98 protein-coding genes, 2 tRNA genes and 1 other RNA gene (1 of these 101 running past the window's edge) are annotated in these 115,343 nt (G+C 64.0%); 37 read left to right on the forward strand and 64 right to left on the reverse strand.

Annotated features, from left to right (window positions below; all coding sequences use genetic code 11):
• Both NCR93_RS07745 and phaC read right to left on the reverse strand, forming a co-directional pair.
• Positions 1 to 206, reverse strand: a 206-nt coding sequence (locus NCR93_RS07745; protein WP_502799847.1) for a thiolase family protein, incomplete at its 3' end; no start/stop codon positions are given.
• Between the two features lie 77 nt (positions 207 to 283).
• Positions 284 to 1,972, reverse strand: coding sequence for a class I poly(R)-hydroxyalkanoic acid synthase (gene phaC / locus NCR93_RS07750; RefSeq protein ID WP_250532196.1), 1,689 nt, complete (start codon positions 1,970 to 1,972; stop codon positions 284 to 286).
• Between phaC and NCR93_RS07755 the strand changes: the two genes are divergently transcribed.
• Positions 1,971 to 2,141: a hypothetical protein gene (locus NCR93_RS07755; RefSeq protein ID WP_239295302.1), complete on the forward strand. Its 171-nt coding sequence runs from the start codon at positions 1,971 to 1,973 to the stop codon at positions 2,139 to 2,141. The two genes, phaC and NCR93_RS07755, sit on opposite strands and share 2 nt — an antisense overlap.
• 478 nt (positions 2,142 to 2,619) lie before the next feature.
• On the opposite strand, the gene pgeF is transcribed toward NCR93_RS07755, so the two are convergent.
• Together pgeF and NCR93_RS07765 are read right to left on the reverse strand one after the other, a co-directional pair.
• Positions 2,620 to 3,456, reverse strand: a complete 837-nt coding sequence (gene pgeF / locus NCR93_RS07760; RefSeq protein ID WP_175982253.1) for a peptidoglycan editing factor PgeF — start codon at positions 3,454 to 3,456, stop codon at positions 2,620 to 2,622.
• Complete coding sequence (locus NCR93_RS07765) at positions 3,453 to 4,616, reverse strand: RluA family pseudouridine synthase (RefSeq protein WP_081851903.1); 1,164 nt, start codon at positions 4,614 to 4,616, stop codon at positions 3,453 to 3,455. Before NCR93_RS07765 ends, pgeF begins: the two co-directional genes overlap by 4 nt.
• 97 nt (positions 4,617 to 4,713) lie before the next feature.
• Between NCR93_RS07765 and NCR93_RS07770 the strand changes: the two genes are divergently transcribed.
• Positions 4,714 to 5,547, forward strand: coding sequence for an outer membrane protein assembly factor BamD (locus NCR93_RS07770; protein WP_008349407.1), 834 nt, complete (start codon positions 4,714 to 4,716; stop codon positions 5,545 to 5,547).
• A 77-nt stretch (positions 5,548 to 5,624) separates the two neighbouring features.
• On the opposite strand, the gene yoaA is transcribed toward NCR93_RS07770, so the two are convergent.
• The 3 genes from yoaA to NCR93_RS07785 all read right to left on the reverse strand — a co-directional run bounded on the left by yoaA (position 5,625) and on the right by NCR93_RS07785 (position 9,060).
• Complete coding sequence (gene yoaA, locus NCR93_RS07775) at positions 5,625 to 7,853, reverse strand: DNA repair helicase YoaA (protein ID WP_250532197.1); 2,229 nt, start codon at positions 7,851 to 7,853, stop codon at positions 5,625 to 5,627.
• An 83-nt stretch (positions 7,854 to 7,936) separates the two neighbouring features.
• Positions 7,937 to 8,122, reverse strand: coding sequence for a DUF465 domain-containing protein (locus tag NCR93_RS07780; RefSeq protein WP_008349403.1), 186 nt, complete (start codon positions 8,120 to 8,122; stop codon positions 7,937 to 7,939).
• Between the two features lie 101 nt (positions 8,123 to 8,223).
• Positions 8,224 to 9,060, reverse strand: coding sequence for a flotillin family protein (locus NCR93_RS07785; protein WP_051996708.1), 837 nt, complete (start codon positions 9,058 to 9,060; stop codon positions 8,224 to 8,226).
• A gap of 213 nt (positions 9,061 to 9,273) precedes the next feature.
• On the opposite strand from NCR93_RS07785, the gene NCR93_RS07790 reads away from it, so the two are divergent.
• Positions 9,274 to 11,610: a Tex family protein gene (locus NCR93_RS07790; protein ID WP_008349400.1), complete on the forward strand. Its 2,337-nt coding sequence runs from the start codon at positions 9,274 to 9,276 to the stop codon at positions 11,608 to 11,610.
• Positions 11,611 to 11,686: 76 nt separating this feature from the next.
• Here the strand turns inward: NCR93_RS07790 and NCR93_RS07795 are convergent, their stop codons facing one another.
• The 17 genes from NCR93_RS07795 to ndk form a co-directional block, all read right to left on the reverse strand.
• Positions 11,687 to 13,579, reverse strand: coding sequence for a potassium transporter Kup (locus tag NCR93_RS07795; RefSeq protein ID WP_033536381.1), 1,893 nt, complete (start codon positions 13,577 to 13,579; stop codon positions 11,687 to 11,689).
• A gap of 263 nt (positions 13,580 to 13,842) precedes the next feature.
• Entirely contained in the window at positions 13,843 to 14,403 is a 561-nt protein-coding gene (locus NCR93_RS07800; protein ID WP_008349397.1) for a phosphoribosyltransferase, read from the reverse strand.
• A gap of 100 nt (positions 14,404 to 14,503) precedes the next feature.
• The gene (locus tag NCR93_RS07805) at positions 14,504 to 15,850 is read right to left on the reverse strand and encodes an adenylosuccinate synthase (protein WP_008349396.1); all 1,347 of its coding nucleotides are present in this window, start codon (positions 15,848 to 15,850) and stop codon (positions 14,504 to 14,506) included.
• Positions 15,851 to 16,005: 155 nt separating this feature from the next.
• Positions 16,006 to 17,157 carry an ATP phosphoribosyltransferase regulatory subunit gene (locus tag NCR93_RS07810; protein ID WP_175982254.1) on the reverse strand — a complete coding sequence of 384 codons (1,152 nt, stop codon included), beginning with the start codon at positions 17,155 to 17,157 and terminating at the stop codon, positions 16,006 to 16,008.
• A gap of 114 nt (positions 17,158 to 17,271) precedes the next feature.
• Positions 17,272 to 17,463 (reverse strand): DUF2065 domain-containing protein, encoded by a 192-nt coding sequence (locus NCR93_RS07815; RefSeq protein ID WP_033536382.1) that lies wholly within the window; start codon positions 17,461 to 17,463, stop codon positions 17,272 to 17,274.
• A gap of 57 nt (positions 17,464 to 17,520) precedes the next feature.
• Positions 17,521 to 18,423, reverse strand: a complete 903-nt coding sequence (gene hflC, locus NCR93_RS07820; RefSeq protein ID WP_008349390.1) for a protease modulator HflC — start codon at positions 18,421 to 18,423, stop codon at positions 17,521 to 17,523.
• Between the two features lie 10 nt (positions 18,424 to 18,433).
• Positions 18,434 to 19,810, reverse strand: a complete 1,377-nt coding sequence (gene hflK / locus NCR93_RS07825) for an FtsH protease activity modulator HflK (RefSeq protein WP_008349387.1) — start codon at positions 19,808 to 19,810, stop codon at positions 18,434 to 18,436.
• 60 nt (positions 19,811 to 19,870) lie between these two features.
• Positions 19,871 to 21,139 (reverse strand): GTPase HflX, encoded by a 1,269-nt coding sequence (gene hflX / locus NCR93_RS07830; RefSeq protein WP_008349385.1) that lies wholly within the window; start codon positions 21,137 to 21,139, stop codon positions 19,871 to 19,873.
• An 87-nt stretch (positions 21,140 to 21,226) separates the two neighbouring features.
• Positions 21,227 to 21,463 carry an RNA chaperone Hfq gene (hfq, locus tag NCR93_RS07835; protein ID WP_008349383.1) on the reverse strand — a complete coding sequence of 79 codons (237 nt, stop codon included), beginning with the start codon at positions 21,461 to 21,463 and terminating at the stop codon, positions 21,227 to 21,229.
• A 161-nt stretch (positions 21,464 to 21,624) separates the two neighbouring features.
• Positions 21,625 to 22,965: a ribosome biogenesis GTPase Der gene (gene der / locus NCR93_RS07840; RefSeq protein WP_008349381.1), complete on the reverse strand. Its 1,341-nt coding sequence runs from the start codon at positions 22,963 to 22,965 to the stop codon at positions 21,625 to 21,627.
• 392 nt (positions 22,966 to 23,357) lie between these two features.
• Entirely contained in the window at positions 23,358 to 24,503 is a 1,146-nt protein-coding gene (bamB, locus tag NCR93_RS07845) for an outer membrane protein assembly factor BamB (protein ID WP_008349379.1), read from the reverse strand.
• 135 nt (positions 24,504 to 24,638) lie between these two features.
• Positions 24,639 to 25,268: a tetratricopeptide repeat protein gene (locus NCR93_RS07850; RefSeq protein WP_008349377.1), complete on the reverse strand. Its 630-nt coding sequence runs from the start codon at positions 25,266 to 25,268 to the stop codon at positions 24,639 to 24,641.
• Between the two features lie 102 nt (positions 25,269 to 25,370).
• Entirely contained in the window at positions 25,371 to 26,720 is a 1,350-nt protein-coding gene (gene hisS, locus NCR93_RS07855) for a histidine--tRNA ligase (RefSeq protein WP_175982256.1), read from the reverse strand.
• Between the two features lie 6 nt (positions 26,721 to 26,726).
• Positions 26,727 to 28,043 carry a flavodoxin-dependent (E)-4-hydroxy-3-methylbut-2-enyl-diphosphate synthase gene (gene ispG, locus NCR93_RS07860; RefSeq protein WP_008349373.1) on the reverse strand — a complete coding sequence of 439 codons (1,317 nt, stop codon included), beginning with the start codon at positions 28,041 to 28,043 and terminating at the stop codon, positions 26,727 to 26,729.
• Positions 28,044 to 28,174: 131 nt separating this feature from the next.
• Positions 28,175 to 29,302 (reverse strand): helix-turn-helix domain-containing protein, encoded by a 1,128-nt coding sequence (locus tag NCR93_RS07865; protein ID WP_175982257.1) that lies wholly within the window; start codon positions 29,300 to 29,302, stop codon positions 28,175 to 28,177.
• 184 nt (positions 29,303 to 29,486) lie between these two features.
• Positions 29,487 to 30,629: a dual-specificity RNA methyltransferase RlmN gene (gene rlmN / locus NCR93_RS07870; RefSeq protein ID WP_175982258.1), complete on the reverse strand. Its 1,143-nt coding sequence runs from the start codon at positions 30,627 to 30,629 to the stop codon at positions 29,487 to 29,489.
• Positions 30,630 to 30,776: 147 nt separating this feature from the next.
• Positions 30,777 to 31,202, reverse strand: a complete 426-nt coding sequence (ndk, locus tag NCR93_RS07875) for a nucleoside-diphosphate kinase (RefSeq protein WP_008349368.1) — start codon at positions 31,200 to 31,202, stop codon at positions 30,777 to 30,779.
• 334 nt (positions 31,203 to 31,536) lie between these two features.
• Here ndk and NCR93_RS07880 point away from each other — a divergent pair, with 334 nt between their 5' ends.
• The gene (locus tag NCR93_RS07880; RefSeq protein ID WP_008349366.1) at positions 31,537 to 32,235 is read left to right on the forward strand and encodes a Bax inhibitor-1/YccA family protein; all 699 of its coding nucleotides are present in this window, start codon (positions 31,537 to 31,539) and stop codon (positions 32,233 to 32,235) included.
• A gap of 76 nt (positions 32,236 to 32,311) precedes the next feature.
• On the opposite strand, the gene rlmD is transcribed toward NCR93_RS07880, so the two are convergent.
• From rlmD to surE (NCR93_RS07910), 6 genes are read right to left on the reverse strand one after another with little or no spacing between them, the layout of a single operon-like run.
• Positions 32,312 to 33,766, reverse strand: coding sequence for a 23S rRNA (uracil(1939)-C(5))-methyltransferase RlmD (gene rlmD / locus NCR93_RS07885; RefSeq protein ID WP_372492608.1), 1,455 nt, complete (start codon positions 33,764 to 33,766; stop codon positions 32,312 to 32,314).
• Positions 33,767 to 33,786: 20 nt separating this feature from the next.
• Positions 33,787 to 34,563 (reverse strand): 3'-5' exonuclease, encoded by a 777-nt coding sequence (locus tag NCR93_RS07890; protein ID WP_008349363.1) that lies wholly within the window; start codon positions 34,561 to 34,563, stop codon positions 33,787 to 33,789.
• Between the two features lie 47 nt (positions 34,564 to 34,610).
• Complete coding sequence (rpoS, locus tag NCR93_RS07895; RefSeq protein WP_008349362.1) at positions 34,611 to 35,708, reverse strand: RNA polymerase sigma factor RpoS; 1,098 nt, start codon at positions 35,706 to 35,708, stop codon at positions 34,611 to 34,613.
• A 12-nt stretch (positions 35,709 to 35,720) separates the two neighbouring features.
• Positions 35,721 to 36,677, reverse strand: a complete 957-nt coding sequence (locus NCR93_RS07900) for a peptidoglycan DD-metalloendopeptidase family protein (RefSeq protein ID WP_175982260.1) — start codon at positions 36,675 to 36,677, stop codon at positions 35,721 to 35,723.
• A gap of 5 nt (positions 36,678 to 36,682) precedes the next feature.
• The gene (locus NCR93_RS07905; RefSeq protein WP_033536388.1) at positions 36,683 to 37,771 is read right to left on the reverse strand and encodes a protein-L-isoaspartate(D-aspartate) O-methyltransferase; all 1,089 of its coding nucleotides are present in this window, start codon (positions 37,769 to 37,771) and stop codon (positions 36,683 to 36,685) included.
• A complete protein-coding gene (gene surE / locus NCR93_RS07910; protein ID WP_175982261.1) occupies positions 37,768 to 38,526 on the reverse strand; it encodes a 5'/3'-nucleotidase SurE in 759 nt (252 codons plus the stop codon). Before surE (NCR93_RS07910) ends, NCR93_RS07905 begins: the two co-directional genes overlap by 4 nt.
• Before the next feature lie 80 nt (positions 38,527 to 38,606).
• Here surE (NCR93_RS07910) and NCR93_RS07915 point away from each other — a divergent pair, with 80 nt between their 5' ends.
• A complete protein-coding gene (locus tag NCR93_RS07915; RefSeq protein WP_175982262.1) occupies positions 38,607 to 39,581 on the forward strand; it encodes an NADPH:quinone oxidoreductase family protein in 975 nt (324 codons plus the stop codon).
• A gap of 48 nt (positions 39,582 to 39,629) precedes the next feature.
• Positions 39,630 to 40,616 carry a glycosyltransferase gene (locus tag NCR93_RS07920; protein ID WP_175982263.1) on the forward strand — a complete coding sequence of 329 codons (987 nt, stop codon included), beginning with the start codon at positions 39,630 to 39,632 and terminating at the stop codon, positions 40,614 to 40,616.
• Positions 40,617 to 40,626: 10 nt separating this feature from the next.
• Here NCR93_RS07920 and NCR93_RS07925 read toward each other — a convergent pair whose 3' ends face one another.
• The 10 genes from NCR93_RS07925 to ffs all read right to left on the reverse strand — a co-directional run bounded on the left by NCR93_RS07925 (position 40,627) and on the right by ffs (position 49,542).
• Positions 40,627 to 41,610: a glycosyltransferase family 9 protein gene (locus tag NCR93_RS07925; protein ID WP_175982264.1), complete on the reverse strand. Its 984-nt coding sequence runs from the start codon at positions 41,608 to 41,610 to the stop codon at positions 40,627 to 40,629.
• Positions 41,611 to 41,759: 149 nt separating this feature from the next.
• Positions 41,760 to 42,584: an ABC transporter permease gene (locus tag NCR93_RS07930; protein WP_034473729.1), complete on the reverse strand. Its 825-nt coding sequence runs from the start codon at positions 42,582 to 42,584 to the stop codon at positions 41,760 to 41,762.
• A 12-nt stretch (positions 42,585 to 42,596) separates the two neighbouring features.
• Positions 42,597 to 43,427, reverse strand: a complete 831-nt coding sequence (locus NCR93_RS07935) for an ABC transporter ATP-binding protein (RefSeq protein ID WP_008349347.1) — start codon at positions 43,425 to 43,427, stop codon at positions 42,597 to 42,599.
• Between the two features lie 3 nt (positions 43,428 to 43,430).
• Positions 43,431 to 44,468: an ABC transporter substrate-binding protein gene (locus NCR93_RS07940; RefSeq protein WP_175982265.1), complete on the reverse strand. Its 1,038-nt coding sequence runs from the start codon at positions 44,466 to 44,468 to the stop codon at positions 43,431 to 43,433.
• A 50-nt stretch (positions 44,469 to 44,518) separates the two neighbouring features.
• Entirely contained in the window at positions 44,519 to 45,724 is a 1,206-nt protein-coding gene (locus NCR93_RS07945; protein WP_008349341.1) for a CaiB/BaiF CoA transferase family protein, read from the reverse strand.
• A gap of 25 nt (positions 45,725 to 45,749) precedes the next feature.
• The gene (locus NCR93_RS07950) at positions 45,750 to 45,974 is read right to left on the reverse strand and encodes a DUF1653 domain-containing protein (RefSeq protein ID WP_034473750.1); all 225 of its coding nucleotides are present in this window, start codon (positions 45,972 to 45,974) and stop codon (positions 45,750 to 45,752) included.
• Between the two features lie 14 nt (positions 45,975 to 45,988).
• The gene (gene recR, locus NCR93_RS07955; protein ID WP_034473726.1) at positions 45,989 to 46,585 is read right to left on the reverse strand and encodes a recombination mediator RecR; all 597 of its coding nucleotides are present in this window, start codon (positions 46,583 to 46,585) and stop codon (positions 45,989 to 45,991) included.
• A gap of 51 nt (positions 46,586 to 46,636) precedes the next feature.
• Positions 46,637 to 46,963 carry a YbaB/EbfC family nucleoid-associated protein gene (locus NCR93_RS07960; RefSeq protein ID WP_008349334.1) on the reverse strand — a complete coding sequence of 109 codons (327 nt, stop codon included), beginning with the start codon at positions 46,961 to 46,963 and terminating at the stop codon, positions 46,637 to 46,639.
• Between the two features lie 105 nt (positions 46,964 to 47,068).
• Positions 47,069 to 49,300: a DNA polymerase III subunit gamma/tau gene (locus NCR93_RS07965; RefSeq protein WP_175982266.1), complete on the reverse strand. Its 2,232-nt coding sequence runs from the start codon at positions 49,298 to 49,300 to the stop codon at positions 47,069 to 47,071.
• A 143-nt stretch (positions 49,301 to 49,443) separates the two neighbouring features.
• An RNA gene (gene ffs, locus NCR93_RS07970) (signal recognition particle sRNA small type) lies at positions 49,444 to 49,542 on the reverse strand.
• 332 nt (positions 49,543 to 49,874) lie between these two features.
• Between ffs and trxA the strand changes: the two genes are divergently transcribed.
• The 10 genes from trxA to NCR93_RS08020 all read left to right on the forward strand — a co-directional run bounded on the left by trxA (position 49,875) and on the right by NCR93_RS08020 (position 66,207).
• Positions 49,875 to 50,201, forward strand: coding sequence for a thioredoxin TrxA (trxA, locus tag NCR93_RS07975; protein ID WP_008349330.1), 327 nt, complete (start codon positions 49,875 to 49,877; stop codon positions 50,199 to 50,201).
• A 258-nt stretch (positions 50,202 to 50,459) separates the two neighbouring features.
• Entirely contained in the window at positions 50,460 to 51,725 is a 1,266-nt protein-coding gene (gene rho / locus NCR93_RS07980) for a transcription termination factor Rho (RefSeq protein ID WP_008349328.1), read from the forward strand.
• Positions 51,726 to 51,836: 111 nt separating this feature from the next.
• On the forward strand, positions 51,837 to 52,673 hold the full coding sequence (locus NCR93_RS07985; protein WP_175982267.1) for a M90 family metallopeptidase: 837 nt from the start codon (positions 51,837 to 51,839) through the stop codon (positions 52,671 to 52,673).
• 142 nt (positions 52,674 to 52,815) lie between these two features.
• Positions 52,816 to 53,070: a type B 50S ribosomal protein L31 gene (locus NCR93_RS07990; protein WP_008349325.1), complete on the forward strand. Its 255-nt coding sequence runs from the start codon at positions 52,816 to 52,818 to the stop codon at positions 53,068 to 53,070.
• 234 nt (positions 53,071 to 53,304) lie between these two features.
• Complete coding sequence (locus NCR93_RS07995; protein WP_008349322.1) at positions 53,305 to 55,068, forward strand: ArnT family glycosyltransferase; 1,764 nt, start codon at positions 53,305 to 53,307, stop codon at positions 55,066 to 55,068.
• A gap of 40 nt (positions 55,069 to 55,108) precedes the next feature.
• Entirely contained in the window at positions 55,109 to 56,470 is a 1,362-nt protein-coding gene (locus tag NCR93_RS08000; RefSeq protein WP_175982268.1) for an MATE family efflux transporter, read from the forward strand.
• A gap of 95 nt (positions 56,471 to 56,565) precedes the next feature.
• Positions 56,566 to 62,583 (forward strand): alpha-2-macroglobulin family protein, encoded by a 6,018-nt coding sequence (locus NCR93_RS08005; protein ID WP_175982269.1) that lies wholly within the window; start codon positions 56,566 to 56,568, stop codon positions 62,581 to 62,583.
• A gap of 4 nt (positions 62,584 to 62,587) precedes the next feature.
• Complete coding sequence (gene pbpC, locus NCR93_RS08010; protein ID WP_175982270.1) at positions 62,588 to 64,801, forward strand: penicillin-binding protein 1C; 2,214 nt, start codon at positions 62,588 to 62,590, stop codon at positions 64,799 to 64,801.
• A 206-nt stretch (positions 64,802 to 65,007) separates the two neighbouring features.
• Positions 65,008 to 65,592: a ComEA family DNA-binding protein gene (locus NCR93_RS08015; RefSeq protein ID WP_175982271.1), complete on the forward strand. Its 585-nt coding sequence runs from the start codon at positions 65,008 to 65,010 to the stop codon at positions 65,590 to 65,592.
• 153 nt (positions 65,593 to 65,745) lie between these two features.
• A complete protein-coding gene (locus NCR93_RS08020) occupies positions 65,746 to 66,207 on the forward strand; it encodes a YidB family protein (RefSeq protein ID WP_008349311.1) in 462 nt (153 codons plus the stop codon).
• Between the two features lie 63 nt (positions 66,208 to 66,270).
• On the opposite strand, the gene NCR93_RS08025 is transcribed toward NCR93_RS08020, so the two are convergent.
• The 4 genes from NCR93_RS08025 to NCR93_RS08040 all read right to left on the reverse strand — a co-directional run bounded on the left by NCR93_RS08025 (position 66,271) and on the right by NCR93_RS08040 (position 71,416).
• Positions 66,271 to 67,617: a HipA domain-containing protein gene (locus tag NCR93_RS08025; protein ID WP_175982272.1), complete on the reverse strand. Its 1,347-nt coding sequence runs from the start codon at positions 67,615 to 67,617 to the stop codon at positions 66,271 to 66,273.
• The gene (locus tag NCR93_RS08030; RefSeq protein ID WP_175982273.1) at positions 67,607 to 67,924 is read right to left on the reverse strand and encodes a helix-turn-helix domain-containing protein; all 318 of its coding nucleotides are present in this window, start codon (positions 67,922 to 67,924) and stop codon (positions 67,607 to 67,609) included. Before NCR93_RS08030 ends, NCR93_RS08025 begins: the two co-directional genes overlap by 11 nt.
• 210 nt (positions 67,925 to 68,134) lie before the next feature.
• Positions 68,135 to 70,732, reverse strand: a complete 2,598-nt coding sequence (gene clpB / locus NCR93_RS08035) for an ATP-dependent chaperone ClpB (RefSeq protein WP_008349306.1) — start codon at positions 70,730 to 70,732, stop codon at positions 68,135 to 68,137.
• 174 nt (positions 70,733 to 70,906) lie between these two features.
• The gene (locus tag NCR93_RS08040; RefSeq protein ID WP_175982274.1) at positions 70,907 to 71,416 is read right to left on the reverse strand and encodes an Rrf2 family transcriptional regulator; all 510 of its coding nucleotides are present in this window, start codon (positions 71,414 to 71,416) and stop codon (positions 70,907 to 70,909) included.
• 290 nt (positions 71,417 to 71,706) lie between these two features.
• Between NCR93_RS08040 and NCR93_RS08045 the strand changes: the two genes are divergently transcribed.
• Entirely contained in the window at positions 71,707 to 72,252 is a 546-nt protein-coding gene (locus tag NCR93_RS08045; protein WP_175982275.1) for a group III truncated hemoglobin, read from the forward strand.
• 6 nt (positions 72,253 to 72,258) lie between these two features.
• On the opposite strand, the gene moaE is transcribed toward NCR93_RS08045, so the two are convergent.
• From moaE to NCR93_RS08060, 3 genes are read right to left on the reverse strand one after another with little or no spacing between them, the layout of a single operon-like run.
• Positions 72,259 to 72,723: a molybdopterin synthase catalytic subunit MoaE gene (gene moaE / locus NCR93_RS08050; RefSeq protein WP_175982276.1), complete on the reverse strand. Its 465-nt coding sequence runs from the start codon at positions 72,721 to 72,723 to the stop codon at positions 72,259 to 72,261.
• A gap of 1 nt (position 72,724) precedes the next feature.
• Entirely contained in the window at positions 72,725 to 72,982 is a 258-nt protein-coding gene (gene moaD / locus NCR93_RS08055) for a molybdopterin converting factor subunit 1 (protein WP_175982277.1), read from the reverse strand.
• Between the two features lie 4 nt (positions 72,983 to 72,986).
• Positions 72,987 to 74,216, reverse strand: a complete 1,230-nt coding sequence (locus NCR93_RS08060) for a molybdopterin molybdotransferase MoeA (RefSeq protein ID WP_341829813.1) — start codon at positions 74,214 to 74,216, stop codon at positions 72,987 to 72,989.
• A 243-nt stretch (positions 74,217 to 74,459) separates the two neighbouring features.
• Between NCR93_RS08060 and NCR93_RS08065 the strand changes: the two genes are divergently transcribed.
• From NCR93_RS08065 to NCR93_RS08090, 6 genes are all read left to right on the forward strand, one after another.
• Positions 74,460 to 75,005, forward strand: coding sequence for an NUDIX hydrolase (locus NCR93_RS08065; RefSeq protein WP_008349294.1), 546 nt, complete (start codon positions 74,460 to 74,462; stop codon positions 75,003 to 75,005).
• 48 nt (positions 75,006 to 75,053) lie between these two features.
• A complete protein-coding gene (gene aat / locus NCR93_RS08070) occupies positions 75,054 to 75,785 on the forward strand; it encodes a leucyl/phenylalanyl-tRNA--protein transferase (protein ID WP_008349292.1) in 732 nt (243 codons plus the stop codon).
• Positions 75,786 to 75,897: 112 nt separating this feature from the next.
• Positions 75,898 to 76,725: an arginyltransferase gene (locus NCR93_RS08075; RefSeq protein ID WP_033536383.1), complete on the forward strand. Its 828-nt coding sequence runs from the start codon at positions 75,898 to 75,900 to the stop codon at positions 76,723 to 76,725.
• 96 nt (positions 76,726 to 76,821) lie between these two features.
• Complete coding sequence (locus NCR93_RS08080; RefSeq protein ID WP_175982279.1) at positions 76,822 to 77,844, forward strand: quinone-dependent dihydroorotate dehydrogenase; 1,023 nt, start codon at positions 76,822 to 76,824, stop codon at positions 77,842 to 77,844.
• A 114-nt stretch (positions 77,845 to 77,958) separates the two neighbouring features.
• On the forward strand, positions 77,959 to 78,759 hold the full coding sequence (locus NCR93_RS08085) for a cystine ABC transporter substrate-binding protein (protein ID WP_008349288.1): 801 nt from the start codon (positions 77,959 to 77,961) through the stop codon (positions 78,757 to 78,759).
• Positions 78,760 to 78,884: 125 nt separating this feature from the next.
• Entirely contained in the window at positions 78,885 to 79,544 is a 660-nt protein-coding gene (locus NCR93_RS08090; protein ID WP_034473185.1) for an amino acid ABC transporter permease, read from the forward strand.
• 35 nt (positions 79,545 to 79,579) lie between these two features.
• Here the strand turns inward: NCR93_RS08090 and NCR93_RS08095 are convergent, their stop codons facing one another.
• The 4 genes from NCR93_RS08095 to NCR93_RS08110 form a co-directional block, all read right to left on the reverse strand.
• Positions 79,580 to 80,572 (reverse strand): Gfo/Idh/MocA family protein, encoded by a 993-nt coding sequence (locus tag NCR93_RS08095; protein WP_175982280.1) that lies wholly within the window; start codon positions 80,570 to 80,572, stop codon positions 79,580 to 79,582.
• 146 nt (positions 80,573 to 80,718) lie between these two features.
• A complete protein-coding gene (locus NCR93_RS08100) occupies positions 80,719 to 81,471 on the reverse strand; it encodes a FadR/GntR family transcriptional regulator (protein ID WP_008349281.1) in 753 nt (250 codons plus the stop codon).
• Between the two features lie 483 nt (positions 81,472 to 81,954).
• Positions 81,955 to 83,106, reverse strand: coding sequence for a glycosyltransferase family 4 protein (locus NCR93_RS08105; RefSeq protein ID WP_175982281.1), 1,152 nt, complete (start codon positions 83,104 to 83,106; stop codon positions 81,955 to 81,957).
• Between the two features lie 232 nt (positions 83,107 to 83,338).
• Positions 83,339 to 83,872, reverse strand: a complete 534-nt coding sequence (locus NCR93_RS08110; protein ID WP_175982282.1) for a GNAT family N-acetyltransferase — start codon at positions 83,870 to 83,872, stop codon at positions 83,339 to 83,341.
• 377 nt (positions 83,873 to 84,249) lie between these two features.
• On the opposite strand from NCR93_RS08110, the gene NCR93_RS08115 reads away from it, so the two are divergent.
• The 3 genes from NCR93_RS08115 to NCR93_RS08125 all read left to right on the forward strand — a co-directional run bounded on the left by NCR93_RS08115 (position 84,250) and on the right by NCR93_RS08125 (position 88,497).
• Entirely contained in the window at positions 84,250 to 85,278 is a 1,029-nt protein-coding gene (locus tag NCR93_RS08115; protein WP_175982283.1) for a DUF1839 family protein, read from the forward strand.
• Between the two features lie 1,017 nt (positions 85,279 to 86,295).
• Complete coding sequence (locus NCR93_RS08120) at positions 86,296 to 87,042, forward strand: Crp/Fnr family transcriptional regulator (RefSeq protein WP_008349275.1); 747 nt, start codon at positions 86,296 to 86,298, stop codon at positions 87,040 to 87,042.
• Positions 87,043 to 87,075: 33 nt separating this feature from the next.
• Positions 87,076 to 88,497, forward strand: coding sequence for an undecaprenyl-phosphate glucose phosphotransferase (locus NCR93_RS08125; protein WP_250532199.1), 1,422 nt, complete (start codon positions 87,076 to 87,078; stop codon positions 88,495 to 88,497).
• Between the two features lie 69 nt (positions 88,498 to 88,566).
• Here the strand turns inward: NCR93_RS08125 and rpiA are convergent, their stop codons facing one another.
• The 6 genes from rpiA to rnr all read right to left on the reverse strand — a co-directional run bounded on the left by rpiA (position 88,567) and on the right by rnr (position 94,683).
• A complete protein-coding gene (gene rpiA, locus NCR93_RS08130) occupies positions 88,567 to 89,256 on the reverse strand; it encodes a ribose-5-phosphate isomerase RpiA (RefSeq protein ID WP_175982284.1) in 690 nt (229 codons plus the stop codon).
• A gap of 66 nt (positions 89,257 to 89,322) precedes the next feature.
• The gene (locus NCR93_RS08135; RefSeq protein WP_008349269.1) at positions 89,323 to 89,718 is read right to left on the reverse strand and encodes a SirB2 family protein; all 396 of its coding nucleotides are present in this window, start codon (positions 89,716 to 89,718) and stop codon (positions 89,323 to 89,325) included.
• Positions 89,715 to 90,482 carry an N-acetylmuramoyl-L-alanine amidase gene (locus NCR93_RS08140; protein ID WP_239295310.1) on the reverse strand — a complete coding sequence of 256 codons (768 nt, stop codon included), beginning with the start codon at positions 90,480 to 90,482 and terminating at the stop codon, positions 89,715 to 89,717. Before NCR93_RS08140 ends, NCR93_RS08135 begins: the two co-directional genes overlap by 4 nt.
• 68 nt (positions 90,483 to 90,550) lie before the next feature.
• Positions 90,551 to 91,351, reverse strand: coding sequence for an HNH endonuclease (locus tag NCR93_RS08145; RefSeq protein WP_241814145.1), 801 nt, complete (start codon positions 91,349 to 91,351; stop codon positions 90,551 to 90,553).
• A 22-nt stretch (positions 91,352 to 91,373) separates the two neighbouring features.
• Complete coding sequence (rlmB, locus tag NCR93_RS08150) at positions 91,374 to 92,117, reverse strand: 23S rRNA (guanosine(2251)-2'-O)-methyltransferase RlmB (protein WP_008349264.1); 744 nt, start codon at positions 92,115 to 92,117, stop codon at positions 91,374 to 91,376.
• 103 nt (positions 92,118 to 92,220) lie between these two features.
• The gene (gene rnr / locus NCR93_RS08155) at positions 92,221 to 94,683 is read right to left on the reverse strand and encodes a ribonuclease R (protein WP_175982286.1); all 2,463 of its coding nucleotides are present in this window, start codon (positions 94,681 to 94,683) and stop codon (positions 92,221 to 92,223) included.
• Between the two features lie 268 nt (positions 94,684 to 94,951).
• On the opposite strand from rnr, the gene NCR93_RS08160 reads away from it, so the two are divergent.
• Together NCR93_RS08160 and NCR93_RS08165 are read left to right on the forward strand one after the other, a co-directional pair.
• Positions 94,952 to 95,038, forward strand: a tRNA-Leu gene (locus NCR93_RS08160).
• A 137-nt stretch (positions 95,039 to 95,175) separates the two neighbouring features.
• Positions 95,176 to 95,262: transfer RNA gene (locus NCR93_RS08165), tRNA-Leu, on the forward strand.
• 333 nt (positions 95,263 to 95,595) lie between these two features.
• Here the strand turns inward: NCR93_RS08165 and NCR93_RS08170 are convergent.
• Together NCR93_RS08170 and NCR93_RS08175 are read right to left on the reverse strand one after the other, a co-directional pair.
• Complete coding sequence (locus tag NCR93_RS08170) at positions 95,596 to 95,853, reverse strand: helix-turn-helix domain-containing protein (RefSeq protein WP_008349260.1); 258 nt, start codon at positions 95,851 to 95,853, stop codon at positions 95,596 to 95,598.
• A 437-nt stretch (positions 95,854 to 96,290) separates the two neighbouring features.
• Entirely contained in the window at positions 96,291 to 96,686 is a 396-nt protein-coding gene (locus NCR93_RS08175) for a hypothetical protein (RefSeq protein WP_239295299.1), read from the reverse strand.
• A 389-nt stretch (positions 96,687 to 97,075) separates the two neighbouring features.
• Here NCR93_RS08175 and NCR93_RS08180 point away from each other — a divergent pair, with 389 nt between their 5' ends.
• The 9 genes from NCR93_RS08180 (at position 97,076) to NCR93_RS08220 (ending at position 107,818) form a co-directional block, all read left to right on the forward strand.
• On the forward strand, positions 97,076 to 99,568 hold the full coding sequence (locus NCR93_RS08180) for an acyl-CoA dehydrogenase (protein ID WP_175982288.1): 2,493 nt from the start codon (positions 97,076 to 97,078) through the stop codon (positions 99,566 to 99,568).
• 54 nt (positions 99,569 to 99,622) lie between these two features.
• Positions 99,623 to 101,050 (forward strand): 3-oxoacyl-ACP reductase, encoded by a 1,428-nt coding sequence (locus NCR93_RS08185; RefSeq protein ID WP_175982289.1) that lies wholly within the window; start codon positions 99,623 to 99,625, stop codon positions 101,048 to 101,050.
• A gap of 14 nt (positions 101,051 to 101,064) precedes the next feature.
• Complete coding sequence (locus tag NCR93_RS08190) at positions 101,065 to 101,979, forward strand: MaoC/PaaZ C-terminal domain-containing protein (protein ID WP_175982290.1); 915 nt, start codon at positions 101,065 to 101,067, stop codon at positions 101,977 to 101,979.
• Entirely contained in the window at positions 101,976 to 103,271 is a 1,296-nt protein-coding gene (locus tag NCR93_RS08195) for an acetyl-CoA C-acetyltransferase (protein ID WP_239295298.1), read from the forward strand. The genes NCR93_RS08190 and NCR93_RS08195 overlap by 4 nt, the downstream gene beginning before the upstream one ends.
• A 44-nt stretch (positions 103,272 to 103,315) precedes the next feature.
• Positions 103,316 to 105,058 carry an AMP-binding protein gene (locus NCR93_RS08200; protein WP_175982292.1) on the forward strand — a complete coding sequence of 581 codons (1,743 nt, stop codon included), beginning with the start codon at positions 103,316 to 103,318 and terminating at the stop codon, positions 105,056 to 105,058.
• Positions 105,059 to 105,075: 17 nt separating this feature from the next.
• Positions 105,076 to 105,945 (forward strand): DUF1571 domain-containing protein, encoded by an 870-nt coding sequence (locus NCR93_RS08205; protein ID WP_175982293.1) that lies wholly within the window; start codon positions 105,076 to 105,078, stop codon positions 105,943 to 105,945.
• Positions 105,946 to 106,139: 194 nt separating this feature from the next.
• Complete coding sequence (locus tag NCR93_RS08210) at positions 106,140 to 106,382, forward strand: hypothetical protein (RefSeq protein WP_008349248.1); 243 nt, start codon at positions 106,140 to 106,142, stop codon at positions 106,380 to 106,382.
• Between the two features lie 95 nt (positions 106,383 to 106,477).
• Entirely contained in the window at positions 106,478 to 107,266 is a 789-nt protein-coding gene (gene surE, locus NCR93_RS08215) for a 5'/3'-nucleotidase SurE (RefSeq protein WP_175982294.1), read from the forward strand.
• Between the two features lie 90 nt (positions 107,267 to 107,356).
• Entirely contained in the window at positions 107,357 to 107,818 is a 462-nt protein-coding gene (locus NCR93_RS08220) for a DUF2147 domain-containing protein (RefSeq protein WP_175982295.1), read from the forward strand.
• 78 nt (positions 107,819 to 107,896) lie between these two features.
• On the opposite strand, the gene NCR93_RS08225 is transcribed toward NCR93_RS08220, so the two are convergent.
• The 5 genes from NCR93_RS08225 to NCR93_RS08245 form a co-directional block, all read right to left on the reverse strand.
• Entirely contained in the window at positions 107,897 to 108,289 is a 393-nt protein-coding gene (locus NCR93_RS08225) for a transposase (RefSeq protein ID WP_008349245.1), read from the reverse strand.
• A 143-nt stretch (positions 108,290 to 108,432) separates the two neighbouring features.
• Positions 108,433 to 109,530: a cell division protein ZapE gene (zapE, locus tag NCR93_RS08230; protein WP_034473201.1), complete on the reverse strand. Its 1,098-nt coding sequence runs from the start codon at positions 109,528 to 109,530 to the stop codon at positions 108,433 to 108,435.
• A gap of 82 nt (positions 109,531 to 109,612) precedes the next feature.
• Positions 109,613 to 111,043 carry a dihydrolipoyl dehydrogenase gene (gene lpdA / locus NCR93_RS08235; RefSeq protein WP_250532198.1) on the reverse strand — a complete coding sequence of 477 codons (1,431 nt, stop codon included), beginning with the start codon at positions 111,041 to 111,043 and terminating at the stop codon, positions 109,613 to 109,615.
• An 89-nt stretch (positions 111,044 to 111,132) separates the two neighbouring features.
• Complete coding sequence (odhB, locus tag NCR93_RS08240) at positions 111,133 to 112,437, reverse strand: 2-oxoglutarate dehydrogenase complex dihydrolipoyllysine-residue succinyltransferase (protein ID WP_008349242.1); 1,305 nt, start codon at positions 112,435 to 112,437, stop codon at positions 111,133 to 111,135.
• Positions 112,438 to 112,521: 84 nt separating this feature from the next.
• Positions 112,522 to 115,343: the 3' portion of a 2-oxoglutarate dehydrogenase E1 component gene (locus NCR93_RS08245; protein WP_008349241.1), read on the reverse strand. 37 nt of this gene lie beyond the right edge of the window; only the last 2,822 of its 2,859 coding nucleotides appear in the window; the start codon falls outside the window, past its right edge; it ends in the stop codon at positions 112,522 to 112,524.

Genomic DNA, 115,343 nt, shown 5'->3' on the forward strand with positions numbered 1-115,343 from the left:
GACTGGCGCGCCGGATTCTGGCCCGAACCGGCCGCGAGCACTTGGCCCAGGATCACTTCGCTCACCTGATCCGGCTTCACGCCCGCGCGCTCCAGCACGGCCTTGATGACCGTCGCGCCGAGTTCCGGCGCTGCGATTTTCGCGAGCGAGCCGCCGAATTTGCCTACCGCCGTACGCGCGGCCGATACGATCACTACGTCAGTCATTTCAGTTTCCTCTTGGCATCGAATGTTAATGCGGCTACGAACGGTTCCATGCGCTCGCGCGCACGGTCACGCGCCGCTCAGAAGTCGCGTTCCAGCACGTAACGGCCGGGTGCGGCCTCGATCACCGGGTAAGTCTTCGATCCCTGCGCCGCGCCCGCCTTGACCTGCTCGCCCGCGTTCGCGGCGAGCCACTTCGACCAGGTCGGCCACCAGCTTCCGGGATGCTCGGCGGCGGCATCGAACCACGCGTCGGGGTTCTCGGGCAGATGCCCGTCGTTGCTGTCGATCATCCAGAAGCTGCGCTTGTTCTTCGACGGCGGATTGATCACGCCCGCGATATGCCCCGACGCGCCGAGCACGAAGGTCTGCGGTCCGGAGAGAATCGGCGCGGAGGCATAGGCCGATTTCCACGGCACGATGTGATCTTCGCGCGAGCCGTAGATGAAGGTCGGCACCGTGAGACGCGACAGGTCGACCGGCTCGCCGCACACCTTCAGCGCATTCGGCGTCTTCAGCTTGTTCTCGAGATACGTGTTGCGCAGATACCAGACGCACATCGGGCCGGGCAGGTTCGTCGAATCGCTGTTCCAGAAGAGCAGATCGAACGCTTGCGGCGTGCGGCCCTTGAGATAGTTATCGACGACGTAATTCCACACCAGATCGTTCGGTCGCAGATACGAGAACGTATTCGCGAACTCGATGCCGCGCATGAGACCGGCTGGCGCGCCGTTCTTGCCGCCGATCGCCTGCTCGCGCATCTGCACGTGCGCCTCGTCGACGAACACGTCGAGCACGCCGGTATCCGAGAAGTCGAGCATCGAGGTGAGCAATGTCATCGATGCGGCCGGTTCCTCGCCGCGCGCCGCCGCCACCGCGAGCGCGGTCGCGAGAAGCGTCCCGCCGATGCAGAAACCAAGCGTGTTGATCTTGTCTTCGCCCGTGATCTCCTGCACGACGCCGATCGTCTCCAGCACGCCTTGCTCGACGTAGTCGTCCCACGTCTTGTGCGCGATCGACTGATCCGCGTTGCGCCACGACAGGATGAACACCTGATGCCCTTCTTCGAGCGCATAGCGCACGAGCGAGCTTTCCGGCGACAGATCGAGAATGTAGAACTTGTTGATGCAAGGCGGCACGATCAGAAGCGGGCGCGCATACACCTTCGGCGCGAGCGGCTTGTACTGGATCAGTTGCACGAGTTCGTTCTCGTACACGACCGAGCCTTCCGTCGATGCGATGTTCTTGCCGACGAGAAAGCGCGATTCGTCCGACTGCGAAATCTTGCCGCGCTGCATGTCGGCGAGCAGGTTCAACATGCCCTGACGCAGGCTCTCGCCCTTGCTTTCGATGAGCGTCTTCTGCGCGTCGGGATTGAGCGCGAGGAAGTTGCTCGGCGGGGCCGCGGCCGCCCACTGCTGCACCGTGAAGCGGATGCGCTCGCGCGTCTTCGGATCGCTCTGCACGGCGTCGGCGAGTTCCTGCAGATAGCGCGCGTTCAGCAGATACCACGCGGCGGTGAACGCATATGCCGGCGTGGATTGCCATGCGGTGTCGGTGAAGCGACGATCCTTCAGCGCCGACGGATCGATGCTCTGCGCGCCCGCCTGCTTGAGCAACTCGGCGGCATCGCGCGAATAGTTGCTCTGCAACTCGTGCAGACGCTCGGGCGCGATCGCGGCGGTCGGAATCTTCGGCAACGTGGGCAACCCCTGCATCGCCGCGCCGAAGCCCGGCATGCTGCTCGCGAGCTTGGCGAATTCCGCCATGCCGTTCATCTTCGTGAAATCGGGCATCTGCGGCATGGCGCCGGACATCGGAAACGACGGGAATGCCGTCGACGGAAATCCGTTCGGAAATCCGTTGGCGAATGCACTGAAAGCAGCGAACGGCAATGCCGCCGCCGCGGCCGCATCATTCGCGCTATTCGTCTGCTGAGTGAATTTCGACCACTGCGCGGGATCGGCGACGCTGCGCCACGCGTTCAGCCATTGATCGAACGCCTGCTGTACGCCAGTCGTTTCGGCGGATGCTTCTGCCGAGGTGCTGTCGGCGGTACGGGAGCGGGAAGATGAGGAAGTAGATTTGGAAGCCATACCCGCTATTGACCTGTGAGTCTCGGAAGACTTGGATTGCTGATGCAGGCATCGCCGGGCTTTCCTCGACCAGCGCGCAAGTGTTGGTGCGCCTTATGCGCGTGGCAAGTCTGAGCCTTGCTACGCCGTGCCCGATTGATTGAATTCCAGGAACATTCTTGCTCTAGGATGTCAGGCATGTCAATGCTTCGTCCCGATTTTGCCGCAGTGCGATATTTTTTTAATTATCGTTTTCCCCCATGCGAAATGTTGCGTTCGCAAGGGGTTTCGTCATAGGCAAGAAACGATAGTTGGGTATGTTCCAACACTAATGACAATGGTCATTCATTGAGCCAGATCATTGCGGCCATGCGGCCCGTCACGCGATCGCGTCGATATGAATAAAAGCGCTCTTTTTCCGTGACGGTGCAATGCGTGCCGCCGTGAACGCGCGCGGCATCGATGCCTAGATCGGCAAGACGCATACGCGCGAGCGCGTAGATATCGGCGAAATACTTCGCCGGTGCGCCGCCGACGGGACGGAACGCGGCGCTCGTCGCGTCGCGGCGATCCTCTTGCGACGCCGCGATGAAGGCGTCGAGCACGTCTTCGCCCACTTCGAACGCCTGCGGCCCGATGGCCGGCCCGAGAAACGCGTTGAGCGACGAGGCCGGCACGCCCGCGAGCGACGCGACGCGCTCGCCCGTCTTTTCGATGATGCCGCCCGCGAGACCGCGCCAACCCGCGTGCGCGGCGCCGACCGCGCGGCCGTCGTCGTCGCAAAACAGCACCGGGAGACAATCGGCCGTCATCACGACGCACACGACGCCCGCGCGATCCGTCACGCTGGCGTCGGCGCGCGTGCGCTCGCCCTGTGCGAGGCGCTCGATGACGGCGCCCGCCTCCACGACTTCCGTGCCGTGGATCTGCTCGAGCCACGCGGCTTCGCGCGAACCCGTCAACGCGAGCGCGCGGCGGCGATTTTCCTTCACCGCGTCAGGCGCATCGCCCGTGGAAAAACCGAGATTGAGGCCGCCCGCGCCGGGCTCGCCGCCGCCATAAGGCGCATCGCTCACGCCGCCATTACGCGTCGTGACGAATGCCCGCACGCGCGGCGACACGTTCCATTGCGGCCAGAGACAGTCTTTCGATGGCAAATCGGCAGCGTCGCGCGTCATGCTTCGTCGTCCTCGTAATCTTCGTCGTCCCAGTCGCCTTCTTCGCCTTCGCCCATTTCATAGACTTCGGCGAAATCGTCGTCCTCATCGAACTCGACTTCTTCGTCCTGTCCGAAGCCGAGCTCCGCGGCGAGCGTCGCGATGTCTTCGGGAACGTCCGCGCGCCAGTGCACTTCCTTGCCCGTCGCGGGATGGATCAAGCCGAGGCGCCACGCGTGCAGCGCCTGTCGCGCGAATTCGTTGGGCAGCGGCTTGACCGACCGCTTGCCGCGCGCGTGCCCGTACACCGGGTCGCCCAACAGCGGATGCTGGATATGCGCGCAATGCACGCGAATCTGATGCGTCCGGCCGGTTTCCAGATCGCAATGGATCGCGCTGACGGGCTGGCCGTGCCACGTCGTGCGGTCGATGGTGCGGAAATGCGTGCGCGCGGGCTTTCCCGACGCAGTCTTTACCACCGCCATGCGCGTGCGCTCGCGCGGATCGCGGCCGATGGGCGCGTCGATCGTGCCTTCGTCGGGCATGTTGCCCCACACGAACGCGACGTAGCGGCGTTTCACCGTCCGCGCCTGCAACTGCCGCACGAGGTCGGTTTGCGCCTCGAGCGTGCGCGCGACGACCATCAGCCCGGACGTTTCCTTGTCCAGCCGATGCACGATGCCCGCGCGCGGCAGCCCGGCGGCGGCATCGCCGTAACGATGCAGCAGGCCGTTGAGCAGCGTGCCGCTCCAGTTGCCCGCGGCCGGATGCACGACCATGCCCGCGGGCTTGTTGATGACGACGAGCGCCTCGTCCTCATAGACGATATGCAGCGGCACCGGCTCCGGCGCGAACGCGAGCTGCTCGGGCAGAAGGTCGGGGACGAGCGTGATCGTCGCGCCGAGCGGGACGGGCTGGCGCACTTTCGCGCCCGCGCCGTCGACCAGCACGCGCCCTTCCTCGATCCAGCCCTGCAACCGGCTGCGCGAGAACTCGGGGAAGATTTTCGCGAGCACCTTGTCGAGCCGGTCGCCCGCGAGCTCGTCGGGCACGCGGGCCGTGCGGGGCGCTTCGCGAGCCGCGCCGCCGCCCGAATCGGCCTGCGCTGCGTCGTCGGGGGTGGCGCATGGGCTATAATCTTTGAGTTGGTCTTTGGTACGACGAGTACTTGAGCGGGTCATTTGAACGAGATTCGGCGGCATGGATGGACAGCCGCGCCGGAAAAACAGCTAGAACAGCGAAGAATCAACTAGATTCAGCCAGGAACAGCAAGCACTGATGCGAGCCTTCAACACCATTCATCTCTCGATGCGTCAATCGATCAAGTATCTGGCGCTGGCCGCGAGCGTCGCCATCGTCACGGCCTGTCACGGCCTGCCCGAGAAGACCGACGAAACGGCAACATGGAATAACAACAAATTATATACGGAGGCCCAGGACGCGCTATCCGGCAGCGACTGGGGCAAGTGCGCGAAGTATTTCGAAGGGCTCGAAGGCCGCGATCCGTTCGGCCATTTCGCGCAGCAGGCGCAGATCAACGTCGCGTACTGCAACTGGAAGGACGGCGAAACCGCCAACGCCGACCAGGCCATCGACCGTTTCATCAAGCTGCACCCGGATCATCCCGAAATCGCGTATGCGTACTATCTCAAGGGCATGATCCACTTCAACGACGACTTGGGCCTCTTCGGCCGCTTCTCGGGTCAGGACATGAGCGAGCGCGATCCGAAGTCGCTGCGCGAGTCCTACGACGCGTTCAAGGTCGTCGTCGACAAGTATCCGCAAAGCAAGTACGCGCCCGATGCCGCGCAGCGCATGCGCTATATCGTGAACGCGCTCGCATCGCATGAAGTGCACGCCGCCGATTATTACTATCGCCGTGGCGCGTATGTGGCCGCGATCAATCGCGCGCAGCTCGCCATTCGCGAGTACAAGAACGCGCCGGCAACCGAAGACGCGCTGCACATCATGATGCTGTCGTACGAGCGTCTCGATCAGCCGCAACTCGCCGACGACACCAAGCGCGTGCTCGCAGCGACGTTCCCGGACAGCCCGTATGTCACCGGCAAGCGGCGCGCGGGCGCTGACAAGCCTTGGTATCAGATCTGGTAGTCCAGAAAGCAAAAAGCGAAACGGCCGGTTGATCACCGGCCGTTTTTTCATGTCGACGAGAATTGCGAACCCGATGCTTATTCGGCCAGTTCCGTCTTCCACTTCGCGGCATCGCTGAAAAACTCGCGCACCACGTCCAGCTCGCGCGTGCGCTTGAACGGTGGCAGGCTTTGCCAGATGCGCCGGCCGTAAGGCTTGTCGACGAGCCGCGTGTCGCAGATCATCAGCACGCCGCGATCCGTCTCCGCGCGAATCAGCCGCCCCGCGCCCTGCTTGAGCGTGATGACCGCCTGCGGCAACTGATGCACGGCGAACGGGCTCAAACCTTTCTTCGTCAGCGCGTCGAGGCGCGCGGCCAGCACCGGATCGTCGGGCGGCGCGAACGGCAGCTTGTCGATGACGACGAGCGACAACGCATCGCCGCGCACATCGACGCCTTCCCAGAAGCTCTGGCTGCCGACCAGAATCGCGTTGCCATAGGCGCGGAAACGGTCGAGCAGTTCGGTGCGGCTCGCATCGCCCTGCACGAGCAGCGGATTGTCCCAGCCGCGCCGCTCGATCACATCGCGCATGCGATTGGCGATGCGGTCGACCGCGCGCAGCGTCGTGCACAGCACGAACACGCCGCCGCCCGCCGATTCGATCACCGGCAGCGCGGCATCGAAGACGGCATCGGTGAATTGCGGCGACGACGGCTGCGGCAGATTGCGCGGCACGTACAAAAGCCCTTGCGACGGATAATCGAACGGGCTCGGCAGCGTCATCGAACGGCGCGCGTTGAGGCCCATCTGCGCCGCGTAATGCGTGAAGTCGCCGCGCACCGAGAGCGTCGCGGACGTGAAAATCCACGCGCGCGGCACGCCTGCGCGCTGCTTCGCGAAGATCGGCGCGACCGAAAGCGGCGTTTCGTGCAACTGCACCGTGTGCGAAAACACCTCGATCCAGCGCACCATTTCGTTCGGCTCTTCCTTCGCGGCCTCTTTCGCGACGTCCTCATCCGCGACGACGGCGCGTTCGAGCGATGTCGGCGGCGTCGTCCAGCCCGCGAGCAGATCCTGCAACTCGCGCGCGCGGCGCACCAGCGCCTGCAACGATTCGGCACGTTCCGCATGCGAGGACAGCGCCGCGGCAAGCGCCGAAAGATGCGTCTCGAGCGTGTCGAGCGCCTCGAAGATCGGATGGTCGTCCGGCAACTGGCCGAGCGACAGACGCACCGAATCTTCCTTGAACGCGAGCCGCACGTCGCGCGCGGCGCGCTCCAGCGCCGCGCCGAGCTTGGTCCAGTCGGCGGCGTCACGCGCGTGCGACAGACCTTCGGCGACGGTATCGCGGGCGAGTTCGAGCAGTTGCGTCGTCGAAAGCGTCTCGCCGAAGAAGAGTGTCGCGGTTTCGGGCAACTGATGCGCTTCGTCGAAGATGATCGTGTTCGCCGTCGGCAGAAGCTCGGCCATGCCGGTGTCGCGCAGCATCACATCGGCGAAGAACAGATGGTGATTCACCACGACGATGTCCGCCTGCTGCGCCTCCTTGCGCGCCTGCATCACGAAGCATTCCTTGTAGTGCGGGCATTCCTGACCGAGACAGTTGTCGCGCGTGGACGTGACCATCGGCCAGACGGGTGAATTCTCCGGCACGCTCGCGAGTTCGGCCTTGTCGCCGGTGCGCGTGATCTTCGCGAAACGGACGATCTCCTGTAGATGCGACGTGTCCTGGCGCGTCGGTAGACGGCCGTTGTCCGCGGTGCGCTCCAGATAGTAGTGACACAGATAGTTGGCGCGGCCTTTGAGCATCGCGACCGAAACCGGAACGGCGAGCGCGTCGCGCACGGTCGGAATGTCGCGCTGAAAAAGCTGATCCTGCAGATGCTTCGTGCCCGTCGACACGATGACCTTGCCGCCCCACAGCATCGCCGGCACGAGATACGCGTAGGTCTTGCCGGTGCCCGTGCCCGCCTCGACGATGAGCGTGTTCTCGCCGCCGTCGATAGCCGCCTTCGCCGTCGCGATGCCGATGTCATCGGCCGGCTGCTCGTCGGGCGCATAGGGTTTGTCGGACGGGCCGAGCTTGCGCGCGGGGCGGCGCTGCGCCTCGAACATCGCGGGCTCGGGCATTGCGCGGCCGGACGCTTCCATCGCGGCGGCGACGGAACGCGCCATTTCGATCTGCGATGCACGCGGCCGATAACCGTCGATCGCGCGTGCGAGCAGACCTTGCCCGGAAAAGATGGCGTCCAGCTCGACGCCGCGTTTATCGGTCAGCGCGAGCGGCGCGTTCGCGTCATCACTGGGTTGTGCGGGTGAGTTCAAGGCGTGCTAAATCCTGCGGGTTTCGGCGCGGCCGCGCACGCGAGGCGCCGTCGCAGCACGCGCTCGCGGCGGGCACGCGGCGTTCAGTGCGCGTCCGAGTCAAGCTGCAATTGCAGCAGGAGAATGGTGTCTTTCACCTTGAGCTTGCGCTTTTTCAGGCGCCTCAGCTCGAGGTCGTCGATGCCGGACATCTTGTCGATCAGCGTGTCCAGACTGTGATGCTCGTCCTGCAACTGCGCGATGCGATCGCGCAGCAGGGCGGCATCCATGGCGGGTTGTCGGGGTGCGTGCGGGGATTCACTAAAGCGCTGCTGCATGCTCGCCTCCTTTCATCCACTTGGCGCGGGCCCGTTCGACGAGCCCGACTGCCCTATTTACCTTGCTGCTGTTGTTGCTGCTGCTGCAGTTTCAATTGCTCCTGGCGCTGCTGCTCTTGCTGCTGCGCCTTTTCCTGCGCTTTTCTCGCGGCTTCTTTCTGACGCGCTTCGACTTCCGCGCGATGCTGCGCGGCTTCCTGCTGCTTCTGCTCGTAGCGCTGCGCCTTTTGCTCGCGGTCCTGCGCGTCCTGCACGCCGCGCGCGCGCGCTTCGTCGAGTTGCTTCTGGTAGTCCGCCTGCTTGCGGTCGTACGCCGCCTGGTTGGCCGCGCGTTGCGGCGCTTCGGCTTCGCGCTGGGCGGCGGCCAGCGCGTTCTGACGTTGCCTGTCCTCGTAGGCCTGCTGGCTCGCTTTCTCGTTCGCCGCGCGCTGCGGCGCTTCGGCCTCGTATTGCGCCCGCTTGATCGCCTTCTGCTGATCGCGTTGCTTCGCCCGCTCGGCGCGCTGCTCGTCGTCGAGCGCGAGCTGTTCCTGGCGGATTTGCTGGCGCGTCTCGCGCATCTCGTTGCGCGCGTTGTCCAGACAATGATTCACGAAGAACTTGCTATAGCAGTCGTGCTCTTTCACGCCGTAGCGGTAGTTGTTTTCCTCGGTGCGCCGGTCGAGCACCTTCTGGCGCTGGGCGAAATCGGCTTGGAGGGAATCATCGGCGCTTGGCTGAGCCGCTGCATCCGGGGCACGAGCACTCACGGACGTGTCCGGATCGACGGGCTTGGCGGCTTGAGCGAGCGCGCGCTGCGGCGCGAATGCGCCCGCTGCGCAAAGCAGCAAAACCGCCGCGGCAACCGGCACGTTTGGAAGGCGAAAGTTGGGCAAATGGATGGACGGCAACGTGATAAAGAATCAGGCGCAAAACGGCTCGTGCGATGCCCAAATTCTATCACCGCACGCCGGAGCGCTTCGCCATTTATGGCAAAATCCCCCGCTTCAGCAACCCGGTCCGAACCTGGCTCGTCACAGCGTCACCCGCCCGCGGCGCCTCGCTTTCGCGAAGCCGCGCACACGGCGCGGATCTCGCCGGCGAGCCGCAGACAGCGCAGAATCATGACGGAAACCGTAGCACTCAAGATCGTACAGCGCATTGCCACCGAACTCACCGTGCAGCCGCGCCAGGTCGCCGCCGCCGTGCAGCTTCTCGACGAAGGCTCGACTGTCCCGTTCATCGCCCGGTATCGCAAGGAAGTCACCGGCAATCTCGACGACACGCAACTGCGCACGCTCGAAGAGCGCCTGCTCTACTTGCGCGAACTCGAAGATCGCCGCGCGGCCATCCTGCAAAGCATCGACGAGCAAGGCAAGCTCACCGACGAACTGCGCGGCGCCATCGAAAGCGCCGACAGCAAGCAGGTGCTGGAAGACCTCTATCTGCCGTACAAGCCCAAGCGGCGCACGCGCGCGCAAATCGCCCGCGAAGCCGGTCTCGAGCCGCTCGCGCAGGCGCTCCTCGCCGATCCCACGCTCGATCCTCAAACGGAAGCCGCGAAATTCGTCGATGCGGAAAAAGGCGTCGCCGATACCAAAGCCGCGCTCGACGGCGCGCGCGACATCCTCTCCGAGCAGTTCGGCGAAACCGCCGAGATCCTCGGCAAGCTGCGCGAGCATCTGTTCAATCAGGGACTCGTCATGTCGAAGGTGGTGGACGGCAAGGAAGGCGAGGAAGGCGAAAAATTCCGCGACTACTACGACTACAGCGAAACGATCCGCACCGTGCCGTCGCACCGCGCGCTCGCGCTGTTCCGTGGCCGCAACGCAGGCGTGCTGAGCGTCAAGCTGGGCTTGGGCGAAGAACTCGACGCGCAGATTCCGCATCCGTGCGAAGCGATGATCGCGGGCCACTTCGGCATCGTGAACCGCTCACGCGCCGCCGACAAATGGCTCGCCGACGTCTGCCGCTGGTGCTGGCGCGTGAAGGTTCAGCCGCATATCGAAACCGAACTGCTCACGCAATTGCGCGAAGAAGCCGAGCACGAAGCCATTCGCGTGTTCGCGCGCAATCTGAAGGACTTGCTGCTCGCCGCGCCCGCGGGTCCGAAGGCCGTGATCGGCCTCGATCCGGGCCTGCGTACGGGCGTGAAGGTGGCGGTCGTCGATCGCACCGGCAAGCTGCTCGCGACCGACACCATCTATCCGCACGAGCCGCGCCGCGACTGGGACGGCTCCCTCGCGAAGCTCGCGCGCATCGCGCAAGCCACGCAAGCGGAACTCATCTCGATCGGTAACGGCACCGCCTCGCGCGAAACCGACAAGCTCGCGAGCGAACTCATCGCGAAGCATCCGGAACTGAAGCTGCAGAAGATCGTCGTGTCGGAAGCGGGCGCGTCGGTGTATTCGGCGTCCGAACTCGCCGCGAAGGAGTTTCCGGAACTCGACGTCTCGTTGCGCGGCGCGGTTTCCATCGCGCGGCGTCTGCAGGATCCGCTCGCGGAGCTCGTCAAGATCGAACCCAAGGCGATCGGCGTCGGCCAGTATCAGCACGACGTGAATCAGCGCGAACTCGCGCGTTCGCTCGATGCTGTCGTCGAGGATTGCGTGAACGCGGTCGGCGTCGATGCGAACACGGCCTCCGTCGCGCTGCTCGCGCGCGTGTCGGGACTGAACGCGACGCTCGCGCGCAATATCGTCGATTTTCGCGACGCCAACGGGCCGTTCCCGTCGCGCGAGCATCTGAAGAAGGTGCCGCGTTTGGGCGACAAGACCTTCGAGCAGGCAGCCGGTTTTCTGCGCATCAACAACGGCGAGAATCCGCTCGATCGCTCGTCGGTGCACCCGGAAGCGTATCCCGTCGTCGAGCGCATTCTCGCGAAGATCAAGAAGCATATCGGCGATGTGCTCGGCAAGCGCGAAGCGTTGACCGGTCTCTCGCCGACCGAATTCGTCGACGATCGTTTCGGCCTGCCGACCGTGCGCGACATTCTCGCCGAGCTTGAAAAGCCGGGCCGCGATCCGCGCCCCGAGTTCAAGACGGCGACGTTCAAGGAAGGCATCGAGAAGATTTCGGATCTCGTGCCGGGCATGATCCTCGAAGGCGTAGTGACGAACGTGGCGGCGTTCGGCGCGTTCGTGGATATCGGCGTGCATCAGGACGGCCTCGTGCACGTTTCGGCGATGTCAACGAAGTTCATCAAGGATCCGCACGAAGTCGTGAAGGCCGGTCAGGTCGTGAAGGTGAAAGTGCTGGAGGTAGACGTGAAGCGCCAGCGCATCGCCCTCACCATGCGTCTGGACGACGACTTCGCTCCGGCTTCATCGGGCGCGGGCGGCGGCGCGGGTTCGCAGCGCGGCGGCGGTCAGGATCGTCGGTCGGGTCAGCGTCCGCAACAGCGTCGCGAGCCGGAACCGGCCGGCGCGATGGCAGCGGCGTTCGCAAAACTGAAACGATAAAGCCTCACGGCGTCAGCAAAAAACCCCACGTCTTGCGACGTGGGGTTTTCTTTTTGCGCTTCGCAACGACGCAGCGTCAGATTTCGATCTTCGTGCCCAGCTCCACCACGCGATTTGCGGGAATGCTAAAGAAATCGGTGGGCTTCGCCGCGTTCTGATGCATCCACGCGAACACGCGCTCGCGCCACACCGACATGCCCGGCAGTTCCGTCGGCACGACTGTCTCGCGCGCCATGAAGAACGACGTGTCCATCAGTTCGAAGGTCATTGCGTGGGTGCGCGTGATCTGTTCGAGCACGGCCTTCACGTCCGGCGTCTCGTTGAAACCGTACGCCGCCTTCACGAGGAACAGCCCGCCGCCGATGTCCTTCACTTCGAGACGATGCGCGTCGTCGACATAAGGAATGTCACGCGTCGTGAAGTTCATGAAAATGGTGCGCTCGTGCAGCACCTTGTTGTGCTTGAGATTGTGCAGCAGGCTCACGGGCACGAGCGAATCGCTGCCGGTGAGATAGATCGCCGTGCCCGACACGCGATGCGGCGGATGCGCGAGCAGGCCCTGCAGAAACGGCATCAGTGGAATGCCGTCCGCGGCCGTGCGGTCCTTCACGATCATGCGGCCCTTGTACCAGGTCATCAGCAGGAAGAAGAGCGCCCCGCCGATGCACAGCGGCAGCCAGCCGCCCTGCTCGACTTTCAGCAGGCTCGCGCCGAAAAAGCCGATGTCGATCATCAGGAACACGGTGATCATCCCGCCGACAAGCCAGCGGTTCCAGCCCCACAGATTCACCATCACGACCGACACGAGGATCGTGGTCGTCAACATCGTCGCGGTGACGGCCAGACCGTACGCGGCGGCAAGATTCTCCGAGCTTTTGAAGCCGATGACGATGCACAGGATGATGAAAAGCAGCATCCAGTTGACGAGCGGAATGTAGATCTGGCCGATCGCGAGCTCCGAGGTATGCAGGATCTTCATGCGCGGCACGTAGCCGAGCTGGATCGCCTGGCTCGTCAGCGAATACGCGCCGGAAATGACCGCCTGCGATGCGATCACCGTCGCGACCGTCGACAGGATCACGAGCGGCAGCAAAGCCCAGTCGGGCGCGAGCAGGAAGAACGGATTCTCTATTGCCTTCGGATCGTGCATCAGCAACGCGCCCTGGCCGAAATAGTTCAGCAGCAGCGACGGCATCACGAAGCCATACCAGCCGTAACGGATCGGCTTCACGCCGAAGTGACCCATGTCCGCGTACAGCGCTTCCGCGCCGGTCAGCACGAGCACGACGGAGCCGAGCACGATATACGCCTGCAATACGTGCTGCGCCATGAAGGAAATCGCGTAGTACGGATTGAGCGCGACGATAATGCGCGGCTCGATCACGATATGCGCGGCGCCGAGCACAGCGAGCGTCGCGAACCACACGACCATGATCGGGCCGAAGAGCTTGCCGACCACCGCCGTGCCGTGGCGCTGAATCCAGAAGAGCAGGATCAGGATGACGATCGTGATCGGCAGCACGTAGGGCGTGAGCTTGGGCGCCGCGATCTCCAGACCTTCGACTGCCGAGAGCACCGACATCGCGGGCGTGATGACCGCATCGCCATAGAACATGCATGCGCCGAAGATGCCGAGCATCATGAGCACGCCGGAGACCTTGCCGGCCTCTCTCACGCTGCGCAGCGCGAGCGTCGTCATTGCGAACACGCCGCCTTCGCCGTTGTTGTCGGCGCGCATGACGAAGAGCACGTACTTGACGGCGACGACCATGACGATCGCCCAGAAGAGCAATGAGATGACGCCGAGAATCGACGCCTCGGACAGGCCGATGCCGTGCGACGGGCTAAAGGCTTCCTTCAATGAGTAGAGAGGACTCGTGCCGATGTCGCCGAAAACGACGCCGATGGCCGCGAGCGCAAGCGAGGGCAATGGTTGTTTATGCTCGTGCGCGTGAGTCGTGTTAGTCATAAAAGCGAGATATCCGTCCAGAGCGGAAAGAAACGAACGCCATTCTATCTAACGTCGCACGCCAAGATGCCGTCTCTCGTGTTGCTGCAGCGCCACGAGAGACGCGATTGAGAGTGTAGCATCGCGCCTCGCACGCGTCGGCAAGCGCGTCGGACACAATCCTTCGCGCTTCGCTGTTCGCTGCAGCCAATGAAAAACGCCGTTGCGCCCGGCTTGGTGCCAGGCGAACGGCGTTATCGGCGCGAACGGTCAGGCCGTGGCGCTCAGCCGCGGCCGTTTTGCGTGCCGCGCTTGATCCATGCGCCGAGGTTGTGCGGACGGACCGTGTCCCACTCCTCGAACGGCTGATGAATCCACGGATTCGTTTCAAGATGCTGAACGTGATAGTCGGGCTTGACCTTGGAGCATGCCTTGTACCAGAGCACCGCGGAGCGCACGGCCGTGATCGCCGGATAACGTTCCTTCAGATGCTCCTGCACGCGTGCGAGCGTGACGCCCGAATCGACCAGATCGTCGACGAGCAGCACGTTGCCGGACAGATCGCCGCGCGTCATCGTGATGTATTGCGCGATGTCGAGATCGCCCTGCTCCGTGCCCGCCGCCTCGCGGTACGAGCTCGTTGCGAGAATGGCGAGCGGCAGGTCGTAGATGCGCGAGAGCTGGTCGCCCACGCGCAGGCCACCGCGCGCGAGGCATAGGATCTTGTCGAACTTCCAGCCCGACTCGTGCACCTTCAGTGCGAGCAGTTCGATCAGCCGGTGGTATTCATCCCAGCCGACCCAGAGGTTCTTGTCGTCGTTGCGCGGGTCCGTCATCGCGATCATGGTGAGGCTCTTTCAAATGCTTAGGTTATATACGAAATGTGGCCGCAGATGCGGCCACATTCTTTACAGCGTCCGGTTGCGGTCGAGGCGCTTGTCGCGCTCAGACCTTGAACGGATGACGGAGCAGGATGGTTTCGTCACGGTCCGGACCGGTCGACACCATGTCGATCGGCACGCCCGCGACTTCCTGCACACGCGTGAGATAGGCGCGCGCGTTCTCCGGCAGGCCGTCCCATTGCGTGATGCCGATGGTGCTTTCCTTCCAGCCGCCGAACGTTTCGTATACCGGCTCGCAACGCGCGACTTCCGATGCGCCGCGCGGCAGGATATCGACCGGCTTGCCGTCGAGCGTGTAGCCGGTGCAGAGCTTCACTTCATCGAGGCCGTCGAGCACGTCGAGCTTCGTGATGCACAAGCCCGAGACGCCGTTGATCTGGATCGCACGGCGCAGCGCGGCGGCGTCGAGCCAGCCGGTGCGGCGCGGACGGCCCGTGACCGAACCGAATTCCTTGCCGACGGTCGCGAGATCCAGGCCGACCTTTTCCTGGCGTTGCGGATTGTCGGCATCATACAGCTCGCTCGGGAACGGGCCCGAGCCGACGCGCGTGCAATACGCCTTCGTGATGCCGAGAATGTAGTTCAGACGCTGCGGCCCGATGCCCGCGCCGGCCGTTGCCGCGCCCGCGACGCAGTTGCTCGACGTGACGAACGGATACGTGCCGTGGTCGATGTCGAGCAGCGTGCCTTGCGCGCCTTCGAACAGCAGATTGCTGCCGGTGTGGTTCGCGTCGTAGAGGCGGCGGGAGACGTCCGTGACCATGGGCGCGAGACGGTCGGCATAGCCGAGCATCGTGTCGAGCGTTTCCTGGAAATCGACGGCTTTCGCGCCGAGGTATTGCGTCAGCACGAAGTTGTGGAAGTCGAGCGCTTCGCGCAGGCGTTCCTCGAACACCGCACGGTCGAAGAGATCCTGCACGCGCAAGCCGCGACGCGCGACCTTGTCTTCGTACGCCGGGCCGATGCCGCGGCCGGTCGTGCCGATCTTGCCGGCGCCGCGCTTGGCTTCGCGCGCCTGGTCGATGGCAACGTGGTACGGCAGAACGAGCGTGGCGGCTTCGGAAATGAAGAGGCGCTTCTGGACGTCGATGCCAGCCGCTTCCAGTTCGTCGATTTCCTTGAACAGCGCTTCCGGCGACAACACGACGCCATTGCCGATGTAACAGGCCGTGCCCGCGCGCATGATGCCCGACGGAATGAGGCGCAGAATGGTCTTCTTGCCGCCGATGATGAGCGTATGGCCGGCGTTGTGACCGCCCTGGAAGCGCACGACGCCTTGGGCGTGGTCCGTCAGCCAGTCGACGATCTTGCCCTTGCCCTCATCACCCCACTGGGTGCCCACCACGACGACGTTGCGCCCCGGGTTCACATTCACTGCACTGGCAGACATGTTGATTCGTTAGCTGGTTAAAAACGTATTTTACCTATGTTCGCGAAAGGTTCCGAGTTTTTCGGGACGCGTTTCGCGATTTCGTCACGCTCGCGCGATTGGAATCGGCTAAGCAAAATCCCTTGCCGATCAAGCGACTGTATGCGCTGGCCGCTTCAGGGGCGGATTTCGACCGTCCACTTGCCGTCACGTTCGACGAGCACGCGATCGAACGCGAATTCGTCCAGATCGTGTTCATGGCCGGGCAGCGCCTGGATCACCACTTCGCCCGCGTCGCGGAGCGCGAGAATCGCCGCACGCAGCGGCTCGTCGTGCTTCCACGGTGCGAGGATCGCGCTGCCGCGCGCGTCGACCGGGGAAATGCGCGCCACTTCGCGCAGATCGAGCGAAAAGCCCGTCGCGGGCCGCGCACGGCCGTAGGCCAGACCGACGTCGTCGTACCGGCCGCCGCGCGCGACCGCGTTCGGCACGCCATCGACGTAAGCCGAGAACATCACGCCGCTGTGATACGCATAGCCGCGCAAGTCCGCGAGATCGATCATCAGTTCCGCGCCTTCGACTTGCCCCGCGAGAAACGCGAGATCGTCGAGCGCGCGCGCGATCACCGGCAGATTCGGCAGACGGCCACGCGCGATCTGCAGCACCGACGCATCGCCGTACAGCGACGGCAGCGCGCGCAGCGCCTCGCGCGGTACCTGTCCGAGATGCGCGGTCAGTTCGTGGAGGCGCGGCACGTCCTTGCTCGCGAGCGCGTCGTAGAGCGCCTCGCCGAGCGACGCCGCGGCCGGCTCGAGTTCCAGCAACGCGGCAAGCACACCCGCGTGACACAGATCGAGACGCACTTTCGTCAGACCAGCGAGATGCAGCGAGTCGAGCATCAATTGCTGGATCTCGAGATCCGCTTCCAGTCCCGCGTGCCCGTAGATTTCCGCGCCGATCTGAATCTGCTCGCGCGTGGCGTGCAGCCCGCGCGGACGCGTATGCAGCACGACGCCCGCGTAGCACAGACGCGTCACGCCCTTACGATTCAGCAGATGCGCGTCGATGCGCGACACCTGCGGCGTGATGTCCGCGCGCAGGCCGAGCGTGCGCCCGGACAGCTGATCGACGAGCTTGAAGGTGCGCAGATTCAGGTCGCTTCCGCCGCTCGTCAGCAGCGATTCGAGATACTCGAGCATCGGCGGCATGACGAGTTCGTAGCCGTAGGACCGGAAACGGTCGAGCAGACGGCGGCGCAACTCTTCGATCTTGCGGGCTTCCGACGGCAGAACGTCGGCGATATTCTCGGGAAGTAACCAGGTGGACATCGATGCGATTCCTACGGGACGCGAGGCTCGACGCTTCGTGCGTGGCGCTCGTCGGTCAGGGACGAAAAGATAGAAACAAGATAGGCGAAACGGTGCGATGCTGCCGGGCGCGGCTCACGTCGCGATCAGGAGCAGGATCAGGCCGAGCACCATCGCGACCAGCCCGCCGATGCGGATGTGGTGCGTCGGCCGCTCCGCGATGCGGCGAAAAGTGTCGCGCCACGCGGTCGGAAAAACGAAGGGAAACATACCTTCGATGATCAGCATCAACGCAAGAGCGAGCAGTAACGTCTCGGCCATGTCCAAGGGATTTTTATAGGCCACGCAGCCAGCACAGGCTGGCCGCGCGGCGCGCGCACGGGATCAGCGCTTCACCGTGGCCGGAGCCGGCGTGTCAGCCGCGCCGCCGGTCGGGCTCTTCATGAAGCGGAAGAAATCGCTGCTCGGATCGACGACGATGACGTCGCCCGGCTTGAACGTCTTCTTATACGCTTCGAGGCTCTGATAGAACTGGTAGAACTGCGGATCGCGTCCGTACGCATCGGCCGCTATGGCCGCCGCCTTGCTGTCTCCTTCGCCCTTGATCGACTGCGCCTGGCTGTACGCGTCGGCGAGAATCGCCTGCTGCGTGCGCTCGGCGTCGGCCTTGATCTTGTCCGCCTCCGCCGTGCCCTTCGCGCGCTCGTTCGCCGCCGCCTGCTGGCGCGCCGCGATCATGCGCTTGTAGACCGCATCCGCTACGGCCGGCGGGAAGTCGATGCGCGTCATCTGCAAATCGACCATTTGCACGCCGAATGCCGCGGCCGCGCCTTCCACGCTCTTTTGCGCGTCGGTTTCGATGGCCTGCTGATTGCCGAGCGCGTCCGTCAGCGAGCGCTTCGCGAAGCCGCTCGCGAGCGCGGTGCGCGTGAGCGCGGTGATGCGTTCCTCGGCCGTCTGCGTGTTCTTCTCGTTGCTTTCGAAGAGCTTCAGGGGATCGGCGACGCGATACTTGATCACCGTGTTCACCAGCACTTCGTTCTTGTCCGATGTCGAGAAACGATCGGCGCCGGATTCGTCGATGGTGAGCGTACGCGTGTCGATGAGCGTGAGCGTCTGGAACGGCGGCGGCAGCTTGAAATGCAGCCCCGGGCCTTCGAGACGCGGATTGCCTTCGCCATGCGCGGCGACGACGGCGGCATGCCGTTCGTCGACGGTGAAGATCATCGACGATCCGATGAAAAGCACGATCACGACAGCGACGATGAGCGCAAAAATTCGATTCATGTCGCGCTCCTTATTGCAGGTCGTCTTGACGACTGCGGGAGCGGAACGCATCGCGCGAACGCAGCGGATCGCCGCCGGCATTGGCGCTCGCGCCGCTGGCCGCGCTGGCCGGCGCAACCGCGGCCGGCGCCGATGCGCTCGCCGCGCCCTGCGCGCGCGCCTGAGGCGCTTCCGACGCGCCCGACGCCACCGCGCCGCTGGCGGCATCCGCCGATTCCTTCACCTGCTGTCGATTGGCCTCGACGAGCTTGTCGAGCGGCAGATACACCACGTTATTGCCGGCCTTGCTATCGACGAACACCTTCGTCGTGCGCGAGTAGATCTGCTGCATCGTGTCCAGGTACATGCGTTGACGAATGACCGCGGGCGCCTTCGAATATTCCGCGTACACCTCTTTGAAGCGCTCCGCGTCGCCCTGCGCCTGCGTGACTTCGCGATTGCTGTACGCCCTCGCCTCGTCGATCAGCTTGGCGGCATCGGCCTTCGCGCGCGGCAACAATTGATCCGCGTAGGCTTGCGCCGTATCGCGGGCGCGCTCGTTGTCCTGACGCACGCGCGCCGCTTCCTCGAACGCCGACTGCACCTGTTGCGGCACCTGCACGCTTTGCACGGCGACGCCCGTCACTTGCAGACCGGTGCGATAGGTATCGAGCGAGCGCTGGATCGTTTCGATGAGGCGCGCGCGGAGCGCTTCGCGATCCTTGTAGAGCATGTCGTCCGTCGAAAGACTGCCGGCGATCTCGCGGATCGCCGACTGCGCCGCTTGCGTGACGCTGTCGTCGGCGTTGATGCTGCGGAACAGGAAATCGGTGGGCGACTTGATCTGGTATTGAACGGCGAAGCGCACGTCGACGATATCCGCGTCGTTCGTCAGCAGCGACGCGTCGCGCACGTTGCCTTGGGAGAGCGCGGTGCCGCGCCCGACTTCGACGGAGCGGATCTGCGACGTATCGACGATTTCGCTCGACTGGAACGGATACGGCAGACGCCAGTGGATGCCTTGCGCGACCGTCTGACGATATTGTCCGAACTGGGAGACGACGCCGACATGGCCGTCCTGCACGACGAACACACCGCTGCCGAGATAGATGGCGATAAGCACGCCGATAACGATGCCGAGCCCGATCTTCGTGCCGCGGCCATTCTCGCGCGGCGCGCCGTTGCCGGGCTTCCGGCCGAACACGCCCGCGATGCGGCGGTTGAATTCGCGCCACATCTCGTCGAGATCGGGCGGACCTTCGTCCTTGCCGTTCGGACGCTTGCCGTCCTGCGGACGCTTCGAGTCGTTCTTCACGCCATTGCCGTCGCCCCGCCCCCAGCGCGGATCGTTGATCGAAAAGACGGCAGGCTCAGCTTGCCGGTTAGTCCGCTCTTTGTAGTCGTTCACTCGGTGATTCACCATTAGACAGCCGGGGTCGACGCCGGGTCGATGCAATTCCGAAGGCACTCAGTGTCCGTGCTCGGGAACCTTTTGATTGTCACGCTCGACGGCCGGCCGATGGTCATCCGGCTGCGCGTTCGTGTCGTGTATGGCGTTTGACCCGGACTGCGTGGATTGCGTTGCTTCGGACGCCTCGTGCGGCCCCGGAAATTCGGCGAGCACGCTGGGTAGGCCCGCATCGGTTTCTTCGGATTCCGCCGTGGCTATTTCGGCGATGGCAGCGCGCAGCGCATCGAGCCCCTGACCCGTGCGTGCGCTCAAGAAAACGCGCGAAATATTACCATACTCGTCCCTTTCAACCGCTTCGCCACGGGCCGCGAGCTCGGGCACCGCATCGATCTTGTTGAAGACGAGAATCTGTCGAATGTTGTCAGCGCCGATGCCGCGCAACACCTCGTTCACCTGATCGATCTGATCGAGGCGCACCGCGCTCGATGCATCGACGACGTGCAGCAGCACGTCCGCATGAATGGTTTCTTCGAGCGTGGCGCGGAATGCGGCGACCAGTTGGTGCGGCAATTCGCGGATGAACCCGACGGTATCCGACACGACGACATGGCCCGCTTCCTCGCCGAGGAACACGCGGCGCGAAGTCGTATCGAGGGTGGCGAAGAGCTGGTCCGCCGCGTACGCCTGCGCTTTCGTGAGCGCGTTGAACAAGGTGGACTTGCCCGCGTTCGTATAGCCGACGAGCGACACGGACATCGTGCGATTGCGCGCGCGCTGACGTCGCTGCGTGCCGTGCTGGCGGCGCAGTTTCTCGAGACGCGACTTGAGCGCCTTGATGCGCTCGCCGATCAGACGCCGGTCGGTTTCGAGCTGCGTTTCGCCCGGACCGCGCAGGCCGATACCGCCCTTCTGCCGTTCGAGGTGAGTCCACGCGCGAATGAGGCGCGTCGACAGATATTGCAGTTGCGCGAGTTCGACCTGCAGCTTGCCTTCGTGACTGCGCGCGCGCTGCGCGAAGATATCGAGAATGAGGCTCGTGCGATCGACCACGCGGCGATTCAGCGCGACTTCGAGGTTGCGCTGCTGCGCGGGCGCGAGCGCGTGATTGAAGATGACGAGCTCGACGTCGTTCGCTTCGCACTGCAGACGCAGTTCCTCGACCTTGCCGCTACCGATGAACATCTTGGCATCGGGACTCTGACGGCGGCCGGTGAGCGTGACGGCGGGATGGGCGCCCGCACTTTGTGCGAGCAGACTGAGTTCTTCGAGACTGGCTTCGAAATCGATCTTGCCGAAGTCGATGCCGACGAGCGCTGCGTTAATCAAATTAATATGTTTAAGTATTTGAAGCGACCGGCGAGTTGCTTAATGTTCGCATTAGAAGTGGCAATTTCGCGCCGGCCGCGACGAGGTTTAGGACGGTTCAGCGTCCGGGTGGAAGTTCACCGGGCGAGCGGGCACGACCGTCGAAATGGCGTGCTTATAGACCATCTGGGTGACCGTATTTCGGAGCAACACGACGTACTGGTCGAACGATTCAATGTTCCCTTGGAGCTTGATGCCGTTGACCAGATAGATCGAGACCGGCACGTGCTCTTTACGCAGTGCGTTCAAAAACGGGTCTTGTAACAATTGCCCTTTGTTGCTCATAGCAAACTCCGTGTTTTTTTGCAGGTTGGAAGTATTGTGGACGAAGAAAAAGAGATCCGCCGACAATCGCTACACTATAGCTGATTTTCGCTGTTTTACGTTTCAGTAGCCGGATCGGCCAAATGGCCAGCGGCACCGAAGCGTAAGGCTTCACGCGGCTCTTACTCCTTGTCCGCGTAAGGGTTTCGACTCGATCGAAACTCTATGCGAAGTGGAGTGCCGGCGAGCCCAAAAGTTTCGCGAAAGCGCCCTTCCAGATATCGCTTGTACGTGTCCGTGATCGCGTCGAGCGCGTTGCCGTGCACGACGATGATCGGCGGATTTTGCCCGCCCTGATGCGCGTAGCGCAGCTTCGGACGCACCGGGCCACGCCGGCGCGGCTGCTGGAATTCCACCGCCTCGATGAGCGCGCGCGTCAGCTTCGGCGTCGGCAGCTTGGCCATCGCGGCGGCGTAGGCGTCGTCGACCGATTTCATCAACGCGCCGATGCCCGTCTTCTCCAGCGCCGAAACGTAGTGGAATTTAGCAAAGTCCAAAAACTTGAGCTTGCGCGTCAGGTCCGACTTCGTGCGCTCACGCACATGCGAATCGAGACCGTCCCACTTGTTCACGCCCACCACGAGCGCACGGCCCTGCTCGACCACGAAACCGGCGATATGCGCGTCCTGTTCCGAGATGTCCTGCTGCGCATCGAGGAGAAGAATGACGACGTTGGCATCCGCGATCGACTGCAGCGTCTTCACGACCGAAAACTTTTCGATCGCTTCGAACACCTTGCCGCGCCGACGCAGGCCGGCCGTGTCGATCAATGTGTATTTGCGGCCTTGTCGCTCGAAATCAACATAAATCGAATCGCGCGTGGTGCCCGGCATGTCGAATGCGATCACCCGCTCTTCGCCGATCAGCGTGTTCACGAGCGTCGACTTGCCGACGTTCGGACGCCCGACGATCGCAATCTTGACGCCATGTTTCGCCTTCTCGTCTTCCGACTCTTCCGGCTGATCCTTGTACGCGATATCCAGCGCGTCGTTGATCATTTCGACGACGCCGTCGCCGTGCGCCGCCGAGATCGCGCGCGGATCGCCGAGACCGAGCTCGTAGAAGTCCGCCGCGACCGCCGAGTACTTCATGCCTTCGGCCTTGTTGACGACGAGAAAGAGCGGCCGGCCCGTCTTGCGCAGATAGTCGGCGATCGCCTTGTCCTGCGGCGCGAGCCCATTGCGTCCATCGACGATGAACACGACGATATCGGCCTCTTCCACCGCCTGGCGCGTCTGCCGCGCCATCTCGTGCAGAATGCCGTCCTTCGCCACCGGCTCAAAGCCGCCCGTGTCCACCACGAGATACGGGCGTTCGCCGCCCACACGGCCTTCGCCGTAATGACGGTCGCGCGTCAGGCCCGGCAAATCCGCGACGAGCGCGTCGCGCGAGCGCGTCAGCCGGTTGAAAAGAGTCGATTTCCCAACATTGGGGCGCCCGACGAGGGCAATCACGGGTTTCATCTGATTTTGTTCAAGGTTGAACGCAAGGCGAACGCGGAACGGGCGGTACAACCGTCTCGTTGCGTTCCGCTACGCCGCGCAATGGCTGCGCTTGTCGAAAATTAGCATGGATTCGGCCTGCCGCACGCGAGGCGCGCTGGTCGGCCGGATCGTCGGCGGTCGTTCGCCGGTTCCGCCTCGTTCGAGGCTCTTCTTGCACGACGCCTTCGCGCGTCGCGCTTCGTTCTTGCGACCCTGCTTTTGCATGCGGGTTTTATCGCGATGCGCGCATGACGCAGCGCTTCTTTCTCGTGCGGCTCGCCGTGGCGAGCCTGCCGCGCCGCGCAACATCGACGGCGCGCTTGCTATTCAGGACCGCGAGCAAGCCTGACTCGCTCGCGGTCCGGCTGCGATCAGTTGCTCGGACGGAAACCGTAGAGATCGCCGTCATGCGTCTGCACGACGAGCGTGTTGCCCGCCATCACGGGCGCAGCGGTGATCGCGCTGCCATCGGTCGGCGCGCGGCCGATCAGTTCGCCGTTTTCCACGTTCAGGAAGTGCACGAAGCCCTTGTAATCGCCCACGACGACCGCGCGGCCGAGAATGTACGGCACGCTGACACTGCGGTTCTTCAGCACGTCCGTCTTCCAGAGCGGCGTGCCATCCGACGCGCGGAACGCATTGACGACCGACCAGTCGTCGCCGGCGGCCACGATCTGCTCGTCCTGAGCCAGGCCGCTGTCGCTCGAAAAGTTCTTTTCCCAAACCGGGCGGCCCGAATTTGCATCGAAGCAGCCGATACGGCCCTGGAACGTCACCGCGCAAGTCTGCGCGCCGACGAGTCCCGGCGCGCCGGTCACGTCGTTGATGCGCTCGACTTCGGTCACGCCCTTCGGATACGACACCGGCGCTTGCCAGAAGGCATCGCCCGATTGCAGGTTGATCGCCGCGAACGTGCCGCCGGGGAAGCCCGCGAGCACAGCCTGATTGGCCGCGAACGTCATGCCGGCCGCAACGCGCAGATTCAGTGGCACCGCGCGCAACTGGAAGATCCACTTCTGCTCGCCGGTCTGCGCGTTGAACGCGATGACCTTGCCGTCGATCGTACGCACGATCACGAGATCGTTGCCGACCAGCGGCGGCGAAACGATCTCGCCCGGCGCGGTTGCTGTCCACAGCAGCTTGCCGTCGGGGCCGAGCACGTCGACCTGCCCCTTCAGACCGCCCACGGCCGTGAGATTGCCGTCGCTGCCGACGCCCGCGGACAGATCGTCCTTCAGTTTGACGCGCCAGACGTCCTGACCGGTCTTCGCGTCGATTTTAGCGACGGAGCCGTTCGCGCCCGCGGCATAAACGTAATCGCCGACCGCGACCGGCGAGAACAGATAACGGCCAGCCTTGCCGACGCTTGCCTTCCACGCCTGGTTGACGTTCAGCACCGGCTTGAACTCCGCGAGCGGTACCGGCACGCGGCGTTCATCCTTGGTCGACGAGCAAGCGGTCAACAAGACGGTCATCGCGCAAGCGAGCGGCACGGCGTAGCGTTTCAAAAATGTCATCGGTGGACGCAACATGAATTGGTGAATTGGGTTGATCGGCGCTGCCCGCCGCGTCGCTTCATGGCGACACCGTGGCGGGCGGCTTGATTGACTGATGGCAGGGATCGAAGACGAACCGATTGGAAACCAGCCGGATCAGCCGCCGAGCGCGTCGAGCTTGAACTGAATCAGCTGACGGGCGGACGTGTCGTTCTCGGGCAGCGCCGTCAGCGCGACCTTGTAGGCCGCGCGCGCGTCGTCGCGTTTGCCTTGAGCTGCGAGCAGGTCGCCACGGCGGTCCGCGATCACGCCTTTGAACGCTTCGAGAGGCTGCTCGGCGAGCAGTTTCAGGCCCGCGTCGTAGTTCTTCTCGTCGAGCAGCACGAGCGCCAGACGCAGCTTCGCGATCTGCTTGTACTCTTCGTCCTTCGCATGGTCGATGGCCCATTGCAGTTGCGCCTTCGCGCCAGCCGTGTTGCCCGCCATGTAGAGCGATTTCGCGGCCGCGAGCGCGGTCATCTGCGCGTAGCCGGTGCCGCCGAACTTGTCTTCCATGTCCGTCGCGACGCGCTGGACCAACGCCTGATTGTTTCCGTCCACTGCCTGCTGCAGATGGTCGTAAAGCACCGACGCCTCGGCGGCCTGACGGCGCTGCCAGAAATTCCATCCGTTGTACCCGGCCGCAATGACGAGCGCCACGAGCACAACCCACGTCGTGGTGTTACCCCATTTGGCCCACCAGGCCTTTACGCTTTCAAGTGATTCTTGTTCGTCGTGATAGCTCATCGTCCAGCTATTCCTTCCTGCGTTTCAATTCCCTCAACGAGTTCCGCGCACGATGCCGGATCGCCCCGATCAGGCCCACGCGCGCGGCAATGCGCCTGAATCTCAGGCACCCTCGTCATCGGCGGTTGCAACCATCGCATTGATTAGGTATTCGGTCAAGTCTTCCGCCCGAACGTTCACTTGCTCGTTCTTTTGTCCGCCGGACGTTTCGTCGATCGAGCGGCGCAGCGGCTTGACGCCGATCATACCTTGCGCGAGTTCGTCCTCTCCGAGCACTACGGCGAACGCCGCGCCGCTCGCGTCGGCCTTTTTCATCTGCGACTTGAAGCTCGCGGACGCGCCGTCCGGGCTGCAATGCAGAATGACGTCGAGACCCGTGTCGCGCAGCCGCTCGGCGACGATGAACGCCTGCTCCGCCGCCGCTTCGCCCTGATGCACGACATAGACGTCCGTGCCTTCGGCTTCCGGTACGAGCTGCTCTTCCTTCAGCAATTCTAGGATGCGCTCGACGCCCATGGCCCAGCCGCACGCGGCCGTCGGCTTGCCGCCGAGCTGTTCGATCAGCGGATCATAGCGACCGCCGCCCGCGACCGTGCCCTGCGCGCCGAGCTTGTCGGTGACCCACTCGAACACGGTCAGGTTGTAGTAGTCGAGACCGCGCACGAGACGCGGGTTGATCGTAAACGGAATGTTGTTCGCCTTCAAAAGCCGCTGCACGCCCTCGAAGTGCTTGCGCGATGCGTCGCCGAGAAAGTCGACGAGCTTCGGTGCGTTCTGCGCGATCTCCTGCATCGCCGGATTCTTCGTGTCGAGCACGCGCAGCGGGTTCGTGTAGAGCCGGCGCTTCGCTTCCTCGTCGAGGGAATCGACGTGTTTTTCCAGATACGCGATCAGTTCCTTGCGATGCGCCGCGCGCTCTTCGGCCTGACCGAGCGAATTCAGTTCGAGGCGGATGCCGGTGAGTCCGAGGTCGTCCCACAGACGCTGGCACATCATGATGATTTCGGCGTCGGTGTCCGGCCCGGCGAAGCCGAGCGCCTCCACGCCGACCTGATGGAACTGGCGATAACGCCCGCGCTGCGGACGCTCATGACGGAACATCGGACCGATGTACCACAGACGCTTCGGGCCGTCGTACAACAGGTTGTGCTCGATCGTCGCGCGCACGACCGCCGCGGTGTTCTCCGGGCGCATCGTCAGATGCTCGCCGTTGAGCGCGTCGGTGAAGCTGTACATCTCCTTCTCGACGATGTCGGTCACTTCGCCGATGCCGCGCGTGAACAACTGCGTGTGCTCGACGATCGGCGTGCGGATGTTCTGATAGCCGTATGCGCGCAGCATCGACTTGACGGTGGTTTCGAAGAAATCCCACAACGCGGCATCCTGCGGGAGGATGTCGTTCATGCCCTTCACGCCGCTCAGTTTCTCGAGCCGTTTCTTCTGTTCAGTCATCTGTCTTTAGAGTGATGCCGCGGACGTCTCGACGCGCTGCCCATAGGTACGCTCGACATAGTCGCTGACGATTTGCTGGAATTCCTCGGCGATGCGCTCGCCGCGCAGCGTCTTCACCTTCACGCCGTCGATGAACACGGGCGCCGCCGGATTCTCGCCCGAACCCGGCAAGCTGATGCCGATATTGGCGTGCTTCGATTCGCCCGGCCCGTTGACGATGCAGCCCATCACCGCGACGTGCATCTTCTCGACGCCGGGGTACTGATCGCGCCACGTGGGCATCGAGTTGCGCAAGTAGCTTTGAATCTGCGACGCCAACTCCTGGAACAGCGTGCTCGTCGTGCGGCCGCAGCCGGGACACGCGATGACCATCGGCGTGAAGGAGCGCAGGCCCATCGTCTGCAGGATTTCCTGGCCCACGACGACTTCGCCGGTGCGCGCGCCGCCCGGTTCCGGCGTGAGCGAAATGCGAATGGTGTCGCCGATGCCTTCCTGCAGCAGAACCGAAAGCGCCGCCGTCGATGCAACGATGCCCTTCGAGCCCATGCCCGCTTCGGTCAGGCCGAGATGGAGCGCGAAGCTGCAACGCTTCGCGAGTTCGCGATACACGGCGATCAGATCCTGCACGCCGCTGACCTTGCACGACAGGATGATCTTGTCGCGGCCGAGACCCAGTTCGACGGCGCGCTCCGCCGAGCCGACCGCGGATTGAATCAGCGCCTCGTACATCACGCTTTGCAGTTCCCACGGATTCGAACGCGCGGCGTTTTCGTCCATCATGCGCGCGAGCAGATCCTGATCGAGACTGCCCCAGTTCACGCCGATACGCACCGGCTTGTCGTATTTGATCGCGGCTTCGATCATCTGCGCGAATTGCGTGTCGCGCTTCGCGCCCTGGCCGACGTTGCCCGGATTGATCCGGTATTTCGACAGCGTCTCGGCGCACGCGGGATGATCGCGCAGCAGCAGATGGCCGTTGTAGTGGAAATCGCCGACGAGCGGCACCGTCACGCCCATGCGATCGAGCTGCTCGCGGATATGCGGCACGGCCGCCGCCGCTTCCGGCGTATTCACCGTAATGCGGACGAGCTCGGAGCCCGCCTGCGCCAGTTCCTTGATCTGGATGGCCGTGCCGATCGCGTCCGCCGTGTCGGTGTTGGTCATCGACTGCACGCGCACCGGCGAATCGCCGCCGATCGTCACGAGCTGGCCACCCCAGCGCACATCGACGGCATGCGATGACCGGCGCGTCAACGGACCGCCGAAGACCGGCTCGGTCGAACAAATCTTGCTGTTGATCAGGGATTGAGCTTCGGATTGCATCGAAAAACCCTTTGGCAACCTTGCCGCCGATACGGCGCCGGTCGCGTGTGTGGAACCTCAAACGGGCGTCACGGCTTGCACCGTGACGCCCTCGACTTGTCCGCCGCGCTGGACAGATCGATCTCGCAAGCTCAAGGCAGCGAGAGACGCGCGACGTTTCCGCGTGCGGACGAATAGCGTTTGGCGTCGACGGGCTCGTCATCGACCGACAGCGACTCGACGCCCTTCACGTTGCCGACGGTCACCTTGAACGGCGCCTCGCCTTCCACGCGCTGGGTGTTGCCCGCGCGCACGAGTCCGGAATACAGTTCCTTGCCGTCCTTGCCGCGCACGCTGAACCAGCTATCTTCCTTCACTTTCAATTCGATCGCGCTCGAACCGCTGCCCGCGACGGCCGGAGCCGACGCCGCCATCGCAACAGCCGAAGCAGGCTTCGCGGCCGATGCGGGCGCCGCCGCAGCCGGCGCGCTCGCGCCCTGCACCGCGGACAGCGTCGACGACGAAGCCGGCAGCGCATTCGTGCCGAGCGGACGCGGCATCGGCTGCTCGCCGGGGCCGGCCGCCACTTCGGGCAGCGACGCTTCGCCGGTGTTGGCGGCCGCGGCCTCGTCGGGCGTCGGCGCGGATGTCGTGCCCGACGCTTCGTTCGATGCCGAAGCAGGCGCGGACGTCGACGACAGACCGATGCCCGTCGTCGCCTTGAGGCGCGCGAGCCAGTTGTTCGAATCGCCGCCGGTGTGCCACATCACGAGCACGGCCAGCACGACGATGATGGCGAGCACGCCCCACATCCACGAGCGCTTGCGGCCCGACGAATTGCCGAGCGGCACCGACACGCGTCCGCGCGGCAGACCCGCGCCCGCCGACGCCGGCACCTTCAGATTCTGCGCGATGTCATCGCTGCTGCGCCGGAACGCCTGCGTGAACGGCGCCGGATCGGCGCCGAGAATCTTCGCGTAACTGCGCACGATGCCCGCCGCGAACGTGCGATCGGGCAACTGGCTGATATCGCCCGCTTCGAGCGCGAGCAGTTTCGGCGGCGACACCTTGAGACGCGCGGAAACGTCGTCGATCGACCATGCTTTCGCCTGGCGAAGTTGCGCGAGACGCGCGCCGACCGCCTGTATCGAGTCCAGATTCCCCGCCTGGCTCGCATTCGATGCCGCCCTTTCCGCGTCGCCCGGGCCGTCGTACTGACTGCCGGACCGGTTGTTGCCGGAATGACTGCCGAAAGGCGTCGGGTGCTGCGGCTCACTCATGCCAAATTCCTCGCATCGATTCTTCTATATAGCGCTGTTGCGTCGTTCGGTTCCAAAAACCCCGTGCACGATACAACCGCAGCGCCATTGCAGACCGCTTTATAACAAAATGTTCGGCTTTTAGCGCCGCATCCAGACGCTTACTGCGCCCTCCGCTGCGGCTTTTTTCGATGCGGACGCCCGGTCAGACCGCCCGCACCTCGATCGTCTTGCTGCCTGCACGGCCCATGCGTTCGGCAAGACGCGTGCGGTCCTGCACCGCGCCCGCGAGTTGACCGCACGCAGCGTCGATATCGTCGCCGCGCGTCTTGCGCACGGTCGTTACGACGCCCGCATCGATCAACACCTGCGCGAACCGCTTGATCTGCTCGTTCTTCGAGCGCGTCAACCCCGACTCCGGAAACGGATTGAACGGGATCAGATTGAACTTGCACGGCACGTCGCGCGTCACGGCAAGCAATTCGCGCGCGTGCGCTTCGGTGTCGTTGACGCCGTCGAGCATGCAATATTCGAACGTGATGAAGTCGCGCGGCGCGACCTTCAGATAACGCTGACACGCGGCCATCAATTCGCGCAGCGGGTACTTCTTGTTCAGCGGGACCAGCATGTCGCGCAGCGGATCGTTCGGCGCGTGCAGCGATACCGCGAGCGCCACCGGCAGGTCGGCCGCGAGGCGGTCCATCATCGGCACGACGCCGGAGGTCGACAAGGTCACGCGACGGCGCGACAAGCCATAGGCGTTGTCGTCGAGCATCAGGCGCATGGCCGGCACGACGGCGTCGTAATTGAGCATCGGCTCGCCCATGCCCATCATCACGACGTTCGTGACGACGCGCTCGCCCTTGCCCGGCCCGCCGACTTCGCGCCCGAGCGACTTGCGCAGCGCGAACTCCGCCATGCGCAACTGGCCGATGATCTCGCCCGTCGTCAGGTTTCGGGAAAAACCCTGCTTGCCGGTGGAACAGAACCGGCAGTTCACCGCGCAACCCGCCTGCGACGACACGCACAGCGTGCCGCGCGTCTCTTCGGGGATGAACACGGTTTCGACCGCGTTGCCGTTGCCGACGTCGACCAGCCATTTGCGGGTGCCGTCGGCGGAAACGTGGTCGCTGATGATGTCGGGCATCGCCATGTTGGCGCGGCCCTTGAGTTTTTCGCGCAGCGATTTCGCGAGATCCGTCATGCCGTCGAAGTCTTCGGCACCATATTGGTGGATCCAGCGCTGCAATTGCTTGGCGCGAAACGACTTTTCGCCCAGGCTCGCGCAGTACGCGGTGAGCCCGGCGGCGTCGAGATCGAGGAGATTGACGGTGGTGCTGCTCGTCATGTCAAGTTCTGCCATTTCAGATTGCGAAGCCCGGTATCTTCCCGGGACCGTTCGCGCCAATTTCTGCTTCTTTTCGTACCGCTTTTATTGCGTCGAGGCGCGATGCCCGCGATGACCGAACAGCCATCGCGGCTTTCAACGCGAAAATTAACGCGAGTAGACGTTCACTTGCGGGAAGAAGAACGCAACTTCTTGCGCTGCCGTTTCCGGCGCGTCCGAACCGTGAACCGCGTTCGCGTCGATGCTGTCGGCGAAGTCGGCGCGGATCGTGCCCTTGTCCGCCTTCTTCGGGTCGGTCGCGCCCATCAGGTCGCGATTCTTCAGGATGGCGTTCTCGCCTTCCAAGACTTGAATCATCACCGGACCCGAGATCATGAATTCGACCAGATCCTTGAAGAACGGACGTGCGGCGTGCACGGCGTAGAACTTCTCGGCGTCGGCGCGCGACAGATGAACCATGCGCGACGCAATGATCTTCAGACCTGCGTTCTCGAAACGGCTGTAGATCTGGCCGATAACGTTCTTTGCCACTGCGTCCGGCTTGATAATCGACAGGGTGCGCTCGATCGCCATAAAAACTCCAAAAAATGAACGGTTTACGGATTAAAACGAATCGACAATTGTAGCACGAAGCAATGTATCATTGCGATTGAAACCTTACGGCATCGTAAGGATCAAACCCTGCGAGGACTTGGCTGTCCGGACGGCCGAACTGACCTTCGGGCTATTGAATTCGGCGCGCGCCGGGGCCATATTGAAACAAAACGCTGCATTGCAACCGGAAGCACGCAGCGCGGCGCGGGCACCAAGCGGTTCTAATATTGGCTTAAGTCCGCGCACCTTATCATTCGTATATGACGAAGTCGCGGGAAGACCGAACGACAGACAATTGGAGCAAGGAGAAACCATGAACGAATCACCCTACAGCTTTGGCCGTAATGGCAGCGTCACCTCGGTCGAGGTGCGCAACCGCGTGCTGCGCAACACCTACTGGCTGCTCGCGCTCTCGATGGTGCCGACGGTGCTCGGCGCATGGGTCGGCGTCGCGACGGGCTTCTCGCTGTTCGCGGCTACCAGCCCGGCAATGAGCTTCATCGCGTTCCTCGCGATCGCGTTCGGCTTCATGTTCGCCATCGAGAAAACCAAGAACAGCGGCATGGGCGTGGTCGTCCTGCTCGGCTTCACGTTCTTCATGGGCCTGATGCTCTCGCGTCTCCTGAGCTTCATTCTCGGGTTCTCGAACGGACCGCAACTGATCATGATGGCCTTCGGTGGCACGGGCGTGATCTTCGCGGCCATGGCGACCATCGCGACCGTCAGCAAGCGCGATTTCTCGGGCCTCGGCAAGTTCCTGTTCATGGGCGTGATCGTCATTCTGCTGGCGGCGTTCGCGAACATCTTCCTGCAGTTGCCCGCGCTCATGATGACGATCTCCGTGCTCGCCATCGTGATCTTCTCGGCGTACATGCTGTTCGACGTGCAGCGCGTGGTGAACGGCGGCGAGACGAACTACATCAGCGCGACGCTCGCGATCTATCTCGACCTGTATAACGTGTTCACGAACCTGCTGGCGCTGCTCGGCATCTTCGGCGGCAACCGCAACTAAGCGCGCCAAACGCGGCAGAAACGAAAAACCGGCCTTCGGGCCGGTTTTTTTGTGCCTGCGAAGCGCCGCAGCCGGATCAGTCGCGCTCGAACAACGCAATCGATTCGACGTGCGACGTGTGCGGGAACATGTTCACGACGCCCGCGCCCTTCATCCGATAACCCGCTTCGTGCACGAGCAGGCCGGCGTCGCGCGCGAGCGTCGCCGGATTGCACGACACATAGACGATGCGCTCGGGCAACGGTCCATCGCCGCTCTGGGCGATGTCCGCGAGCGCCTTCGACACGGCGAGCGCGCCTTCGCGCGGCGGATCGATGAGAAACTTGTCGAAGCGGCCAAGCGCGCGCAGGTCGTCGGCGGTCACTTCGAAGAGATTTCGGCACGCGAACGACGTGTGGCCATCGACGCCATTCGCCTTCGCGTTCTCCAACGCCCGGGTCGTCAGCGCTTCGCTGCCTTCGATCCCGACAACCTCACGCGACACCCGCGCGAGCGGCAGCGTGAAATTGCCGATGCCGCAGAAAAGGTCGAGCACGCGATCGGACTTCTCCGGAGCAAGCAGGCTGAGCGCCCGGCTCACCAGCACGCGATTGATCTGGTGATTCACCTGCGTGAAGTCGGTCGGCTTGAACGGCATGCGGATATCGAATTCCGGCAGCGTGTAAGCGAGCTCGCTATCGAGCGGATAGAACTGATAAACCGTGTCCGGTCCTTTGGGCTGGAGCCACCATTGGACGCCGTGCTCATCGGCGAAAGTGCGCAGCAGCCCTTCGTCGGCTTCGGTCAGCGGCTCCAGAATGCGCAGCACGAGCGCCGTGACGTCCGATCCGACCGCGAGCTCGATCTGCGGCATGCGATCGCGAATCGACAGGCCCGCCACCAGATGGCGCAGCGGCACGAGCATCGCGGAAACATGCGGCGGCAGCACTTCGCAGCTCGTCATGTCGGCGACGTAACTGCTCTTGCGCTCGTGAAAGCCGACCAGCACGCCGCCCTTCTTTTCGACGTGCCGCACGGTCAGGCGCGCGCGATAGCGATATCCCCACGACGGCCCGTGAATCGGCCGGAACATGGTTTCGGCGCGCAGTTTGGACAGATGTTGCAGGTTGTCTTCGAGCACGCGCTGCTTCACGGCGATTTGCGCGCGAACATCTAGATGCTGCATCGAGCAGCCGCCGCAAATGCCGAAAAACTGGCACTTCGGCTTCGCGCGAATCACGCTCTCGCGCAGCACGCTCACCACTTGCGCCTGCTCGAAGCTCGGCTTTTTGCGGTAGCTCGAATAGCTGACACGTTCGCCCGGCAACGCGCCTTCGACGAAGATGACCTTGCCCGGCTCTCCGTTTTCGTTGACCGTGCGACCGACGCCGCGCGCTTCCATGTCGAGCGACTCGATTTCGATTTCGGGCGCGACGAAGTTCGGATCGGGCGTGACGGATTTCGCCGGCGCGGCGCGGCGGCGATGCTGGGTTTTTCGAGCGGCTTCGGACACCTGCGTACTTCCTGACTTATCGTGGGGCAAAGGCGAGATTGTAGACGAACGTCACGCTCTCATTCGACGAACGCCGCCAGATACTCCGCCCAGTGCGGCGAAGTCTCCTGCGCGAGCGCATTCTTGACGAAGTTGATTTCGTCCGCGTACTCATCGGGCGTGAAGCCGCCGCGCATCATCTGAAAACGACAGTACATCAGATACGTGTTGACGACATCGGTCTCGCAATAGTTGCGGATTTCGTCGATATGGCCGTCGCAATACGCTTCCCAGACCTTGCCGCCGTCCATGCCGAGCTTGCCGGGAAAGCCGCACAGCTTCGCGAGCGCATCGAGCGGCGCATTGGCGCGCGCCTGATACATCGCGAGCACGTCCATCAGGTCGATGTGCCGCATGTGATAGCGGCTGATGTAGTTGTTGAACTTGAACTCGCGGTCGTCCTGACCGAGATCCCAGTAGCGCGGCGCGGCGATGCCGTGCACGAGCGCGCGGTAGTGGAGCACGGGCAGATCGAAGCCGCCGCCGTTCCACGACACGAGCTGAGGCGTGTATTTCTCGATCACGCGATAGAACGACTGGATGAGCGCGGCCTCGCCGTCGGCCGTCGTGCCGAGCGAGCGCACGCGAAAGCCGTTGTTGTCGCGAAACACGCACGAAATCGCCGCGACACGCTGCAGATGATGCGGCAAGAAATCATTGCCGACGCGCTCGCGGCGCGCTTCGAACGCATGTTCGGCGACCTCGCGGTCGGAGAGATCGTCGGGCAAATCTTCGAGACGGCGAATGCCGTCGACATCGGGGATTGTCTCGATGTCGAAAACGAGAATCGGTGTCATTGAATCCTGGAGCGCGACGCCCCAAGCCGAAGGGCGTCGCCGAAGCGTTAAAGCACGGCGTCCTTGCGAACGCCGTTGGATGCGAAAAAGCGCTTGAGACGCACGAGCGCCTCTTGCTGGATCTGGCGCACACGCTCGCGCGTGAGGCCCATTTCGTCGGCGAGTTCTTCGAGCGTCGCGGGCTCGATGTGGTTCAGCCCGAAACGCCGTTCGATCACGTGCCGGTGTTTGTCGGACAGACGCGAGAGCCACAGTCGCGTGAGCGATTCGAGTTCGCGATGCTGCACTTCCGCGTCCGGCGACTGGCTCTGATCGTCGGAAAGGAGATCGAGCAGGCTGCTGCCCGGATCGAGGTCGAGCGGCGCGTCGAGCGAAGCCGTGTGTTCGTTGAGCGCGAGGATATCGGTGACTTCCTCGGGCGTCTTGCCGGTGAGATACGCAATATCGTCGATGCTCGCGTCGCGGCGTTCGGGCGCGACGCTGTCATTCGAATTGGCGGAATTTTTTTCCAGATGGCGCTTCGCGCGCAGCACCTGGTTCAACTCGCGGATGACGTGAACCGGCAGACGCACCGTGCGCGCCTGGTTCATGATCGCGCGCTCGATGCTCTGGCGGATCCACCAAGTGGCATAGGTCGAAAACCGGAAACCGCGCGTCGGATCGAATTTCTCGATTGCGTGCATGAGGCCGAGATTGCCTTCCTCGATCAGGTCGAGCAACGGCACGCCGCGATTGAGATATCCCTTCGCGATACTGACGACGAGCCGCAGATTGCGCTCGATCATCACCTGGCGCGCGTCGAATTCGCCGGCTTTCGCGAGTCGCGAATAGCGCTGCTCTTCCTCGACGGTCAGGAGCGGCTTCACGCTGATGCGGTTCAGGTAATGCTGGATCGTGTCGGCGGTGAGCTCGGCCTGCAAAAGCGAGCGGAAATCGTCGGCGTCGGGCGCGGAATCGTTTGCGCCTTCCGCTGCTTCGTCGCTGCTTTTTCCGCGGCTGTTGCCTTCTTCGTCCGAATCGACGTCGACATCGACATTGTCGATGTCCTCGTCTTGAGTCGAAGCACCGTCTTCCACCGACACTTGCAAAGGTCGGCTGATCGTCTCAGTCTCGGCTTGCGGCAGGCGGCGCTTCGTTTTTGGCATGATGGTTTCGCTTTATTGCGGCGGCAAATACTTCAGTGGGTCAACAGGTTTTCCCTGCCGGCGAACTTCGAAATGCAACATCACGCGGTCCGAATCGCTGCTCCCCATCTCAGCGATCTTCTGCCCTTTAGTTACCGCGTCTCCCTCTTTTACCATCAAAGCACGGTTATGTGCGTACGCTGTCAGAAAAGTTGCGTCGTGTTTGATGATAATGAGATTGCCGTAGCCGCGCAGCCCATTTCCGGAGTAAACCACTCGGCCATCCGCCGACGCGTTGACCGGATCTCCCGCCGCACCGCCAATGTTCAAACCTTTGTTGCTCGCTTCGTTGAATGTGCCGAGAATCGGACCGCGCGCCGGCCAGATGAACGCCGGCTGGGCCGCTGGCGCCGCCGCGTTCGCATCCGCGCCCGGCACGCCAGGCGCCGATGCCATGCCCGCCGCCGCGCCGGCCGTTCCCGGCGCAGCGCCCATACCCGAGTTGGCGCCGTAATACGGCGGCTGCGCGGTCGCACCCGGCTGCGGGCTCGCGTACGCGTTCGCGCCATTCAACGGCTGCGTCTGCACGCCGCCGCCCACGATCGGCGCGGTCGCCACACCGGGCGTCGCCGCCGCGACATTCGCGCCCGGAGGCGCCACGCGCATCAGCTGGCCGACTTCGATCTGGTTCGGGTTGGTCAGGTTGTTCCACGCTGCGATGTCGTGATAATTCTGACCGTTTTCCAGTGCGATCCGATATAGGGTGTCGCCCGGCTTCACACGGTAATAGCCCGGCGGCGGTGGGCCGTTGTCCGGCGTCTGCGCTGCCGTCGTGCCGATGGGCGCGCCCGTTCTGTCGACGACCGGCGCCATGTCCATGCGCGTCGAACACGCCGCCAGCGCGGACAACGCCAGCACGCACACGCCGCGCTGCGCCGCGCTTAAGGCTTGGTCCGCACTTCCTTCTCGCAAAGCACGCAGGATACTCATCGGTGTCAAATCACTCCGGATTTTAAGGGTACAAAGAAAACGCGATCGAGCTGCTCTTCCCGCCATTGGCTTGCCGACACGCGCGTGACGAGCGTCAGCACCTGCGACTGCGCGGCCTGCGATCCGACCGGCGCGACGAGCTTGCCGCCGACCGCCAGTTGATCGAGCAAGGCCTGCGGCACGTCCAGGCCGGCGCACGCGATGACGATCGCGTCGAACGGCGCGGCCGCGGGCAAGCCGAGGCGGCCATCGCCGTAATGCAGCCGGATATTCGGCACGCGCAACGGCCGAAGATTGAGCTTCGCGCGCTCCGACAACGGACGCACGCGTTCGATCGAATAAACTTCAGTGGCGACTTGCGACAGCACGGCCGCCTGATAACCGCAACCGGTGCCGATCTCCAGCACCTTGTTCAACGCGCGCCCGGTCGCGACCAGTTCGATCATGCGCGCGACGACCGACGGCTTCGAGATGGTCTGGTGATGGCCGATCGGCAGCGCGGCGTCTTCGTAAGCCTGCGCCGCGAGCCCCGGATCGACGAACATGTGGCGCGGCACGACCGACATCGCATTGAGCACGCGCGGATCGGTCACGCCGTTCGAGCGCAGGCGTTCGACCATGCGCTCGCGCACCCGTTCCGATGTGAGTGTCTGCGTGCTTGCCAGCGCAACATTGGGCGCGCCTTTTTTCGTCGCGATCGCGGCGGCGTTCAGGTCGCGCTCGCCGGGCCGCGGCGCCGGACGCAGTGAATTCGCGCGCGCCGGATGAGCCGAATGATGCGTCTGCGCCGCGCTCTTGCTCGCCGACGGAACCGGTTTCGCCCCGCCAATTGCGGTCTTCGCGCCCGAACGCACGGGAAAAACGGACGTGGCCGGCTTCGCGGACGCCGCTGCCGTCGCGGGATTTTTCATCGTCGCGTTCGCCGCGCGCGATTGTCCAGGCCTTGCCGGCTGCGTCGGCGTCGGCGTCGGCTTCAGCGCGGAAGCGGCGGCTGGCTTGCCGCGCGAATCCTGCGGACGGGCCGCGGGTTTGCGCGGCTCGCGAACAAGATCCGCGAGCGCCAGCGGAAAGCGCTTGGCGCGCTCGTCGCTCATGTGCGAGCGCTCCCGGCGCGCGCCCATTCGCGCGTCTCCGCCATGAGCTTCGTATGAGTGAGATCGAGTTGCAGCGGCGTGATCGACACGAAGCCGTTCGCGACCGCGTGGAAATCGGTGCCTTCGCTCGCGTCGAGCGCATCGCCTGACGGGCCGATCCAGTAGATGGGGTTGCCGCGCGGATCGGTCTGGCGGATCACCGGCTGCGAAGGATGACGCTTGCCGAGGCGCGTCACTTTCCATTCGCGCAACTGATCGTAAGGCAGGCTCGGAATGTTCACGTTCAGCAACGGATGACCCGGCATCGGATGTTCGAGGAAATGAGCGACGATCTCGGCCGCCACGCGCGCGGCGTCGTCGAGATGAAGCCAGTCGCGGCCGACGAGCGAGAATGCGATCGCCGGAATGCCGAACATGAAGCCTTCGGTGGCGGCCGCCACGGTGCCCGAGTACAGCGTGTCCTCGCCGACGTTCTGCCCGTTGTTGATGCCCGACACGACGAGATCAGGCTGCTCGTCGAGCATGCCCGTGAGCGCGATGTGCACGGAATCGGTCGGCGTACCGTTCACGAAGTTGAAACCGTTCGGCGCCTGATGAACGCTCAAGGGCCGCGACAGCGTAAGCGAGTTGGACGAGCCGCTGCAGTTCTGCTCCGGCGCAATCACCGTCACTTCGCCGAGCGGCTGCAGGACATCGTGCAGCACATTGATGCCGCGCGCCAGATAACCGTCGTCGTTGCTGAGTAGGATTCGCATCCGACGATTGTAACCGAGGAAAGTGGCGCGACGACGACTCGAACTGCCATACACTGAGCCCAGTTCAACCAGGAGAAAACATGCGCGCCGTACGATGCAACGAACACGGATTGCCCCACACGCTTTCGATCGAAACGCTGCCCGACCTGCATCCGGAAGCAGGCGAAGTCGTCATTGACGTGAAAGCGGCGAGCGTGAATTTTCCCGACGTGCTCATCATCCAGAACAAATACCAGTTCAAGCCGCCGCTGCCGTTCACGCCCGGCGCGGAGTTCGCGGGCATCGTGCGCGAAGCCGGCGCGGGCGTCACGCATCTCGCGCCCGGCATGCGCGTGGCCGCCTACACCGCGCAAGGCGCGTTCGCCGAACAGGCGCGCGCGAAAGCCGCCGATTGCATCGTCTTGCCCGATGACGTCGATCTCGCCGACGCCGCCGCGTTCTCGCTCGCCTATGGCACGTCGTATCACGCGCTCGTCGATCGCGGCGAGCTCAAGGCCGGCGACACGCTGCTCGTGCTGGGCGCGGCCGGCGGCGTCGGCATCGCGGCGATCCAGATCGGCAAGATCGTCGGTGCGCGCGTGATCGCGGCGGCATCGAGCGCGGAGAAGCTCGCGTTCTGTCGCGAACATGGCGCGGACGAGGTCATCGATTACGCGCACGAAGACTTGCGCGAACGTATCAAGGCGCTGACGGACGGCAACGGGCCGGATGTGATCTTCGATCCGGTCGGCGGAACGTATGCCGAACCCGCGTTTCGCAGCATCGGCTGGCGCGGACGGTATCTCGTCGTCGGCTTCGCGAACGGCGAGATTCCGAAGCTGCCGTTCAATCTGGCGCTGCTGAAAGGCGCGAGCATCGTCGGCGTGTTCTGGGGCGGTCACATGCAGCGCGAACACGCGCTCGCCGATCGGGAATTCGCGACGATGGTCGAGTGGATCAAAGCGGGCAAGCTGCGCCCTGTCGTCACGAAACGCTACTCGCTCGACGAAACGCCGCAAGCGCTGGACGACATGATGAACCGGCGCGTGACGGGCAAGATCGTGATCGAGCCATAACGCGCGCACTGCTACCATTGCGCGCTTTCACGCACTCCGCGAAGAGCCATGGCGAGTCTATGCCCCGATGTCAGCGTCATCGTGCCGGTCTACAACTGCGAAGCCTGGCTCGAAGCGCTGCTGCGCTCGGTGCTCGATCAGCAAGGCGTCGATCTCGAAGTCATCGCGATCTGTGACGGCGCGACAGACGACAGTCTCGCCATGCTCGAAACGATGGCGGCGGCCGATGCGCGCATCCGTGTGGTAGCGCAGGAAAATCGCGGCGTATCGGCGTCGCGCAATGTCGGGCTGACGCTCGCGCGCGGCGAGTGGATCGCGTTCGCGGACGGCGACGACTGGATGAAGCCCGGCGCGTTGCGCACGTGGATCGAACACGGCCGCCAGCATCGGCTCGATGTCGTGATCGGCAACGGATTCAGCTTCGAAGACTTGCCGCCGCCCGCCGATCCTCGACCGATGTACGAAGGCCAGCCGTGGGGCGACATCTGCGACGGCACGGCGTGGCTCAAACGGACCGTGCCGAACGACGACTGGGTCGTCTGCGTGTGGCTGCAATGCGTGCGGCGCGATCTCGTCGTGAGACACGGCCTGCGTTTCGAGGAAGGCGTGGTGCACGAGGACATCATCTGGGCGTTGCAGCTCGGGCTTCACGCACAGCGCGTCGGTTTCGTGCGCGAACCGTTGTACGGCTATCGACGCAATCCGGAATCGATCACGAACTCGCCCTCGCCGGCCGCTGTCGCGCGCCGCGCGGCGGGTTATCTGCGCGTGATCGACGCGCTCGTGACCGCCGCGCTCGATCCGCAAACCGACCGAAGTCTCAGCCGGATTCTGCTACGCCAAGCCAACCGCGAAAGCGGTCATCTCCTGCATGTGCTCAGAAAGCGCCTGACCGACGACGAACTGCGCAAGCCTTTCGCGCGGCAGTTTCTGCAGTCGGGGTATGTTCGCGCGATGCTGAAGGGCGCGACCAATGCGAGCGAAGTGTGGCGCGCGCTTCGCTGCTGGCGCGTCTATTCGCGCTTCGCGGCGTGAAGGCGTCCGCTTATAGGCGTCGCGATTGCGCGCGCGGCAGCATGCCGATGCGCGTTGTTTGGGTCGGCTGAGCCGCTTTGGCGTCGGCGAAATCGGCCATCGCGTAGTGTTGCGCCGCGCGCGCATGGTTGCCGTGCAACGTCCTGAACGCGGATGTCACGCGACGCACGGTGAGCAGGCGTTGCCACAAGCGTTCGCGAAGCCCGCCGAAAGGCAGAAAGGACGGCGGCACCACGACCGCGCCCGGGCCCCAGCCCGGACGCCACGAGCGCGCAAGGCCCTGGCGCATAAAGAGAGAGAGCGTCGGCACGCCGATGCAGGACGCGAGATGCCCGAGCCCCGAATCGTTGCCGATGAACCACGACGATTCGGCGATCCATGCCGCGACTTCGCCCAGTTGCGGCAGCGCATTGACCTCGCACCCTTCTTCAGCGATATCGCCCCAGACGCCGAACTCCGCAGGCGCGACGAGAAAGCTCGGGCGCAATCTCCGCCGCGTCAGCGCACGCGAGAGCGCAAGAAACTTCTCGCGGCCCCACATCTTTTCAGGATGACTGCCGGTCGGATGAATGACGACGCGATTCGCGAAGCGCCCGCGCATGACGCCGGACGGCACGACGAGACCGTTCGCGCGCGTCACGTCGGCGAGACCGAGCACGTTCTTCGCGATATCGACGATGCGGTCGACCATGTGCTTCGAGCCGCCGTATTCCGGCAGCGTGGCGAGACAGATGGTCTGGCCCGAGCGGCTCAGCGTCGATGCGTAGTCGGTCGGGCGAAGCTCGATCACGGTGTCGAACGCGCCCTGCCAGGCGTCGCGACGCCCTACCGTCACATGGGGAAACCAGTCGGCGAGTTGCTCCACGACCCAGCCGAACACGACGGGGCGATATCCGTTGCGGATGAGATTGTCGACGAGAACGAGCCCGATGAGGCTGTCGCCGATCGGCGATGGCAATACCACCGCAATCGAACCGTCAGTTCGCAGTTTCATTGTTGGTCCCGCGGGATCGCACGACGGACGTCGTGCAACGGCCTGTCCAGGACAGCATGATAGCGATGTCGACCGTGTCGTGCCATGACGGGCATTCCGAAAACGGTCGGCTTCGTTGACGGCGTGTTGGCACGCGCACAACCGGGGCGTCAAAGCTTCTCGGTTTCTCCGCTCTTCGGCTGCCATTTCATGAGCCGGCGCTCGACCAGCGCGACGAGACCGTCGAGCACCAGCGCGAACGCGGTCAGCACGAGAATCCCCGCGAACACCGTGTTGATGTCGAAGGTGCCTTCGGCCTGCAGGATCAGATAACCGACACCGCGCGCCGAGCCGAGATATTCGCCGACCACCGAGCCGACGAACGCGAGCCCCACCGACGTGTGCAGGCTCGAAAACACCCAGCTGGTCGCGCTCGGCAGATAGACATACCGCAGCAACTGCTTGCGATTCGCGCCGAGCATGCGCGCATTCGCGAGCACGACCGGGCTCACTTCCTTCACGCCCTGATACACGTTGAAGAACACGATGAAGAACACGAGCGTCACGCCAAGCGCGACCTTCGACCAGATGCCGAGACCGAACCACACCGCGAAGATCGGCGCCAGGATCACGCGCGGCATCGAATTGGCGGCCTTGATGTAGGGATCGAGGAGCGCGCTCGTCATCGGCGCGAGCGCGAGCCAGAGACCGACGCCGAGTCCCGTCACCGTGCCGATGACGAACGCCAGCACCGTTTCGATCAGCGTCACCCACAGATGGATGTAAATCTCGCCGCTCGTGAACCATTCCCAGATGCGTATGAGCACCTTCTGCGGCTCGCCGAAGAAAAAGGCGGCCTTGTTCGCGTCGTCGAAATAGAAAGGCGGCAAGAGCGTCGGGCTCGTCAGCATGTACCACAGCACGAAGCACGCGAGCAGCAACAGCCACTGCCACACGATGAGATTCGCCCGATTCGGGCGCAGCTTGTTCCACATGGTCGTATCGTCTTATTCGGCGGCGGCGGGCTTCAGCTGCTGCTGATAACCCTTCAGCACTTCTTCGCGCAGCACGCCCCAGATCTGAGCGTGCAGTTCGACGAAGCGCGGATGCGAGCGGATCTCGGCGACATCGCGCGGGCGCGGCAGATCGATCGCGAATTCGCCGATCGGATGCGTGCCCGGCCCCGCCGCCAGCACGACGACGCGATCGGACATCGAGATCGCCTCGTCCAGATCGTGCGTGATGAAAAGCACGGCCTTGCGTTTCGCGGCCCACAGATCGAGCAACTCGTTTTCCATGAGCTGGCGCGTCTGGATGTCGAGCGCGGAGAACGGCTCGTCCATGAGGATGATGTCGGGATCGAGGATGAGCGTCTGCGCCATCGCGACGCGCTTACGCATGCCGCCCGACAACTGATGCGGATAACGGTCGCCGAAACCGCCGAGGCCCACGCGCTTCAGCCATTCCTCGCCGCGCTTGTCGGCTTCGGCCTTCGGCACGCCCTGAAACGCGAGGCCGGCCGTGACGTTGTCGAGCGCGGAGCGCCACGGCATCAGCGCATCGGCCTGGAACATGTAGCCCGCGCGCCGGTTGATGCCCTTCAGCTTTTCGCCGAACACGCTCACGGTGCCCGACGAAGGCTCCAGCAATCCCGCCGACACGTTGAGCAATGTCGATTTTCCGCAGCCGGTCGGCCCGACGACGGACACGAATTCTCCTGGCGCGATCGCGAGGCTCGTATCGCGGACCGCCGTGTAGCGATCACGGCGACTCTCGCGCGACGCGAACGTGCAGGTGACGTCCTCGAGCGCGAGCGCATGGTTCGATGGCGACGACATCGGTCAGACCTTGACGCTTGCGAGCGCCTTCTTGACGAAATCGTTGGTCCAGGTCTTCGACAGGTCGATCGGCTTGCCCTTCACGGTTTCGTCGAAGGCTTGCAGCGTCTTGAGCGAGGTCGCGGGACCGTCGGCGGGCATCAGGCCGTCCGGCGACAGCGCTTCCTTCACGTGCTGCCACGAATCGAGATACAGCGCGCGATCGCCGAGCAGATAGCTTTCCGGCACCGTCGAGATGAGATCCTTGCCCGAGGCCGTCTGCAGCCACTTCAGCGCGCGTACCATCGCGTTGGTGAGCGCCTGCGTCGTGTTCGGATTCTTCGTGATGAAGCTCTGCGACGCGTACAGGCAACCCGCCGGCATGTTGCCGCCGAACACCTTCACGGTGTCCGCGAGCGTGCGCGTGTCCGACACGATGCGGATATCGCCCGCGCGATCGAGCTTGGTCATCACCGGATCGAGGTTGGCGATGGCGTCGATCTGGCCGGATTGCAGCGCGGCGATCGCGCTCGCGCCCGCGCCGACGCCGATGAACGACACGTCGGTCGCCTTCAGCCCCGCTTGCGCGAGCACGAAGCTCGCCATGATCGCCGTCGACGAGCCCGGCGCCGTCACGCCGATTTTCTTGCCCTTCAAATCGGCGACGGACTTGTAGTTCGGCATCGCCTTCTTGGACACGGCGAGCACGATCTGCGGCGCGCGCCCTTGCAGCACGAATTCGCGGAAGTACTGATTCTTCGCCTGCAGCAGCAACGTGTGCTCGAACGCGCCGGATACGACATCCGCGCTGCCGCCGACCGCCGCCTGAAGCGCCTTCGCGCCGCCCGCGAAATCGGCGATTTCGACGTCGAGCCCTTCGTCCTTGAAGTAGTTGCGACGCTCGGCGATCGTGAGCGGCAGATAGTAGAAGAGATTCTTGCCGCCGACCGCGACCGATACCTTGCTCTGCTCCAGCTTGTTCTGTGCGAATGCGAGCGGCATGCCCGAGATTGCCCCGCCCGCGAGCGCGGCGCCGCTCGCGATGAACGTTCTGCGTTTCATCGTTGTCTGTCTCCTGGTTTTATCGTTGTCGGCGCTGTTCGGCTCGAGGCTCAGATCACCTTGGCCGCGCGAAGCCGCGCAATATCGTCGGCATCATACCCGAGCGTTTGAAGTACTTCATCCGTGTGTTCACCGAGTTGCGGCCCGAGCCAGCGCGTTTCCCCCGGCGTTTCGGAGAGCTTCGGCGTCACGTTCGGCAGCGTGATCTCGCGGCCGTCCTGCCACGGGAAACGCTGCAGCATCTGACGCGCGAGGTATTGCGGATCGGTGAACATGTCGGCGACGCTGTAGATGCGCCCGGCCGGCACGTCGGCGGCGTTCAACACAGCGAGCGCCTCGTCGATGCTGCGCGTCGAGAGCCAAGCGGCGATAGCGTCGTCGATTTCCTGCGTGCGCGGCACGCGTCCGTCGTTCGACGCGAGCGCGGGATCGTCCGCGAGATCCGCGCGATCGATCGCGTTCATCAGGCGCTTGAAGATCGGATCGCTGTTGCCGCCGATCACGATGCTGCCATCGCGGCACGGATACGTGTTCGACGGCACGATGCCCGGCAGCGACGCGCCCGTGCGCTCGCGCACCATGCCGTACACGCCGTATTCCGGCACGACGCTTTCCATCATGTTGAAGACGGCTTCATAGAGCGCGACGTCGACGACCTGGCCTTTGCCGCCGTTCACTTGGCGATGATGCAGCGCCATCAGCGCGCCGATCACGCCGTGCAGCGCGGCGATCGAATCGCCGATCGAAATGCCGATGCGCGGCGGCGGCAAATCCGGATAACCGGTGATATGACGCAAACCGCCCATCGATTCCGCGATTGCGCCGAAGCCCGGACGATCGCGATACGGACCGGTCTGACCGTAACCGGAAAGGCGCACCATCACGAGACCGGGATTGTCGGCGGACAGCACCTCGTAACCGAGCCCGAGTTTCTCCAGCAAGCCGGGCCGGAAATTCTCGACGACGATATCGGCTTCCTTCGCGAGCCGCCGCACGATCTCCTTGCCCTCGTCGGCCTTGAGATTGATCGTCACGGATTTTTTGTTGCGCGCCTGCACGGCCCACCAGAGCGACGTGCCGCCCACTTCCGGATAGAGCTTGCGCCACTTGCGCAGCGGGTCGCCGCCGTTCGGATCCTCGATCTTGATGACGTCGGCGCCGAACTCGCCCATGAAGCGCGCGGCGAACGGGCCGGCGATGAGCGTGCCCAGTTCCAGTACCTTCACGCCCGCGAGTGGTCCCGTCGTTGCGCTCATGGTCGTGTCTCCTTTGTGTGTTTTCTCAGAGCGGAATATCGAGCGGCTTGAAGCGCGGCGTGCCGTCGGCGAGCGTCTCGTTGAACATCGCCGCGGGGCGCACCCACAAGCCGCGTTCATGCGGCCAAAGATGCTCGTAGACGATCATCGCTTCCTCGGTTTCCGAGTGCCGCGCGACGCCGATCACGCGATACAGCCCGCCCTTGTAGTGACGATGCGTCGCGAGCGCGAGCGCTTCGGTTTCTGTCATCGATTGGAGTCCTTTCATACGGAACGGCGATCGAGCATCGCGCGCGCGATCGTGCCGGCATCGACATATTCGAGCTCGCCGCCGACCGGCACGCCGCGCGCGAGCCGCGTCACCTTGAGCCCTTTGCTCTTGAGCGTTTGCGCGAGATAGTGCGCGGTCGCTTCGCCTTCGTTGGTGAAGTTGGTAGCCAGCACCACTTCCCGCACAACGCCGTCGAGCGCGCGATTGATGAGCCGCTCGAAGTGAATCTCCTTCGGACCGATGCCGTCGAGCGGGCTGAGCCGTCCCATCAGTACGAAATAGAGCCCGCGATACGTGAGCGTCTGTTCGAGCATGATCTGGTCGGCAGGCGTCTCGACGACGCACAGCAAAGCCGGATCGCGCTCTTCGTCGCTGCAGACTTCGCAGATATCGCTTTCCGTGAACGTGTTGCACTTCTCGCAGTGCTTCAGATTCTCGGTGGCGAACAGCAGCGAATTGCCGAGCTTTTCGGCGCCTTTGCGATCGTGCTGCATCAGGTGATACGCCATGCGCTGCGCCGACTTCGGTCCGACGCCGGGCAGCGCGCGCAGCGCTTCGACGAGCGCCGACAGGGCGGAAGGTTGTTTCATGTGTCCTTCATTTGACATCGAAGCGCGCCGAATCCGCTCCGGCGCGCGCGATCAGAACGGCAGCTTGAAACCCGGCGGCATCGGCATGCCGGCGGTCATGCCGCTCATCTTCTCTTGCGTGGTGGCTTCCGCCTTGCGCACGGCGTCGTTGAACGCGGCGGCGACGAGGTCTTCCAGCATGTCCTTGTCGTCGGCGAGCAGGCTCGGGTCGATCTGCACGCGGCGAACGTCGTTCTTGCAGGTCATCGTCACCTTCACGAGACCGGCGCCGGACTGGCCCTCGACCTCGATCTGCGCGAGCTGATCCTGCATCTTCTTCATGTTTTCCTGCATCTGCTGAGCCTGTTTCATCAGCCCGGCGAGTTGGTTCTTCATCATGGTTCGGCTCCTTACTGGAAAACGTGTGGCAAAAGCACGCGCGATGCGCGCGCCCGATATTCGGTGCGGCGGCGCGAAGTCGAAAACCGCGCCGCGCGCTTCAGTTCACGATGGATTCGCGCCCGATGCGGCAATCGGCTTGATCGAACCCTGCACGATGCTCGCGCCGAAATCGCGGATCAGCGATTGCACGAACGGATCCTGCTTGATCTCCTGCTCGGCTTCCTGCTGACGGCGGGCGCGTTCGGCGGCGTCGAGCGCGGCAGCGGTGCGCCGCGCGGGCGCGACGTTCACGCTGACTTCGATCGCGCGGCCGAGCTTTTCGGCGAGCGCGGCCTTGAGCTTGCCGACATGCGTGGCGTCGGTGTACATCTGGACCGGAACCGCAAGCGTCACGGAATTCGCATCGCAGGCGGTGAGCTCGCTGTTGAACGCGAGCTGATACGCAACGCCCTTCAGCGGAAGATCGACGGCGAGCGCCGCCCATTCGATCGACACGCCGAGCGCATCGAGCGGCACGGCGGGCGGCAACGGCGCCGTGTCGATGACGGGCGCCGGTTTCGCGGCGGGCTCGGCGTTGAAGCGCATGTCGTCCGGGCCGCTGTCGAAGGCTGGCACGAAGCCGTCGTCGGGCGGCATGAAGTAAGCGTCTTCGGATCCGGCCGGCGCGTAGTCGTCGGGCGGCATCTCTTCCCACGGCGGCACGACGTTCGACTTGCTCGCGTTGCCGGCCGCGGGCTTCGGCTCGGGCTTCGGCTCGGGCGCGGCGGATGCGGCAGCCGGGGCGCGGCGCGGCGTCGGCACCGGAACTTGCTCGGCCGGTTTCGCGACGGGCTTGGGCGCAGCGGGAGCCGCCGTCTGCGCAGACGCGCCACGCGCGCCCCGATCGGACGACAGGCGCATGCCCGCGCTGCGCAAGACTTCAAGCGCCGCGCTCGCGCCGCTTGCCGCGCGCGATGTCGCGGCTTCGTCGGACGTGCTCGGCGCGGCAGGCGCGGCTTCATCGACGGCCTGTCGCGCGGCGCTCGGCATCGGCGCGGCTTTCACCGGCACGGGCTCGCTCTTTTCGACGACGGGTTCTTCGACCGCCTTCACGACCACCGTCTCGACGGCGGGCGCCGGCGCTTTCGCAACCGACGCCGACGCAGGCGCAGGCGCGACGGCGCGCTCGGCCATCGCACCCACGAGCGCGGCGCTGCGCGCGGGCTTCGCGCCCGAAGGCGCACCCACGGCGACGCCGCCGCCCGATCCGCCCGCCGGCTCGAACGCGAGCATGCGCAGGAGCGTCATCGTGAAGCCGGCGTACTCGTCCGGCGCGAGACCGAGCTCGCTGCGCCCGACCGTGGCGATCTGATAGAAAAGCTGAACCTGCTCGGCCGACAGCATCTCGGCGAAGCGGCGGATGTCCGCGGCTTCAGGCCATTCGTCCAGCACCGACGTCGGTGCGAACTGCGCCCATCCGATCCGATGCAGAAGACTCGCCAGATCCTGCAGCGCCGTCGAGAACGACAAACTGCGCAGCGCCATTTCGTCGGCGATCGCGAGCACGCCGGGGCCGTCGCCGCCGGCGAGCGCGTCGATGAGACGGATCAGGTAGCTTTGATCGAGCGCGCCGAGCATGCCGCGCACGGCATCCTCGGTGACTTCGTTCGCCGAATACGCGATGGCCTGATCGGTCAGCGAAAGCGCGTCGCGCATGGAGCCGTCCGCCGCGCGCGACAAGAGACGCAGTGCCTGCGGCTCGAACGGGATGTTCTCCTGCTGAAGAATGTTCTCCAGATGCGAGACGATGTGCCCCGCCGGCATCTGCTTCAGATTGAACTGGAGGCAACGCGAGAGCACGGTGACCGGAATCTTCTGCGGATCGGTCGTCGCGAGAATGAACTTCACGTGCGGCGGCGGCTCTTCCAGCGTCTTCAGCATTGCGTTGAAGGCGTGGTTCGTGAGCATGTGCACTTCGTCGATCATGTAGACCTTGAAGCGGGCATCGACGGGCGCGTACACGGCGCGCTCCAGCAGCGCCGCCATTTCGTCGACGCCGCGATTGCTCGCCGCATCCATCTCGACGTAATCGACGAAGCGGCCTTCATCGATTTCCCGGCACGCACGGCACACGCCGCACGGCTTCGAGGTCACGCCGGTTTCACAATTGAGCGCCTTCGCGAAGATGCGCGAGAGCGTCGTCTTGCCGACGCCGCGCGTGCCCGTGAAAAGATACGCGTGATGCAGGCGGCCGCCGTCGAGCGCGTGCGTGAGCGCACGGACGACGTGCTCCTGGCCGACGAGCGACTCGAATGATTTCGGTCGCCATTTGCGTGCGAGAACTTGATAGGTCATGCGCGAAATTGTATCAGCAACGACCTTGCGCAATCGCCGCTCCAGCGGGGTGATCGGGCGCACGAACTCGCCACGCGCCATGGCGTGCGGAACACGAATAAGCCAGGAAAACCAGCAGGGAGACCTACGGAAGAAAAGCGGAAGGTGACGAGCCCGACCCTCGGCACTGGTGGAAAGCGGCTGTGGCTGCTTCGTTCCCGACCTGACCAGGTTGACCGCGCCACCATGCGAGGAGGCCCGTCACGTTGAATTGTACCACGGGGTCGGGCGCAGCCGGAAGGCGTCGGCGAAACGCACGCCCTTCCGAGCCCCTCTTGTGCTTCGTATTTTCGGCCTCAGATGCGCCCTATCAGCATCCGGCAACGGATAGCGAATTAGGCTAAGATGACACGTGAATTACTTGGAAGTGGTGCATTTCGCCCTTCCGCGGATCATTCGCCGCCGTTCGCGGTTCATTCTGGCGCACGGCGCGCGGGCCGAAGTCCGGCCCGTTGGTGACGAAAATTTTTTCGGTTTTGGTGTATCGTGGCGAGCATTCAAACGCGGGCCTCGATTCAATAGAGGTATTCAGACAATGAGCGAATCAATCAAGCACATCAGCGACGCTTCTTTCGAACAGGATGTCGTCAAGTCGGATAAACCTGTCCTGCTCGATTTCTGGGCTGAGTGGTGCGGTCCGTGCAAGATGATTGCCCCGATCCTCGACGAAGTCGCGAAGGATTACGGCGATCGCCTGCAGATCGCGAAGATCAACGTGGACGAACATCAGTCGACGCCCGTGAAGTTCGGCGTGCGCGGCATTCCCACGCTGATTCTCTTCAAGAACGGCGCAGTGGCCGCGCAGAAAGTCGGCGCATTGTCCAAGTCGCAACTGACCGCGTTCCTCGACAGCAACCTGTAACGGCATCACCGGCGAGCGGCGGCATCTCCCGTCGCTCGCGTCTGCATCGACGACACGCCAGGGCGTGGTGCCGATGCAGCCGATGTTGTCACGCGACAACATCGGCCGACAAGCCCCGCCCAAAGCCCACCCGAGGCCGCTGTGGCGTGTGCTATGCTAGAATCACAAGAGTTCAAGAAGTATTAAGTCTCGAGCGGTTCCGCTCACCTCTTCTCCCAAATCTTTCTGTCGCACCTCTCTCCCCGGCGGGAAATCCGTATGCATTTATCCGAGCTCAAGTCTCAGCACGTCTCCGCACTGATCGAGATGGCCAACGGCCTCGAAATCGAAAATGCGAACCGCCTGCGCAAGCAGGAATTGATGTTCGCGATTCTTAAAAAGCGCGCCAAGGGCGGCGACACGATTTTCGGCGACGGCACGCTCGAAGTGCTGCCCGACGGCTTCGGCTTTCTGCGCTCGCCCGAGACGTCGTATCTCGCGAGCACGGACGACATCTATATCAGCCCGTCGCAAATCCGCCGCTTCAATCTGCACACCGGCGACACGATCGAAGGCGAAGTCCGCACGCCGAAGGACGGCGAGCGCTATTTCGCGCTCGTGAAGGTGGACAAAGTCAACGGGCAGCCGCCCGAGGCCTCGAAACACAAGATCATGTTCGAGAACCTCACGCCGCTGCATCCGAACAAGCCGCTGCCGCTCGAACGCGAAATGCGCGGCGAGGAAAACGTCACGGGCCGGATCATCGACATGATCTCGCCGATCGGCAAGGGCCAGCGCGGCCTGCTCGTCGCATCGCCGAAGTCGGGTAAAACCGTGATGCTGCAGCACATCGCGCATGCGGTGAAGGCGAATCATCCGGACGTCATCCTGTTCGTGCTGCTCATCGACGAACGCCCGGAAGAAGTCACTGAAATGCAGCGCTCGGTGCGCGGCGAAGTCATCGCATCGACATTCGACGAACCGGCCGCGCGTCACGTTCAAGTGGCCGAAATGGTCATCGAGAAGGCGAAGCGTCTCGTCGAAATGAAGCATGACGTCGTGATTCTGCTCGACTCGATCACGCGTCTCGCGCGCGCCTACAACACGGTCGTGCCGGCATCGGGCAAGGTGCTGACGGGCGGTGTCGACGCCAACGCGCTGCAGCGTCCGAAGCGCTTCTTCGGCGCCGCGCGCAACATCGAGGAAGGCGGCTCGCTCACGATCATCGGCACGGCGCTCATCGAAACGGGCAGCCGCATGGACGACGTGATCTACGAAGAGTTCAAGGGCACCGGCAACATGGAAGTGCACCTCGAGCGCCGCCTCGCGGAAAAGCGCGTCTATCCGTCGATCAATCTGAACAAGTCGGGCACGCGTCGCGAGGAATTGCTCATCAAGCCCGATCTGCTGCAGAAGGTTTGGGTGCTGCGCAAGTTCATTCACGACATGGACGAAGTCGAAGCGATGGAATTCCTGCTCGACAAGATCCGTCAGACGAAGAACAACGCCGAGTTCTTCGACATGATGCGCCGCGGCGGAGGCTGATCTCCGTCCCGCTTCGCTGCTTCGGAACAGAAAACCGCCTGCATCGTCAGGCGGTTTTTTATTGGGGCCGTGCGTACAATCCGCAACTAGTTCAGTCTTCCGATTCAACGCATGGCCAACCTCTTCTCCCGCTGGTTCGGCGCGCAACGCCGCGAGCGCGCGCTGCGCAAATACGCGATCGACGACGCGCTCTGGCAACGCACGCTCGACACGTATCCGTGCTTCGGACATCTGGACGCCAGCGACCTCGCGCGTCTGCGCGAAACCGCGAGCCTTTTCATCGCGCAGAAGGAATTCTCGACGGCGCACGATCTCGAACTGACGGATCAGATGATCGTATCGATCGCCGCGCAGGCCTGTCTGCCGGTGCTCAATCTCGATCTCGATTTGTATCGCGGCTGGGTCGGTGTGATCGTGTATCCGGGCGAGTTCATCATCCGCAAAACCGTGGAGGACGAAGACGGCGTCGTGCACGAAGTCGAGCACGATGCGAGCGGCGAAGCGTGGGAAGGCGGCCCGGTCGTCCTGTCGTGGGAAGACGCGCAGATGGCCGACGGATCGGACGCCTACAACGTCGTCATCCACGAATTCGCGCACAAGATCGACATGGTGACGGGCGAGGCCGACGGTCATCCGCCGCTTTACCGGCGCTGGCACGCGCCGCTCGATTCGACCACGTGGTCCGACATTTTCGACAACGCCTATGACCAGTTCTGCGCACGCGTCGATGCGGTGCCGGAGCGCCGCTGGGCGCGGTTCGAACGCGACTCGCTGATCGATCCTTACGCGACCGATCATCCGTCGGAATTCTTCGCGGTGTGCAGCGAGGCGCTTTTCGTGACGCCGAAGCTGTTCGAAGCCGAATATCCCGAGCTTTACCGGCTGCTCGCGCGCTATTACCGGCAAGACCCGGCGGGCGTTGGGGCGCTCGTCGCGCCGGCTGCATGAGTTGCGCCGCGGCCTCCGAAAAAGATGTCAACCGACTGATTTTCTGGCATAATCGCCCTTTTTTCGACCCTAGGCAAGTGACTCGCGCGGCACTAAAAAACGAGTGCAACGGGTTGGCTACCGCCAGATACCAGGAAAGACCATGAAAGAAGGCATTCACCCGGATTACCGCGAAGTCCTGTTCGTCGACATGTCGAACGACTTCAAGTTCGTGACCCGCTCGACCATCCAGACGCGCGAAACCGCCGAATTCAACGGCAAGACCTACCCGCTCGCGAAAATCGAAGTGTCGTCGGAATCGCACCCGTTCTACACCGGTCAGCAAAAGATCATGGACACGGCGGGCCGCGTCGAGAAGTTCAACAACAAGTTCGCGCGCTTCTCCACCAAGAAGTAAGTCGGGCTTCGGCTTCAGCGAAAAGGGCAGCTTCGGCTGCCCTTTTTTGTCGCCGGCAGCTTGGCGCATGCCACCGCACCGCCCTTGCTGCATCCGGCATGCATTGTTGCGCGGGTTACGGCGAGCTTCGATGAACCGCCCTTTACGCCGCCGCGCGACTACAATGCCGGTTGCTTTGGCCCCGTCGCGCATCCAGCGCGAATCAGCGGGCCGCTCTCCATCAAGCCTTCACGCATGCGATCTGTCGTTCGTCTGACCGCCTCCGCCACCAGCGCCCTGCCGCGCTGGCTTCTGCTCGCCATCTGCATCACCTATGCGTCGTTCGGGCTGTTCGGCCGCGATCCGTGGAAGAACGAAGATGCGGGCGGCTTCGGCGTCATGTGGACGATGGCCAATGGCGACGCGCGCGACTGGCTGCTGCCTAACCTGGTCGGCAAGGCGCCGACCGCCGACGGCCCGCTGATGTACTGGCTCGGCGCATCGGCGATTCGGCTTTTGAGTCCGTGGGTCGATGCGAGCAACGCATCGCGCGTGGTCACCGGCCTGCTCTTCTGTCTCGCCTGCGCGTTCGTCTGGTATTCGGCCTATCTGCTCGGACGGCGCGACGAGGCCCAGCCCTTCAAATACGCGTTCGGCGGCGAACCGGAGCCGCGCGACTACGGCCGCACGCTCGCCGATGGCGCACTGCTGATTCTGCTCGCGTGCTTCGGACTCGCCGAGCGCGGCCACGAGACCACGCCGCAGCTTGCGCAGTTCGCCGGCACCGCGATGCTCCTCTACGGCCTCGTGCGCAGCCTCGACAAGCCGATCCACGGCGGTCTCGTGTGGGGCGCGGCGCTTGGCGTAGTCGGCCTGTCGAGCTCGCCGGTGCTCGTCTTCGCGCTGTTGCTCTGCACGCTCGCGATGACGATCGTCGTCAAACAAATCCGCTCCGCGCCGCTCCTGATCTTCGGGCTGCCGGTCGCGATCCTGCTGATCGGCGCATGGGTGCTGCCGACACTGCATTACTTCCCGGATGACGGCGAATGGTGGCTGCGCCAATGGTGGCGCAACAGCTTCTCGTTCTTCTCCGGCACGCCCGGTTCGATATTCGGCTACGCGATCAAGAACCTGCCGCTCTTCACGTGGCCCGCGTGGCCGCTCGCGGTGTGGGCGTTCGTCAGTTGGGGCGGACTGCGCCGCTCGCCGCACGTCGGCGTGCCGCTGTCGATCATCGGGCCGCTGCTCGTGCTGGTCGTGCTGCAGGCGCACGAGACCAACCGGCTCTTCATGCTGCTTCTGCCGCCGCTTTCGGTGCTCGCGACGTTCGCGCTGCCTACCCTCAAGCGCGGCGCGATCAACGCGATCGACTGGTTCGCGATGCTGAGTTTCACGATCATCGGCTCGCTGGTGTGGCTCGTGTGGACCGCCGGCATGTTCGGCTTCCCCTCGGCGATGGCCCGCAATCTCGCGCGTCTCGCTCCGGGTTTCCATCCCGAGTTCAAGCTGATTTCCTTTGTGTGCGCGGTGGCCGTGACCGTCTGCTGGTTCCTGCTCGCGCGCTGGCGGCTCGCCCGTCATCCGAAGGTGCTGTGGCGCAGCGTCGTGCTGTCGAGTGCGGGCACCACGCTCATGTGGGTCCTGCTCATGACGCTGTGGCTGCCGGTCGTGAACTACAGCCGGACGTATCGCGACGTGGCCGAGCAAATCGCCGATCATCTGCCGCCCGACTACACCTGCATCTCGCCCGTACGCCTCGGCGACGCGCAGATCGCCACCTTCGCGTATTTCGGCGGCATGCATTTCGCGTTCGATGAGGATTGCGATGTGATCCTGCGCCAGGATCCGGCCGATTACGGCGAGCCGTCGTCGATGTCGGCGTTCCAGTGGAAGCTCGTCTGGGAAGGCCGGCGCGTCGCCGACCGCGACGAGCGGTTCCGTCTCTACGTGCGCATCGAGCGTCCCGTGCCGCCGGCGAAGAAACCGCTGCGCCCGAAGAGCCTGCGCCGCGCGCAGTAATACGATGCGCGCGATACCGACTTCCGCGAGTACGACCGGCATGCTGAGCGATGTGCGCAAGATCGCCGCGCTCGCCTGGCCGGTGCTGATCGGCCAGCTCGCGGTGATCGCGTTCGGCGTGATCGACACCGCGATGGTCGGCCGCTTCTCCGCCACCGATCTCGCCGCGCTCGGTCTCGGCGGTTCCGTCTATATCTCGGTGTATATCGGCCTGACGGGCATTCTCGTCGCACTGCAGCCGATCGCCGGCCAGCTCTTCGGCGCGGGCCGCGAAAGCGAAATCGGCGAAGAGACGCGTCAGGCGTTCTGGCTCGCCGCCGCGCTCGCCGTGATCGGCTTCGTGCTGCTGTTCCATCCCGAGCCGCTTCTGTCGCTCGCCAAGACGCCGCCCGCGCTGCACGACCGCACCGTCGACTATCTGCGCATTCTGTCGTTCGGCCTGCCCGCGAGCCTCGCGTTTCGCGTCTACAGCTCGCTCACGAACGCGGTCGGCAAGCCGCGCCTCGTGATGTTCCTGCAGGTCGGCGGCCTGCTGCTCAAGTTTCCACTCAACACGTGGTTCATCTTCGGCGGATTCGGCGTGCCGGCGCTGGGCGGTCCGGGTTGCGCGCTCGCGAGCACGCTCATCAACTGGGTGCTGGCGGCGGTCGGCATGACGGTGCTCCTCAAGGTCGAGTTCTTCCGCCCGTTCGCCATCTTCTCGCACTTCTGCTGGCCGGTCTGGCGGCGTCAGCTCGCGCTTCTGCGGCTCGGCATTCCGATGGGCCTCTCGTATCTGATCGAAGTCACGTCGTACACGTTCATGGCGCTCTTTATCTCGCGCTTCGGCACGACGACGCTCGCCGGTCATCAGATCGCGGGCAATCTCGGCGCGGTGCTGTACATGACGCCGCTCGCGATCGGCATCGCGTCGTCGACGCTCGTGTCGCAGGCGCTCGGCGCGCAACGCTACGACGACGCCCGCTCCATCTCGCGTCACGGCATCGGCATAGCGTGCGTGCTCGCGCTCGTGTACGGCGTGCTCCTGCTCGCGGCGCGTCCGCTCGTGATCGCTGCCTACACACCCGATGCGAACGTGATCGCGGCCGCGATGCCGCTCGTGCTCATCATCTTCTTCTATCACTTCTGCGATGCGCTGCAGATCACCACCGCGTTCATCCTGCGCGCATACAAGGTGACGCTCGTGCCGACCGTGATCTACGCGATCGCGCTATGGGGCATCGGGCTAGGCGGCGGTTATCTGCTCGGCTTCGATGTCGGCGGCGGCGTGCCCGAATGGCTGCAGGGCGCGCGCGGCTTCTGGATCGCGAATTCGGCGAGCCTCGGCGTCGCGGGCGTCGGCTTGTTCGTGTATTGGCGGCGCGTGAGTTCGCGGCATCTGCCGAACGTGCACGCAGATTGATCTTCCGTTAAAAAGCGTCGCCCGAGCGCAGCCGACGAAAGATCGACGTAAGGCTCCAGTAGAATTTCGCGTCGAGGAAAACTCGGAGCGAGTGGATGAGCCGCATAACAACGTCACAAAAAAAATGGATTCTGGCCGCAACCACGCTGATCGCCGCGTTGGGATCAAGCGCCGCGCTTCATCGGGCCGATGCCGCGCGCATCACGAGCGTGTCGCCGCAAGGCAAGGTCGCGCAAGTGCGGCAGGTCGTCGCCAAGTTCGACGAACCGATGACCGCCTTCGGCAATGCGGCCGCCGCCGCGCCCGGCAAGATCGCCTGTAGCGGCGCGGGCGCATCGGCTACCGCGGGCTCGGGCCGCTGGATCGACGCCCAGACCTGGGCCTTCGACTTCGAGCACGATCTGCCGCCCGGCGTGCGCTGCGCGCTCGATCTCTCGGACACCCTCAAATCCACGGCCGGCAACGCGCTTTCCGGCCCGCGCCACTTCGCGTTCCAGACGGGCGGACCGTTCGTCACACGCATCATGCCGGGCTACGGCGACATCGAAGAAAATCAGGCCTTCGTGCTGCGTCTGAACGGCCCGGCGACGCAGGCGTCCGTGCTGCAGCATGTCTGGTGCGAATCGAGCGCGCTCGGCAATCGCATTCCGGTCCGCGCCGTCGACGACGCCACGCGCGCCGCGCTGCTCAAACACTTCCGCCTGGAGAAAGAGAGCGATCGCGTACTGACGCTCGCGTGCCAGCAAACGTTGCCGTCCGCGACGAAAATGCAGCTCGTGTACGGCACGGGCGTGACGGGACCGAGCGGCATCGCCAATGACGTCGAGAAGCGCTTCAACTTCGACGTGCGCAAGCCCTTCACCGCCGGTTTCTCCTGCGAGCGCGAAAACGCCAACGCACCGTGCACGCCGCTGCGGCCGATGCGCCTCACGTTCTCCGCGCCGATCAGCCGCGCCGATGCGCAGAAGTTCGCACTGCGCGGTCCGAAAGGAAGCGCCGCGCCTTACTTCGATCCTAGCGACAAGGATGCGGAAGTGAGCGGCATCGAGTTCGCCGCGCCGCTGCCCGAGCGCGCCAGTCTCACCGTCGAGGCGCCCGCGAATCTGAAAGACGTGAGCGGCCGCACGCTCGCCAACGCCGACCTTTTCCCGCTCAAGACCGCGACCGCCGCGATGCCGCCGCTCGCGAAATTCTCGTCGGGCACGTTCGGCATCATCGAGCGATTCGCGGAACCCGGCATGCCCGCGATGCTGCCGGTCACGCTGCGTCATGTCGAAGCGGACCTGCATGTGCAAGGGCTCCATTCGGGCACGTCGCAGATCACGAAGCTCAAGCTCGACGCCGACACGGACATCCGCGAGTGGATGCGCGCCGTCGACATGTTCGACGGCGTCTCGATGTCGCGCTCGTCCATCGAAAAGCTCATGCCCGCGATGCTGAACAACGGTATCGAGCCGGTCATCATCCCGAACAGCGACGGCTCGGTGTCGAACGATCCGCAAATCGACATTCGTTCGCTGTCGATGCTCGCGAAACAGCGCGGCGTCGAAACCCTCGCCTTGCCCGCCGCCGATCCGAAAGCGCTGCGTCCGTTCGAAGTCGTCGGCATTCCGCTGACAAAGCCGGGCTTCTATGTCGTCGAACTGAGTTCGCCGGCGCTCGGCGCATCGCTGCTCGACAAGAATCAGGCGATGTACGTGCGAACGTCGGTGCTCATCACCAATCTCGGCGTGCATTTCAAAGAGGGACGCGAGAACAGCGTCGTCTGGGTCACGACGCTCGACAAGGGCAAGCCCGTCGCGAACGCCGACGTGCGCGTCACCGACTGCAACGGCGATGAAATCGCCACCGCGAAAACCGATGCGCAAGGCATCGCGAAAATCGGCAAGCCGCTCGCGTCCGTGCGCCGATGCAACGAGCGCAGTCTCGCGTGGGGCGGCTTTTTCGTGTCCGCGCGCGTGAACGATCCCGTGAGCGGTCCGGACATGGCGTTCGTGACATCGGACTGGGATCGCGGCATCGAATCGTGGCGCTTCAACGTGCCGACCGACATGAGCGCGGCGCGCACGACGCGCGCGCATACGGTGTTCGACCGCACGCTGCTGCGCGCGGGCGAAACCGTATCCATGAAGCACCTGCTGCGCGTGCAAACGCTCGGCGGCTTCGCGTTTCCGAAGAGCTATCCAACGCGCGTGACGATCCGGCACGTCGGCAGCGGACAGACGTGGCATTTGCCGCTCAAATGGGCCGCCGATCACAGCGCCGATTCGACCTTCGCCGTGCCCGCCGCCGCGAAGCTCGGCGAATACAGCGTGTCGCTCGACAACGGCACAGCTTCATCCGACGACGATAGCGGCAACGCCAACGACAACGACAACCCGGTGACGCAGTCGTACGGAGCCGGCAGCTTCCGCGTGGAGGAATTCCGCCTGCCGGTGTTCAAAGGCTCGATCACGGCCGGCGAGGCCAAAGCGTCCGGTCTCGTCGCGGCGCAGGAAGCGCCGGTCGCGGTGCGGCTCGAATACGTGCAGGGCGGACCGGCATCGAATCTGCCGGTGCAGGTTTCCGCGCTCGTGCGCGATGCCGCGCCGCCCTTCGCTTCGCAATACGAAGCGTTCACTTTCGCACCTTACCGCAAGCCGACGGACGACGGCGCGAGCGCGCCCGCCGAAGACGAAGACAGCGAGCAGGAAGACCACGCGACGACGAAGCTCGTCGCCGACAAGCTGCGCGTCACGCTCGATCGCGAAGGCGCCGGCAAGGTCACGATCAAGCCGCTGCCGGCGCTCGAATCGCCGAAGCGTCTCACGCTCGAAGCGAGCTTCGCCGATCCGAACGGCGAGATTCAGACGATCAGCGGCGGCACGACGCTGTGGCCCGCCGACGTCGCGGTCGGCGTGAAAGCGGGACATTGGGTATCGGTCGGCGGCGCGCTGCCGGTGCAGGCGATCGCGCTAGATCTGCAGGGCAAGCCGCGCGCGGGCGTGTCGGTGGAGATCAAGGCCGTCGCTCGCGTAATGTCGAGCTCGAGAAAGCGCATGGTCGGCGGCTTCTACGCTTACGACAACCACACGGAAATCAAGGATCTCGGCACGCTGTGCAGCGGCAAGAGCGACGATCACGGCATCGTCTCGTGCGATGCGAAGCTGAAGGATGCCGGCAATGTCGATGTCATCGCGATCGCGAAAGACGGCGACGGCCGCGCGGCCAACGCGAGTACGTCCGTGTGGGTCACGCGCGCGGACGAGCTGTGGTTCGGCGGCGAGAACACTGACCGCATCGACGTGCTGCCGGAAAAGACGAGTTACGAGCCCGGCGAAACCGCGCGCTTCCAGGTCCGCATGCCGTTCCGCTCCGCGACGGCGCTCGTCGCCGTCGAGCGCGAGGGCATCGTCGAGACGCGAGTCGTCGAACTGAACGGCACCGATCCGAGCGTCGAGCTGAAAATCGAAGCGTCGTGGGCGCCGAACGTGTACGTGTCGGTGCTCGCGTTGCGCGGACGCATCCGCGAAGTGCCGTGGTATTCCTTCTTCACTTGGGGATGGAAGGCGCCGGTCGAATGGGCGCGCGCGTTCTGGTACGAAGGCCGTCAGTATCAGGCGCCGACGCCGCTCGTCGATTTGAGCAAGCCCGCGTTCCGCTACGGGCTGGCGTCGATCAAGGTCGGCACGGCGGCGCACAGGCTCGCGGTCAGCGTGAGTCCGGATGCGAAGTCGTACACCGTGCGAGGCAAGGCGCACGTCAAGGTGAAAGTCGCGCTGCCCGATGGCAAGCCCGCGCCCGCGGGCACGCAGATCGCCGTCGCGGCCGTCGATGAAGCCTTGCTCGAACTGATGCCGAATCGAAGCTGGGACGTGCTCGACGCGATGCTCGAACGGCGCGCGTACGGCGTCCAGACGGCGACCGCGCAGATGGAGATCGTCGGGCGGCGGCACTTCGGGCGCAAGGCGGTGCCTGCGGGCGGCGGCGGCGGACACAGCGCGACGCGCGAACTGTTCGACACGCTGCTGCTGTGGAATCCGCGCGTCACGCTCGATGCCAAAGGCGAAGCGACCATCGACGTTCCGCTGAACGACGCGCTCACGCGCTTTCGCATCGTCGCGGTGGCGGCGGTCGGGGCGGGACAGTTCGGCACCGGCAGCGCATCGATTCAGAGCACGCAGGACTTGCAACTGATATCGGGATTGCCGCCGCTCGTGCGTGTCGGCGATTCGTTCCGCGCGCAGTTCACGCTGCGCAACACGACCGCGCGGACGATGCGCGTCGTCATCACGCCGCATGCCGGCGCGCTGGCGCTCGATGCGCGCACGGTCGAGCTTGCGCCGGAATCGTCGCAGGAAGTCGCGTGGGAGGTCACGACGCCCGATGTGCTCGGCGCGAATTCATCCGCAGCGTTGGAATGGAACGTGACCGCGTCCGAACAGGCCGGACCCAGGGCGAGCGATGCCGTCAAACTGACGCAGAAAGTCGTCGCGGCGATTCCCGTCAATGTCCAGCAGGCGACCCTCGCGCAAGTCGACGGCACGCTCACGCTGCCCGTCGCGCCGCCCGCCGATGCAATCAAGTCGAGCGACGGCGCCGTGCGCGGCGGCATCGCGGTGTCGTTGCAATCGAAGCTCGCCGAAGGACTGCCCGGCGTGCGTCGCTGGTTCGAGCGCTATCCGTACAGTTGCCTCGAACAGCAGACTTCGCGCGCGCTCGGCCTGATGGACGCAGCGCTTTGGCAAGGCGTGCTCGCGCGGATGCCGTCGTATCTCGATCGCGACGGCCTCGCGAACTACTTCCCGCCCGCCGACGACGAGCGCCCGACCGGCAGCCCCGCCCTCACGGCCTATCTGCTCGCCGTCACCGATGAAGCCGCGAAGCAGGATCGCCGTTTCGCGCTGCCCGACGATCTGCGCAATCAGATGGCGGCGGGCCTCGCGAATTTCGTCGACGGCAAGCTCGAGCGCAAGTTCTGGGCGCCGCGCAACGATCTCGACGATAGGAAGCTCGCCGCGATCGAAGCGCTCTCGCGCTATGGCCTTGCACAGCCGCGCATGCTCGGCTCGATCACGGTCGCGCCGGATCAGTGGCCGACATCGGCGGTGCTGGACTACTACGCAATCCTGTCGCGCGTCGACGGCATTCCGAATCGCGACGAGAAGCGTGCGCAGGCGGAGCAGATCATTCGCGCGCGTCTGACGTATCAGGGCACGCGACTCACGTTCTCGACCGAGCGCGACGACGATCTCTGGTGGCTCATGACCGGCACGGAAACCAACGCCGCGCGCACCGCGCTCATCTTCGCGGATGCGCCCGGCTGGAAGGACGAAATGCCGCGCGTCGTCGCGGGCCTGCTCGCGTTGCAGAAGCACGGCGCGTGGCAAACGACGACCGCCAATCTGTGGGGCGCGCTCGCCGTCGGCCGATTCTCGCAACTCTTCGAGAGCACGCCGGTGACGGGTCACGCGTCGATCCAGCTGGGCGCATCGGCGCAAAGCGTGAATTGGAGCGCCGCTGTCATGTCCACGCCCGCGCCCGCCTCGGCCACGCCCGCGACGAAGAACGCGAACGCGCGCAGCGTGATGCTGCCGTGGAGCAGCGGTTCGCTCACGCTCTCGCAGGACGGCACGGGCAAGCCGTGGGCGACGATCGAAAGTCTCGCGGCTGTCGCGTTGAAGGCGCCGTTCGCGGCGGGCTATCGCATCGCGAAAACCGTCACGCCGATCGATCCCGCCGTGAAAGGCGTGCTGTCGCGCGGCGATATCGTCCGCGTGCATCTCGACATCGACGCGCAAAGCGACATGACGTGGGTCGTCGTCAACGATCCGATTCCCGCGGGCGCGACGATCCTCGGCTCCGGTCTCGGACGCGATTCCGCTGCGGCGACCGAAGGCGAGAAGCGGGATGACGGCGCGTGGCCCGCGTTCGTCGAGCGTGGCTTCGATGGTTATCGCGCGTATTACGACTATCTGCCGAAGGGCAAGCTGAGCGTCGAATACACGATGCGCCTGAACAATCCGGGCACGTTCGGCCTGCCGCCGACGCGCGTCGAAGCGCTCTACGCGCCGTCGGCGTTCGGCGCGCTGCCGAATGCGCCGGTGGTCGTCAAGCCGCTCGCCGCGAAGTGATCCGATGAAACGCGCCGCCTGCCTTCTGATCGCATGCGCGCTATCGATGCCGGCGCAGGCGCAGCCGGGCTTCGACGAAGTGCGCGCGAACTGGCGCAGCTCCGACTGGGTGCTGCTCTCGCGCGACGGCGAGCCGCTCGCGCGCACGCGCGTCGACAAGAGCGCGCGGCGCGGCGACTGGATCGCGTTGTCCGACGTGTCGCCCGCCTTGCGCGAAGCGATCGTCGTATCGGAGGACAGGCGTTTCTACGAGCACGCGGGCGTCGACTGGCGCGGCGCCGCGGCAGCCGCGTGGGGCAATTTGTGGAACACGCGTACGCGCGGTGCATCGACGGTGACGATGCAACTCACCGGTCTCATCGACGATGACGGCAAGCGCGCCGGCCGCCGTTCGATCGGCGAAAAGGCCGGGCAGACAATCGGCGCGCTGTGGCTCGAACGCACCTGGCGCAAGGATCAGATTCTCGAGGCGTATCTGAATCTCGTGCCGTTTCGCGGCGAGATCGTCGGGTTGTCGGCGCTATCGCAGACGCTGTTCGGCAAGGCGCCTTCCGGTCTCGACGAACGCGAGTCGGCGCTCGCCGCCGCGCTGGTGCGCGCGCCGAACGCGCCCTTTGCGAAGGTCGCCGCGCGCGCGTGCGTGATTCTGCGCGACATGCAGACGCTGCACGGCGTCGCGCAGAGCGTCGATCCGTGCATCAATCTCGACAGCTACGTGCAGCTCACGTTGACCCGCACCGCGTCCGCGCCCGCCTTCGCTCAGGGCGACGACGCACTCGCGCCGCATCTCGCGCGACGCATCGCGGGCGAAGTGCATCCGAAGGCCGGCGCGCGCGTGCGCTCCACGCTCGACGCGCGCCTGCAACGCTTCGCCCGCGATACGCTCGCCCGCACGCTCGCCGAACTGAACGCGCGCGCGCATCCGCGCAATGTGCACGACGCGGCGGCCATCGTGATCGACAATCGTTCGGGCGACGTGCTCGCGTGGGTCGGCTCGGCGGGCGGCCTGTCGAACGCGCCGGAAGTCGACGCCGTGCTCTCGGCACGTCAGGCCGGCTCGACGCTCAAGCCCTTTCTGTATGCGCAGGCGATCGACGAAAAGCGCGTCACCGCCGCCACGCTGCTCGACGACGCGCCGCTCGATCTCGCGACCGGCGGCGGCCTCTACATTCCGCAAAACTACGATCACGACTTCAAGGGCTGGGTAAGCGTGCGAACCGCGCTCGGCTCGTCGCTCAACGTGCCGGCGGTGCGTACGCTCGTGATGGTCACGCCGCATCGCTTCGCGAAGACGCTCGTCGCGCTCGGGCTGCCTTTGTCGCAAGCTGGCGATTACTATGGCTTTTCCCTCGCGCTCGGCAGCGCGGACGTGACGCTGGCGACGCTCGCCAACGCGTATCGCACGTTCGCGAACGGCGGCGTCGCACAGCCCTTCTTCGATCTCGCGGACCATCGGCCGGCGCAGGCGGGCACGCGCGTCTTCAGCCCGGAAGCGAGCTTCATCGTCACCGACATCCTCGCGGACAACAACGCACGCACGCGCACGTTCGGCTTCGACAGCGTGCTCGCCACGCGCACCTTCAGCGCCGTTAAAACCGGCACCAGCAAGGACATGCGCGACAACTGGGCGATCGGTTTCACATCGCGCTACACCGTGGGCGTCTGGGTCGGCAATGCCGACGGCGCGCCGATGTGGGACGTTTCGGGCGTGACGGGCGCGGCGCCGGCGTGGAACGCGATCGTCAACTATCTGAACCGGCGATCGGATAGCCGCGCGCCGCAAGCGCCATCGGGCGTCGTGACGACGCGCGTCACGTATCAGAACGACATCGAACCGGCGCGCAGCGAGTGGTTCGTGCGCGGCACGCAGATGAGCGCCATCGGTCTCACGGCGAACGCGGCGCAGGCGGCGCGCGGCGCGAACGCCGACGCGCGGGCCGCACGCATCGGCGCACCGACGGACGGCACGATCTTCGCGCTCGACCCTGACATTCCGCCGGCGCGTCAGCGCGTGTGGTTCACCCGCGTGGACGGCAGCGCGCGCCTCGCGTGGCGGCTCGACGGCAAACCCTACGGTCACGACGCCCGAGCGGCATGGCTGCCGTGGCCGGGCCGACATGTGCTCGAACTGGTCGATGCAAAAGGCGAAGTCGTCGATAAAGTCGGCTTCGAGGTCCGCGGCGCTTTCGCGAAGACGTCCGCGCGCACATCGAAGTGATGCGCGCACGCCCGCTAAAACAGCGACGTCATCCGTGCAGCGTTTTGCAACGTTAAAGATTGTGCGCGGGCGCGGTGCGCGCGGCGGGGTCGTGCACAATGCGGGCGCCATCGTTCGGGACGGTTTTTTGCCCTATCCTTAACGGCATCTTCCCGATTGGCCCGAACTTATCGATTCATCCTTTCTCTCAAGCCTGGAGTGCCGTCATGCTGAAAAAGCTGCTGATGCTGTGCTTTGCGTTCGTGCTGTCGATGGGAGCGGCGTTCGCCGCGGTCGATGTCAATACCGCCGATCAAGCCGCGCTGGAATCGGTGAAGGGTCTGGGGCCGGTGAAGTCGAAGGCGATCATCGACGAGCGCACGAAGAACGGCCCCTTCAAGGACGCCGACGATCTCGCGACTCGCGTCAAGGGTCTCGGCGCCAAATCCGTGACGAATCTGGAACAGAACGGGCTGACGATCGGCGGCTCGTCGCTGCCGCCGACAGGCAAACCGTCGAAGCCCGCGACGCCGTCGACGCAAGGCGGCAGCGCCGCGCCGAACTCGACGGTCAAATCGTCGACCGCGGCCACCGGCGCGACATCGCCCGCAGCCACGACGGCGCAGACGCCGGCCACGACGCCTGCCGCGCCAGCATCGGGAACGAAGGCGTCGAAAAAATCGAAAAAGGACAGCGCAGCGTCGGCAGCAGCGAGTGCGTCGAGCCCTTCCGCCGCGAGCGAAGCGAAGCCCGCAAAATCGAAACGCAGCAAGAAAGATAAGGCCGCCAGCGCCGCGGCTGCCAGTCAGTGATTCTTCGGGGAACCTTGTCGAAGGAAACTTGCCTTCGTATGACCATCGTCGAACGGCCGCTCGCGGCCGATGCCCGCGCCGCCGCGACCGGTTCCGAGCCGAATGCGGCGGCACAGGCGAACCCACCCCGCAACCTCTCGTAGTGAGACCGTCATGAGCCTACTCGATATCCTCGCCTCCACCCTCGGCAATTCGTCGCAACAACCGGGCGGCCAACCGGCTCAGTCCGGCCAGGCCGCGCTGATCGCAGCGGCGCTCGCTTTCGTCAACAGCCAGCCCGGCGGCCTCATGGGCCTGATCCAGCGCTTCCAGCAACACGGCGCGGGCGACGTGGTCCAGTCGTGGATCGGCACGGGCGAGAACAAGCCCATCAGCCCCGACACGCTCACGAACGTGCTCGGGCAGGACAACGTCGGCGCGCTCGCGCAGAAAGCAGGCGTCTCGGGCGACCAACTGTCCGGCATGCTCGCGGCGGTGCTGCCGCATATCGTCGACCGCGCAACGCCGAACGGTGAGGTGCCGCCCGAAGGCCAGCTCGATCTGACCGGCGTTCTGGGCTCGCTTGGCGGCCTCGCAGGTCTTTTCGGAAAGAGCGAAGAGCCCAAGCAAGGCTGAACGCGCTTTCACGCATTGAATCGAAAGCCCCGCCGGCGTTGAGCCGAGCGGGGCTTTTGTGTTTCAGGCGGCTGCAAGCTTGCGTGTCATGTCCTCGATGATCGTGTAGCGGATCACACGCAGACACATCAGCTCGCCGCCGAGCGTCGCAGCGAGTCCCGGCCGCTCGGCGAGCAACGCCGCGTTTTTCTCTTCGACGCGCGCGTACAGATCGGCGGCCGCGCGCACGATCGAACCTGCGAGCGCATCCAGCAGCCGTTCGGCCGTCGTCCTGGCGATACCGAGCACTTCGCCCGCCCGCAGCATCAACGCGCGATCGAAGTCGTCGTAGTAGCGCGCGCCGAGGATGTCCCACGCGAACGATGCCCGCTTCGGCCATGCGTCCTTTTGATACGACGGCGTCGCGTATGCGGCTACGCTCAGCAGGTCGTAGAACGGCGCAAGCTGAATACCTTGGCGCGAGACGAGGAAACTCAGGTTTTTCAGATGCGCGTCCGAATTTCCCACCAGCACATTGAACACGAGCCACGAAAAGAGCCGCGTGCGTGCGGACGCCTGATTCCGGCAACGCGCGGCCAGTGTCGCGAGTTGCTCGACGCTGCCCTGCTCGTACTTGAACGTACGCGCGAGGTCGAGCAACTGGCAAGCGTCGATGCTATGCAGCCGGCGCCATTGTCCCGCCCGCGACTCGCGGTCGAAGCGATCCACGAGATACACGGGAGAAGGCACGTAGCGCCGATGCACGCCCGGAACGCCGAGGCGCAGCTTGTCGGCGAGCTTCATCACGAACCATTCGTTGATGACCGAGTGCGGATAGTCATCGGTGTCCTGATGATTCGGCTTGAGGATATGCGTCGACGGTGTGCGGCCTGCCGGCTCGAACAACGCGTCGTCGCGCAACACCACCGCCAGCTTGTGCTGCGCGCCGGCGAGCGACATGCGTTTGAGTGCGTCGTGCGTGAGCGGCAGGCGGGGCAACGCGTCGATCCGCGCCTGCAACGCTTCGTCGGGCAGCAAGCGCTCGGCGGGCGGTTGCTCGTCGCTTGCACCGGGTGGACGCAGCGTCACCGAACCCGCCGATTCGGCACCGTAGTGCGCGAGCAGCGCGAAGGCATCGGCTTCGTTGCGAATGGCCGCGTCGCGCGCGAGCAGCGTGCGTTGGCCTTCTTCCGGAAGGAGGTTGTCGAAGTACCACTGCACCGAGCGGCGCGTGCTGCCGTCGCGCAACGCGTTCGGTTGCAGCGGCAGCGCCGGACTCAGCGGATAACCGTCCACGCTGTCGCGCCACGCCGGCAGATAGGAGAAAGACCAGATGTCGTCGTCGGCGTTGAGCACACCCACTTCGACGTCGCTGATGCTCGCGATCAGATTGCGGCGGCCTTCGAGCGTCGCGATGGTCTCAGGACTCATCCGCGTCCTCTCGTGCGCGACGACGTTTCTCGGCGCGCTCGACGCGGGCGTAACGCTTGACCGCCTCTCCCGCGAAAAGCTCACCCGCTTCGTCCGGGATATCGACCGTCACGCGCACGCCCAAGCCTTCGAGCACTTGGAACAGCTTGCCCCAATGCACGCTCTCAGCGCCCTTCTCGACCTTGCCGAGAAAGCTCTCGCTGACGCCGATGCTGCCGGCCGCATCGTCCTGGCGAAGCCGTTGCGCTTTGCGCGCCGCACGCACCGCGACGCCGATTTCGCTCGCCGTTCGAATATCGATTTCCATGATTTGAATCCGTGCGATCGCAGGGATAAAACCGAATCATTGTATGAGATCACGGTAATCCATGCAATCGAATGGATTTTCATTCATCGCACGTGCTCCGCGCGGGAATCCGTGCGATCGCACGGATTATAGAAACAAAAAAGGCAACGAATCGCTCCGTTGCCTTTTTCGCCCGACGGCCGCCGCGCTACCGCTACGACCGAACCGCCCTCAATGCACCACGCGATCGAACACGAACTGGCCTTCCCGCACATCGACGGGAATGACGTCCTTCGGCCCGAACCGTCCCGCGAGAATCAGCTTGGCGACCGGATTCTCGATCTCCTGCTGGATCGCGCGCTTCAGCGGACGCGCGCCGAACAGCGGGTCGTACCCGACCTTGCCGATCTGCGCGAGCGCCGCATCCGAGACGTCGAGGTCCATATCGAGCTTGGCGAGCCGCTCGTGCAGACGCGCCAGCTGAATCTTCGCGATGGACTCGATGTTCGTGCGATCGAGCGCATGAAACACGACGACATCGTCGATACGGTTCAGGAATTCCGGCCGGAAGTGCAGCTTCACTTCTTCCCACACGGCGTCCTTCACCCTTTCCTGCGGCTCGCCGACCATGCCCTGAATGACCTGCGAGCCGAGGTTCGACGTCATCACGATCACCGTGTTCTTGAAGTCCACGGTGCGGCCTTGACCGTCCGTCATGCGCCCGTCGTCGAGCACTTGCAGCAGCACGTTGAACACGTCCGGATGCGCCTTCTCGATTTCATCGAGCAGAATCACGCTGTACGGCTTGCGGCGCACGGCCTCGGTCAGATAGCCGCCTTCCTCATAACCGACGTATCCCGGCGGCGCGCCGATCAGACGCGCGACGCTGTGCTTCTCCATGAACTCGCTCATGTCGATGCGGATCAGATGATCTTCCGAATCGAACAGGAACGCCGCGAGCGCCTTGCACAGTTCCGTCTTGCCGACGCCCGTCGGCCCGAGGAACAGGAACGAGCCATACGGACGATTCGGATCCGACAGACCCGCACGCGAGCGGCGAATCGCGTCAGCGACCGCGCCGATCGCCTCGTCCTGGCCGATCACGCGCTCATGCAGCTTCGCTTCGATCTGCAGCAGCTTCTCGCGCTCGCCCTGCATCATCCGCGAAACGGGAATGCCGGTGGAACGCGACACGACTTCCGCGATTTCCTCGGCGCCGACCTGCGTGCGCAGAAGACGCGGACGCGTCGGGTTGTTCTGCTCCTGCGATTCGGCCTGCGTCACCTGCTTCAGACGCGCTTCGAGTTCCGGCAGCTTGCCGTACTGCAACTCGGCGACCTTCTCCAGCTTGCCTTCGCGCTGCAGACGCGTGATATCCGCGCGCACTTTCTCGATTTCTTCCTTCAGTTGCGCGCTGCCCTGCACCGCCGCTTTCTCGGCAGTCCAGATTTCCTCGAGATCGGAATACTCGCGATTGAGCCGGTCGATTTCCTCTTCGATGAGTTGCAGACGCTTCTGCGACGCCTCGTCCTTCTCCTTCTTCACGGCCTCGCGCTCGATTTTCAGCTGAATGAGACGACGATCCAGCTTGTCCATCTCTTCGGGCTTCGAATCGATTTCCATCTTGATGCGCGACGCGGCTTCGTCGATCAGATCGATGGCCTTGTCGGGCAAAAAGCGGTCCGTGATATAGCGATGCGACAACTCCGCCGCCGCGACGATAGCCGGATCGGTGATCTCGACGCCGTGATGCAGTTCGTACTTCTCCTGCAAGCCGCGCAGAATCGCGATGGTCGCCTCGACCGACGGTTCATCGACGAGCACTTTCTGGAAACGCCGCTCGAGCGCCGCGTCCTTTTCGATGTACTTGCGGTATTCGTCGAGCGTCGTCGCGCCGATGCAATGCAGCTCGCCGCGCGAGAGCGCCGGCTTGAGCATGTTGCCGGCGTCCATCGCGCCTTCGGCCTTGCCCGCGCCGACCATCGTGTGAATCTCGTCGATGAAGACGATGGTTTGCCCTTCGTCCTTCGCGATGTCGTGCAGCACGGCCTTCAGGCGCTCCTCGAACTCGCCGCGATACTTCGCGCCCGCGAGCAGCGCGGCCATGTCGAGCGAGAGCACGCGCTTGCCCTTGAGCGTTTCCGGCACTTCGCCATTGACGATGCGCTGCGCGAGTCCTTCGACGATCGCCGTCTTGCCGACGCCCGGCTCGCCGATCAGCACCGGATTGTTCTTCGTGCGGCGCTGGAGAATCTGGATCGAGCGGCGAATTTCATCGTCCCGGCCGATGACCGGATCGAGCTTGCCCGCACGGGCGCGTTCGGTCAGATCGACGGTGTATTTCTTGAGCGCCTCGCGCTGGCTTTCCGCGTCCTGGCTATTGACCTGCGCGCCGCCGCGCACGGCGTTGATCGCGGCTTCGAGCGCACGGCGCGTCAGGCCGTGCTGCTTCGCGAGACGGCCGGCTTCGCCACGGTCATCCGCGACGGCGATCAGGAACATCTCGCTCGCGATGTACGTGTCGTTGAGCTTCTGCGCTTCCTTGTCGGCGGCGTTGAGCAGGCCCGCGAGTTCGCGGCTGACTTGAACATTGCCGTCGGTGCCCTGGACTTGCGGCAGACGGTTGATCGCTTCGTTGAGCGCCGTTTGCAGCGCCTGAACCTGCACGCCCGCGTGCGACAGCAGCGAGCGCGCGGAGCCGTCCTGCTGCGCGATGAGCGCGGCAAGCAAATGCACCGGTTCGATGTACTGGTTGTCGCGCCCGACCGCGAGGCTCTGCGCGTCGGACAGCGCTTCCTGAAATTTGGTGGTGAGTTTGTCGATTCTCATTTTTTAAAAGCTCCGATTCTGAATACGACCAAAATGAGGCGCTTTTTGTCACTTTCAAGCATCGTTTGGGCCGGAAAGTGCTCTTTTTGCTCTTCGACAATGGCGGCAGCCAACCGCCCAGGCTCTGAATTGACCTACGGCGTCCGGGTTTCGTTCAACGCGTGCCGGCTGGAATCACAAAGGCGCGCGAAGCGCCCCGGGCGCACCCACCGCAATCGGCGCGATGCTGACGATGCCGAGCAGAGCCGCCAGATCGTTCGCGGGTTGAGCGAGCTCGCCGACCGTGTGCTTGTCGAGTTCGGCGAGAAAGGCGTCGCGCGCGGCTGCCAGCACGCCGCGCAACCGGCAGGCCGGCTGAATGACGCAGCGCGCGTGCGACGAGGCTTGCCGATCCGCCGGCTGATTCACGAGGCAGCCCACGAGCGCGAAATCGCTTTCGGTTCTGCGCACGATGTCGCCGATCGTGAGGTCGTTCGTCCGCGATGAAAGTCTCAGTCCGCCGTTGCGGCCGCGCACGGTCTCGACCCACCCGAGTTCGCCAAGCTGCTGGACGATTTTCATCAGATGGTTCTTCGAAATGCCATACGCATCCGAGATTTCCTGAATCGTCGAAAGGCCGGAAGGTCGAACCGAGAGATAGAGCAGGACGCGCAGCGAATAATCGGTGTAATCGGTGAGTCGCATGATCTCGCGCGGAGAAAGTGGACGCAAAAGCGCCTCGGGATTTCGACGAAACGCGCGTATCGTCAAGGAGTCCGCGTCAAGACGAGGGACGATGACACGAGCGGACGTGGCTGACTTACCATCGGCGCACCGCTCGTCCGCGTCGTACCAAAATGCACGGAATCCGTACAAGCGTGCTTTTCGTACGGCTTGAGACGCGCGTCGACGAATCGGCCGCATGGATGCGCCATTTTGCGGCATCTTTACATTCTTCGCCGGAAAATATCTGATCCGCCTTCACTGTTTCAAAGATGACGAACACCGAACACCTTTCCGCCGATGCCCCGCGCGAATGCGCACCCAGCGAAGCCAATGTCCGCGCGCTGGTCGACGCCTTCTATCGGCGCGTCGATGACGATGCGCTCCTCGGGCCGATCTTTTCGCGCGCGCTCGCCGGCCGTTGGGACGAGCATCTCGCCAAAATGACCACCTTCTGGTCGAGTCTCGTGCTCGGATCGAAGCAATATCGCGGCAACGTGCAGGAAGCGCATCGCCCGATCGACGATATCGAGCCGCAACACTTCGCGCGCTGGCTGTCGCTGTTTCTCAACACGGTCGAGTCGCGCTATGAGCCGGCTGCGGCCGTGCAGTTCATGGAACCCGCGCTGCGCATCGCGCAGAGCTTGCAGTTGAGCAAGTTCGGCTGGGACTACGAGATTCCCGTCGAGCAGCAGGAACTCCTCGCGGCGCTGAAGCGGCAGCGCACGGGCGGCGCGCCCGAGCCGCGCTTCCCCGAGCGTCCCGACGCCGAGCCGTTTCCCGCGAAGTTCATCGGCAAATCGGCCGACGAAAAATGACGCCGGTCAGGTCTGCCAGCGCGTGAGCGCCGTATCGTCGGACTCGCGCGCGTCGACCCAGCGTTCGCCCGCTTCGGTCTTCTCCTTCTTCCAGAACGGCGCCTGCGTCTTGAGATAGTCCATCACGAAGGCGCAGGATTCGAACGCCTCCGCGCGATGCATCGCCGTCGTCGCGACGAGCACGATCTGATCGAGCGGCTTGAGTTTGCCCACGCGATGCACGATCAGCACGTCCGAGCCGCGCCAGCGCTCGCGCGCCTGATCGGCGATCGTTTCGAGCGATTTTTCCGTCATGCCGGGGTAATGCTCGAGTTCCATCGTCTCGACGGCGCTGCCTTCGTTCAGATCGCGCACCGTGCCGACGAAACACGCGACCGCGCCCACTTTCGGATTGTCGGCGCGCAACGCGGCCACTTCCGCGCTGATGTCGAAATCGGCTTCCTGCACGCGGATTTTCGAACGCATGTTCATCTCAGCCACCCGTCACAGGCGGAAAGAACGCCACTTCGCAACCCTCGGTGATGCGCTGTGACGAATTCGTCATCACGTGATTGCAGGCCATGCGCAATGCACGGCCTTCCGCGAGCGTCTCTTCCCACACGCCGCCGCGCATGCGCAGCCACGCGCGCACGTCGCCGACATTGACCACCGTGTCCGGCACGCTGACCGTCTCGTTCGCGACGCCCAGCGCCTCGCGCACGCTCGCAAAAAATCTCAAATCGATCTTCATTTCTCTACCGCGTCAGTTCTGAAAATGGGATGAAGCGCACGATCTCGCCCGCGCCGATCGCATGATTCGGCGGATTGTCGATGAGACCATCGCCCCAGACGGTCGATGTCAGCACGGCCGAGCTCTGATTCTCGAAGAGATCGAGGCCGCCCGACGCGTTCACGCGCGCGCGCAGGAATTCGTTGCGGCGATCGCCTTTTTTCTGGCTGAAGTCGGCGCGCATCGAATAGACGCGCGGCGCGACGTTCGTCACGCCCGCGAGCCGCAGCAGAAACGGCCGCACGAACAGCAGGAACGTGCAGAAACTCGAAACCGGATTGCCCGGCAAGCCGATGAAAAACGCCTCATCGCCAACCGCACCGCCGCGCCGCACCGCGCCGAACGCGAGCGGCTTGCCCGGCTTCATCGCGATCTGCCACATCGAAATGCGTCCTTCGGCCTCGACCGCCGGCTTCACGTGATCTTCCTCGCCGACCGACACGCCGCCGCACGTCAGGATGAGATCGTGATCCGCCGCCGCGCGCCGCAAGGTTTCGCGCGTCGCGTCGAGCCGGTCCGGCACGATGCCGAGATCCGTCACCTCGCAGCCGAGCTTCGCGAGCAGCGCGCGCAGCGTGAAGCGGTTCGAGTTGTAGATCGCGCCGGGTTCGAGCGGCTCGCCCGGCATGCGCAGTTCGTCGCCGGTGAAGAAGATCGCGACGCGCACGCGCCGCACGACCTCGAGCTGCGCACATCCGACCGACGCCGCAAGCCCGAGCGCCTGCGGCGTCAGGCGCGTGCCCGCGGGCAGGATCACCGAGCCGCGCCGGATATCCGCGCCTTGTTGCGTGATCCACTCGCCCGCCGTGGGCGCCTGCCCGAACGCGACGCGCCCGTCGTCCGACGCTTGTGCCATTTCCTGCATGACGACGGCGTCCGCGCCGGGCGGCACCGTCGCGCCGGTGAAGATGCGCGCGGCCGTGCCCGCCGCGAGCGGCCCGGCCGCGTGTCCCGCCGGGATGCGCTGCGACACCCGCAACGTGACCGGCGCGCCTTCGCCCGCACCAGCGAGATCGGCGATGCGAACCGCGTAGCCATCCATCGCACTGGTGTGCATCGGCGGGACGTCGAGCGGCGAGGTCACGTCGGCGGCGAGCACGCGGTTCAGCGCATCGAGCGTGTCGACGCGCTCGCGGGCGTCGACCTGACGCGCGGCGTCGAGCAGACGGCCGAGCGCGTCGGCGGTGGCGAGCATCGGAGGACGGCTTGAAGCGGCTGGCGTGGATGACATGGCGTTCGGTTGGGACGCGCGCGGCGGCCTGATCGTGAAAGGGACATTGCAATTCCGGTCAACTATTGTAGCGAGAAGGCAGGCGTCGCACCTTCGCCGCCGGGCAAGCCGGACATGTGCCGCGACCGATACCGCAATCCATTCGCGCGCCTCAAAGCCGCGGCGGTGCGGTGATACACTCGCAGCACACTTCCCACGTCCATTTCCATGAAATTCTGTTCCCTCTGCGGCCACGAGGTCGGTCTCGCCATTCCGCCCGGCGACAACCGCGAGCGCTTCGTCTGCAACAACTGCGGCACCGTTCACTATCAGAATCCGCGCAATGTCGTGGGCACCGTGCCGGTGTGGGACGACAAGGTGCTGCTGTGCCGTCGCGCGATCGAGCCGCGTTACGGCTACTGGACGCTGCCCGCGGGCTTCATGGAAATGCAGGAAACGACGAGCGAAGGCGCCGCGCGCGAGACGCTCGAGGAAGCGGGCGCGCGCGTGGAGATTCAGAGTCTCTTCACGCTGCTCAACGTGCCGCACGTGCATCAGGTGCATCTGTTCTATCTGGCGCGGCTGCTCGATATCGAAGTCGATCCCGGCGAGGAGAGTCTGGAAGTGAAGCTCTTCGAGGAAAGCGAGATTCCGTGGGACGAGATCGCCTTTCCGACGGTCGGACAGACGCTGCGATTCTTCTTCGCCGATCGCGCCGCCGGCAACTTCACGCTGCATACGGGCGACATCTTCCGCACGCTGCGCGACGGCTGATTCCGCCGCTGTCCGACGAATCTCACTGAACGCCGCCCTCCCGAGAACATGGTTCCCTGGCTCGCCGACGACGATCCCTTCCCGCCCGTCGAGCGCGCGCTCGGCGCGGCGAGCGGCGCGCCGGGCCTGCTCGCCGCGAGCGCCGATCTTCTGCCGTCGCGGCTCATCGATGCTTACGGGCGCGGCATCTTCCCGTGGTATTCCGACGGCCAGCCCGTGCTGTGGTGGAGTCCCGATCCGCGCATGGTGCTGTTTCCGGCCGAGTTCAAGGTGTCGGATTCGCTGCGCAAGACCTTGAAGCGCGTGGTGCGCGATCCGGTCTGGGAGATCCGCGTCGACGACGATTTTCCCGCCGTGATGCGCGCCTGCGCCGACACGCCACGCGACGGCCAGCGCGGAACGTGGATCACGTCGGATATCGTGGATGCCTACACGACCTTGCATCGCGCAGGCAACGCGCACAGCGTCGAGACGTGGTTCGACGGCGTGCGCGTGGGCGGACTGTACGGCGTGTCGTTCGGGCGCATGTTCTTCGGCGAGTCGATGTTCGCGCACAAGACCGACGCGTCGAAAATCGCGCTTGCGGCGCTCGTCGGACACTTGCGCCGCAATCAAATTGAGATGATAGACTGCCAGCAGAACACGTCGCATCTGGCGTCGCTGGGCGGCCGCGAGATCGCGCGCCGCGCGTTCGTCGCGCATCTGAGACGGGCGACGGCGGAACCGGCGATCGGCTGGCGCTTCGACAAATCCGTCCTTCTCGACGTGCTGGCACGCTAAACGCTACACGCGTGATGCCCGAGCGACACATGCAATGCAGCCGCCGCGCGCCTGAAAACGATCTCGCGCGCCGGCCGGCAACGACGAGACGACGCCTGCGAGAGCCGCCAACGTGACACATCCGAACGAGCTGCCGCTGTCACCGCTTTCCGCGCTGCAATTCTATGCAACAGCGCCCTACCCTTGCAGTTATCTGGAAGGGCGTGTTGCGCGCTCGCAGGTGGCCACGCCGAGCCATCTCATCAACTCCGACGTCTACACCGAACTCGTCAAGGCCGGCTTCCGGCGCTCGGGCGTCTTCACGTATCGACCGTATTGCGACGGCTGCCGCGCCTGCGTGCCGGTGCGCGTGCCGGTCGCGCGCTTCGTGCCGAACCGGGCGCAGCGGCGCGTCTGGAAGCTGCACGGCAATCTGATCGCGAGCGTCGCGCCGCTGCATTACGACGAAGAGCATTACGCGCTTTACATGCGCTATCAGTCGGCGCGTCACGCGGGCGGCGGCATGGACCGCGACAGCCGCGATCAGTACGAGCAGTTCCTGCTGCAAAGCCGGATCAATTCGCGGCTCGTCGAGTTTCGCGAACCCGCGCATCCGGGACATCCGGACGAGCCCGGCGAACTGCGCATGATCAGCATGATCGACATACTCGGCGACGGCTTGTCGTCCGTGTACACGTTCTTCGAACCCGATCTGCCGAAGACGAGCTACGGCACCTTCAACATCCTCTGGCAGATCGAGCAGGCGAAGAGTCTCGACTTGCCGCACGTCTACCTCGGCTACTGGATCCGCGAAAGCGAAAAAATGGCGTACAAGGCCAATTTCCGGCCGCTGGAAGGTCTGATCGACGGCCGCTGGACGCTGCTCGATCCCGCGAACACTCACTCCGCGGGCGCGCTGCCGATGCCCGGGCGCATCAACGGCCCGAGCCAGCCGAAATAGCCGCCGAAGTCCCTCCCGCGGGCCCGGACCGGCACGCCGTCCGAAACCGCTAAAATAGCGGTCTTAAAAAAATTCGCCGTCGCCGGCTTTCATTTCGTGTTCAGTTCCCTCTACCCGATCGCGCGTTCGCATCTCTTCAAGATGGATGCGGAAGACGCTCATCATCTGACGCTGCGCATGCTCGGCGCGGCTGGCCGCACCGGGCTCGCCGGCATGCTCGCCAAGCGCGGCCCCGATTCGCCCCGCACCGTCATGGGCATCACGTTCCGCAATCCGGTCGGACTCGCGGCGGGGCTCGACAAAGACGGCGCGTGCATCGACGGGCTCGCGGCGCTCGGCTTCGGCTTCATCGAAGTGGGCACCGTGACGCCGCGCGCGCAACCGGGCAATCCGCGCCCGCGCATCTTCCGGCTGCCCGAGGCGAACGCGCTCATCAACCGGATGGGCTTCAACAATCGCGGCGTCGATCAGTTCGTCGCGAACGTCAAGGCCGCGCATTATCGCGGCGTGCTGGGACTGAACATCGGCAAGAACGCCGATACGCCGATCGAACGCGCCGCCGAGGACTATCTGTATTGCCTCGAGCGCGTCTATCCGTTCGCGAGCTATGTGACGATCAACATTTCGTCGCCGAACACGAAGAATCTGCGGCAGCTCCAGGGCGCGGGCGAACTCGATTCGCTGCTCGGCGCGCTCAAGCAAAAGCAGGCGCGGCTGTCCGATCTGCATGGCAAGCTCGTGCCGCTCGCGCTGAAGATCGCACCCGATCTCGACGACGAGCAGATCAAGTCGATCGCGGGCACGTTGCTGGCTCACAAGATCGACGGCGTGATCGCGACCAACACCACGCTTTCCCGCACCGCCGTGACCGGCATGAAGCACGGCGACGAAACGGGCGGCCTGTCCGGGCGTCCGGTCTTCGACGCGTCGAACGAGGTCATCCGCAAGCTGCGCGCGGAGGTCGGGACCGACGTGCCGATCATCGGCGTAGGCGGAATTTTCTCGGGCGACGACGCGCGCGCGAAGCTCGCGGCGGGCGCGTCGCTGGTGCAGATTTATACAGGGCTGATCTATCGCGGTCCCGCGCTCGTGAAAGAGTGCGTCGAAGCGCTCGCGTGACGCCCCGATCCGGCATATAGACATAAGCAAACGATATTACGCAGCGATTGCGTTTTCACTATGATCGCCGCATCGAAAAAAAGACGCTGTGCCCATCAAGAGGAAAACAACACGATGAAACTGTCCACGCTCAAGAAGCTCGTCGCCGCCAGCCTGATCGGCGCGGCATTCACGGCCGTCACGACCGCCGCCCACGCCGAAGATCTGCTCGATCAGGTCAAGCAGCGCGGCACGCTGCGCGTCGGTCTCGAAGGAACCTTCCCGCCGTTCAACTCGAAAGCGCCGAACGGTGAACTGGTCGGCTTCGACGTCGATATCGCCAAGGCCGTCGCCGCCAAGCTCGGCGTGAAGCCCGAGTTCGTCACGACCGAATGGAGCGGCATCATCGCGGGCCTGCAGGCGGGCAAGTTCGACGTGATCGTCAACCAGGTCGGCATCACCGATGCGCGCAAGCAGACGCTCGATTTCTCGCCCGCCTACACGTACTCGAACGCGCAACTGATCCAGCGCAGCGACGACAAGCGCGAGTTCAAGTCGCTCGAAGAACTGAAGGGCAAGAAGCTCGGCGTCGGCCTCGGCACGAACTATATGGACATGGCGAAGTCGGTGCCGGGCATCGACGTGAAGACGTATCCGGGCGCGCCCGAGTATCTGCGTGATCTCGCCGCCGGGCGTCTGGACGCCGCGCTCAACGACCGCCTGATGCTCGCGTACCTGCTGAAGAATTCGCAATTGCCGCTGCGCACCGGCGCGAATGTCGGCGCGGGCAACCCGTCCGGCATTCCGTTCAAGAAGGGCAATCCGAAGTTCGCCAAGGCGATCGACGACGCCATGACCCAGCTCGAAGCCGATGGCACGTTCTCGAAGATTTCGGACAAGTGGTTCGGCATCGACGTGACGAAGCCGGCGAAATAAAACGCGCCGTTTCGGGCGTCGCGAGGGCGGCATCGTAACGGTGCCGCCCTTCTCTTTTGCCGGCTCGGTTTAATATGTGCCGGTTTGTTTCACTTCAGCACCGTTTCAGTCAACGCGTCTCTTAAATGTCCACGACATCCCTGCTCGTTCAATCGGCGCCCGTGCTGGCGCAAGGCGCGCTGCTGACGATCAAGTTCGCGCTCTACTCGATGTTCTTCGGCCTCATCGCGGCCGTCGTACTGGCGTTGATGGGCATCAGCCAGAACCGCGCGCTCGTCGCGATCGGACGCTGCTATGTCAGCGTGATGCGCGGCACGCCGCTGCTCGTGCAGATCTTCGTCATCTACTACGGCCTGCCGAGCCTCGGCATCTCCCTCGAACCGACGCCCGCGGGCGTGATCGCGCTGTCGGCGAACGTGGCCGCGTATCTCTCGGAAAGCATGCGCGGCGCGATTCTCGGCATCCACGCCGGGCAGTGGCTCGCGTCCTATAGCCTCGGACTGTCGCGCGCGCAGACGCTGCGTTACGTGATCGGGCCGCAGGCACTGCGCATCGCGGTGCCGAGCCTGTCGAACAGTCTCATCAGTCTGATCAAGGACACATCGCTCGTGTCGGTCATCACCGTGACCGAACTGTTGCGCAGCGCGCAGGAAGTGATCGCGGCGACTTATCAGCCGTTGCCGCTTTATCTCGCGGCGGCGTTCGTCTACTGGATTCTTTGCAGCGTGCTCGAATTCGTGCAGCGGATTTTCGAGCGGCGTCTCGCGCTGCCGGGGCGGCACTGATCGCAAACAGGCCGCTGAAAAGCGGCTTTTCCCCATTAGTCGGTTTCGAACGGAAACCTGAGATTCAAATCGCGCCGCGCGGCGTCGATGATCGCGATCATCCGCATCGACGTTGCGTGCGGCATGACCGGGCTCTCGGTTTCGCCGGCGCGCAGCAGCTCGCAGAAATGCGCGGTTTCGTAGTTGAGGCCGCCGCCCGAGAACGGCTCGTCGAGTTCGGCCTTTCTTCCGTCCGTATAAGCGATCGTCGCGCGCGATGGATTCCACCAGTTCTCGTGGATCGTCACCGTGCCGAGCGTGCCGCCGATGAGCGCATCGCCGCGGCCTTGCAGATCGAGTCCGCAGAACAGTTGCGCGATGCCGCGTTCGTGGCGCACGTTCAGGCTCGCGAAGACGTCGACGCCGGTCGCGCCGAGCCGTCCGATGGTCTGCACGTCGAGCGCCTCGCCGAGCCAGTCGACCGCGAGAAACGCCTCGTAAATGCCGATATCGAGCAGCGCGCCGCCGCCCGCGTCCAGCGAGAACGACGGATGATCGAGCGGCACGTTCGCCATCGAGCAGCCGGCCCGAACGAGACCGATTTCACCGATCGGATCGCTTTGCACATGCTCGCGCAAGCGGCGATACAGCGGATAGAACGGCGGCTTCATCGCTTCCATGAACAACACGTTCGCCGCGCGCGCCGCGTCGATCATGCGTTGCAGCTCGCGCGCATTCACGGCTGCGGGCTTTTCGCACAACACGGGCTTGCCCGCCGCGAACGCGCGCAACGCGTACGCCGGATGGCTGTCCTGCAAGGTCGCGATGTAGAGCGCGTCGATGTTGGCGAGCAGCGCGTCGAAATCGGCGAATGCGCGGGCATCGAATGCATCGGCCAATGCGCGCGCCGGTTCTTCGCGGCGCGACCACACGCCCGCGAGCCGCGCGCCTTCGACGTGCGTGAGACTGTCGGCGAAGCGCCGCGCGATGCGTCCCGCGCCGACGATGCCCCAGCGGATCGTCTTTTCATCGATATTCGTATTGCTCAAGCCTGCCTCCGTGCGCCAGATTCGTCGTGCGACGCATTGTGCCTGATTGCGTCGCATGACGACTGCGCGCGGCGGGCTCAGACGGCAAAAAGCCGGGACATGTCCCGGCTCGATACATTCGATCGTCCGATGCGTTCGAGGACGCGCTACGCCCCCGCGGACGCGTTCACGTTCGGCGACGCAGGCTGACTGTTCACGCGCTCCAGCGAGAACGCGCGCCCGACTTCTTCCGCGGCCAGGTCGACGAGCGCGCGCGTCGCGGCTTCGGCGGCGGCGGGATCTTTCGCCTCGATCGCCTCGACGACGCTCTTCTGCGCCGCGAGCGTCGCTTCGCGCACGGACTCGATGCCGTCGACGATCGGATTGACCGTCACCAGCGCGCCGCGCACGATCGCCGTCATCTGACGAAAGAACTGGTTGCCGCTCGCCGCCACGATGCGCGTATGCAGCACTTCGTCAGCCGCCTGATATTCCGGCTCGCCGACCTGCAGACGCGACAGCGTGTCGAATGCATCGCGAATCCCGGCGATTTCGTCGGGCGTCGCGCGCGCGGCGGCGAGCGCTGCGGCGCGCGGCTCGATCAGCATGCGGAATTCGATTACATCGCGTAAAAACGTCTGATCCGGCTTGGCGCGAAAACGCCAGCTCACCACGTCCTCGTCGATGAGACGCCAGTCGCTCATCGGACGAATGCGCGTGCCGGTTTTCGGCCGCACGTCCAGCATGTGCCGCGCGAGCAGCATCGAGAGCGCCTCGCGCATGACGGTGCGGCTCACGTCGAACTCCTTCGAGAGGATGTCCTGCGGTGGCAGTATCGCGCCATATTTTTGCTCGACGATCCCTGAGACGAGTCCGTCCATGACCTTCGCCACCAGCGATCGCTCTTTGTTGTCATCCATCTCGCTTCTCCCCTTCTCGCCTGTTCCGTAGCCGTGTGTATGAGCGCATCGCTTTCGCTTCCCGGGCTGCGAAAGGCACGACGGGTTCCCGACAGGTCCATTCGTCGTGCTTGATACGTTGCGTCTTCGTTGCTTCGAATGCCAGTTGGGAATTTCCTGACAGGGTAATCCCTCTGGCTTCGACGTCACTGTTTCGTTTTTTACTTCTTACCGCTTCACGTGCATCTCTTGCGCTCGCGCCGCGCGCGCGCAGGCATTCATCAGGGAAACTGAAGAATGGCTGCGTCGCGTCGCGGCGTGTGCGTTCTTTCGCGGCCTGCTGTTGCCATCGGACCGATCATGCACCCATTTGAGCAAGCATCTCGTAGGCTTTCTGTGCGAACGCGAACGGAAGCCGGCTCGCTTTTGCCTTTTGTATGATCGGATGGTTTGGACGAAAGTACCGTGGCGCGGTGCAAGCGGGGCGATTTGTCAGCCCTATGCTTAAATCGCGCCATCTGTCGTTCGGGGTGTGCGCGCGTCGAGATCGATCTGCCGGCGCTTCAATGCTTCGCGCTCCGTAAGCGCTTGCTGATACACCGCGAGGTACTCGTCGCAGACTCTTTCGACGGAAAGCTGGTGCAGGCCGTGACGCGCGCGCGCCGCCAGTTGCCCACGCGCCTGCCGGTCGAGCAGAAGCCAGCGCAGTTTTGCCGCTGCCTGCCCGATGTCGCCGGCGGGCACGAGCAGACCCGCAGCGCCGTCGTCGAGCATTTCGGGGATACCGCCCACGCGCGTCGCGACGATCGCGCAGCCGGCCTCGCGCGCCTCCGCGATCACGAGCGGACTCGGGTCCTGGCGCGAGAGCAGCGCGAATACATCGGCGCTCGCGAAATACGGCCGCGTATCGGCGACGAAACCCGTGAAGTGCGCGTTCTCCTCGATGCCGAGCTCGGCTGCCAGCGCTTCCATCGATCCGCGATCGGGGCCTTCGCCGACGAGATACAGATGCGGCTCCGCCATGAATTCGCGCTCGCTCGCGGACTGCTCGCGCACCTGCGCGAACGCCTGCAGAAGATCCGCAATCCCTTTCCTGCGATACATCCCCGCCACGCAGACGATATTCGGATGCTTGAGCCGCACCGGCTTCGCGGGCGGCCGCGTGATGAGCCGCGGCGCGCCGACGGCGCCGTTGAGCACGGTCGACAACCGCGCCGGCCCGATGCCGCGCGCCTCCAGATCGAGCGCCAGCGCGCGGCTCACGGCCACCATGCGATCGCCCGCGCGCACCAGCGCCGCGCTTTTCTGCAGTTCGTGATGCACCGTGGTGACGAGCGCGAAGCGCCGCCGCATGCTGCCGAAACGCGAAATGAGCGCGCCGGTCATCATGTGCGCGTGCACGATGTCGGGATCGAAACGATCGATGAGGCGATTGAATCCCGCGATCATCGACGGCACGCGCCACGGTTGCCGCGACTGCTGCAGCGAAACATGCGTGATGCCGTGGCGACGCAAAAGCGGCTCGAAGCCGCCGCCCGACGATGCGACCACGACGTCCTGCCCCATGCGCGCCTGCATGCAGGCGAGATCGACCATCATGTTGACGGTGCCGTTGCCGATCGTCTGCGCGTGATTGGCGAGATGGACTATTCGCATGAGATAGGCTGTTTGTGCGCTCGCCGGCCCATGCCGGCGGCGTCGATCTTATTGTTTCGAGGACGCGTCTCGAAGCGGCCTGCGCCGCGCCGATCGCGTTGTTATCGCGTTGTTATCGCTTTGTTATTGCCTCGATGCCCGGACGGTCCACGCCTTCGATGCTGCTGACTGCCGCGTTGGTTCTTTCGCGGCGCGCGCGGTTGCGGCGCACGCTGCGCGTCTCTGGTGGCGCTTACAGCAACTCGTACGTCGTGGCGTTGTCGCTCGCGGCGAACGGAGCCTTGCTCGCGCTTGATGCTTCGCGCGATTGCCGGCCCTTTCTCGTCAGACCGATGTACGGCATGCCGTGCTCGAGAAACGGCCCTTCGGTCTTGCGAAAGCCGAACGCCTCGTAGAAACCGCGCAGGCTCACCGGCGCGGTCAGCCGCACGCGGCGGCCGGGCCAACGCTCGGCGGTCACCGCGAGCACGCGTTCGATCAGGGCGTGCGCGGTGCCGTCGCCGCGACGCAGCGGGCTCGTCAAGATCTTGTCCACCACGACTTCCGGATCATCCGCGTCGCCCTCGTTGATGCGTGCATAGGCGAGCACGGGCATCGAACGGCTCATGTCCTCGGCGGCGAATACGTGCGTGCCGGTTTCATCGCGACCATCCGGGTCGAGATGGACATGCGACTGTTCGACGACGAACACCGCACTGCGCGCGCGCAAAATCAGATAAAGCTCCCGCGCAGTGAGCTGTTCGAAATCCAGCGTTTTCCAGTTCATCGATTATCTCCATGCTTTACCGGCAATTACCGGCGTTGCGACGATTGAACGTTACGTGCCGACCCGCCTGAATTCAGTGCGCCATCGCACCGACCCATGACGCGCGCGCCTTTCAAATAAGCTCGACCACACGCACAAAGGCGTCCCGGGGAAAAAGACGCCTTTCCGACGATCAATGCGACCGCGCTACAGCCCGGGTTGCGGGCTGCCGCGCGCGCGTCGCATGGCGTCGATAGCACTCGCGTAATACGGCACCTTCATGGGAAAATCACAATGCATACCGCCATCGAACGCGATAGAGACGCACGATTAAAAGCACATTCGCTCCATTGCGCACGCGGTATCGAACGCCGGCCTTTCCGGCCCGAGGTCACGGCATGAGCGCGTTCCATACGAGCGGTGTGACGGATTCAGGAGCAAGTCGTTCCCGCGTCGTGTCACTCGATCCCTTGCGCATGCGTGCGCGGCGGCATCACGCGCACGCGCTGCATCGCGGCGAGCGCATCTGGCGTGAAGCGGTCGCGCCCGTCGATCTGTGGATCGAAATTCTGCACGGCAACGGGCTCGAACCGCGCGCTGCGCTCGCGTTCGCCGTCGCTCAGGACTTCGAAGCCGATCAGTTCACGCTCGGCAAGCTGCCGTTCGAAGACATCGAAAAACTCTACGGCCTGCAAGTGCAGGAGCTTTCCGTGTTCGATTCGCTCGAAGAGCGCGCGCTCGTGCAGACGCGCCGCGCGAATATCGTGCTCGTCGAAGTCGATGCGTTCTATCTGCCGGACACGCGCACGGCTTCGTATCGCCGCGAGCATGCGAAGACGACCATCGGCATCGATGTGATCGATCGCGATGCGCGGCGTCTCGGCTACTTTCATCACACGGGTTATCACCTTCTCGACGGCGAAGACTACGACGGCGTGCTGCGCTCGAATGCGACGCCCGAGCCGGCGCTTTTTCCGCACGTCGAGTTTGTCAAGCGCGTGCGCGAGCCGCTGTCGGGCACGCCGCTCGCGGAAGTATCGGCGGATCTGCTGTGCGCGCATCTGTTGCGGCGTCCGATGCACAATCCGATCACGCGTTGGCGCGCGGCGTTTCCCGAGCATCTCGATACGATGATTGCGCGCGGCGAATCGTATGCGCGTCATTACGCCTTCAACGTGATGAGGCAACTCGGCGCGAACTTCGAATTGCTCGCGCATTATCTGCAGTGGATGCGCGACCAAGGCTTCGACATTCCCGTGCAGACGTATGCGGGCGCGCGCAAGATCGCGAGCGAAACCATGGTGATGCAGTGCCGCCTCGCGCGCGCCCTTTCGCGCGGACGACGAGAGCTGTGCGAGACATCGTTCGACGTGATCGAGGATGCGTACGAACGCGTGATTCCTCCGCTTGCGGATATCGTGTGCTGAACGTTGATGTCGAACCGCGATTCGCACGCGCTTTCATCTCGGCAGCGACTGTTTAAAAAGACACATTTCAACCCTTGTTTCAAGGGTTTTTTCACTCGCTTACGTTCGCGTCTTATGCGGGTTTTTATGACCTCGTGATGTCGCCGCGAGAATTTCTGCGCGCCCGTTTTTCCGCGTTAATGAGTTCCGCATGAGATTGTCCTCGATGAAACATTTCAGGGCATCGCGTGCACGACTGAAATGCGCTGCGCCCGACCATGAATCCGATGAATGACGCGCAAACGTTTCACGGCGGCTAGTCGCGTGCCGAACTCGCGAGAGGGCCGCTACAAGGCCTATGTGGGCTACTCCTCGCCGAAAGCCGCGCTATTGAGGCGCTTATGCGCGAGGAATCGCACACGCAGATTTCACTTCGTGCAACGGGCGCAACGTTTCCGCTTCACGCAACGCCGCGCGGAAGACTTTTCCCGATGCCGGCAAAGCCTTATCCGGCAAGGCTTCGTGGGGAATCAAGCAGCACTCGGATAAACACGCGTTCGCCAGCCCACGGAGCCGATGGAACACGGATGAATCATTTTCCATTGTCCCTACGAAAGAAGGTGGTATGTCGAAGGGATGTCGACCCGTGAGGCCTGTCGCACCGTGGTCAAAAAATCCTCAACCGCCATTCGAGGGGTATGCGCTGATGAAACTCATCGGGGCACGCACGTATTCCTAAGACCACCGATGTTCAAGACTGAAACAAAAACGCAGCGCTGCGCTGCATCACAAAAAGTGCACGAGTTATGAGGCCCCGCCAGCATTGCGATTGCCCGCATTGGCACAGTCCTCGCTAATAGAAGCACGCAACCCAGACCAGTGCGATCAACCAAAAGCAATTCAAGTACGAAACGGGCGGCTACGGGGCTGATGTCATCCTTCCTCGAGGAACCGGCGCAAGCGGCAATCTTCGAAAACGGTCACATCAGTAAATAAAAATTGAAGCGCAACGCGCGAAAGTTACGAGAGAGAACAATCATGCTGACCCTCCAGTCCGACCTGCACGGCAATCATCTGCTTGGCGCGCTTCCTGCGCACGAATGGCAGGCGCTCACGCCGCATCTCGAACTCGTGCAATTGCGCACCGAGCAACTGCTGTGCGACTCCGGCCAACGGATTCACCACGTCTACTTCCCGACGACGGCGATCATCTCGCTGCTGCATACGATGGAAGACGGCGGTTCGGTCGAGATTGCCGCGGTGGGACGCGAAGGCATGACTGGCGTGCCGGTTCTGACCGGCGGCGAAACGATGCCGACCCGCGTGCAGGTGCAATGCCCGGGCTTCGCGTATCGCATGAGCGCGCAAGCGTTGCGCGAGCAGTTCGGCCGCTCGGACTTCCTGCGCCGCCTGATGCTGCTCTATATGCAGGCGCTGCTCACGCAGGTCGCGCAGACGGCGGCATGCAACCGGCATCACTCGCTGAACAAGCAACTTTGCCGCTGGCTGCTGATCGAAATCGATCGCACGGCGTCGAACGAATTGCAGGTCACGCAGCAACTGATCGCGGACATGCTGGGCGTGCGCCGCGAAGGCGTGACCGAAGCGGCGGGCAAGCTTCACGACGCGGGTCTCATTCATCACAGCCGCGGCTGCATCAAGGTCGTGGATCGCGAGGGTCTGGAAGCACGCGCATGCGAGTGCTACGGGCTCGTCAAGCGGGAGTTCGACCGACTACTTCCGCGTCTTCGTGCAACCGAGGCGATATCGGCCTCAAGTGTCTAACGGCTAGGATTAATGCAAGAAAAAAACCTCGATCTGTTCTCATGGCTGGCGCGTGTTCTGGATGTCTGTCTCATCATCGCGGGCGGATTGATCGCGCATGACGTACGCTTTTCGTCGCTGGATTTCGTCAGCGATATCGAAAGGCTTCTGATCGCGTTCAACTCCGCACTCGCCCTCCTGCTCTTCCCTGCTTTCGGCGTGTATGAAACCTGGCGCGGCAAGCCGTTCGCCATGATGCTGGCGCGCGTCACTTTGGCGTGGATGGCGGTCGTCGCGGGCGCCCTGCTGCTCGCCTTCACGCTACATCGCATGGATACGGTGTCGCGACTCTGGTTCGCGTATTCGACGCTCATTTCCGGCGCGCTCATCATCGCTTCGAAGCTGATCGTGTACTCGGCCTTGCGCCTGATGCGCGGCCGCGGCCTGAATCAGCGCACCGTGGCGATCGTCGGCGCGCAGGGTTTCTCGCGGACCTTGCTCGCGCACCTGTGCAGCACGCCCGAACAGGGCTTTACTCCGGTGTGCATTCTCGATACGACCGGCGACGAGGAACTGCACGCGAGCGGCATCAGCGGCATGCCCACGCCGACGACCGCGATCGGCATGGGCGGCAATCGTTTGCCGGTGCTGAACGATTTCGACGAACTCGTCGAAAAGGTGCGCGCCGAGGAAATCAACGAAGTGTGGCTCGCGCTGCCGCTGTCGCAGGAGCACACGATCTACCGCTTCGTGCATGCGCTGCGGCACGATTTCGTGAATCTGCGGCTGATTCCGGACACGCGCAGCATTTCGCTCTTCAATCATTCGATGACGGATGTCGCCGGGCTCGCGACCATCAACCTGACGACGTCTCCGATCAGCACGCTGCAGATGTGGCCGAAGATGCTCTTCGACCGCCTGTTCGCGGCGGCCGCGCTGCTCGCGCTCTCGCCGCTGATGATCGCGATCGCGATCGCCGTGAAGACGACCTCGAAGGGTCCGGTGTTCTTCACGCAGCATCGCAAGGGCGCGGACGGACGGCCGTTTCGCATCTACAAGTTCCGTTCGATGGGCGTGCATCGCGAGCACGGTCAAGTGACGCAGGCGACGCGCAACGATCCGCGCGTGACGAAGGTCGGCGCGTTCCTGCGGCGCACGAGCCTGGACGAGCTGCCGCAGTTCCTGAACGTGCTGTTCGGGCATATGTCGGTGGTCGGTCCGCGCCCGCACGCGATCGAGCACGACGATCTGTACAAGGATCTCGTCTACGGCTACATGTTCCGCTACCGCATCAAGCCCGGCATTACCGGCTGGGCGCAGGTGAACGGCTATCGCGGCGCGACGGTAAAGGTCGAGAAGATGCAAAGCCGCGTGAAGTTCGACCTCTTCTACATTCACAACTGGTCGTTCTGGTTCGACATCAAGATCGTCGCGATGACGATGTTCAAGGGATTCATCGGACGCAACGCGTATTGATCGGCGTAAAAACGCGAAAGGCCCGGCGATTTTCGGATCGCCGGGCCTTTCGCTTGGTGCGCGCGTGACTTACCTGTAGTCGATGCGCTCGACGCCGTTCTCCGTGCCGAGCAGACAGATATTCGCGCCGCGCGCCGCGAACAGACCGACCGTCACGACGCCCGGCCAGGCGTTGATCTGCGCTTCGAGCGCGCGCGGATCGGTGATCGACAGGCCCTTCACGTCGAGGATTTCGTTGCCGTTGTCGGTGATGAACGGCGAGCCGTCCTTCGTCACGCGCACGATCGGCACGCCGCCGAGCGCCGCGAGCTTGCGGCCGATTGCCGTGCGCGCCATCGGCACGACTTCGACGGGCAGCGGGAACGTGCCCATCACCGGGACGCGCTTGCTCGCGTCGGCGATGCACACGAACACGTCCGCCACCGACGCGACGATTTTCTCGCGCGTGAGCGCGCCGCCGCCGCCCTTGATCATCGCGCCGCTCGCGTCGATTTCATCGGCGCCGTCGACGTAAATGGACAGCGTTTCGATGTCGTTCAGATCGAACACCTTGAAACCGTGCGATTCGAGCCGCGCCGTGGTCGCGAGCGAACTCGACACCGCGCCGCGATAACGCGCCTTGGACTTCGCGATGGCGTCGATGAAGCAGTTCGCCGTCGATCCGGTGCCGACGCCGATGATCGCGCCTTCCGGCACGTTCGCGTTCACGTAGTCGGCGGCGGCCTGACCGACCAGTTGCTTGAGTTCGTCTTGAGTCATGGGAGCGGTGCTGCTGTATCGGTGAAAACTGAGATTTTATCGGAGCGCGGGCGACGGCCTCGCGGATCATGCCAACGCGTGCAGGAAGCCGAGCGGATCGTGCGTGCGCGCCACCGACGCGATGAACGCGAACACGACGATCGCCAGCACGCCATAAACGGCGCGCGCGCCCTTCGTGCGGCCGCGCTTGAGCGCGAACGTGCCGAGCACGATATAGACGACGAGCCCCGCGATTTTCGCGCCGAGCCACGCAGCGTTCGCCGAAAAGCCGATGATCGCGACCAGCGCGATGGCGCTCGCGAGCAAAAGCGTATCGACGATATGCGGCAGGATTTTCGTCGCGCGCGCGGCGAGGAGGCGCGAATTCGTCAGCATCCAGATCCAGCGCAGCACGAATCCGGCGATGGAAAGGCCGGCGCAGGTCATGTGGATCGCGCGCAGTGTCGGAAACCAGTCGTTCATTGTGGGAAGTATTTATCGAGCAGGGCCTGGGCGATCGCGTCGCTTTCTGCATCCGCGTTGCCCGCGTAATCCGACGGGCGAAAGTGCATCTGAAACGCGCTGAAGACGCGGCGGGTTTTGGCGTCGAGCACGCCGTCGGTCGCGACTTCGTAGCCGTAGCGGTTCAGCTTTTCCTGCAGCGCGCGCACGTCCGATGGCGCCTTCGGATCGCGGCCCGCGAGATGCGTGGCAACAGCCGCGTCGTCGGGCCATGCGCCCACGCCGGCGTCGTATAGCGCATGCCACGGGAAAAGCGGACCCGGATCGACCTTGCGTTGCGGCGCGATGTCGCTATGGCCGACGACGCGCGTCGGCGGGATGTGGTAGCGCGCGACGATATCGCGGGAGAGCTTGATGAGCGCATCGACTTGCGCGGGCGGATACGGCTGCCATTTTCCATCGCTCAGCGGGCCGATCGGACCGAGATTCACGTTCTCGATGCCGATAGACGACGCGTTCAGCTCCGTCGCGCCCTGCCACGAACTCGCGCCGGCGTGCCAGGCGCGCTTGTCTTCCGGCACCAGTTGATAGACGACCGGCTCGCCTTTCTCGATGCGCGGGGCGTCGGGGACGACGTAGTGCACGCTGACTTCGTCGCCGGTCAGGACGGCGAGCGATCCCGCTTCGTCGATCTCCGTGTAGTGCATCACGAGGAAACGGATGCGGGAATCGGCGTTCTTCGCGTGGTACTGCGTGTCGGCGATGTAGGTGGTGCGGTCTTGCATCGCGGTGCAGGCGGTGAGCAGGCATGCGGAGATTGCTGCGGCAAGACGAATCGCGCGTGTGGTGCTCGTCACGATTGCATTTCTCGAAGCGAATGCACGTGCATCCAGTGGGTGAGAAGCGCGTCGCGGCTCGGCTGGCTTTTGGGATCTTTCGGAAGCCGAAGCCTTTTGCCGGCTAGCGCGGCGTACTCGCTGCCCTTCAGTTCCGGCGAAATCGACACTTCATAGGTCGCAGGGTCAATCGTAATCAGCATGCGGTCGTAAAGCGTGTGCAAGTCCGCACGAAGTAAAAGGCCGTTTCGAACGTCGTTGGTTTCAGTGCCCATGTAGCCGCAGATATGCGCGGCTTCGAGAACCGCTTCGACCGCGCAGTCCGTGAGCGCGCAACGGCGCTCGTAGGCTTTGAGCAGTCCATTGCGAAACGCGGGTTGGCCTTGCCTTACGACGATGGAAACGAGTGTCTTCTTGCGGGCGTCTTCGATGCACGATGGATCGAATGCGCCGCTCGATTCTGCCCGCGCCCGGGCTTCGCATTCCGCTTGCGCGAACGTACTGCTTACTCGCTGCGAAGCGCCCGGATTCGCTCCCGGGCTCGAAACCTGGAATCCCAAGCTTTCGAGCCTGCGCGCGACCGTGAGCGCGCCGCCACTGAAATCTTTCGCACGCAACGGTCCGACGGCGGGAAACTGGTAGCCGCAAGCCGCGCCAGCGACGGCCTTCGAATCGTAGCGTCGCCCATTCAAGACGACAAAATAGTCTCGCGCTTCCCTGAAACCGTATTTATCCAAAAACGCGGATCGGCCGATCCGATCGAATTCTTCCAGCGCGGCATGAACCGCCGAAGGATCACTAAGTCGCTTCAAAGCCATGAATGACGTTGGACCCTGACCCTTACTTCTTCACCGCCCGCTGCCTCACCGCCTCAAACAAACAAACCCCCGACGCCACCGACACATTCAAACTCTCGACCGTCCCCGCCATCGGGATATTCATGATTTCGTCGCACGTCTCGCGGGTCAGGCGACGCATGCCCTCGCCCTCCGCACCGACGACGATCGCCACCGGACCATCCAGCTTGGTCTCGTAAAGCGATGCCGTCGCCTCGCCCGCCGTGCCGATCACCCAGACGCCCGCCTCCTTGAGTTCGCGCAGCGCGCGCGCCAGATTCGTCACGGTGATATACGGCACGCTCTCCGCCGCGCCGCTCGCCACCTTCGCCGCCGTCGCGTTCAGGCCCGCCGAGCGATCGCGCGGCGCGATCACCGCATGCGCGCCGGCCGCATCCGCGACGCGCAGACACGCGCCGAGATTATGCGGATCGGTGACGCCGTCGAGCACCAGCAGCAAAGGCGTGCCCGAAATGCCATCGAGCAGTTCGGCCAGATTCTGCGCGAGCGGCAGATCGTGCGCGCGCGCCACCACGCCCTGATGCTGGACGTTGCCCGACAGCCCCCAGAGACGCGCTTCATCGGCCGCGATCAGCCGCACGCCCGCTTCCTTCGCGGTCCGCAGAAAGTCCTGCATGCGCCGATCCTTGCGCGTGGGGTCGTACAGCACCTCCTCGATCGACGATGCATCCGCGCGCAAACGTGCGGTCACTGCGTGAAATCCGTATAGAACCTTGAGACGTGACATGACTGATCCGAACCTTCGGTGAAAACTTGAAAAGCACGACGCGGTCCGAAGCACGAAGCATCGGACCGCGCGTATTCGATGGCGGCTGTATTGACGCGCCGCCCTAACGTTTCTTGCGCGCCGGCCGTCCCTGCGATGCCGACTTCGACGCCGCTCCGCGCTTCTTCGCCGCGCCGCCGCGCGGACTCGCCGCAAGCGACGCGCCCTTCTTCGTGCCGCCGCGCGCGCGCGTGCTCGGGGCGTCGTCGTCGCCGAACGGACGGATACGCGGTCCCGCGCCGATGCCGGCAGCCGCTGCATCGCTCGCACCGGTCGACGGACGCGGCGGCGGCGGCTTCACCGGCGTATCGCGAACCAGCCGGAAATCGATCTTGCGCGCATCGAGATCGACGCGGCTCACCTGCACGCGCACGCGATCGGACATCCGGTAGCGAATGCCCGTGCGCTCGCCGCGCAGTTCGTTCTTGATCTCGTCGTACTGGAAATAGTCCGAGCCGAGCTCGGTCACATGCACGAGTCCTTCGATGAAGAGCGAATCCAGTTGCACGAAAATGCCGAACGACGTCACGCCGTTCACCATGCCGCCGTATTCCTCGCCGAGCTTGTCGCGCATGAAGTAGCACTTGAGCCACGCTTCGACGTCGCGCGAGGCTTCGTCGGCGCGACGCTCGTTCGACGAGCAATGCAGCCCGAGCTCTTCCCAGATCGCGACGCTGTTGCGAGCGCGGCCACGCGCGGAGTCGTCGGCCTTCTGCAGTTCGCGCGCGGCTTTCGTGAGGCCCGTGCTCAGGAAAACATCGTGGCCGACGTCCGGCAGATACTTCTTGCCCTGCAAGATCGCGTAGATCGCGCGATGCGTGAGCAAGTCGGGATAGCGCCGGATCGGACTCGTGAAGTGCGCGTACGCCTCATAAGCGAGGCCGAAATGGCCGATGTTGTCCGGGCTATAGACGGCCTGCTGCATCGAACGCAGCACCATCGATTGCAGCATCTGCGCGTCGGGCCGGTCGCGAATCTGCGCGATGAGGGCGGCGTAATCGCTCGCGTGCGGCTTGTCGCCGCCGGTGAGCGTCAAGCCGACGCCGCGCAGGAACGCGCGCAGGTTTTCGAGCTTCTCTTCCGTCGGCCCCGCGTGCACGCGATACAAACCGGGATGCTTGTTGCGCTTCAGAAAGTCGGCCGCGCAGACGTTCGCGGCCAGCATGCATTCCTCGATCAGCCGATGCGCGTCGTTGCGATGACGCGGCACGATCTGCTCGATCTTGCCCTGCGAGTTCACGACGATATACGTCTCGGTCGTATCGAAGTCGATGGCGCCGCGCTTCTGGCGCGCGGCATGCAGCGACTTGTAGACGCCGTAGAGGTTCTGCAGCTGCGGCAGGATATCCGCGCGCTTCGCCGCTTCCGGACCCTTCGTGTTGGTGAGCACGGCCGCGACTTCGGTGTATGTCAGGCGCGCCGCCGAGTGCATCACGCCGGGATAAAACTGATACGCCTTGATCTCGCCGCGCGCGGTAATGACCATGTCGCACACGAGCACGCAGCGATCGACATCGGGGTTTAGCGAGCACAGGCCGTTCGACAGCTTCTCCGGCAGCATCGGAATCACGCGGCGCGGGAAATACACCGACGTGCTGCGATCGAGCGCATCGATATCGAGCGCTTCGTTCGGACGCACGTAATGCGATACGTCCGCGATCGCGACCAGCAGACGAAAACCCTGACCACGTCCGACGGCGACCGGCTCGCAATACACGGCGTCGTCGAAATCGCGCGCATCTTCGCCGTCGATGGTGACGAGCGGCACGTCGCGCAGATCGACGCGATGACGGATATCCGCCGCGCGCACTTCGTCGGGCAGCTTGGCGGCGGCGGCGAGCGCGGCGTCGCTGAATTCGTGCGGCACGCCGTACTTGCGCACCGCGATTTCGATTTCCATGCCGGGATCGTCGATATCGCCGATCACTTCGACCACGCGTCCGAGCGGCTGCGAATGGCGGCTCGGGAAATCCGTCAGATCGACGGACACGACCTGCCCGACCTTCGCCTTCTTCGGATTTTGCGTGATGAGGATGTCATGCCCGATGCGCTTGTCTTCGGGCACGAGAATCAGCGCGCCGTTCTCGTTGACGAGGCGCCCGATGACGCGCTTGTTGGCGCGATCCGTGACCTCGACGATGTGCCCTTCCGGCCGTCCGCGCCGGTCATAACCGACGATGCGCGCGAGCACGCGATCGTTGTGCATGACCTTCTGCATTTCGCCATTGGGGAGGAAGAGATCGTCCTGGCCGTCATCGCGGATCAGAAAGCCGAAGCCGTCGCGATGCCCCTGCACGCGCCCCGCAACAAAATTCGACGGATGCGTGAGTTGATAGTGGCCGCGCTTGTCGAGGCGGATTTGCCCGTCGCGTTCCATGGCCGCCAGTCGCTTGAAAAATCCTTCGCGCTCCTGGCGCTTGATCGACAACGCTTCGGCGATGTCGTTCGCGGCATGCGGTGTCTCGCTCGTGCGCAGCACGCCGAGAATTTCTTCGCGGCTCGGAATCGGATACGGATATTTGCTCAAGGGCGTAGTCGTGTTTTTTCTCGTTGGACGGGACTTTTGCGGTGCTTTGCAACCAATAATGCGGTCATCGTTGCGGGTCATTCTAACACCCGTCTTTTAAGCGCCACGGGCGCGAGACGCCGACGCGGCGCGCTTCGCGGCTCGTTACAGGCATCGCATCGAAACGCTTGACAGATGCGTTAGGCTCGCTATAATTGCGTTCTCTGCTGCTTAACAGTCAGTCGAACGATCAGTAAAGCGCAGCAGATTTGAAGTAACACGCACCCTTGCCCAGGTGGCGGAATTGGTAGACGCACTAGGTTCAGGTCCTAGCGGTGGCAACACCGTGGAGGTTCGAGTCCTCTCTTGGGCACCAGATGTTTGAAAAAGCCACCTTCGGGTGGCTTTTTCTTTTTATGCGGAGACCGTGTTTTTGTCGTAGACGAGTCGCATGACTTTTCGATTGACACGGCGCCCGTTCCCGCTAGAATAGCGGGCTTGCTGTACCCCTTGGCCCAGGTGGCGGAATTGGTAGACGCACTAGGTTCAGGTCCTAGCGGTGGCAACACCGTGGAGGTTCGAGTCCTCTCCTGGGCACCAAGGTCCCTCTTTCGCGAGACGCTCGTTCGAGCGCATCGCACGCAAAAACCCCGCGCATCGTCGCGGGGTTTTTTGTTTTCCGCCTTCGCTTTCCGCCTTCACTTTCCGTTCGCAATTCCGTTTCCGATTCGGTCCGCGGATGTCGAATTGAAATCGAAACGAATCTGCGTTCGCCGATTCACCTTCGTGCGGACGCGGCGGCGCGCCAGTCCCCGCGGCGCTGGTTTTCTTCAGCCGCAAGTGCAGCAGCATCGATGCCCCGCTCCGCGCGCAAGCCGACGCGACGGACAACTGCGCTTCTCCGCCACCCGGCTCGCGTCCGACGCGCCTCGCTTATCGCGCTTCGTCGCCCCGAAAGGCAAGCATCCGCAGCAGCGAATTCGTGTTCTGCGGGCGCAATGCGACGAGGCCGTGCAGTTCCCTGCGATAGCGATAAGCCGTCGTCACCGACAAGTTGACCTCGCGCGAAACCTCGACGACCGGCGCGCCATCGTGCAGCAATGCCAGCGCCTGGAATTTCCTCTTGAAGTCGACGCGTCCTCGGACGCCGCCGCCCGGCGACGCCTCGACGACCCGAAACTCCTTGCGCAATTTCCTGGGCGCCGAGCAGTCCAGCGATATGGACCGATAGCTATAGCCGTCCGTGCCGTTGCTGAAGAGATAGAGCTTGCTGTCGAAAACGTAGCTCCGATCGATCGGCGCGGTCTCTCTGTACAGCGAGTTTATTTTTAGCTCGACTCGGTAAACACATTTATTTAGGAACACTTACTCTCCTGTTGCCGATTGTTAACGGCAGGTGATTGCTGCCTACAGGAGACGACTGTAGTTTGCGATCGTCGTGCGCGGGTCTGCAAACCCGATCACGGCATTCCTACGCGTCCTGGCTTCGCCTGAGCGGAGTCAGGACCGATACTCGCTCGCACCCCTCGACCAGGGCAATCGCGGTGCGAGTTCTCGATATTTTTAGCTCGTTTCACCGCCATCCCCACCAGATGTTTCCGAATTGGCGCTGCCGACGTTCCCACGAGCTAGACATCTCCGTTTCCCTCGAACGGCAGCGGGGGAATCAGTTGCAATCGGCTACCGCAATCGATGACGCCGACGGCAAAATGCCAGACAACGAGCAATAGATTCATCATCGCTTCGGACAGGCCGAGTTCGCGCCTGATAGCCTGAATCGGCACGTCCCGCTGCAGAAAAACGAAGGCCAGATACGTGGCAAGCAGTGTCGGCTCACCTCGACTATTCCGATACACGCCATCTCCCTTTCGCATGGTCGACTTCCGCACGTTATTGAGCAGTTCCAGATCCAGCGGCACACGCAGATAACTGACCTCTCCACTGCAACGGGTCAGCAAATACAGCACATCCCCCGTAAGCAGCATCCAGTCAGAAACACCGATGTCATCAGGAACGGCGCCCATGCTTAGCCTGACTAAGTGATCTCTCGTCTCCATTTCCAAATATGCTCCTATGGCCACCGTACGCGTGGCAGGTGGTCACACTAGAAGCCCTCCGATGTGACCTGCTGTGGCGCATCCCGCGAAGAACGACCCACAGCCCCTTTGACGCCCCGCGTACTGCGGGGTGTCAAGAATCCAATCGCTTTAATTTTGTTTAGTAAATCGAACTAATCATTCGATTTTGTCGGTGCTAATGCGAAACAAAAGCATAACGCCCGAATCTCGAATCCTTGAAGTGGACACATCCTAAAGAATGAGACTTCCGAATTAGAGTTCTAATCGGTCGTTATGCTCTTGTTTATTCTGTGGCATGGTGTGTGCTCCGAGTGTTGAAATACCGGAGATTCGTGATGCCTGCCCTGTATGTCATCGCTTTCCTCCTGCTCGCCGGCACGCTCGCCTTCCTGCAAGCGCCGGCGCTCGCATGGCTCGCCGGGTTCGCGGTCTGGGTCGCCGCCGGCGCGCTGACCGGTTTGACGGTCCCGCTCGGCGCGACGCTGCTCGCGATCGTCTTCGTGCTTCCGGCGCTCGCGCTCACGCTGACACCGATGCGTCGCGCGCTCGTCAGCCGCCGTGTAATCGCCGTGTTTCGCAAGATCCTGCCGGAGATGTCGTCGACGGAGCGTGACGCCATCGAAGCCGGCACGGTCTGGTGGGACGCCGAGCTTTTCTCGGGCCGCCCGCGATGGGACCGCCTGCTCGCACACGGCACGCCGAAGCTCACGCAGGAAGAGCAAAGCTTCATCGACAACGAATGCGCGCGTCTGTGCGACCTGTCGAACGACTGGGATACGACCGCCATCTGGCAAGACTTGTCGCCAGAAGCGTGGGCTTACCTCAAGGAACAGGGCTTTCTGGGCATGATCATTCCGAAGCGCTATGGCGGAAAGGCTTTCTCCGCGTACGCGCACTCGCAGGTCATCATGAAGCTCGCGACGCATTCGTCGGCGGCGGCCGTATCGGTGATGGTGCCCAATTCGCTCGGTCCCGCCGAGCTGCTTCTGCACTACGGCACCGAGGAACAAAAAGATCACTATCTGCCGCGGCTCGCGCGCGGCGATGAAATTCCGTGCTTCGCGCTGACCAGCCCATACGCCGGATCGGATGCCGCGGCGATCCCGGATATCGGCATCGTGTGTCGCGGCGTGCATGAGGGCCGCGAGACGCTCGGATTTCGCGTCACGTGGGAAAAGCGCTACATCACGCTCGGTCCGATCGCGACCGTGCTCGGCCTCGCCTTTCGCGCGCTCGATCCCGATCACCTGCTCGGCGACGACGACGCGCCCGGCATCACCTGCGCGCTCATTCCGACGAACCATCCCGGCGTGAACATCGGACGGCGGCACTGGCCGCTCAACGCCGTGTTCCAGAACGGCCCGAACTGGGGTAAGGACGTGTTCGTCCCGATGGACTGGGTCATCGGCGGACGCGCGCAAGTGGGTAACGGCTGGCGCATGCTGATGGAATGCCTCGCCGCCGGCCGCGCGATCTCGCTGCCTTCGTCGAACGTCGGCATGGCGAAGCTCGCGGTGCGCGGCACCGGCGCGTATGCCGCCGCGCGCCGTCAGTTCCGCACGCCGATCGGCCGCTTCGAAGGCATACAGGAAGCGCTCGGGCGCATGGGCGGCAATCTCTATGTGATGGACGCGGCGCGGCGTCTTTCCGCGCAGGCCGTCGATCTCGGCGAGAAGCCGTCCGTCATCTCGGCGATCGCGAAGTATCACATCACCGAACGCGCGCGCAAGGTCATCAACGACGGCATGGATGTCGTCGCGGGCAAGGGCATCTGCATGGGACCGTCGAATTTTCTGGCGCGGGCGTATCAGCAGATGCCGATCTCGATCACCGTCGAAGGCGCGAATATCCTGACGCGCTGTCTCATCATCTTCGGACAGGGCGCGATCCGGTGTCACCCCTACGTGCTGAAGGAAATGGCCGCGACGCGCGACAACGATCTGCGCGCGTTCGACGCCGCGTTCTTCGGACACGCGGCGTTTCTGGCATCGAACGCGATGCGCGCCTTCGTGTACGCATGCGGCGGCGGCGTGTTCGTCGCGAAGCCCGCGCGCGCCGATGCGCGTCTCGTGCCGTACTATCGCGCGGCCACGCGTCTGTCGAGCGCGTTCGCGTTGTTCGCCGATGTGTCGATGCTCACGCTCGGCGGCGAGCTGAAACGCCGCGAACGTCTTTCGGCGCGTCTCGGCGACATCCTCTCGCAGTTGTATCTGCTCTCCGCGACGCTCAAGCGTTTCGAAGACGATGGCCGCCCTGAAAGCGATCTGCCGCTCGTGCGCTGGGGCGCCGAAGACGCGCTTTATCAGGCGCGCGCCGCGTTCGAGGGTTTGCTCGCGAACTATCCGAACCGCGCGGCGGCGGCGTTTCTGCGCATCGTCGCGTTCCCGTTCGGCTTGCCGCACGCCCCTAGCGTCGATGCGCTCGGCAACGACGTCGCGATGCTGATGCAAGCACCCGGCGACGCGCGCGAGCGCCTCGTCGCAGGCTCGCACGTTTCGGCGCTCGAAGACGATCCGATCGCGCGCGGCGAAAAGCTGCTCGCGCTCACGCCTGCCGTCGCGGCGCTAGAGGCGCGTCTGCGCGACGCCGTCAAGGCGGGCGCCGCCGCCCCGCTGCCGCAAAGCCCGCACGACATCGAAGCCTGGTCGCAGACGGCGGCGGCGCGCGGTCTCATCGACGAAAACGAACGCGCGCTGCTCGCCGAATGGGCCGCTCATGCGAAGGAAGCGGTGAAAGTCGATGATTTTTCCGCAGACTTCGGTATCCTCGAAGCATTGCAAAAGCGCAGCGCGGCGCTCGAGCGGCACTTGCCCGAAGCCATTGCCTGAAGCATTCAGGACCAAAGGCACCGCCCCGCGCGCCCGACGACCGATCGACAATCGATGAAAGACCGCTATCTCGACTTCGTCAATTCGCCCTTCGGCACGAGCATTGCACGCTCGCTCGGCCTTCCGCGTCCCGAGGTTTTGCGCCGCCATCGCGCGGATCAGGCCGAATTCGGCGGCATGGCCGCCATCGGCGCGGGGCCGTCGCCCGCGCTCTTCGACGATCTGATGGCCGTGCTGTCGGCGATCGGCATGACGGGCATCGCGCACGAAAGCGCGTCCGGCTGGCTGCCGGTCGCCGCGCGGCACGGCGCGATGAGCGGCCGCTTCGAGCCGCGCTCGCGCGACGCTTCCGCGTCCGACCGCGTCGAGGCGCTGATTTTCGATGCGACCGGCATCGGCGAAAGCGCGCAACTCCATTCGCTCTACGCGTTCTTCCACGATGCGCTGCGTTCGCTCGCGAAGAACGGGCGCATCGTCGTGCTCGGGCGTCCGCCCGCCACGCGCTCGAGCGTCCGCGCCGCGACCGCGCAGCATGCGCTCGAAGGCATGGTCCGCTCGCTCGGCAAGGAAGCGCGCAACGGCATTACGTCGAATCTGCTGCGCGCAGCCGATGGCGCGGATGTCGAGTCGGCGCTGCGCTTTTTCCTTTCGCCACGCTCGGCCTATGTCTCGGGCCAAGTCGTGACCATCGATGCGCCCGCCGACGCGCCGCCAAGCTGGGCCAAGCCGCTCGCCGGCAAACGCGCGCTCGTGACGGGCGCGGCGCGCGGCATCGGCGCGTCGATCGCGGCGGTGCTGGCCGAGCACGGCGCGATCGTCACCGGGCTCGATATCGACGCCGCCCGCGATGCGCTCGATCAGACCATGCTCGCGATCGAAGACGCGTCGCCGTCATCGGGCGCGCACGCGGCGCTCGTCGCGGATATCGCCGCGCCCGAAGCGCCCGCCGAAATCGCGGCGGCGCTGGCTGCGTCGGGCGGCATCGATATCGTCGTGCATAACGCGGGCATCACGCGCGACAAGACCATCGCGCGCATGACAGCCGACATGTGGGACAGCGTCATCGACATCAATCTGCTCGCGCAGGAACGCATCGACGACGTGCTGCTCGCGCAGAACGTGTTGCGCGCGGGCGGGCGCATCGTCGCGGTGTCGTCGATCAGCGGCATCGCGGGCAATCGCGGGCAGACCAATTACGCGACGTCGAAAGCCGGCGTGATCGGCCGCGTGCACGCGATGGCGCCGTTGCTGCGCGAGCGCGGCATCACGATCAACGCGGTCGCGCCGGGCTTCATCGAAACGCATATGACCGCGCGTATGCCCTTCGGCGTGCGCGAGGCCGGCAGACGCCTCAATTCGATGGGACAAGGCGGCTTGCCCGTCGATGTCGCCGAGACCGTCGCGTGGCTCGCGAGTCCGGGCAGCGCGGGCATCACGGGCAACGTGGTGCGCGTGTGCGGCCAGAGCCTGATCGGCGCGTGAGGAGGCAGAACGCGATGCACGCACCGACCATGCCGCGCGCCCGCACCGTCGTCGTCGAAACGCTGCCGCCGCCCGCGAAGCTCTACGGCCGCGCGCTGCCCGCGCTTTTCCGGCGCGCGCGTGCGCCGGAGCTGCCCGCGTTGCGGCTCGTGCGCCCGAATGTGAGGATCGACGCCGAACAGGTCGGCCGATACGCGCGCGTGTGCGGCTTCATTCCCGAGCACGGCGTGCCGCTCACGTTTCCGCACGTTCTCGCTTTTCCCTTGCATCTGATGATGCTCACCGATCCGTCGTTTCCATGGTCCGCGCTCGGCGTCGTGCATCTGTCGAACAGCGTGCGGCTGCGGCGTCCGCTCGCGGCCGGTCAGGCGTTGCGCATCGAAGTGGAATGCGGGCCGCTCGTGCCGCATCAGAAGGGCCAGGCGTTCACGCTGCATACGCGCATCTATCGGCGCGGCGAGGCGGTGTGGGACGGCGACAGCGTGTATCTGAAGCGCGGCGCGCGCAGCGAGCGCGCGGCGCCGTCGATCGAGATCGCCGATGCCGCCGATGCCGCCGACGTACGCGTGCCGCTGCTCGCGCGCGAAGCGCGCTGGCAGCTTCCGCCGCAACTCGGACGCGACTACGCGAAGGCGTCGGGCGACTTCAATCCGATCCATCTGCACATGCTGAGCGCGAAAGCGTTCGGTTTTCCACGCGCCATCGCGCATGGCATGTGGACGCTCGCGCGCACGCTCGCCGCGTTGCATCCGGTCAAGGCGCTGGCTTCCGGTTACGCGCACGGCGATTTCAAGACGCCGCTATACATTCCCGGCGATGCGACGCTGTGGACCGCCGCGCCCTCGCCCGTCGCGCGCGATTTCGAAGTGCGCGATCTCGCCGGCGACCGGCCGCATCTGCGTGGCCATTTCGAATGGGAGCTGCCATGAGCGAAGCGCGTCGTGTCGCGGTAATCGGCAGCAATCGCATTCCGTTCGCGCGCTCGAACACGGCGTACGCGAGCGCGTCGAATCAGGACATGCTGAGCTTCACGCTGCAAGGACTCGTCGATCGCTTCGACCTGCACGGCATGCGCCTCGGCGAAGTGGCGGCGGGCGCGGTCGTCAAGCATTCGCGCGATTTCAATCTGACGCGCGAAGCCGCATTGTCGACGACGCTCGCGAAGGAAACGCCCGCCTACGACGTGCAGCAAGCCTGCGGCACCGGCCTTGAAACGGCGATTCTGGTCGCGAACAAGATCGCGCTCGGACAGATCGACGTGGGCATCGCGGGCGGCGTCGATACGGCGTCGGACGCGCCCATCGCGGTGAACGAGCGCATGCGCAGAATCCTGCTCGAAGCGAATCGCTCGCGCTCGGCGGGACAGCGCGTGGGCGCGCTCGCTAAACTGCGGCCCGGCATGTTCTTCAGGCCGCTCCTGCCGCGCAATGCGGAACCGCGCACGGGCCTTTCGATGGGCGAGCACTGCGAACTGATGGCCAAGCGCTGGAAGATTTCGCGCGAGGCGCAGGATGCGCTCGCGCAGGAGAGTCATCGCAAGCTCGCGGCGGCGTACGGGCGCGGCTTTTTCAACGATCTGATGACGCCGTACAAAGGCCTCGCGCGCGACAACACGCTGCGGCCCGACGTATCGCTCGATCAGTTGTCGGCGCTCAAGCCCGTCTTCGATCGCGACGCGGGCACGCTCACCGCGGGCAACTCGACGCCGCTCACCGACGGCGCATCGGCGGTGCTGCTCGCGTCCGAGCAATGGGCCGCCGAGCGTGGCTTGCCGGTGCAGGCGTTCTTGACGTTTTCCGCGACCGCCGCCGTCGATTTCTTCGACAAGCGCGAAGGCCTCCTGATGGCGCCCGTCTACGCGGTCCCGCCGATGCTCGCGCGCGCCGGAATCGCATTGCAGGACTTCGATTTCTACGAGATCCACGAAGCATTCGCGGCGCAGGTGCTGTGCACGCTCGCCGCGTGGGAAGACGACGAATACTGCCGCACCGCGCTCGGACTCGACGCGCCGCCCGGTTCGATCGACCGCGCGCGTCTGAACGTGAACGGCAGCTCGCTCGCGACGGGGCATCCGTTCGCGGCGACGGGCGGGCGCATTATCGGCACGCTGGCGAAGATGCTCGCGAACGCGCCCGCGCGCAGCGACGGCAAGCCGTTGCGCGGACTGATCTCGATCTGCGCGGCGGGCGGACAAGGCGTCGTCGCGATACTGGAGCGGTAGCCGGAAATATCGGCCAAAAAAATACAAGCCGACGGAGACACCACATGAGCCCGGGACAGGCAGCGCCGCGCGGGACTTCCGAGCCGCACGCGACGGACGGCATCTGGTACGCGTCGTATCCGCCGGATGTCGCGCATGAGATCGATCCTTCGCGCTATCGCTCGCTCGCGCATTTCTTCGACGAATGCGTCGCGCGTTTTGCCGATCATGTCGCGTTCGTGAGCCTCGGCTCGGAACTGAAGTTCGCGACGCTCGGCGAGAAGGCGCATACGTTCGCGGCGTATCTGCAGGGCATCGGCGTGAAGCCCGGCGATCGCGTCGCGCTGATGATGCCGAACACGCTCGTCTATCCGGTGACGCTCTTCGGCACGCTGCTCGCGGGCGCGATCGTCGTCAACGTGAATCCGCTCTATACGGTGCGCGAGCTCGGCCTTCAGTTGAAGGACAGCGGCGCGCAGACGATCGTCGTATTCGAGAACTTCGCCAAGACCGTGCAGGACGCGCGGCCGGGATCGCGCGTAAGGAACATCGTCGTGACCGGGCTCGGCGATCTGCTCGGCAGCGGTCTCAACGTGAAAGGCCGCGCGATCGATCTGATCCTGCGCTATGTGAAAAAGCAGGTGCCCGCCTACGCGCTGCCCGATGCCGTGCGCCTGCCGCAAGCGCTCGCGCTCGGCGCGCGGCGCAAGTTCGAGCCGGTGCGCGTCGGTCACGGCGATATCGCGTTCATTCAGTACACCGGCGGCACCACAGGCATCGCCAAGGGCGCGATGCTCACGCATCGCAACGTGATCGCCAATCTGATGCAGGCGCTTGCATGGGCGGGCGCGCGGCTCGTCGAGGGCGAAGAGACCGTCGTCACGCCGTTGCCGCTGTATCACATCTATTCGCTCACGGTGAATGCGCTCGCGTTTCTTGCGATCGGCGCGCGCAACGTGCTGATCGTCAATCCGCGCGATATCGGCAGCCTCGTGCGCGCGCTGCGTCACGAGAATTTCACGGCGATCACCGCGCTCAACACGCTTTACAGCGCGCTGATGGACAACGAAGCCTTCCGTCAGCGCGACTTCTCGTCGCTCAAGCTCGCGATGGCGGGCGGCATGGCGACCCAGCGGGTGATCGCCGAGCGCTTCAGGGCGCTGACGGGCAAAACGCTCGTCGAAGGTTACGGCCTGACCGAGTGTTCGCCGCTCGTCGCCGCGACGCCGCTCGATACGCACGGCGACAGCGCTTTCGATGGAACCATCGGCGTGCCGGTGCCGTCCACGCTCGTGCGCCTGCGCCGCGAAGAGGGCGCGTGGGCGAACGTCGGCGAACCGGGCGAGCTTTGCGTCCAGGGTCCGCAAGTGATGAAGGGCTACTGGAACCGTCCGGAAGACACGGCGAAAGCCATCGACGCGAACGGCTGGCTCGCGACCGGGGACATCGGCGTGATGGATGCGCGCGGCATCATCCGGCTCATCGACCGCAAGAAGGACATGATGATCGTGTCGGGCTTCAACGTGTATCCGAACGAAATCGAGGACGTGCTCGCGGCGCATCCGAAAGTGCGCGCGGTCGCGGCCGTCGGCGTGCCCGATCCGGTGACGGGCGAGCGCGTGAAGGCATTCGTCGTGCGTCGCGACGACACGCTCACGGTGGAAGAACTGCTGAAGTTCGCGCGTTTACACCTGACCGGCTACAAGGTGCCTGCTTATGTCGAGTTCCGCGACGCGCTGCCGCTCACGCCGATCGGCAAGGTGCTCAGGCGCGAACTGCGCGACGCCGGATCCACATCGCAGGGCTAGCCCTCACGGAGATACCCATGCCGCGCTCGGCTTCCGGCTTCCGGTTCGCTTGTGCGAGCCTGTTGTGTCTCGCGCTCGCGTCTTTCGCGGCACGCGCCGATCCATCCGATGACGTTGCGCGCATCGGCGATCTCGGCGTCGAGCAGCAGGTGCAATGGCTGTCGCGATCGGCGGGAAGCGGCGCGCTCGCCAGTCTCGACGATGCGCAACTCGTCGCCCTCTTCCGCTCGCTCGACGCGCGCACGCTGCCGCGCTATCTGCAAGACGGCTTACGCGATTTCGATTCGTGCGAGTTCACGATGCGCCGCCGCGAGCGCATCAAAGGCAAATGGCCGAAGCGCGCGGATCACATGCTCGTGCGCGTCACGCGCGAGCCGCTGCGCATCTACGCGAAATGGCTGCCGGATGGCGGGCACGCGGGCCAGGAAGTCATCTACGACGATTCGAAGCGTTCCGATCAGCTTTACGGTCATCTCGGCGGCTTTCTGGGCGTCGTGCCGATGTGGGCATCGGTGAACGGCGCGCTCGCCCGCGCGCAGTCGAATCATTCGATCCGCGAGCTCGGCATCGACGCGATCACGCAACGCTTCATCGACGAAGGGCGCAAGTTCGCCGAAGCGGGCATCACGAAACCAACGAACATCGAAGTGAAGAACGTCGACGGACTGCGCGTGATCGCGCTCACCTACGAAACGGTCGAAGGCCAACCCACCTTCTATGCGAAAAAGGAAGTGCTCGGACTCGACCTCGAACGGCCGCTTTTCCGCACGCTGGAGTCCTACGACAACGACGGCGAGATTTTCGAAAGCGTCGTGTTCGAGCGCATCGAGACGAAACCCTTCGACGACCTGACGTTCGACCCGAAAAATCCCGACTATCGCTTCTGATTTCCTTCTGATTTGAAGCGCGCGCTGACTTCGTGACATCCCGTGTAACAACTCGTCGCACCGGGCGGCGCGCGTTTTAAGTTTCGCCTAAGAGTCGGCCGATAACCTGCCCGCACTCCATCGACATCAAGGTCCGCGCGAAGCGTCAAGCCGAAAGCGCCGCACATCGTCATGCAAACCTGAGGACATCGTTCATGAACCTCCGCCGTCCGGCTTCCGCACCCGTGCGAGCCATCAAAAAGCTTCTGAGCCATCACGAAATCGCCACGCTGCTCCTGCTGATGCACGCGCCGATCGATGTGATGGCCGCCACGCCCGATGTCGCCTCGCTGCAGGAATACGGCTATGTCGAGATCGTGTCGCCGGACGCCGGCACCCCGAAAGTGCGCCTGACCGAAGACGGCAACGCCGTGCTGCGCGGGCTCGGCGTCAAGTAAGGCTTCATTTCGATACGGGCCGCGGACGCCCGGGAACGCGAACTCTGTAATAATCGGTCGATACTTTTTCATCACCGACCAAGGAGTGATTCGCGATGTCCGCCCTCTCACCCATCGTGCAGCGTGTGCTCATCACCAACGACGACGGCATCGACGCGCCCGGCCTCGCCGTGCTCGAAGCGGTCGCCGCCGAACTCGCGCACGAAGTTTGGGTCATCGCGCCCGAGCACGATCAGAGCGGCACTTCGCATTCCATCAGCCTGCATTCGCCGCTGCGCATCTCGCGTCAGGGCGAACGGCGCTTCGGCGTACAGGGCACGCCAGGCGACTGCGTCGTGATGGGCGTGCGCCACATCATGAAAGACGCGCCGCCCACACTTGTCCTGTCCGGCATCAACCGCGGGGCGAATCTCGGCGTCGAAACGATGTTCTCCGGCACCGTCGGCGCGGCGATGACGGGCCTCTTGCTCGGCTTGCCGTCGATCGCGCTCAGTCAGGCTTTCACGGACCGCGAGAACGTGCGCTGGGACACGGCGCGCGCGCTGGCGCCGGGCGTGATCCGCCAATTGCTCTCGATTTCCCACGAGGCGCCGACGTGCCTGAACGTCAACTTCCCCGATTGCGACGCGTCTGCCGCGGGTCCGCTCACCGTGACGCGGCAAGGCATCGGGCTCGTGGAAGGCATCGACGTGTTGCCGCTCGTCGATCCGCGCGGCATCGACTATCACTGGCTGCGCTTTCAGCGTGGCCCGCGCCCGAATTCGCCCGATAGCGAAACGGCGGTGGTGGCGGCAGGCAGCGTGTCGGTCACGCCGCTCCATTTCGATCGCACCGACGAGCGCACGTTCGCCACGCTCGAAGCGGGTCTTGAACGCGCCGTCTGAGTTTTCGGTCCGCGCGCGTCTAGAACGATTCTTCTCAGACGGGAACGGTCGCTTTCTCGTATGCTCGGCCGTTCACGACAAGGAGACGACATGACCCGTTTCATCGGCTCGCGCGGTGCACGCGTGACGCTCGGCGCGCTGTGCGCCACTTTCGCCGCGAGCGTTTTCGCGCAGGCGACGCCCGTCGGCACCTGGCAGACCATCGACGATCAGACCGGCAAAGCGAAAGCGATCATCCAGATCGCCGACGACGGCAACGGGCAGTTGTCGGGCAAGGTCGTGCGTGGCATCGGCGAATTCGATCATCCGGAACGGCGCTGCACGGCCTGCACGGACGAACGCAAGGATCAGTTGATCAAGGGCATGACGATCATCACCGGCATGCGTCAGGACGGCGACGAGTGGCAAGGCGGCCAGATTCTCGACCCGGACAGCGGCAAGCTCTACAAGTGCAAGATGAAACTCGAAGACGGTGGCAAGAAGCTCGTCGTGCGCGGGTATATCGGCGTTTCGCTGCTGGGGCGCTCGCAAACCTGGGTGCGCCAGCAATAGCTTTATATAAAGACAAAGCCGGTCGAAGACGTCGATCTTCGCCCGGCTTTGCTCATCTCGCGAGCACGCTTCGAGCAATCATGCGGCGTGACGATGTTGCGCCTCTTCCGCTTGTGCTTCGGCGGGCAGGTTCGGCTCTTCCGGCTTGAATTCCCCCGGCACACGCATGCGCGATGTCATCAACGCATAGAGCGATTCGCCGGCCGGCCCGAACAACTGCGTCATGACGCGCAGCAGGACGCCCGATTCGTGCCACGCCTTGAAGCGCCGATGGCACGTCTGATACGACGGATATTTGCGCGGCAGCGTGGACCATGACGCCCCGCTGTACATGACCCAGAGCACACCGTTGAGCACGGCGCGGGTATTGGCGAGCGGCCGGCCCCGCAACTCCGAACGCGGACGCAGTTCGGGAAGCAGCGGTGCAACCATCTGCCATTCTTCGTCGGACATGTCGCGATAGGGCTTCACGGTAGTTTCTCCAATTTACTGACTGATAACCGGTATCGACGATACCGAGTACCCGAAAGCCAGCAAATCGGAGTGGTCCGAATCTTGAAATTGCTCGCAAAACCTTATGCCGATTGGCCTACCGCAGATTTTTGATACTCGTATTAGGTCAGCGAAATATCGGTGACGCGGCGCGGCGCCTCCAGATATTCCTTCGACTGCATCTCGACGATACGCGACACCGTGCGCGTGAACTCGTTGGCCATCGGCCCTTCGACGTACAGTTCTTCCGCGGGCACGGCCGCCGACATCAGCAGCTTGACCTTGTGGTCGTAGAACACGTCGATGAGCCAGGTGAAGCGGCGCGCTTCCGATGCCATGCGCGGCGTCATTTGCGGCACGTCCGACAAGATGACCGCGTGAAAGCGGTTCGCCAGTTCGAGATAGTCGTTCTGCGAGCGCGGGCCGCCGCATAGCGTCGCAAAGTCGAACCAAACGACACCGTCGGCTTTGCGCAATGCCTTGATCTCGCGCTTCTCGATGTGCAGGATCGGGCTTTCGTCGGGCACGGCCGCGAGTTTCGCGAAATCCGCACGCAACGCCTCGCTCGCCGACGCACCAAGCGGCGTGTGATACGCCTTCACCGTCGAGAGCGTTTGCCTGCGGTAATCGGTGCCGGCATCGACGTTGAGCACGTCGAGATGCTCTTTGATGAGCTCGATCGCGGGCAGAAGACGATCGCGATGCAGCCCTTCCGGATACAGCGTGTCGGGCTGGTAATTGGACGTCATCACGAACTGCACGCCGGCCTTGAAAAGACGGTCGAGCAGGCGATACAGGATCATCGCGTCGGCGATATCGGAGACGTGAAACTCGTCGAAACAGATCAGCCGATAACGCTTCGCGATGCGTTTGGCGAGTTCGTCCAGCGGATCCGACTGCCCTTTCAGCTCCTCCAGCTCGCGATGCACCTCGCGCATGAATTCGTGAAAATGCAGACGCGTCTTGCGCTGCACCGGCACGACCGCATAGAAGCTGTCCATCAGGAAGCTCTTGCCGCGCCCGACGCCGCCCCACATGTAGACGCCGCGCGGCAACTCGGGACGCACGAGAAACTTCTTGAGCGCGTTCGAGCGGCGCGCCTTGTACGCGACCCACTCTTCATAGCACTGTTGAAGACGCGCGACCGCCGCGAGCTGCGCCTCGTCCGATTGATAACCCCGCGTGCGCAGTTCGTTTTCGTAGTATTCGGTGACGTTCATCTTCGGCCGTTCGATGTGACAAAGGCGAGCGGATCAACCCGCTCGCCTTTGTTGTGCTGCCTTACTGCCAAGGCAAACGGTATTACATGTTCAACGCGCGCTTGTCGACGGCGAGCGCCGCTTCGCGCATCACTTCAGACAGCGACGGATGCGGATGGCAGATGCGGCCGATATCTTCCGACGCCGCCTTGAACTCCATCGCCACGACCGCTTCCGCGATCAGATCCGACGCGTCCGCAGCAATGACGTGCACGCCGAGGATTTCGTCGGTCTTCGCGTCCGCGATCATCTTGACGAAGCCTTCGGCACGGCCGATGCCGAGCGCGCGGCCGTTAGCCATCATCGGGAACTGGCCGGTCTTGATCTCGCGGCCTTCGGCCTTGAGCTGCTGCTCGGTCTTGCCGACCCACGCGATTTCCGGTTCCGTGTAGATGACCCACGGCACGCAGTTGTAATCGATGTGCGGCTTCTGACCGTCGATGATCTCCGCCACCGCCACGCCTTCGTCTTCCGCCTTGTGCGCGAGCATCGGGCCGCGCACCACGTCGCCGATCGCGTACACGCCCGGCACGCTCGTCGCGCAATGATCGTCCACGTCGATGAAACCGCGCTCGTTCGCCTTCAGGCCGATGCTTTCCAGACCGAGGTTATCGGTGTTCGGCACGCGGCCGATCGACACGATCAAACGATCCGCTTCCAGCGTCTGCGCGTTGCCTGCGTTGTCCGTGTAAGCGATCGAAACGCCGTTGGCGCTCGTCTTCACTTCGCCGATCTTGACGCCGAGGTGAATGTCGAGACCCTGCTTCTTGAACTGCTTCGCGGCTTCCTTCGCGAGCGACTCGTCCGCCGCGCCGAGGAATTGCGGCAGCGCTTCGAGCACGGTCACTTCCGCGCCGAGACGACGCCACACCGAGCCGAGCTCCAGACCGACCACGCCCGCGCCGATCACGGCGAGCTTCTTCGGCACGGAATCGAACGACAGCGCGCCTTCGTTGTCGGCGATCAGCTTGTTGTCGACCGGAATGTTCGGCAGATGGCGCGCCTTCGAACCCGTCGCGATGATCACGTTCTTCGCCGTGACGACTTCCGTCTCGCCTTCGCCCGACACTTCGATCTGCACGCCGGCCGCGTTCTTCCCGGTGAACTTGCCATGACCCTTGAGCCACGTGATCTTGTTCTTGCGGAACAGGAACTCGATGCCCTTCGTCATCTTTTCGACGATGCCGTCTTTGCGCGCGAGCATCTTCGACACATCGAGCTTCACGTCCGACACGCTGATACCGTGATCGGCCAGATGCTTCGACGCATTCTCGAATTCTTCCGACGACGCCAGCAGCGCCTTCGACGGAATGCAGCCTACATTCAGGCACGTGCCGCCGAGCTTCAATGCGCCTGCCGGGTTCTTCCACTTCTCGATACACGCAACCGACTTGCCGAGCTGCGCTGCGCGAATCGCCGCGATATAGCCGCCAGGGCCCGCGCCGATCACGACGACATCAAATTCTTTGGACATGACTTTCCTTGGTGTGTCTCCGCTTTTGCGGAGCAGCCTCTTGCGATGCGCGCGAGCCTATCGCGCGCATCGAGGCAACTAAGCTTGTATTACAGGTCCAGCAGCAGACGAGCCGGATCTTCCAGCGCGTCCTTCATCGCGACCAGCGACAGCACGGCTTCGCGGCCGTCGATGATGCGGTGGTCGTACGACAGCGCGAGGTAGTTCATCGGACGGATCACGATCTGGCCGTTTTCGACGACCGCGCGTTCCTTCGTCGCGTGCACGCCGAGAATCGCGGATTGCGGCGGGTTGATGATCGGCGTCGAGAGCATCGAGCCGAACACGCCGCCGTTCGAGATCGAGAACGTGCCGCCGGTCATTTCCTCGATCGACAGCTTGCCGTCCTTCGCCTTCTGGCCGAATTCGGCGATCTTCTTCTCGATGTCGGCGAGGCTCATCTGATCCGCATTGCGCAGGATCGGCACGACGAGACCGCGCGGCGAACCGACCGCGATACCGATGTCGAAGTAGCCGTGATAGACGATGTCGTTACCGTCGATCGATGCGTTCACGAGCGGGAACTTCTTCAGCGCGTGGACGGCGGCCTTCACGAAGAACGACATGAAGCCGAGCTTCACGCCGTGTTCCTTCTCGAAGCGGTCCTTGTACTTGTTGCGCAGATCCATGACCGGCGCCATGTTGACTTCGTTGAACGTCGTCAGGATGGCGTTGGTTTGCTGCGATTCGAGCAGACGTTCGGCGATACGCGCACGCAGACGCGACATCGGCACGCGCTGTTCCGGGCGGTCCTTCAGCCACTGATCGGCCGATGCCGGTGCGCTGACTTGCGGCAGCGACGGCTTCGCGGCGCGCGCGGCGGCCGGAGCCGGTGCGGCAGCGGGCTTGGCCGGTGCGGCAGCCGGTGCGCCGGCTTGAGCGGCGAGCGCGTCGCCCTTCGTGATGCGGCCGTCGCGGCCCGAGCCCGACACCTGATCCGCCGACACGCCCTTCTCGGCCAAGATCTTCGTCGCGGCCGGCGATGCGGCGCCGCCCGCCGATGCTTGCGCAGCAGCCGGAGCCGACGTGGCAGCGGCGGTTTCCGCGACCGGCGCGGGCTTCACTTCGGCGTCGCCGGCAGCGGCGACGGCGGCAGGCGCTTCGCCCGCTTTCGCTTCGGTGTCGATCTTGGCGATGAGTTCGTCGGCGGTGACGATATCGCCGTCGTGCTTGATGACTTGCGCCAGCACGCCGGCCGACGGAGCCGGCACTTCGAGCACGACCTTGTCGGTCTCGATTTCGATGAGGATTTCGTCCTGGGCGACAGCCTCACCCGGCTTCTTCTTCCACTGCAGCATGGTCGCTTCCGAGACCGACTCGGAAAGCTGGGGAACCTTGACTTCTACGATAGCCATTTCTGTATTTTCCTGATGCGTGTCTGTGTGTACGAGCAGCGAAACCGGGGAACGTCCGTTCGCCCGGTTTCGATCAAGCAATGCTTACTTCGCGATGACCTGCGCGCCCTTGAGGCGGCCGAACGCGCCTTCCACGAGCACCTTCTGCTGCTCGTAGTGCTTCGCGTAGTAGCCGACCGCCGGCGATGCCGATGCAGGACGGCCGCTGTAGGCCAGCTTCATGCCTTCGCGCATGCCTTCGCGCAGATGGTGCTCGACGTAGAACCAGGCGCCCTGGTTCTGCGGCTCGTCCTGCACCCACACGACTTCGGTCGCGTTCTCGTACTTCTTGAGTTCCGCGTCGAACTGCTTGTGCGCGAACGGGTACAGCTGCTCGATACGCACGATCGCGACATCGTTGCTCTTCGCTTCGCGGCGATGCGCGATGAGGTCGTAATAGACACGGCCCGAGCACACGATCACGCGCTTGACCTTCTTCGCCTCGATGGCTTCGTCCGTTTCGCCGATGACCGGCTGGAACGAGCCCTTCGCCAGTTCCGACAGATCGGACACGGCTTCCTTGTGACGCAGCAGCGACTTCGGCGTGAAGATGATGAGCGGCTTGCGGAACAGGCGGATCATCTGACGGCGCAGCAGGTGGAAAACCTGCGCCGGCGTCGTCGGCTGGACCACTTGCATGTTGTGATCCGCGCACAGTTGCAGGAAACGCTCAATACGCGCCGACGAGTGCTCCGGACCCTGACCTTCGTAGCCGTGCGGGAGCATCATCGTGAGACCGGAGACACGGCCCCACTTCACTTCGCCCGACGAGATGAACTGGTCGATCACGACCTGCGCGCCGTTCACGAAGTCGCCGAACTGCGCTTCCCACGCGACGAACGTGTTCGGTTCAGCGGTCGAATAACCGTACTCGAAACCGAGCACCGCTTCTTCCGACAGCACCGAGTCGATCACCGTGAACTTGGCCTGGCCTTCCGCGATGTTCTGCAGCGGAATGTACGTGCCGTCGTTCCAGCGCTCGCGGTTCTGATCGTGCAGAACGGCGTGGCGGTGCGTGAACGTGCCGCGGCCCGAGTCCTGGCCCGTCAGACGCACGGCATAGCCCGATGCGACCAGCGATGCGAACGCGAGGTGCTCGCCCATGCCCCAGTCGAGCTTGGCTTCGCCGAGACCCATCGCGCGGCGGTCGTTGATGACGCGCTCGACGAGCGGGTGAACCTTGAAGTTTTCCGGAATGGTCGTGATGCGCTCGGCCAGACGCTTGAGTTCCGCGAGCGGCACCGCCGTGTCGGCCGCGTCGGTCCACTTGCGGTTCAGGAACGGCACCCAGTCGACCGCGTACTTGCTCTTGTAGTTCGAGAGCACCGGATCGATCGTGTGATGGCCTTCGTCCATCGCCTGACGATATTCCTTGACGAAGTTGTCCGCTTCCTCGGCCGTGATGACGCCCTGTTGCACCAGCTTTTCGGCGTAGACGGCGCGCGTGCCCGGATGCTTCGCAATCGTCTTGTACATCAGCGGCTGCGTGACCGCCGGCGTGTCCTGCTCGTTGTGACCGAGCTTGCGGAAGCAGATGATGTCGACGACCACGTCCTTGTGGAACTTCATGCGGAAGTCGATGGCGAGCTGCGTCGCCAGCACGACGGCTTCGGGATCGTCGCCGTTCACGTGCAGCACCGGCGCCTCGATCATCTTGACGACGTCCGAGCAATACAGCGTCGAGCGCGCATCGCGCGGATCCGACGTCGTGAAGCCGATCTGGTTGTTGATGACGATGTGCAGCGTGCCGTGCGTGCCGTAACCGCGCGTCTGCGCGAGGTTCAACGTTTCCATCACGACGCCCTGGCCCGCGAAGGCCGCGTCGCCGTGCACTTGCACCGGCAGCACTTGCAGGCCTTCTTCGTCGCCGCGACGATCCATACGCGCCTTGGCCGAGCCTTCGACCACCGGATTCACGATTTCGAGGTGCGACGGGTTGAATGCGAGCGACAGGTGAACCGGGCCGCCTTCCGTGGCGACGTCCGACGAGAAGCCCTTGTGGTACTTCACGTCGCCGGCCGGCAGGTCATCGACGTGCTTGCCTTCGAATTCGGCGAAAAGGTCCGCCGGCATCTTGCCGAGCGTATTGACGAGCACGTTCAGACGCCCGCGGTGCGCCATGCCGATGACGATTTCCTGCACGCCGTTCTTGCCCGCGTGACGCACGACTTCGTCCATCGACGCGATGAAGCTCTCGCCGCCTTCCAGTGAGAAGCGCTTCTGGCCGACATACTTGGTGTGCAGGAAACGCTCGAGGCCTTCGGCAGCCGTCAGGCGATTCAGGATGTGCTTCTTCTTGTCGTTCGAGAAATTCGGCGTCGAGCGAATCGACTCGAGCTGCTCCTTCCACCAGCGCTTCTGTTCCGGATCGCTGATGTACATGAACTCGGCGCCGATCGTGCCGCAGTACGTGTCGCGCAGCGCCTTGACGATGTCGCGCAGCGATGCCTGCTCGAAACCGAAGTACAGGTTGTTCGCGTTGAACACCTGATCCATGTCGGCTTCGGTGAAGTCGTAGAAGCCGGGTTCGAGTTCGGGAATGGGGGGACGCTCGCGGCGCTTGAGCGGATCGAGATTGGCCCATTGCGTGCCAAGGAAGCGATACGCGCCGATCAGCGATTGGACGTAGACTTGCTTTCGCGCGGTGGTCAGATCACCGGTGCTTTCGCGCGGCAGAAAGGCGTTCGCCTTCGCGCGCTGAGCGAAAGATTCGACGATGGGGCCGTGAGCCACGTCGTTGTGAGCCGTGCCGTCCGAAGCGGGCACGTTCTGCAACGCGTCGAAGTAGGCGCGCCAGGTCTCGGGCACTGACGCGGGATTATCGAGATATTGCTCGTACAACTCTTCGACGTACGGAGCATTACCGC

Origin of the sequence: Caballeronia sp. ATUFL_F1_KS39 (genome assembly GCF_023630985.1) — a bacterium.
Lineage (GTDB): Bacteria > Pseudomonadota > Gammaproteobacteria > Burkholderiales > Burkholderiaceae > Caballeronia > Caballeronia zhejiangensis.

Coding starts and splice junctions, on each gene's coding strand:
- NCR93_RS08120 (WP_008349275.1), top strand. CDS start 86,296: ATGCTGACCCTCCAGTCCGACCTGCACGGCAATCATCTGCTTGGCGCG.
- bamB (WP_008349379.1), bottom strand. CDS start 24,503: ATGACATTTTTGAAACGCTACGCCGTGCCGCTCGCTTGCGCGATGACC.
- NCR93_RS07810 (WP_175982254.1), bottom strand. CDS start 17,157: ATGTCCACCTGGTTACTTCCCGAGAATATCGCCGACGTTCTGCCGTCG.
- NCR93_RS08115 (WP_175982283.1), top strand. CDS start 84,250: ATGAGCGCGTTCCATACGAGCGGTGTGACGGATTCAGGAGCAAGTCGT.
- zapE (WP_034473201.1), bottom strand. CDS start 109,530: ATGAACGTCACCGAATACTACGAAAACGAACTGCGCACGCGGGGTTAT.
- NCR93_RS08100 (WP_008349281.1), bottom strand. CDS start 81,471: ATGGATGACAACAAAGAGCGATCGCTGGTGGCGAAGGTCATGGACGGA.
- NCR93_RS08030 (WP_175982273.1), bottom strand. CDS start 67,924: ATGGAAATCGATATTCGAACGGCGAGCGAAATCGGCGTCGCGGTGCGT.
- NCR93_RS07865 (WP_175982257.1), bottom strand. CDS start 29,302: ATGAGTGAGCCGCAGCACCCGACGCCTTTCGGCAGTCATTCCGGCAAC.
- NCR93_RS07985 (WP_175982267.1), top strand. CDS start 51,837: ATGGCCAACCTCTTCTCCCGCTGGTTCGGCGCGCAACGCCGCGAGCGC.
- NCR93_RS08210 (WP_008349248.1), top strand. CDS start 106,140: ATGAACCTCCGCCGTCCGGCTTCCGCACCCGTGCGAGCCATCAAAAAG.
- NCR93_RS08015 (WP_175982271.1), top strand. CDS start 65,008: ATGCTGAAAAAGCTGCTGATGCTGTGCTTTGCGTTCGTGCTGTCGATG.
- NCR93_RS08040 (WP_175982274.1), bottom strand. CDS start 71,416: ATGCGACTCACCGATTACACCGATTATTCGCTGCGCGTCCTGCTCTAT.
- NCR93_RS08045 (WP_175982275.1), top strand. CDS start 71,707: ATGACGAACACCGAACACCTTTCCGCCGATGCCCCGCGCGAATGCGCA.
- clpB (WP_008349306.1), bottom strand. CDS start 70,732: ATGAGAATCGACAAACTCACCACCAAATTTCAGGAAGCGCTGTCCGAC.
- NCR93_RS07900 (WP_175982260.1), bottom strand. CDS start 36,677: ATGAGTATCCTGCGTGCTTTGCGAGAAGGAAGTGCGGACCAAGCCTTA.
- moaD (WP_175982277.1), bottom strand. CDS start 72,982: ATGAAGATCGATTTGAGATTTTTTGCGAGCGTGCGCGAGGCGCTGGGC.
- NCR93_RS08205 (WP_175982293.1), top strand. CDS start 105,076: ATGCCGCGCTCGGCTTCCGGCTTCCGGTTCGCTTGTGCGAGCCTGTTG.
- NCR93_RS08185 (WP_175982289.1), top strand. CDS start 99,623: ATGAAAGACCGCTATCTCGACTTCGTCAATTCGCCCTTCGGCACGAGC.
- NCR93_RS07945 (WP_008349341.1), bottom strand. CDS start 45,724: ATGAGCGCAACGACGGGACCACTCGCGGGCGTGAAGGTACTGGAACTG.
- recR (WP_034473726.1), bottom strand. CDS start 46,585: ATGAAACAACCTTCCGCCCTGTCGGCGCTCGTCGAAGCGCTGCGCGCG.
- NCR93_RS07925 (WP_175982264.1), bottom strand. CDS start 41,610: ATGAAACTGCGAACTGACGGTTCGATTGCGGTGGTATTGCCATCGCCG.
- rpoS (WP_008349362.1), bottom strand. CDS start 35,708: ATGCCAAAAACGAAGCGCCGCCTGCCGCAAGCCGAGACTGAGACGATC.
- NCR93_RS08025 (WP_175982272.1), bottom strand. CDS start 67,617: ATGAGTCCTGAGACCATCGCGACGCTCGAAGGCCGCCGCAATCTGATC.
- NCR93_RS07755 (WP_239295302.1), top strand. CDS start 1,971: ATGCCGTTCATCTTCGTGAAATCGGGCATCTGCGGCATGGCGCCGGAC.
- NCR93_RS07930 (WP_034473729.1), bottom strand. CDS start 42,584: ATGTGGAACAAGCTGCGCCCGAATCGGGCGAATCTCATCGTGTGGCAG.
- NCR93_RS08105 (WP_175982281.1), bottom strand. CDS start 83,106: ATGCGAATAGTCCATCTCGCCAATCACGCGCAGACGATCGGCAACGGC.
- hisS (WP_175982256.1), bottom strand. CDS start 26,720: ATGACTGAACAGAAGAAACGGCTCGAGAAACTGAGCGGCGTGAAGGGC.
- NCR93_RS07990 (WP_008349325.1), top strand. CDS start 52,816: ATGAAAGAAGGCATTCACCCGGATTACCGCGAAGTCCTGTTCGTCGAC.
- NCR93_RS08085 (WP_008349288.1), top strand. CDS start 77,959: ATGAAACTGTCCACGCTCAAGAAGCTCGTCGCCGCCAGCCTGATCGGC.
- NCR93_RS07780 (WP_008349403.1), bottom strand. CDS start 8,122: ATGGATGCCGCCCTGCTGCGCGATCGCATCGCGCAGTTGCAGGACGAG.
- NCR93_RS07880 (WP_008349366.1), top strand. CDS start 31,537: ATGAACGAATCACCCTACAGCTTTGGCCGTAATGGCAGCGTCACCTCG.
- ispG (WP_008349373.1), bottom strand. CDS start 28,043: ATGCAATCCGAAGCTCAATCCCTGATCAACAGCAAGATTTGTTCGACC.
- NCR93_RS08220 (WP_175982295.1), top strand. CDS start 107,357: ATGACCCGTTTCATCGGCTCGCGCGGTGCACGCGTGACGCTCGGCGCG.
- aat (WP_008349292.1), top strand. CDS start 75,054: ATGGTTCCCTGGCTCGCCGACGACGATCCCTTCCCGCCCGTCGAGCGC.
- NCR93_RS07795 (WP_033536381.1), bottom strand. CDS start 13,579: ATGACTAACACGACTCACGCGCACGAGCATAAACAACCATTGCCCTCG.
- NCR93_RS07770 (WP_008349407.1), top strand. CDS start 4,714: ATGCGAGCCTTCAACACCATTCATCTCTCGATGCGTCAATCGATCAAG.
- NCR93_RS08195 (WP_239295298.1), top strand. CDS start 101,976: ATGAGCGAAGCGCGTCGTGTCGCGGTAATCGGCAGCAATCGCATTCCG.
- NCR93_RS07965 (WP_175982266.1), bottom strand. CDS start 49,300: ATGACCTATCAAGTTCTCGCACGCAAATGGCGACCGAAATCATTCGAG.
- NCR93_RS07805 (WP_008349396.1), bottom strand. CDS start 15,850: ATGTCTGCCAGTGCAGTGAATGTGAACCCGGGGCGCAACGTCGTCGTG.
- odhB (WP_008349242.1), bottom strand. CDS start 112,437: ATGGCTATCGTAGAAGTCAAGGTTCCCCAGCTTTCCGAGTCGGTCTCG.
- hfq (WP_008349383.1), bottom strand. CDS start 21,463: ATGAGCAACAAAGGGCAATTGTTACAAGACCCGTTTTTGAACGCACTG.
- NCR93_RS08145 (WP_241814145.1), bottom strand. CDS start 91,351: ATGGCTTTGAAGCGACTTAGTGATCCTTCGGCGGTTCATGCCGCGCTG.
- rlmB (WP_008349264.1), bottom strand. CDS start 92,117: ATGTCACGTCTCAAGGTTCTATACGGATTTCACGCAGTGACCGCACGT.
- NCR93_RS08140 (WP_239295310.1), bottom strand. CDS start 90,482: ATGCAAGACCGCACCACCTACATCGCCGACACGCAGTACCACGCGAAG.
- NCR93_RS08090 (WP_034473185.1), top strand. CDS start 78,885: ATGTCCACGACATCCCTGCTCGTTCAATCGGCGCCCGTGCTGGCGCAA.
- surE (WP_175982294.1), top strand. CDS start 106,478: ATGTCCGCCCTCTCACCCATCGTGCAGCGTGTGCTCATCACCAACGAC.
- NCR93_RS08190 (WP_175982290.1), top strand. CDS start 101,065: ATGCACGCACCGACCATGCCGCGCGCCCGCACCGTCGTCGTCGAAACG.
- NCR93_RS07850 (WP_008349377.1), bottom strand. CDS start 25,268: ATGAGCTATCACGACGAACAAGAATCACTTGAAAGCGTAAAGGCCTGG.
- NCR93_RS07915 (WP_175982262.1), top strand. CDS start 38,607: ATGCGCGCCGTACGATGCAACGAACACGGATTGCCCCACACGCTTTCG.
- NCR93_RS08135 (WP_008349269.1), bottom strand. CDS start 89,718: ATGAACGACTGGTTTCCGACACTGCGCGCGATCCACATGACCTGCGCC.
- NCR93_RS07920 (WP_175982263.1), top strand. CDS start 39,630: ATGGCGAGTCTATGCCCCGATGTCAGCGTCATCGTGCCGGTCTACAAC.
- rho (WP_008349328.1), top strand. CDS start 50,460: ATGCATTTATCCGAGCTCAAGTCTCAGCACGTCTCCGCACTGATCGAG.
- NCR93_RS07890 (WP_008349363.1), bottom strand. CDS start 34,563: ATGACACCGATTCTCGTTTTCGACATCGAGACAATCCCCGATGTCGAC.
- pgeF (WP_175982253.1), bottom strand. CDS start 3,456: ATGACGCGCGACGCTGCCGATTTGCCATCGAAAGACTGTCTCTGGCCG.
- moaE (WP_175982276.1), bottom strand. CDS start 72,723: ATGAACATGCGTTCGAAAATCCGCGTGCAGGAAGCCGATTTCGACATC.
- rpiA (WP_175982284.1), bottom strand. CDS start 89,256: ATGACTCAAGACGAACTCAAGCAACTGGTCGGTCAGGCCGCCGCCGAC.
- NCR93_RS08065 (WP_008349294.1), top strand. CDS start 74,460: ATGAAATTCTGTTCCCTCTGCGGCCACGAGGTCGGTCTCGCCATTCCG.
- lpdA (WP_250532198.1), bottom strand. CDS start 111,043: ATGTCCAAAGAATTTGATGTCGTCGTGATCGGCGCGGGCCCTGGCGGC.
- hflC (WP_008349390.1), bottom strand. CDS start 18,423: ATGAATCGAATTTTTGCGCTCATCGTCGCTGTCGTGATCGTGCTTTTC.
- NCR93_RS08020 (WP_008349311.1), top strand. CDS start 65,746: ATGAGCCTACTCGATATCCTCGCCTCCACCCTCGGCAATTCGTCGCAA.
- rlmN (WP_175982258.1), bottom strand. CDS start 30,629: ATGACGAGCAGCACCACCGTCAATCTCCTCGATCTCGACGCCGCCGGG.
- der (WP_008349381.1), bottom strand. CDS start 22,965: ATGAAACCCGTGATTGCCCTCGTCGGGCGCCCCAATGTTGGGAAATCG.
- phaC (WP_250532196.1), bottom strand. CDS start 1,972: ATGGCGGAATTCGCCAAGCTCGCGAGCAGCATGCCGGGCTTCGGCGCG.
- NCR93_RS08200 (WP_175982292.1), top strand. CDS start 103,316: ATGAGCCCGGGACAGGCAGCGCCGCGCGGGACTTCCGAGCCGCACGCG.
- NCR93_RS07765 (WP_081851903.1), bottom strand. CDS start 4,616: ATGACCCGCTCAAGTACTCGTCGTACCAAAGACCAACTCAAAGATTAT.
- surE (WP_175982261.1), bottom strand. CDS start 38,526: ATGCGAATCCTACTCAGCAACGACGACGGTTATCTGGCGCGCGGCATC.
- ndk (WP_008349368.1), bottom strand. CDS start 31,202: ATGGCGATCGAGCGCACCCTGTCGATTATCAAGCCGGACGCAGTGGCA.
- NCR93_RS07935 (WP_008349347.1), bottom strand. CDS start 43,427: ATGTCGTCGCCATCGAACCATGCGCTCGCGCTCGAGGACGTCACCTGC.
- pbpC (WP_175982270.1), top strand. CDS start 62,588: ATGAAACGCGCCGCCTGCCTTCTGATCGCATGCGCGCTATCGATGCCG.
- NCR93_RS07995 (WP_008349322.1), top strand. CDS start 53,305: ATGCGATCTGTCGTTCGTCTGACCGCCTCCGCCACCAGCGCCCTGCCG.
- NCR93_RS07960 (WP_008349334.1), bottom strand. CDS start 46,963: ATGATGAAGAACCAACTCGCCGGGCTGATGAAACAGGCTCAGCAGATG.
- trxA (WP_008349330.1), top strand. CDS start 49,875: ATGAGCGAATCAATCAAGCACATCAGCGACGCTTCTTTCGAACAGGAT.
- NCR93_RS07800 (WP_008349397.1), bottom strand. CDS start 14,403: ATGATCGCGATGACGGACCCGCGCAACGACGACAAGAACCTCTGGGTC.
- NCR93_RS07940 (WP_175982265.1), bottom strand. CDS start 44,468: ATGAAACGCAGAACGTTCATCGCGAGCGGCGCCGCGCTCGCGGGCGGG.
- NCR93_RS08110 (WP_175982282.1), bottom strand. CDS start 83,872: ATGAACTGGAAAACGCTGGATTTCGAACAGCTCACTGCGCGGGAGCTT.
- NCR93_RS07950 (WP_034473750.1), bottom strand. CDS start 45,974: ATGACAGAAACCGAAGCGCTCGCGCTCGCGACGCATCGTCACTACAAG.
- NCR93_RS08180 (WP_175982288.1), top strand. CDS start 97,076: ATGCCTGCCCTGTATGTCATCGCTTTCCTCCTGCTCGCCGGCACGCTC.
- NCR93_RS08000 (WP_175982268.1), top strand. CDS start 55,109: ATGCTGAGCGATGTGCGCAAGATCGCCGCGCTCGCCTGGCCGGTGCTG.
- NCR93_RS08060 (WP_341829813.1), bottom strand. CDS start 74,216: ATGCTCGCCACCGCCGACGCGCTCGGCCGTCTGCTCGACGCCGCGCGT.
- NCR93_RS08005 (WP_175982269.1), top strand. CDS start 56,566: ATGAGCCGCATAACAACGTCACAAAAAAAATGGATTCTGGCCGCAACC.
- NCR93_RS07790 (WP_008349400.1), top strand. CDS start 9,274: ATGACGGAAACCGTAGCACTCAAGATCGTACAGCGCATTGCCACCGAA.
- NCR93_RS07905 (WP_033536388.1), bottom strand. CDS start 37,771: ATGAGCGACGAGCGCGCCAAGCGCTTTCCGCTGGCGCTCGCGGATCTT.
- NCR93_RS08175 (WP_239295299.1), bottom strand. CDS start 96,686: ATGGGCGCCGTTCCTGATGACATCGGTGTTTCTGACTGGATGCTGCTT.